Source organism: Paraburkholderia kirstenboschensis, from assembly GCF_032806925.1.
Classification (GTDB): domain Bacteria; phylum Pseudomonadota; class Gammaproteobacteria; order Burkholderiales; family Burkholderiaceae; genus Paraburkholderia; species Paraburkholderia kirstenboschensis.
In genome coordinates this window covers 1,902,672-2,018,014 of the sequence record NZ_CP136512.1, presented here as the reverse complement: position 1 = coordinate 2,018,014, position 115,343 = coordinate 1,902,672, and the positions used below count along the sequence as shown (strand labels likewise).

General features: G+C 62.6%; 104 protein-coding genes and 7 pseudogenes (2 of these 111 cut by a window edge). 38 read left to right on the top strand and 73 right to left on the bottom strand.

The window, feature by feature from the left end:
- The 8 genes from pcaF to RW095_RS17910 form a co-directional block, all read right to left on the bottom strand.
- A protein-coding gene (gene pcaF / locus RW095_RS17945; protein WP_317017318.1) for a 3-oxoadipyl-CoA thiolase crosses the window boundary here: on the bottom strand, positions 1–1,116 show its 5' portion. 87 nt of this gene lie to the left of the window's left edge; the window shows 1,116 of its 1,203 coding nt (coding positions 1–1,116); it begins with the start codon at positions 1,114–1,116; its stop codon lies beyond the left edge, outside the window.
- 358 nt (positions 1,117–1,474) lie between these two features.
- Positions 1,475–2,455, bottom strand: coding sequence for a D-erythronate dehydrogenase (denD, locus tag RW095_RS17940; RefSeq protein ID WP_317017317.1), 981 nt, complete (start codon positions 2,453–2,455; stop codon positions 1,475–1,477).
- A 27-nt stretch (positions 2,456–2,482) separates the two neighbouring features.
- Positions 2,483–3,268, bottom strand: coding sequence for a 2-oxo-tetronate isomerase (gene otnI / locus RW095_RS17935; protein ID WP_317017315.1), 786 nt, complete (start codon positions 3,266–3,268; stop codon positions 2,483–2,485).
- A gap of 77 nt (positions 3,269–3,345) precedes the next feature.
- Positions 3,346–4,680 (bottom strand): MFS transporter, encoded by a 1,335-nt coding sequence (locus tag RW095_RS17930; protein WP_128584326.1) that lies wholly within the window; start codon positions 4,678–4,680, stop codon positions 3,346–3,348.
- Positions 4,681–4,745: 65 nt separating this feature from the next.
- Positions 4,746–5,408: a 3-oxo-tetronate 4-phosphate decarboxylase gene (gene otnC / locus RW095_RS17925; RefSeq protein ID WP_128584325.1), complete on the bottom strand. Its 663-nt coding sequence runs from the start codon at positions 5,406–5,408 to the stop codon at positions 4,746–4,748.
- Positions 5,405–6,715 carry a 3-oxo-tetronate kinase gene (otnK, locus tag RW095_RS17920; protein ID WP_317017313.1) on the bottom strand — a complete coding sequence of 437 codons (1,311 nt, stop codon included), beginning with the start codon at positions 6,713–6,715 and terminating at the stop codon, positions 5,405–5,407. The genes otnC and otnK overlap by 4 nt, the downstream gene beginning before the upstream one ends.
- A gap of 13 nt (positions 6,716–6,728) precedes the next feature.
- Complete coding sequence (gene ltnD / locus RW095_RS17915) at positions 6,729–7,619, bottom strand: L-threonate dehydrogenase (protein ID WP_128584324.1); 891 nt, start codon at positions 7,617–7,619, stop codon at positions 6,729–6,731.
- A gap of 104 nt (positions 7,620–7,723) precedes the next feature.
- The gene (locus tag RW095_RS17910) at positions 7,724–8,428 is read right to left on the bottom strand and encodes a FadR/GntR family transcriptional regulator (protein WP_317017312.1); all 705 of its coding nucleotides are present in this window, start codon (positions 8,426–8,428) and stop codon (positions 7,724–7,726) included.
- 216 nt (positions 8,429–8,644) lie between these two features.
- Here RW095_RS17910 and RW095_RS17905 point away from each other — a divergent pair, with 216 nt between their 5' ends.
- Positions 8,645–9,469: an IclR family transcriptional regulator gene (locus RW095_RS17905; RefSeq protein ID WP_317017310.1), complete on the top strand. Its 825-nt coding sequence runs from the start codon at positions 8,645–8,647 to the stop codon at positions 9,467–9,469.
- A gap of 60 nt (positions 9,470–9,529) precedes the next feature.
- Here RW095_RS17905 and RW095_RS17900 read toward each other — a convergent pair whose 3' ends face one another.
- From RW095_RS17900 to RW095_RS17880, 5 genes and pseudogenes are all read right to left on the bottom strand, one after another.
- Positions 9,530–10,720, bottom strand: coding sequence for a M20 aminoacylase family protein (locus RW095_RS17900; protein ID WP_317017309.1), 1,191 nt, complete (start codon positions 10,718–10,720; stop codon positions 9,530–9,532).
- 96 nt (positions 10,721–10,816) lie between these two features.
- A complete protein-coding gene (gene phnN / locus RW095_RS17895) occupies positions 10,817–11,368 on the bottom strand; it encodes a phosphonate metabolism protein/1,5-bisphosphokinase (PRPP-forming) PhnN (RefSeq protein WP_317017307.1) in 552 nt (183 codons plus the stop codon).
- Positions 11,369–11,510: 142 nt separating this feature from the next.
- Positions 11,511–11,777 carry a hypothetical protein gene (locus RW095_RS17890; RefSeq protein WP_317017306.1) on the bottom strand — a complete coding sequence of 89 codons (267 nt, stop codon included), beginning with the start codon at positions 11,775–11,777 and terminating at the stop codon, positions 11,511–11,513.
- Positions 11,778–11,802: 25 nt separating this feature from the next.
- A pseudogene (locus RW095_RS17885) lies at positions 11,803–13,627 on the bottom strand (diguanylate cyclase domain-containing protein).
- Complete coding sequence (locus RW095_RS17880) at positions 13,627–14,775, bottom strand: extracellular solute-binding protein (RefSeq protein WP_317017304.1); 1,149 nt, start codon at positions 14,773–14,775, stop codon at positions 13,627–13,629. Before RW095_RS17880 ends, RW095_RS17885 begins: the two are co-directional and overlap by 1 nt.
- A 605-nt stretch (positions 14,776–15,380) precedes the next feature.
- On the opposite strand from RW095_RS17880, the gene RW095_RS17875 reads away from it, so the two are divergent.
- Together RW095_RS17875 and RW095_RS17870 are read left to right on the top strand one after the other, a co-directional pair.
- On the top strand, positions 15,381–16,163 hold the full coding sequence (locus RW095_RS17875; protein WP_317017303.1) for an ABC transporter substrate-binding protein: 783 nt from the start codon (positions 15,381–15,383) through the stop codon (positions 16,161–16,163).
- 252 nt (positions 16,164–16,415) lie between these two features.
- Positions 16,416–17,531 carry a succinylglutamate desuccinylase/aspartoacylase family protein gene (locus tag RW095_RS17870; protein ID WP_317017302.1) on the top strand — a complete coding sequence of 372 codons (1,116 nt, stop codon included), beginning with the start codon at positions 16,416–16,418 and terminating at the stop codon, positions 17,529–17,531.
- Positions 17,532–17,652: 121 nt separating this feature from the next.
- On the opposite strand, the pseudogene RW095_RS17865 reads toward RW095_RS17870, so the two are convergent.
- Positions 17,653–18,467 (bottom strand): annotated as a pseudogene (locus RW095_RS17865) (MetQ/NlpA family ABC transporter substrate-binding protein).
- Positions 18,468–18,814: 347 nt separating this feature from the next.
- Here RW095_RS17865 and RW095_RS17860 point away from each other — a divergent pair.
- From RW095_RS17860 to arsH, 6 genes are all read left to right on the top strand, one after another.
- The gene (locus RW095_RS17860) at positions 18,815–19,978 is read left to right on the top strand and encodes a porin (protein WP_317017301.1); all 1,164 of its coding nucleotides are present in this window, start codon (positions 18,815–18,817) and stop codon (positions 19,976–19,978) included.
- A 292-nt stretch (positions 19,979–20,270) separates the two neighbouring features.
- Entirely contained in the window at positions 20,271–20,603 is a 333-nt protein-coding gene (locus RW095_RS17855; RefSeq protein WP_317017300.1) for an ArsR/SmtB family transcription factor, read from the top strand.
- Positions 20,600–21,058 (top strand): VOC family protein, encoded by a 459-nt coding sequence (locus RW095_RS17850; protein ID WP_317017299.1) that lies wholly within the window; start codon positions 20,600–20,602, stop codon positions 21,056–21,058. The genes RW095_RS17855 and RW095_RS17850 overlap by 4 nt, the downstream gene beginning before the upstream one ends.
- A complete protein-coding gene (gene arsB, locus RW095_RS17845) occupies positions 21,055–22,125 on the top strand; it encodes an ACR3 family arsenite efflux transporter (protein WP_317017297.1) in 1,071 nt (356 codons plus the stop codon). The genes RW095_RS17850 and arsB overlap by 4 nt, the downstream gene beginning before the upstream one ends.
- A 9-nt stretch (positions 22,126–22,134) precedes the next feature.
- The gene (gene arsN2, locus RW095_RS17840; protein ID WP_317017296.1) at positions 22,135–22,962 is read left to right on the top strand and encodes an arsenic resistance N-acetyltransferase ArsN2; all 828 of its coding nucleotides are present in this window, start codon (positions 22,135–22,137) and stop codon (positions 22,960–22,962) included.
- A gap of 12 nt (positions 22,963–22,974) precedes the next feature.
- Positions 22,975–23,739: an arsenical resistance protein ArsH gene (gene arsH / locus RW095_RS17835; RefSeq protein WP_317017294.1), complete on the top strand. Its 765-nt coding sequence runs from the start codon at positions 22,975–22,977 to the stop codon at positions 23,737–23,739.
- A gap of 63 nt (positions 23,740–23,802) precedes the next feature.
- On the opposite strand, the gene RW095_RS17830 is transcribed toward arsH, so the two are convergent.
- On the bottom strand, positions 23,803–24,591 hold the full coding sequence (locus tag RW095_RS17830) for a COG4705 family protein (protein WP_317017292.1): 789 nt from the start codon (positions 24,589–24,591) through the stop codon (positions 23,803–23,805).
- Between the two features lie 199 nt (positions 24,592–24,790).
- On the opposite strand from RW095_RS17830, the gene RW095_RS17825 reads away from it, so the two are divergent.
- Positions 24,791–25,126, top strand: coding sequence for a DUF4148 domain-containing protein (locus tag RW095_RS17825; protein WP_317017291.1), 336 nt, complete (start codon positions 24,791–24,793; stop codon positions 25,124–25,126).
- Positions 25,127–25,164: 38 nt separating this feature from the next.
- Here the strand turns inward: RW095_RS17825 and RW095_RS17820 are convergent, their stop codons facing one another.
- Both RW095_RS17820 and RW095_RS17815 read right to left on the bottom strand, forming a co-directional pair.
- Entirely contained in the window at positions 25,165–25,548 is a 384-nt protein-coding gene (locus RW095_RS17820; protein ID WP_317017289.1) for a VOC family protein, read from the bottom strand.
- A gap of 52 nt (positions 25,549–25,600) precedes the next feature.
- Complete coding sequence (locus RW095_RS17815; protein ID WP_317017287.1) at positions 25,601–26,521, bottom strand: LysR substrate-binding domain-containing protein; 921 nt, start codon at positions 26,519–26,521, stop codon at positions 25,601–25,603.
- Positions 26,522–26,630: 109 nt separating this feature from the next.
- Between RW095_RS17815 and RW095_RS17810 the strand changes: the two genes are divergently transcribed.
- From RW095_RS17810 to RW095_RS17780, 7 genes are all read left to right on the top strand, one after another.
- Positions 26,631–27,752 (top strand): tartrate dehydrogenase, encoded by a 1,122-nt coding sequence (locus tag RW095_RS17810; RefSeq protein ID WP_317017286.1) that lies wholly within the window; start codon positions 26,631–26,633, stop codon positions 27,750–27,752.
- A gap of 156 nt (positions 27,753–27,908) precedes the next feature.
- The gene (locus RW095_RS17805) at positions 27,909–29,219 is read left to right on the top strand and encodes an MFS transporter (protein ID WP_317017285.1); all 1,311 of its coding nucleotides are present in this window, start codon (positions 27,909–27,911) and stop codon (positions 29,217–29,219) included.
- An 87-nt stretch (positions 29,220–29,306) separates the two neighbouring features.
- Positions 29,307–29,840 carry a DUF4142 domain-containing protein gene (locus tag RW095_RS17800; RefSeq protein ID WP_317017284.1) on the top strand — a complete coding sequence of 178 codons (534 nt, stop codon included), beginning with the start codon at positions 29,307–29,309 and terminating at the stop codon, positions 29,838–29,840.
- The gene (locus RW095_RS17795) at positions 29,833–30,183 is read left to right on the top strand and encodes a cupredoxin domain-containing protein (protein ID WP_394365092.1); all 351 of its coding nucleotides are present in this window, start codon (positions 29,833–29,835) and stop codon (positions 30,181–30,183) included. Before RW095_RS17800 ends, RW095_RS17795 begins: the two co-directional genes overlap by 8 nt.
- A gap of 13 nt (positions 30,184–30,196) precedes the next feature.
- A complete protein-coding gene (locus RW095_RS17790; RefSeq protein ID WP_317017282.1) occupies positions 30,197–30,907 on the top strand; it encodes an RNA polymerase sigma factor in 711 nt (236 codons plus the stop codon).
- Positions 30,908–31,166: 259 nt separating this feature from the next.
- Positions 31,167–32,177 (top strand): ABC transporter substrate-binding protein, encoded by a 1,011-nt coding sequence (locus RW095_RS17785; protein WP_394365155.1) that lies wholly within the window; start codon positions 31,167–31,169, stop codon positions 32,175–32,177.
- A 132-nt stretch (positions 32,178–32,309) separates the two neighbouring features.
- Positions 32,310–34,016 carry a GMC family oxidoreductase gene (locus tag RW095_RS17780; protein ID WP_317017279.1) on the top strand — a complete coding sequence of 569 codons (1,707 nt, stop codon included), beginning with the start codon at positions 32,310–32,312 and terminating at the stop codon, positions 34,014–34,016.
- Here RW095_RS17780 and RW095_RS17775 read toward each other — a convergent pair.
- The 6 genes from RW095_RS17775 to RW095_RS17750 all read right to left on the bottom strand — a co-directional run bounded on the left by RW095_RS17775 (position 34,013) and on the right by RW095_RS17750 (position 40,377).
- Positions 34,013–35,440, bottom strand: a complete 1,428-nt coding sequence (locus tag RW095_RS17775) for an aldehyde dehydrogenase family protein (protein ID WP_317017278.1) — start codon at positions 35,438–35,440, stop codon at positions 34,013–34,015. The genes RW095_RS17780 and RW095_RS17775 overlap by 4 nt on opposite strands.
- 29 nt (positions 35,441–35,469) lie before the next feature.
- Positions 35,470–36,264 (bottom strand): ABC transporter permease, encoded by a 795-nt coding sequence (locus tag RW095_RS17770; RefSeq protein WP_317017276.1) that lies wholly within the window; start codon positions 36,262–36,264, stop codon positions 35,470–35,472.
- Positions 36,261–37,172, bottom strand: coding sequence for an ABC transporter permease (locus tag RW095_RS17765; RefSeq protein WP_317017275.1), 912 nt, complete (start codon positions 37,170–37,172; stop codon positions 36,261–36,263). Before RW095_RS17765 ends, RW095_RS17770 begins: the two co-directional genes overlap by 4 nt.
- Complete coding sequence (locus tag RW095_RS17760) at positions 37,169–38,518, bottom strand: NAD(P)/FAD-dependent oxidoreductase (RefSeq protein WP_317017273.1); 1,350 nt, start codon at positions 38,516–38,518, stop codon at positions 37,169–37,171. Before RW095_RS17760 ends, RW095_RS17765 begins: the two co-directional genes overlap by 4 nt.
- A gap of 3 nt (positions 38,519–38,521) precedes the next feature.
- On the bottom strand, positions 38,522–39,232 hold the full coding sequence (locus RW095_RS17755; RefSeq protein ID WP_317017271.1) for an HAD-IA family hydrolase: 711 nt from the start codon (positions 39,230–39,232) through the stop codon (positions 38,522–38,524).
- 68 nt (positions 39,233–39,300) lie between these two features.
- Entirely contained in the window at positions 39,301–40,377 is a 1,077-nt protein-coding gene (locus tag RW095_RS17750; protein WP_317017270.1) for an ABC transporter ATP-binding protein, read from the bottom strand.
- A 100-nt stretch (positions 40,378–40,477) separates the two neighbouring features.
- On the opposite strand from RW095_RS17750, the gene RW095_RS17745 reads away from it, so the two are divergent.
- Positions 40,478–41,449: a LysR family transcriptional regulator gene (locus tag RW095_RS17745; RefSeq protein ID WP_317017268.1), complete on the top strand. Its 972-nt coding sequence runs from the start codon at positions 40,478–40,480 to the stop codon at positions 41,447–41,449.
- 117 nt (positions 41,450–41,566) lie between these two features.
- Here RW095_RS17745 and RW095_RS17740 read toward each other — a convergent pair whose 3' ends face one another.
- The 8 genes and pseudogenes from RW095_RS17740 to RW095_RS17705 form a co-directional block, all read right to left on the bottom strand.
- Positions 41,567–41,887 (bottom strand): hypothetical protein, encoded by a 321-nt coding sequence (locus RW095_RS17740; protein ID WP_317017267.1) that lies wholly within the window; start codon positions 41,885–41,887, stop codon positions 41,567–41,569.
- A gap of 93 nt (positions 41,888–41,980) precedes the next feature.
- Entirely contained in the window at positions 41,981–43,540 is a 1,560-nt protein-coding gene (locus RW095_RS17735; protein ID WP_317017265.1) for a DHA2 family efflux MFS transporter permease subunit, read from the bottom strand.
- A gap of 178 nt (positions 43,541–43,718) precedes the next feature.
- Positions 43,719–44,210 (bottom strand): annotated as a pseudogene (locus RW095_RS17730) (EmrA/EmrK family multidrug efflux transporter periplasmic adaptor subunit); the annotation flags it as partial.
- Between the two features lie 36 nt (positions 44,211–44,246).
- Positions 44,247–45,762: pseudogene (locus RW095_RS17725) on the bottom strand (efflux transporter outer membrane subunit).
- Positions 45,763–45,812: 50 nt separating this feature from the next.
- Positions 45,813–46,250, bottom strand: a complete 438-nt coding sequence (locus RW095_RS17720) for a MarR family winged helix-turn-helix transcriptional regulator (protein WP_317017263.1) — start codon at positions 46,248–46,250, stop codon at positions 45,813–45,815.
- 304 nt (positions 46,251–46,554) lie between these two features.
- On the bottom strand, positions 46,555–46,842 hold the full coding sequence (locus RW095_RS17715; protein WP_317017261.1) for a DUF1330 domain-containing protein: 288 nt from the start codon (positions 46,840–46,842) through the stop codon (positions 46,555–46,557).
- Positions 46,843–46,936: 94 nt separating this feature from the next.
- Positions 46,937–47,707 carry an HD domain-containing protein gene (locus RW095_RS17710; RefSeq protein ID WP_317017260.1) on the bottom strand — a complete coding sequence of 257 codons (771 nt, stop codon included), beginning with the start codon at positions 47,705–47,707 and terminating at the stop codon, positions 46,937–46,939.
- A 176-nt stretch (positions 47,708–47,883) separates the two neighbouring features.
- Positions 47,884–48,540: an HD domain-containing protein gene (locus RW095_RS17705; RefSeq protein ID WP_317017258.1), complete on the bottom strand. Its 657-nt coding sequence runs from the start codon at positions 48,538–48,540 to the stop codon at positions 47,884–47,886.
- A gap of 193 nt (positions 48,541–48,733) precedes the next feature.
- On the opposite strand from RW095_RS17705, the pseudogene pdxR reads away from it, so the two are divergent.
- Together pdxR and RW095_RS17695 are read left to right on the top strand one after the other, a co-directional pair.
- Positions 48,734–50,145: pseudogene (gene pdxR, locus RW095_RS17700) on the top strand (MocR-like pyridoxine biosynthesis transcription factor PdxR).
- A gap of 117 nt (positions 50,146–50,262) precedes the next feature.
- On the top strand, positions 50,263–50,679 hold the full coding sequence (locus tag RW095_RS17695) for a cupin domain-containing protein (protein WP_317017256.1): 417 nt from the start codon (positions 50,263–50,265) through the stop codon (positions 50,677–50,679).
- Between the two features lie 113 nt (positions 50,680–50,792).
- Here RW095_RS17695 and RW095_RS17690 read toward each other — a convergent pair whose 3' ends face one another.
- Entirely contained in the window at positions 50,793–51,500 is a 708-nt protein-coding gene (locus tag RW095_RS17690; RefSeq protein ID WP_317017255.1) for a pirin family protein, read from the bottom strand.
- A gap of 93 nt (positions 51,501–51,593) precedes the next feature.
- Positions 51,594–52,358: an SDR family NAD(P)-dependent oxidoreductase gene (locus RW095_RS17685; protein WP_317017253.1), complete on the bottom strand. Its 765-nt coding sequence runs from the start codon at positions 52,356–52,358 to the stop codon at positions 51,594–51,596.
- A 154-nt stretch (positions 52,359–52,512) separates the two neighbouring features.
- Between RW095_RS17685 and RW095_RS17680 the strand changes: the two genes are divergently transcribed.
- From RW095_RS17680 to RW095_RS17665, 4 genes are all read left to right on the top strand, one after another.
- Positions 52,513–53,430 (top strand): LysR family transcriptional regulator, encoded by a 918-nt coding sequence (locus RW095_RS17680; RefSeq protein ID WP_128588827.1) that lies wholly within the window; start codon positions 52,513–52,515, stop codon positions 53,428–53,430.
- 168 nt (positions 53,431–53,598) lie between these two features.
- The gene (locus tag RW095_RS17675) at positions 53,599–54,930 is read left to right on the top strand and encodes an MFS transporter (RefSeq protein ID WP_317017252.1); all 1,332 of its coding nucleotides are present in this window, start codon (positions 53,599–53,601) and stop codon (positions 54,928–54,930) included.
- Between the two features lie 26 nt (positions 54,931–54,956).
- Positions 54,957–56,246: a D-serine ammonia-lyase gene (gene dsdA / locus RW095_RS17670; protein ID WP_317017250.1), complete on the top strand. Its 1,290-nt coding sequence runs from the start codon at positions 54,957–54,959 to the stop codon at positions 56,244–56,246.
- A 178-nt stretch (positions 56,247–56,424) separates the two neighbouring features.
- Complete coding sequence (locus RW095_RS17665; RefSeq protein WP_020066606.1) at positions 56,425–57,051, top strand: LysE family translocator; 627 nt, start codon at positions 56,425–56,427, stop codon at positions 57,049–57,051.
- Between the two features lie 38 nt (positions 57,052–57,089).
- Here the strand turns inward: RW095_RS17665 and RW095_RS17660 are convergent, their stop codons facing one another.
- The gene (locus RW095_RS17660; RefSeq protein ID WP_317017248.1) at positions 57,090–58,505 is read right to left on the bottom strand and encodes an aminotransferase-like domain-containing protein; all 1,416 of its coding nucleotides are present in this window, start codon (positions 58,503–58,505) and stop codon (positions 57,090–57,092) included.
- A 293-nt stretch (positions 58,506–58,798) separates the two neighbouring features.
- Here RW095_RS17660 and RW095_RS17655 point away from each other — a divergent pair, with 293 nt between their 5' ends.
- Positions 58,799–60,127 (top strand): aspartate aminotransferase family protein, encoded by a 1,329-nt coding sequence (locus RW095_RS17655; RefSeq protein WP_128596362.1) that lies wholly within the window; start codon positions 58,799–58,801, stop codon positions 60,125–60,127.
- A 14-nt stretch (positions 60,128–60,141) separates the two neighbouring features.
- Here RW095_RS17655 and RW095_RS17650 read toward each other — a convergent pair whose 3' ends face one another.
- On the bottom strand, positions 60,142–60,666 hold the full coding sequence (locus tag RW095_RS17650) for a DUF6496 domain-containing protein (protein WP_317017247.1): 525 nt from the start codon (positions 60,664–60,666) through the stop codon (positions 60,142–60,144).
- Between the two features lie 150 nt (positions 60,667–60,816).
- Here RW095_RS17650 and RW095_RS17645 point away from each other — a divergent pair, with 150 nt between their 5' ends.
- Entirely contained in the window at positions 60,817–61,068 is a 252-nt protein-coding gene (locus RW095_RS17645; RefSeq protein ID WP_128591741.1) for a hypothetical protein, read from the top strand.
- Positions 61,069–61,201: 133 nt separating this feature from the next.
- Here the strand turns inward: RW095_RS17645 and RW095_RS17640 are convergent, their stop codons facing one another.
- The 11 genes from RW095_RS17640 to RW095_RS17590 form a co-directional block, all read right to left on the bottom strand.
- A complete protein-coding gene (locus RW095_RS17640; protein ID WP_201702512.1) occupies positions 61,202–62,410 on the bottom strand; it encodes an ABC transporter substrate-binding protein in 1,209 nt (402 codons plus the stop codon).
- 101 nt (positions 62,411–62,511) lie between these two features.
- Entirely contained in the window at positions 62,512–66,135 is a 3,624-nt protein-coding gene (locus RW095_RS17635; protein ID WP_317017245.1) for a molybdopterin cofactor-binding domain-containing protein, read from the bottom strand.
- Positions 66,132–66,638: a (2Fe-2S)-binding protein gene (locus RW095_RS17630; RefSeq protein WP_317017243.1), complete on the bottom strand. Its 507-nt coding sequence runs from the start codon at positions 66,636–66,638 to the stop codon at positions 66,132–66,134. The genes RW095_RS17635 and RW095_RS17630 overlap by 4 nt, the downstream gene beginning before the upstream one ends.
- Before the next feature lie 31 nt (positions 66,639–66,669).
- Positions 66,670–67,869: an amidohydrolase family protein gene (locus RW095_RS17625; protein WP_128591646.1), complete on the bottom strand. Its 1,200-nt coding sequence runs from the start codon at positions 67,867–67,869 to the stop codon at positions 66,670–66,672.
- Between the two features lie 42 nt (positions 67,870–67,911).
- Positions 67,912–68,625 (bottom strand): ABC transporter ATP-binding protein, encoded by a 714-nt coding sequence (locus RW095_RS17620; protein WP_317017242.1) that lies wholly within the window; start codon positions 68,623–68,625, stop codon positions 67,912–67,914.
- The gene (locus RW095_RS17615) at positions 68,622–69,431 is read right to left on the bottom strand and encodes an ABC transporter ATP-binding protein (protein WP_317017240.1); all 810 of its coding nucleotides are present in this window, start codon (positions 69,429–69,431) and stop codon (positions 68,622–68,624) included. The genes RW095_RS17620 and RW095_RS17615 overlap by 4 nt, the downstream gene beginning before the upstream one ends.
- Positions 69,428–71,368 (bottom strand): ABC transporter permease, encoded by a 1,941-nt coding sequence (locus tag RW095_RS17610; protein WP_317017239.1) that lies wholly within the window; start codon positions 71,366–71,368, stop codon positions 69,428–69,430. Before RW095_RS17610 ends, RW095_RS17615 begins: the two co-directional genes overlap by 4 nt.
- 175 nt (positions 71,369–71,543) lie before the next feature.
- Positions 71,544–72,128, bottom strand: a complete 585-nt coding sequence (locus tag RW095_RS17605) for an amino acid synthesis family protein (RefSeq protein WP_317017238.1) — start codon at positions 72,126–72,128, stop codon at positions 71,544–71,546.
- Positions 72,129–72,198: 70 nt separating this feature from the next.
- Positions 72,199–72,789 carry an amino acid synthesis family protein gene (locus RW095_RS17600; RefSeq protein WP_317017237.1) on the bottom strand — a complete coding sequence of 197 codons (591 nt, stop codon included), beginning with the start codon at positions 72,787–72,789 and terminating at the stop codon, positions 72,199–72,201.
- Positions 72,765–73,706, bottom strand: a complete 942-nt coding sequence (locus RW095_RS17595) for a UPF0280 family protein (protein ID WP_317017236.1) — start codon at positions 73,704–73,706, stop codon at positions 72,765–72,767. Before RW095_RS17595 ends, RW095_RS17600 begins: the two co-directional genes overlap by 25 nt.
- A 65-nt stretch (positions 73,707–73,771) precedes the next feature.
- Positions 73,772–75,355 carry a 6-hydroxynicotinate reductase gene (locus RW095_RS17590; protein ID WP_317017235.1) on the bottom strand — a complete coding sequence of 528 codons (1,584 nt, stop codon included), beginning with the start codon at positions 75,353–75,355 and terminating at the stop codon, positions 73,772–73,774.
- Between the two features lie 404 nt (positions 75,356–75,759).
- Here RW095_RS17590 and RW095_RS17585 point away from each other — a divergent pair, with 404 nt between their 5' ends.
- Positions 75,760–76,509, top strand: coding sequence for a TetR family transcriptional regulator (locus RW095_RS17585; RefSeq protein ID WP_317017234.1), 750 nt, complete (start codon positions 75,760–75,762; stop codon positions 76,507–76,509).
- A gap of 60 nt (positions 76,510–76,569) precedes the next feature.
- On the opposite strand, the gene pcaC is transcribed toward RW095_RS17585, so the two are convergent.
- The 5 genes from pcaC to RW095_RS17560 form a co-directional block, all read right to left on the bottom strand.
- The gene (gene pcaC, locus RW095_RS17580; RefSeq protein WP_128586935.1) at positions 76,570–76,962 is read right to left on the bottom strand and encodes a 4-carboxymuconolactone decarboxylase; all 393 of its coding nucleotides are present in this window, start codon (positions 76,960–76,962) and stop codon (positions 76,570–76,572) included.
- Complete coding sequence (gene pcaD / locus RW095_RS17575) at positions 76,959–77,750, bottom strand: 3-oxoadipate enol-lactonase (RefSeq protein WP_317017233.1); 792 nt, start codon at positions 77,748–77,750, stop codon at positions 76,959–76,961. The genes pcaC and pcaD overlap by 4 nt, the downstream gene beginning before the upstream one ends.
- A 5-nt stretch (positions 77,751–77,755) precedes the next feature.
- On the bottom strand, positions 77,756–79,135 hold the full coding sequence (locus RW095_RS17570) for a 3-carboxy-cis,cis-muconate cycloisomerase (RefSeq protein WP_317017231.1): 1,380 nt from the start codon (positions 79,133–79,135) through the stop codon (positions 77,756–77,758).
- Between the two features lie 146 nt (positions 79,136–79,281).
- Positions 79,282–79,941: a 3-oxoacid CoA-transferase subunit B gene (locus RW095_RS17565; protein WP_317017230.1), complete on the bottom strand. Its 660-nt coding sequence runs from the start codon at positions 79,939–79,941 to the stop codon at positions 79,282–79,284.
- 13 nt (positions 79,942–79,954) lie between these two features.
- Complete coding sequence (locus RW095_RS17560; protein WP_317017228.1) at positions 79,955–80,662, bottom strand: 3-oxoacid CoA-transferase subunit A; 708 nt, start codon at positions 80,660–80,662, stop codon at positions 79,955–79,957.
- 442 nt (positions 80,663–81,104) lie between these two features.
- On the opposite strand from RW095_RS17560, the gene RW095_RS17555 reads away from it, so the two are divergent.
- Positions 81,105–82,034, top strand: coding sequence for a LysR family transcriptional regulator (locus RW095_RS17555; RefSeq protein WP_317017226.1), 930 nt, complete (start codon positions 81,105–81,107; stop codon positions 82,032–82,034).
- 125 nt (positions 82,035–82,159) lie between these two features.
- A complete protein-coding gene (gene folE, locus RW095_RS17550) occupies positions 82,160–82,798 on the top strand; it encodes a GTP cyclohydrolase I FolE (protein WP_317017225.1) in 639 nt (212 codons plus the stop codon).
- Between the two features lie 41 nt (positions 82,799–82,839).
- Here folE and RW095_RS17545 read toward each other — a convergent pair whose 3' ends face one another.
- Complete coding sequence (locus tag RW095_RS17545; RefSeq protein ID WP_317017223.1) at positions 82,840–83,748, bottom strand: DMT family transporter; 909 nt, start codon at positions 83,746–83,748, stop codon at positions 82,840–82,842.
- A gap of 227 nt (positions 83,749–83,975) precedes the next feature.
- Between RW095_RS17545 and RW095_RS17540 the strand changes: the two genes are divergently transcribed.
- A complete protein-coding gene (locus tag RW095_RS17540) occupies positions 83,976–85,040 on the top strand; it encodes a VTT domain-containing protein (RefSeq protein WP_317017222.1) in 1,065 nt (354 codons plus the stop codon).
- A 117-nt stretch (positions 85,041–85,157) separates the two neighbouring features.
- On the opposite strand, the gene RW095_RS17535 is transcribed toward RW095_RS17540, so the two are convergent.
- Positions 85,158–86,039 (bottom strand): CHAD domain-containing protein, encoded by an 882-nt coding sequence (locus tag RW095_RS17535; protein WP_317017221.1) that lies wholly within the window; start codon positions 86,037–86,039, stop codon positions 85,158–85,160.
- A 219-nt stretch (positions 86,040–86,258) separates the two neighbouring features.
- Between RW095_RS17535 and RW095_RS17530 the strand changes: the two are divergent.
- Positions 86,259–87,846: pseudogene (locus RW095_RS17530) on the top strand (inorganic phosphate transporter).
- 117 nt (positions 87,847–87,963) lie between these two features.
- On the opposite strand, the gene ppk2 reads toward RW095_RS17530, so the two are convergent.
- Both ppk2 and RW095_RS17520 read right to left on the bottom strand, forming a co-directional pair.
- Positions 87,964–88,890, bottom strand: coding sequence for a polyphosphate kinase 2 (gene ppk2, locus RW095_RS17525; RefSeq protein WP_317017219.1), 927 nt, complete (start codon positions 88,888–88,890; stop codon positions 87,964–87,966).
- A 139-nt stretch (positions 88,891–89,029) separates the two neighbouring features.
- Positions 89,030–89,464, bottom strand: coding sequence for a VOC family protein (locus tag RW095_RS17520; protein WP_317017218.1), 435 nt, complete (start codon positions 89,462–89,464; stop codon positions 89,030–89,032).
- Between the two features lie 220 nt (positions 89,465–89,684).
- Between RW095_RS17520 and RW095_RS17515 the strand changes: the two genes are divergently transcribed.
- Entirely contained in the window at positions 89,685–90,725 is a 1,041-nt protein-coding gene (locus RW095_RS17515; RefSeq protein ID WP_317017216.1) for a S1C family serine protease, read from the top strand.
- A 99-nt stretch (positions 90,726–90,824) separates the two neighbouring features.
- Here RW095_RS17515 and ggt read toward each other — a convergent pair whose 3' ends face one another.
- From ggt to RW095_RS17485, 6 genes are all read right to left on the bottom strand, one after another.
- Complete coding sequence (gene ggt / locus RW095_RS17510; protein ID WP_317017215.1) at positions 90,825–92,558, bottom strand: gamma-glutamyltransferase; 1,734 nt, start codon at positions 92,556–92,558, stop codon at positions 90,825–90,827.
- Positions 92,559–92,703: 145 nt separating this feature from the next.
- On the bottom strand, positions 92,704–94,128 hold the full coding sequence (locus tag RW095_RS17505) for an MFS transporter (protein ID WP_317019878.1): 1,425 nt from the start codon (positions 94,126–94,128) through the stop codon (positions 92,704–92,706).
- Positions 94,129–94,261: 133 nt separating this feature from the next.
- Complete coding sequence (locus RW095_RS17500; protein ID WP_317017213.1) at positions 94,262–95,026, bottom strand: phosphocholine cytidylyltransferase family protein; 765 nt, start codon at positions 95,024–95,026, stop codon at positions 94,262–94,264.
- Between the two features lie 27 nt (positions 95,027–95,053).
- Positions 95,054–96,073: a flippase-like domain-containing protein gene (locus tag RW095_RS17495; RefSeq protein ID WP_317017211.1), complete on the bottom strand. Its 1,020-nt coding sequence runs from the start codon at positions 96,071–96,073 to the stop codon at positions 95,054–95,056.
- Complete coding sequence (locus tag RW095_RS17490) at positions 96,070–96,915, bottom strand: HalD/BesD family halogenase (RefSeq protein WP_394365091.1); 846 nt, start codon at positions 96,913–96,915, stop codon at positions 96,070–96,072. Before RW095_RS17490 ends, RW095_RS17495 begins: the two co-directional genes overlap by 4 nt.
- Complete coding sequence (locus RW095_RS17485) at positions 96,912–97,613, bottom strand: CDP-alcohol phosphatidyltransferase family protein (protein ID WP_317017210.1); 702 nt, start codon at positions 97,611–97,613, stop codon at positions 96,912–96,914. Before RW095_RS17485 ends, RW095_RS17490 begins: the two co-directional genes overlap by 4 nt.
- Positions 97,614–97,914: 301 nt before the next feature.
- Here RW095_RS17485 and RW095_RS17480 point away from each other — a divergent pair, with 301 nt between their 5' ends.
- On the top strand, positions 97,915–98,373 hold the full coding sequence (locus RW095_RS17480) for a hypothetical protein (RefSeq protein WP_317017209.1): 459 nt from the start codon (positions 97,915–97,917) through the stop codon (positions 98,371–98,373).
- Between the two features lie 36 nt (positions 98,374–98,409).
- On the opposite strand, the gene RW095_RS17475 is transcribed toward RW095_RS17480, so the two are convergent.
- Together RW095_RS17475 and RW095_RS17470 are read right to left on the bottom strand one after the other, a co-directional pair.
- The gene (locus RW095_RS17475) at positions 98,410–100,371 is read right to left on the bottom strand and encodes a PhoX family protein (RefSeq protein WP_317017207.1); all 1,962 of its coding nucleotides are present in this window, start codon (positions 100,369–100,371) and stop codon (positions 98,410–98,412) included.
- Positions 100,372–100,550: 179 nt separating this feature from the next.
- On the bottom strand, positions 100,551–101,111 hold the full coding sequence (locus tag RW095_RS17470) for a hypothetical protein (RefSeq protein WP_317017206.1): 561 nt from the start codon (positions 101,109–101,111) through the stop codon (positions 100,551–100,553).
- A 628-nt stretch (positions 101,112–101,739) separates the two neighbouring features.
- Here RW095_RS17470 and RW095_RS17465 point away from each other — a divergent pair.
- The 3 genes from RW095_RS17465 (at position 101,740) to RW095_RS17455 (ending at position 104,274) form a co-directional block, all read left to right on the top strand.
- Positions 101,740–102,891, top strand: coding sequence for a porin (locus RW095_RS17465; protein WP_317017204.1), 1,152 nt, complete (start codon positions 101,740–101,742; stop codon positions 102,889–102,891).
- A gap of 341 nt (positions 102,892–103,232) precedes the next feature.
- On the top strand, positions 103,233–103,589 hold the full coding sequence (locus tag RW095_RS17460; RefSeq protein WP_128596345.1) for a sugar ABC transporter ATPase: 357 nt from the start codon (positions 103,233–103,235) through the stop codon (positions 103,587–103,589).
- A gap of 166 nt (positions 103,590–103,755) precedes the next feature.
- Positions 103,756–104,274, top strand: coding sequence for a metal-dependent hydrolase (locus RW095_RS17455; RefSeq protein WP_317017201.1), 519 nt, complete (start codon positions 103,756–103,758; stop codon positions 104,272–104,274).
- 35 nt (positions 104,275–104,309) lie between these two features.
- Here RW095_RS17455 and RW095_RS17450 read toward each other — a convergent pair whose 3' ends face one another.
- The 3 genes from RW095_RS17450 to RW095_RS17440 form a co-directional block, all read right to left on the bottom strand.
- A complete protein-coding gene (locus tag RW095_RS17450; RefSeq protein WP_317017200.1) occupies positions 104,310–105,170 on the bottom strand; it encodes an AraC family transcriptional regulator in 861 nt (286 codons plus the stop codon).
- Positions 105,170–106,096 carry a serine O-acetyltransferase EpsC gene (epsC, locus tag RW095_RS17445; RefSeq protein ID WP_317017198.1) on the bottom strand — a complete coding sequence of 309 codons (927 nt, stop codon included), beginning with the start codon at positions 106,094–106,096 and terminating at the stop codon, positions 105,170–105,172. The genes RW095_RS17450 and epsC overlap by 1 nt, the downstream gene beginning before the upstream one ends.
- Positions 106,097–106,207: 111 nt before the next feature.
- Positions 106,208–106,441, bottom strand: coding sequence for a hypothetical protein (locus RW095_RS17440; RefSeq protein ID WP_317017197.1), 234 nt, complete (start codon positions 106,439–106,441; stop codon positions 106,208–106,210).
- Between the two features lie 267 nt (positions 106,442–106,708).
- On the opposite strand from RW095_RS17440, the gene RW095_RS17435 reads away from it, so the two are divergent.
- Complete coding sequence (locus RW095_RS17435) at positions 106,709–107,161, top strand: DUF3005 domain-containing protein (protein WP_317017195.1); 453 nt, start codon at positions 106,709–106,711, stop codon at positions 107,159–107,161.
- Between the two features lie 148 nt (positions 107,162–107,309).
- Here the strand turns inward: RW095_RS17435 and RW095_RS17430 are convergent, their stop codons facing one another.
- Entirely contained in the window at positions 107,310–108,626 is a 1,317-nt protein-coding gene (locus RW095_RS17430; protein WP_317017193.1) for an IS5 family transposase, read from the bottom strand.
- Between the two features lie 224 nt (positions 108,627–108,850).
- On the opposite strand from RW095_RS17430, the gene RW095_RS17425 reads away from it, so the two are divergent.
- Positions 108,851–109,456 (top strand): short chain dehydrogenase, encoded by a 606-nt coding sequence (locus tag RW095_RS17425; RefSeq protein ID WP_317017191.1) that lies wholly within the window; start codon positions 108,851–108,853, stop codon positions 109,454–109,456.
- 31 nt (positions 109,457–109,487) lie between these two features.
- Here RW095_RS17425 and RW095_RS17420 read toward each other — a convergent pair whose 3' ends face one another.
- The 6 genes and pseudogenes from RW095_RS17420 to RW095_RS17395 all read right to left on the bottom strand — a co-directional run.
- Positions 109,488–110,414 (bottom strand): ABC transporter permease, encoded by a 927-nt coding sequence (locus tag RW095_RS17420; protein ID WP_317017190.1) that lies wholly within the window; start codon positions 110,412–110,414, stop codon positions 109,488–109,490.
- Positions 110,414–111,301 carry an ABC transporter permease gene (locus RW095_RS17415; RefSeq protein ID WP_128586012.1) on the bottom strand — a complete coding sequence of 296 codons (888 nt, stop codon included), beginning with the start codon at positions 111,299–111,301 and terminating at the stop codon, positions 110,414–110,416. The genes RW095_RS17420 and RW095_RS17415 overlap by 1 nt, the downstream gene beginning before the upstream one ends.
- Positions 111,298–112,377, bottom strand: coding sequence for an ABC transporter ATP-binding protein (locus RW095_RS17410; RefSeq protein ID WP_317017187.1), 1,080 nt, complete (start codon positions 112,375–112,377; stop codon positions 111,298–111,300). Before RW095_RS17410 ends, RW095_RS17415 begins: the two co-directional genes overlap by 4 nt.
- A 75-nt stretch (positions 112,378–112,452) precedes the next feature.
- Complete coding sequence (locus tag RW095_RS17405) at positions 112,453–113,622, bottom strand: extracellular solute-binding protein (RefSeq protein ID WP_317017186.1); 1,170 nt, start codon at positions 113,620–113,622, stop codon at positions 112,453–112,455.
- Between the two features lie 268 nt (positions 113,623–113,890).
- The gene (locus tag RW095_RS17400; RefSeq protein ID WP_317017184.1) at positions 113,891–114,829 is read right to left on the bottom strand and encodes an SMP-30/gluconolactonase/LRE family protein; all 939 of its coding nucleotides are present in this window, start codon (positions 114,827–114,829) and stop codon (positions 113,891–113,893) included.
- A gap of 7 nt (positions 114,830–114,836) precedes the next feature.
- Positions 114,837–115,343, bottom strand: a pseudogene (locus RW095_RS17395) (dihydrodipicolinate synthase family protein) (it continues 448 nt past the right edge of the window).

Genomic DNA, 115,343 nt, shown 5'->3' with positions numbered 1-115,343 from the left:
TTGGTACATCGCGGTCGTCACGAGGCGCGCGCCGCTCATGCCGAGCGGATGACCCAGCGCGATTGCGCCGCCGTTCGGGTTCACGCGTGCGTCGTCGTCGGCCACGCCAAGCGTGCGCAGCACCGCAATACCTTGCGAAGCAAACGCCTCGTTCAGCTCGATCACGTCGAACTGATCGATGGTCATGTTCAGGCGCGCCATCAATTTTTGCGCGGCGGGCGCCGGGCCCATGCCCATTACGCGCGGCGCGACACCCGCTGTCGCGATGCCGAGCACGCGGGCTCGCGGCGTGAGGCCGAAGCGCTTTGCCGTCTCTTCGTTGGCCAGCAGCAGCGCCGCTGCGCCGTCGTTGACGCCCGATGCGTTGCCTGCGGTCACGGTGCCGTCCGGGCGCACGACGCCCTTCAGTTTCGCAAGCGCCTCCAGGCTCGTTTCACGCGGATGCTCGTCTTGCGACACGGTGACCGGATCGCCCTTCTTCTGCGCGATCGTCACGCCGACGATTTCCTGCGCGAGCGTGCCGTCCTTCTGAGCGCGCGCGGCTTTCTGCTGGCTGCGAAGTGCGAAGGCGTCCTGATCGGCGCGGCTGATGTTGTAGTCGGTCGCAACGTTTTCGCCGGTCTCGGGCATCGAGTCGACGCCGTACATCTGCTTCATCAACGGATTGACGAAACGCCAGCCGATGGTCGTGTCGTAGATATCGGCCTGGCGCGAAAACGCGCTCGTCGCCTTGCCCATGACGAACGGTGCCCGGCTCATGCTTTCGACGCCGCCGGCCACCATCAACGCTGCCTCGCCGGACTTGATTGCGCGCGCGGCGATGCCGATCGCGTCCATGCCCGAGCCGCAAAGACGGTTGACGGTCGAGCCCGGCACGTCTTTAGGCAGCCCCGCCAGCAGCAGCGACATGCGCGCCACGTTGCGGTTGTCTTCGCCAGCCTGGTTCGCGCAGCCGTAGATCACGTCGTCGATGACACTCCAGTCGACGTTCTTGTTGCGCTCCATCAGCGCCTTCAGCGGCACCGCGCCCAGATCGTCCGCGCGAACCGACGACAGCGAGCCCGCATAGCGGCCGATGGGGGTGCGAATCGCGTCGCACAGGAATGCTTCGGTCATGTGATGTCTCCAGTGATGTGCTGCGCGCGCCGCGCCGTCAGCATGGACGCGGCGCGGGCGGATGCGTCGAGCATCGGGCGGGCGGCTGCCGGGCAGCCGTCGCGTGAATTCAGCTTAGCGCAGGATGGTGAACGATGCGTTCGAGTCGCCGGCCGTTTTGTTCTTTATACGAACATACGGTCATATATCGAACAACAAGGCTCGATAATAGGCGCGTGGCGGAAACGCTGTCAAGCGCGCGCCGCCCGTCATCAGGGAATACGTGAGAAGCGGCCGCCGCGCCAGGCACGTGTCTGACAATTGATGCGCCCGCGCCGCCGCCTTGCTCCAGGCCGCGACGCGGGGCTTGGCGGACGTTTTAGCGGAGCTGCACGCCCTCGTCCGCGATATAGGCGCGGATCACGTCGGCGAACGTGTGCTCGCCGCGCAGGCCCAGTTGTTCGGCGCGCGACGTGTCCCAACGTCCCGGCCAGCTACCGACGATTTTTTCGATGCGCGAGTCCGGCTGCCAGACGATCCGCTTCGCGACCTCGTCGCCAGCCACTTCGCGCAGCGCCGCGACCATTTCGTCGACGCTCACGGAGATGCCCGGCAGATTCAGCACGCGTTGGTTGCCAAGCGCGGCGGCATCGAGTTCGAGCCCGGCGATCAGGCACTCGATCGCTTTACGCGGCGACAGCAGCCACAGCCGCGTTGAGCCGTTGACCGGGCACACAGCCTCTTCGCCGTTCAGCGGCTCGCGGATAATGCCGCTCGCAAACGACGACGCCGCCGCATTCGGCTTGCCGGGCCGCACGCTGATCGTGGGCAGCCGCAGCACGCGTCCGTCGACGAAACCGCGCCGCGAATAGTCGTTGAGCAGCAATTCGGCGATCGCCTTTTGCGCGCCATACGACGACTGCGGATTAAGCGCGGTATCGTTCTGCACGATGTCGGGCAAGTCGCCGCCGTACACCGCGACGGAACTCGTGAACACCACGCGCGGCCGGTGTCCGCGTTGACGGCAAACGTCGAGCAACAAGCGCGACGCATCGAGATTGATGCGCATGCCGAGATCGAAGTCTGCTTCCGCCTGACCGCTCACCACCGCTGCAAGGTGAAAGATCGCCGCGGTGTTGCCGTCGATCGCACGCTCGAGCACACTGCGCTCCGCGATATCGCCCACTTCGGTCCGCACGCGGCTGTCGCCGAAATCGTTCGCTTGCACGACGTCGAGCAAGACGAGTTCGGTGATGGCTTGCGGCGCGCCCTGCGCGTCTTTCAACGAACCGCGCGAGAGCAGTTCACGTGCGAGGCGTTGGCCGAGAAATCCCGCGCCGCCGGTTATCAGTACTTTCATGATTGGCTTCTGTCCTCGTTATATTGATCAGGCGGCGTTCAGATACGGTTTGAGCCAGCCGAGCCCCGCCGAAGTCGCGGCCCGCGGCCGGTATTCGCAGCCGATGTAGCCGTCGTAGCCGAGTGAGTCGATTACGTCGAACAGATACGGATAGTTGATCTCGCCCGTATCCGGCTCGTGTCGCTCGGGTACTCCTGCAACCTGAATGTGACCGATGCCGGCCTGATCGCGCTTGAGCTTTACTGCGAGATCGCCTTCCACGATCTGACAGTGGTAACAGTCGAACTGCACCTTCAGATTCGGCTCGCCGACTTCCGCGCAAATAGCTTGCGCCTCGTCCTGCCGGTTCAGGAAAAAGCCTGGCATGTCGCGTGTATTGATCGGCTCGATCACAATCATGATGCCCTCGGCTTGCGCGGCCTTCGCGGCATACGCGAGGTTTTGCAGATACACCTCGCGATGCCGCTCGCGCGGCTGATCTGCGCCGATCAGGCCTGCCATCACATGCAGCTTGCGATTGCCGATCACGCGCGCGTACTCGAGAGCCGTGTCGACGCTGCGGCGAAACTCGTCCTCACGTCCGGGCAGCGTTGCGATGCCCCGCTCGCCGCTCGCCCAGTCGCCCGGAGGCGCGTTGAAGAGCGCTTGTGTCAGACCGTTGGCGTCGAGCCGCGCCTTGATTTCCGCAGCGCGAAAATCGTAGGGAAACAGAAACTCGACCGCTTTAAAGCCGTCTTTTCCCGCGGCGGCGAAACGGTCCAGAAAAGCGTGCTCGTTGTACATCATCGACAGATTGGCGGCAAAGCGAGGCATGGCGGCAACTCCTTTGAAGCTGTGTTCAGCGCGCGGCAAACGAAGCTGGAGCAGCAACGTATGCGCCGTGCGGACTGTTAGCGATTGACCAGTTTGGCCGGCGTGAACCACGTAGCAATCGCGCCGATCACCAGCATGCCGGCCAGCACATACATGCCGGTCTGCGTGCTATGCGTGAGATCCTTCAGATAGCCGATCATGTAGGGACTCGCGAAGCCCGCGAGATTACCGATCGAGTTGATGATCGCGATGCCGGCCGCCGCGGTCGCGCCCGACATGAACGCCGTCGGCAGCGACCAGAAGAGCGGCGCGCAAGTCAGCACGCCGGCAGCGGCGAGCGACAGAAACGCGATGGACACCACCGTGTTGCTCGCGAACGAGGCCGCGACCGTGAAGCCCACGGCGCCGAACAAGGCCGGCACGATCAGATGCCAGCGGCGCTCACGGCGCTTGTCCGCGCTATGCCCCATCACATTCATCACGACGATCGCGCAGACAAACGGAATCGCGCTCAAGAGACCGATGTTGAATGCGCCGCTTACGCCCGTGGATTTGACGAGCGTCGGCATCCAGAACGTCAGGCCGTATTGCCCGGTGACGAACGCGAAGTAGATTAGCGACATCCACCACGTGCGCGGATCGCGGAACACCGCGCGCAGCGAATGAGCGTTTGCTTTTTCCTTCGGCTGCGATGCGGCGATTTCATCGTTGAGCAGGCGCTTTTCGCTTTCGCTCAGCCACTTTGCGCTCGCAATTCCGTTGTCGAGATACAGGATCGTGGCAATGCCGATCGCCACCGCTGGAATTGCTTCGATCAGGAACATCCACTGCCAGCCCTGAAGACCCGAGCTGTGATGAAACGCCTGCATGATCCAGCCGGACAGCGGATTTCCAAAGATGCCCGACACCGGAATGGCAGACATGAACACCGCAATGATCTTTGCACGCCGATGCGACGGAAACCAGTAAGTCAGATACAGAATCACGCCCGGATAAAAACCCGCTTCGGCAAGACCAAGCAGAAAGCGCAAGATATAGAACTGGGTCGGCGTCTTCACGAACACGAATAACGCTGACATCACGCCCCAGGTAATCATGATCCGCGCGATCCAGATGCGCGCGCCGAGCTTGTGCATCAGAATGTTGCTCGGCAGTTCAAACAGGAAGTAGCCGATAAAAAACACCCCTGCGCCGAGGCCGAATACCGTTTCGCTGAACGCGAGGTCTTGCGACATTTGCAGCTTTGCGAAGCCCACGTTCACGCGGTCCAGATACGCAACCACGTAGCAGAGCATCAGAAACGGCACGATGCGCCAGAACACTTTCTTGTATGTGCGCTCGACTTCCGCGGCACCGGGATGACCCACGGCCGCCGCGATCGGCTGGCTGGATACGGCCTGATACGAACTCATGCAATGTCTCCTGAGATGGGAATGTGACGCGTCGCCTTGGGCGATCTGATTCGTGTGAGCGGTTGCTACCAGCGCGCGCCGAACACGCTACGCAGTTCTTCGAGCGACGCTTCGTCGAGCGGCGCCGGACGCGGATTTGTCATGAGCCACAAACGCGCGGTCTCTTCGAGTTCTTCGAGTGCATACGACGCATGCGCGACGGAGCGCTCCCAGACCACCGGACCGAGGCGGTCGAGCAGCACCGCGCGAACGCTATCGGCGAGCGCGGCGATCTGCGCGGCTACTTGCGGATCGCCGGGCCGACGGTAACGAATCAGCGGTACGTGGCCCACTTTCATCACGTAGTACGGCGTGATCGGCGGCAGTACGTCGGTCTCGCTCCACACGCCGGCTAGTGTCAACGCGACTAGATGCGTCGAATGCGTATGGACGATGCCGCGCGCTTCGCCATTGCGCGCATAGATGCCCCGATGCAGCGCGAGTGTTTTCGACGGCTTGCCGCCCGACACCGCATTGCCGTCGAAGTCGACCTTGGCGATGTCGGCCGGATCGAGCCGGCCGAGGCAGGCATCGGTCGGCGTGATCAGCCAGCCGTCATCGAGCCGCGCGCTGATGTTGCCGGCGCTGCCCACCGTATAGCCCCGCTGATAAAGACTCGCGCCAGTCACGCAGATTTCCTCGCGTACATGCGCTTCGTTCGTGGTGTGGACTGCGGGCGCGTTGCTCATTGCGCGGCTCCGTTCAGATGACGCAGCGCTTTTTCGAAGAAATCGGTCGTGCCGAAGTTGCCGGATTTCAGCGCCAGCGCCAGCGGTTGCGCGCCCGTGGTTGCAGTCGCCGGCACGCCGGGATCGATCTGAGCGCCGATGCGCAGCGTGCGGACATTCAGCGCCTGCACGACCGCGCCCGAGGTCTCGCCGCCCGCCACGACGAACTTGCGCACGCCGCGCTCATGCAAGCCGCGGGCAATCGACGCCAACGTCGATTCGACCAGATGTCCTGCTCGATCCACGCCGAGTTCGCGTTGCACCGCTTTCACTTCGTCGGGCGTGGCGGTCGCGTAGATGAGCATGGGCTCGGCTTTGTCGAGATATGTCTGCGCGAATGCCAGCGCCTGTTCGACAACCGCTTCGCCTCGCGCAGCCGCAAGCGGATCAATGCGAAACGCAGGCCGTGTTTCGCGCCACGCGGCGACTTGCGCATTGGTCGCTTTCGACGCGCTGCCGGCGAGCACCGCCGACAATCCTTCGACGCGCGGCAGTTGCGCGGCATCAGCTTGTGAATCGAGCAGGCCCGCGCGACGGAAGTTGCCCGGCAAGCCCAACGCAATGCCCGAGCCGCCCGTGATCAGCGTGAGATCGGCGCAGGCTTCGCCGAGCACGTAGAGGTCGGCGTCGGAGACCGCGTCGGCGATCGCCATGCGCACGCCCTGGTTGCGCAATGCGTCGAACGATTCGCGCACTGCCGATACGCCTTGGGCCACCGCGTCGTAACGCACGAGCCCGACTTTCGATTGCGTCTGGCGTTGCAACACGCGCACGAGGTTGGCGTCGCGCATCGGCGTGAGAGGATGGTTCTCCATGCCCGACTCGTTGAGCAATGTGTCGCCGACAAAGAGATGCCCGCGAAAAATCGTGCGGCCGTTCTCAGGGAACGCGGGGCAGGCAATCGTGAAAGCACTGGCAGAATCTTGCGCGGATAGCGCGTTCAGCAACGCATCCGTCACCGGCCCGATGTTGCCTGCGTCGGTCGAATCGAAGGTCGAGCAGTATTTGAAAACGAACTGGCGGCACCCTTGGGCGCGCAACCAGTCGAGGGCGGCCAGCGATTGCGCGACCGCGTCGGCGGCGGGGATCGTGCGCGACTTCAGCGCGACCACGAGCGCGTCGGCTTCGATCGTTTCTTCGTTCTCCGGCACGCCGATGGTTTGAACCGTGCGCATGCCGCCGCGCACCAGCATGTTGGCGAGGTCGGTTGCGCCGGTGAAATCGTCGGCGATACAGCCGAGCAGCGCGCGTTGTGTCGTAGCCGTCATGACGCGCTCCTGTTTACTTTGCCGCCGGCACGTCGATGCCGGGGAAAATCTTGATGACCGCGGAGTCGTCCTCGCCGCCGTGACCGGCTGTGGACGCCATCATGAACATTTGATGCGCCGCCGCCGATAACGGCAGCGGAAATTTCGAACGGCGCGCAGTATCGAGCACGAGGCCGAGATCCTTGACGAAAATATCGACGGCCGACAGCGGCGTGTAATCGCCGTTGAGTATGTGCGGCACGCGGTTCTCGAACATCCAGGAATTGCCGGCGCTGTGCGTGATCACGTCGTATAGCGCGTCCGGATCGACGCCCTCGCGCAAGCCGAGCGCCATCGCCTCCGCCGCCACGGCGATATGCACGCCGGCCAGCAACTGGTTGATGATCTTGACTTTCGATCCCGCGCCATGTGCGGAGCCCAGGCGATAAACCTTGCCCGCCATCGCGGCGAGCACGTCTTCGCAGGCCGCGTAAGCGGCGGCGGGGCCGGACGTCATCATCGTCATCTCGCCCGATGCGGCGCGCGCCGCCCCGCCCGAGACTGGCGCATCGAGCATCTGCAAACCTGCTGCCTCGATGCGCTTGCCAAGTTCGATTGCGAAGTCGGGCGCGACCGTCGCGCTCGCAATCACGACGCCGCCCGGCTTCATCGCCGCGACTGCGCCTTGTTCGCCGAACAGCACCGCCTCGGTTTGCGCGGCATTCACGACCAGCGTGATCACCACGTCACATTGCGCACCGAGTTCGGCGGGCGACGCGCAACCCACGCCCCCTTCGTTCACGAACGCCTGCAGGACTTCGCTGCGCAGATCGCACGCGTGGACCCGCAGGCCCGCACGCAGCAGCGAACGCGCGACGCCCAAACCCATTGCGCCAAGACCGATGACACCGACATTTCTGGACATGCTGCACCTCTATGGAATCTGTTATGCGCTCGTGCGGATTGCGCCGGGTGCGCCGCGTGCGCCGTACTCGCGACACTCGCGACACTCGCTGGCGTGGCTCGGCATCAGCGAATGCCCGCTTCCGCGAGCCGCCTTGCCGCGTTGTACATGTGGGTTTGCGCCGCGTTGCGCGCGGCCATGGGATCGCCGGCACGAATCGCGGCTGCAATGGCCGCGTGTTCTTCGCGCACCTGACGCGAGAAGTCCTCGCGCAGTGCCTCGTTGCGACGGGTAACAACCGTGCCGGCTTCGAGATACTGGTTCAGAAACGTCAACGTCTTGAGGAAATACGGATTGCCGGTTGCTCCCGCAATCGCGCGATGAAACGCGACGTCTTCGGTCACGCCGTCCTCGCCTTCGGCGACGGCTTGGTCGATCTTTGCCAGAGCGGCGTCGATGGACACCATGTCGGTGTCAGTGCGACGCATCGCGGCCTCGGATGCGACTTCCGCTTCAATCGCTCGCCGCAACGCGAGAATCTGCACGACCGAGCCCGGCTCGACCGCTTCCGCGTAGTCGATACGCAGCGGCCGGATCGCGCCGTGCGCCGCGATGAACACGCCGCTGCCCTGGCGCGGCTCCACCACGCCTTCGTTCTTCAGCCGCGAAATCGCCTCGCGGATCACGGTGCGGCTCACGCCGAATTGCTGCGCGAGCACTGCCTCGGTCGGCAGCTTGCCGCCGCGTGCGAAGGTGCCCTTGTCGATCTGCTTGAGAAGCTGCTGCGCGACGGTGTCGCTCAATGCGCGGGCTGGAATCTTGTCGAACATCGAATCTCTCGATTGTCATGTCACCGGGTCATCATACAAATTTTCGATGCGGGCTGCATCCACGCAAACCCTGGGTTTTTTGTTGGCGCGCCCGTGATGTTGGCGAAACAGAAGGCTTAAGCTATCGTCACGCCTTTGCGCACCGTCGCGACGATCCAGTCGCCGCGAACGGTATCCGAGCCTTCCGAACGCACGTTCCGCACACATTCCAGGTCCATGAGCAAAGCCCCGCCGCCGTCCTCCGACGTTTCCGCCAGAGCCGAACCGGCCCCGGACAAACCGGGCGACTCATACGTGCAGTCGTTTGCGCGCGGCCTCGCGGTGATTCGCGCATTCGACGCGAAGCGTCCCGAACAGACGCTTACCGACGTCGCCGCTGCGACGGGCCTCACGCGTGCGGGCGCGCGGCGCATCCTGTTGACGTTGCAGACGCTCGGATACGTCGAAGCAGAGGGCCGCCTGTTTCGCCTGACGCCGAAAATTCTGGACCTCGGGTTCGCGTACCTGACCTCGATGCCGTTCTGGAATCTGGCCGAACCAGTCATGGAAGAACTGTCCGCACAGGTGCACGAAAGCTGCTCGGCGGCCGTGCTCGACCGCACGGAGATCGTCTATGTGTTGCGCGTGCCGACTCACAAGATCATGACGATCAACCTGTCGATCGGCAGCCGCTTGCCGGCGTATTGCACGTCGATGGGCCGCGTGCTGCTCTCCGCACTCGACGACGAGACGCTCGAAGCCACGCTGAATTCCTCGCCGCTTTATGCACACACGCCGCGCACGGTAACGGACAAAGAAGAACTGAAGAAACTGATCGCGCAGGTGCGCCGCCAAGGGTGGGCGATTGTCGATCAGGAACTGGAAGGCGGTTTGATTTCGCTGTCGGCACCAATCCGCAATCGGCAGGGGCGCGTGATCGCGGCAATGAATATCAGCGGCAACGCGCAACGCAATTCGGCGAGGCAAATGGTCAAGGCGTTTCTCGAGCCGCTGCAGCAGGCTGCGCAAACCGTATCCGAGATGGTGGCAAGGCGCGGTTGAAATTCAGCGGCAATTTTTCGCGGCTGTTCGAGTGCCCGCGGCCCGCGCCCCCAATCGCGCTCAGCGGCTGAGATACCGCTCCACCAGCCGCGCCCAGAATGCCGCGCCAACCGGCAGATTCCGGTCGTTGAAGTCGTAGTGCGGGTTGTGCACCATGCAGCCGTCCTCGCCTACTCCGTTGCCGATACGTAGAAACGTGCCCGGCCGCTTCTGGAGCATGAACGCGAAGTCTTCGCTGCCCATCAGTATGTCGGTCTGCGCAACGACTTTGTCGTCGCCTACCAGTTCGCGCGCCACTTCTACCGCGAAATCTGTTTCGTCATCCGAATTAACGACGACCGGATAGCCCTCGATATATTCGACGACAGCCTTCCCGCCATAACTCGCGGCCTGCGCCTGCGCGAGTTCGGTAATGCGCTTTTTCAGCAGCGCACGGACTTCAGGGCTGAACGAACGCACGCTCAGTTCGAGTCTCGCCGTACTCGCGATCACGTTGTTTGCTGTGCCCGCATGCATCGAGCCGACCGTCACGACCGCAGGCTGCGACGGATCGACATTACGCGCGACGATCGTCTGCAACGCCATGACGATGCTCGCCGCCACCACCACCGGATCGACTGTCAGATGCGGGCGCGCCGCGTGGCCGCCCACGCCTTCTATCGTGATGATCGCCTTGTCGCCCGCAGACATGAACGGCCCCTTGCGAAACAGCAGCACGCCCGGCTCCGCGCCTGGATGATTGTGCAGGCCGAACACGGCGTCGCACGGAAAACGCTCGAACAAGCCGTCTTCGATCATTTTCTTCGCGCCGCTGTCGATGCCGCTTTCTTCGGCCGGCTGAAAGTACAGGTGCACCGTGCCCGAGAAATTGCGCGTGGCCGCGAGGCGTTGCGCGGCGCCGAGCAGGATCGTCGTGTGGCCGTCGTGGCCGCATGCGTGCATCTTGCCGTGCGTGCCGCTCGCATAAGGCAAGCCGGTTTGCTCGATGATCGGCAGCGCGTCCATGTCGGCGCGAATGCCGATGCTGCGCTTGCCGTCGCCTACTTTGAGCGTGCCGACCACGCCGGTTTGACCGACACCGCGCGTCACCTGCCAGCCCCATTGCTCGAGCTTCTCCGCGACGAGCGCGCCGGTTTGCAACTCTTCGTAGGCCAGTTCGGGATGGTGATGAATGTGATGGCGAATTTCGCGCATGCTTTCGGCGGCGGGGATCAGATCGGCTACTTCGGTGTAACGCGCGCTTTCGCTCATTTGCAAGAGACTCCGTGATGTGAAGCTACATGAAAGCCGATGCCAAGGCTGCAGTAAGACGTTGCCAGGTCACCGCTGATGCAGCGAAGGCGAGAACTATAGCCCGGCTTTCGCCTCGAGGAATGCGATCAGCGCATGGCCCGCGTCTTCCAGTTCGCCTGAATTGTCGATTGACTTGCAGCGAACGCCATCGGGCAAAGAGAAAGGCGCGTGCCGTGCGAGCCGCGCAGCTACCTGCTCCGCCGATTCCCGCGCCCGCGCGCCGAGACGCGCTTCAAGAATATGCGGCGCAGCGTCCACATGCACGACTTCGGTACGAGGATAGCGCGCAAGCGCATGATGCAGATACTGGCGTGAGCCATTCACGACAACCGTGCAACCGCGCGCGAGCCATGCATCGAGTTCGATACCCACGCCATAGCGCAGCGAATGACTCGACCATTCGAGCGCGAAGAGACCCAGCAACGACCGCGCGGCGAATTCCTCGACGCTGAGCGCGATATGTTCTTCGCCGTTGCCGCTTGGCCGCGTGATGTAACGATGCGCGAAGAGAATCGGCTCGCCCGCAAGGCGCTTGCGAGCGAAACTCAGCAACGCGTCCTTACCCGCGCCGGACGGCCCCATCACATAGACCAGGCGACCTGTCATTGGCCCCTCACCTCGTGGCATTGAAACGGGACACTTTGCCATAACGCGAAGCTTTGCGGGACCCGCTTAGCGCGACGTTTTCACGTGGACAGCGGCACACGCTCCAGTTCGTCCGGTTCGAACCAGACGGGGTTACGCGCGGCTATGCGGCCCAGCGACTCCAGAGCGGTGTGCCGGGCACCATCTGGCCGACGAAAATCGCCTGTCGCAACGCGCGCTCGCCGATAACTTGAAGGCGCTCGCGGCATCGGCCGATGGCGATCCTCAGGCGCTGATGGATGCGCTGCTCTCCGTGCGCGAAATATTCACCGCAGAACTGGCTGCGCAGCCCGCGTTCAGAGCCGCGCTCCATCACGCGTTGCAGTTGCTGCAAAAGGATGGCGCACGCGGAGCGATAGCGGCGTCGCAATAACGCGCCGCATTTTGCATGTCGGTCAAGCCGTGGGCTCAGCCTCATGCCCCTCGGTTGCGCTTTCGCCGGCTTGCACGTGCACGATTTCGGCCTGCTCCGCCTGCTGGCGCCGACGCGCCTCGAGCACGTCGCGATAACGCAAATACGCGTCAACGTCCTCCCGATTTCGCTGCGTACATCGCGGCGTCAGCGTTCAGCAGCAGTTCCTCCGCCGTGCCGCTGTCGTCGGGGAACTGGCTGATGCCGATGCTCGCGCCCACCGTCATGCCCTGGCCGTCCATCACGATCTCTTCGTTGAGCGTGGTCATGATGCGTGAGGCGATGCCGGGCGCCGCTTCTGCCGAGCGCGGCCCCTCGATCAGCACGATGAATTCGTCGCCGCCAAGACGCGCGACGATGTCCGCGGAATGCAGCACTTGCTTGAGCCGCAGCGCCACCGCAACGAGCACCTTGTCGCCGACCGAATGGCCAAACTGGTCGTTGATCTGCTTGAAGCGGTCGAGGTCCACGAACAATACCGCGAGTCCTTCGCGGCGGCGCGTCGCATCGTCGATCGCACGCTCGAGCTTTTCCATGAACAGCATGCGGTTCGGCAGCCCGGTCAGCACGTCGTGCGTGGCGAGATGCACGAGTTCGCGCTGCTTCACATGCAGCGCGTCCATCTGTGATCTGATCTCGCGGCGCAGGCGATCGAAACAGCGCGCGAGTACGCCGATCTCGTCCGTGCGTTTGACGGGCAATGTCTCCATTGCGTGTTCGGCGAAGAGATGCGTGGCCGCATAGGCGAGGATATGCAACGGCTTGGTGAGCGCGCGTGCAAAAAGAATCGCGAGAAGCAGTGCCAGCGCGCTGGAGATCAACACCATGCGGATGATGCTGCCGCCCAGCAGTTGCGCGCCCGACAACACATCTTCGAGCGGCTTGCCAAGCCCGATCACGATGAAGCGATTGCCCTCGGACGCGCCGAACGGCCTGCGCACGAAGGCGAGCACTTGCCCCTCGGCCTGACGGGGACGCGCGAGGCCGTTCACGAGCACTTCGCTTTCCTTCTGTTCGAAAAGCGGCTTGGTGACGGCGAAGCTATCCTGCATCAGCACGCGGCGGCCCGTATCGAAGCCGAACGTTTTCGACGCATCGGGATGAACCAGGAAGTCGCCCCATTCGTTGGCGAGATAGACCTGATAATCGCTCGGCAAATCGCTTTGCAGGCGCTTGAGCAAATCGGCGATATTGATGTCGATCACGACGACACCGACCACCGAGCCTTGCAGGTTAGCGACGGGCGTGCCGACCCGCAGCGTCGCCTTGCCCTGCGCCGCATGCGCGCCGTATTCGTGATTGACGGAAATCGGCGACGTGTAGATGCGTCCGGGTGAAAATGCGAGCGGCTCAAACACATACGGAAACTGCGCTTTTTCCTGCAGGTCGCCGCCGTCCACGCGCATCAGTCCGTCGGCGTCGCGGTCGAAGCGAATAATTTCAAGGCCGTGATGCGCGCGGCTGATAAGCCGGATCTGCAGGTATTCGGCGTGATGGATCATGAAGCTCGAGTACACCTGCGCGAGCCGTTCGCGCGACGCACTCGCGGCGGTTCCGTCGTCGGTCGCCACGACCTGGGCCGACGAGGGCAAGCTCGCGAGCACGAGCGCGTCGGCACCGACGTCGTCGATCGACGCGGAAAAACGCTGACCCAGCAATTCCGTCGACGTCAGCAAGCTGTGGCCGGCTTCCTTTACCAGCATCGCGCGGTTCGCGTGATACGCGTAATAACCGGTCGCGCCCGATGCCAGCACGCCAATGCAGGCGAGCAGAATAGACAGCTTGAAGGTGAGGCCCGGACGGATCATTAGAAGCGCTCCGAGCGGTCACCGGAGACGATTCTGGCCCACAGGTCTTCGCGCCGTTGAATGTTCTCCACCGGACCGATCCACACGATGCGAGCGTTGTCGCTATGCGCGGCCGGATCGGTCAATGTGTTCGCGAGTCCTTGCCGCTGTGTCAGTAACCGGCTCACCTCCGGTTCGAGCATGTAGTTGATCCATGCGAGCGCGAGCGCCGGATCGGCGGCCGCACGCGTCATCGACCAGCAATCGAGCCAGGCCAGCACGCCTTCGTCGGGAATAACATAGCCCACGTCGGCGCCGGCGCGCCGCAGCAATTCCAGTTGCTGGGTGCCGTAGTTGCCGAACATCAACGCGACGTTATGCTGGATGAAAAACGCTGTCGCCTCTTCAGGCAGCGTGTAATAGGTCAGTAGATTGCGGCGCAGATCGACGAGCTTGTGAGCGATCGCGCGCATCTGCGTTGCGTTCAGATTGAACGGATCGCGATAACCCAATGCAAGCGCCGTGAACGAGAAATTGTGCTGCGCACTGTTGAAGTCGAGCACCTTGCCGCGGTATCGCGGGTTCCACAGTTCGCGCATCGAGCGCGGCGCGACCGCGACCTGCTTGCGGTCGTAGATGAGGCCCATCGACGAATAGGTAAACGGAATCGCATAGACCTTGCCGTCCGACATCATCCCTTCAATCGCCGAGCGCGCCTGAAAGCGCGGCAGTTGTCTTCCGGTATTGGGCAGGCTTTGCAGATCCAGCGGCGCCAGCAGATTGGCGCGCGTATAGCGCTGGATTTCCGCGGTGTTCGCGGCGAGCACGTCGAAACGCGGCGCGTTTTTGGCGTGCAGTTGGGCCCATAACGCTTCGTCGGAATCCACGAGCGTCACTTCCACCTTTACGTCGTAACGCGACTCGAAGTTCTTCACGACGTCGGTATCGGCATAACCGGGCCACGCAAGCACGTGCAAGACTTTTTTCGCGACTTCGGCCGATGCGCCCGATAGCAGCCCGAAGCTGAGAAACGCGCTCACCACGAGTCGCAAGAGAACGCCGCAACCGCTGCGCCCGGCTAATGACGCGTGCGTGGTCCCAACCGCAATTCGCCGCTGACCGTGCTGCGTAAAACAGCGCATTTCATCTGCCGTCGAAATCATGTGCATATGCAACACCGTTTTGCGGAGGGCAGTTCCGGCGAGCAGATGCCCGCGTGAATGACTCGCGAATCAATACTGGAGACGTTTCCTCTGATCAGAACTGCTCTTTGCGCTGCAGGAAAGCGCGAGGAGCAACGATCATAGCGCCAAGCGATATGTTTTTGGTTTCATTACCGCGCCAATGCGCAGAAATAACTGAGCCTCGGCGGGACACGACGGGCATTCATCTCCTGATAACGGCAGGCGCTTAACGTTCTTTAATTAATTCGACGAATTAAATGGACACGTGATTGCTAAATATCATTTAACGATTCGCATTACGATCGGGTTACTTCGTCATTACGACATCCGCCGACAGCCGGACATTCGATGTGGCTCGCATTGTCGCGCGACCATGCGCTCCCCCGAGCGCCTCTACTTTCAAGGCGTCGCTCATGCGCCATCCGGTATTTCACTAACTACCCAATATTTTTGAACTGATAAGCTTGGCGCGCGCTGCTGGCCGCCCCGGCCGGCAGCTTCAACCCAGGCCCGGTCGTGAGTCGCGCCGGGTTTCCCGCAGCGGCACAACCGCGTGCGGGAGTATTTGAACTACACCGAGGAGTAAAACAGTGAAAAAACTGCTAGCGGCTTTGACGGTTGCTCTGCTTGCCACCGTCTCGATTGGCGCACACGCTAAAGATTGGTCCACCATCCGTTTTGGCGTCGATGCCAGCTATCCCCCGTTCGAGTCCAAAGGCTCCGACGGCAAGCTCGTTGGCTTCGACATCGACCTCGGCAATGAAATCTGCGCGCGCCTGAAGGCCAAATGTGTGTGGGTCGAAAACGACTTCGACGGCATGATTCCGGCCCTGAAGGCGAAGAAGTTCGACGGCGTGCTGTCGTCGATGTCCATGACGCCGCAACGCGCCGAACAGGTCGCCTTCTCGTCGAAGCTGTTCAATACGCCGACGCGCCTCGTCGCGAAGAAGGGTTCGGGCATCCTGCCGACGGCTGAATCGCTGAAGGGCAAGACGGTCGGCGTCGAACAGGGCACGATCCAGGAAACCTACGCGAAGACGTACTGGGAAGCGAAGGGTGCGAAGGTCGTGCCGTATCAGAACCAGGACCAGGTGTATGCCGACTTGCTGTCGGGCCGTCTGGACGCAGCGCTGCAAGATGCAGTGCAAGCTGAGATCGGCTTCCTGAAGACGCCGCGCGGCGCCGGCTTCGACTTCGTCGGCAAGAACCTCGACGATCCGAAGATTCTCGGCAACGGCGCGGGCATCGGCATGCGCAAGGAAGATACGGATCTGAAGGCGAAGGTCGACAAGGCGATCGCCGACATCATCAAGGACGGCACGTACAAGAAGCTCGAGAAGAAGTACTTCGACTTCGACGTGTACGGCAGCTAATACGCCGGCTTATGTCAGCCACAGCCGCCACGCGCGTCTAGCGGCGCGCTGAACGGCTCGCCGGAACGGGCTCCGCCATGCGCGGGGCCCGTTTCGTTTTGTAGCCGGCACAACCACGCGCCGCGCCGTATCGGCTAAGATCGTGCGATCGATATGACGCCGGGCTGTTGTGAACGACTGGCGTCATCCAGGCTTTTCCCCTTAAATCAACGAGATAGCGGCGCGCCGCACTTTCCCGCGAATTCGACAACCATGCAAACCCAATCCCATCCGCTGATTGCCCCGACGCTCGGTACCGCCCGCAACCTGACGAGTTTCCATTACGGTCCCGGCGGCGGGCAGAAGATCTATATCCAGTCGTCGCTGCATGCCGACGAATTGCCGGGCATGCTCGTCTCGTGGGAACTTCGCCGCAAGCTTGCGGCGCTCGAAGCGGCCGGCAAGCTGCGCGGCGAAGTCGTCATCGTGCCGGTGGCCAATCCCATCGGCCTGAACCAGCACTTTCTCGGTCATCTGACCGGACGCTTCGAAACCAACACCGCGCAGAATTTCAACCGCAATTTCCACAATCTGTCGGCACTGGTCGCGCCGGTGATCGAAGAGCGCCTCACGGATAACATCGACGCCAATCGCACGGCGATCCGCACCGCGATGCGCGAGGCGCTCGAGGCGCAAACGCCGGCCACCGAGCTCGAATCGCAACGTCTCGCGCTGCAAAAGCTTTCATACGACGCCGACGTAGTGCTCGATCTGCATTGCGACTGGGAAGCCGCCATGCACCTGTACACTAACCCGGACCTGTGGCCTGAAGTCGAGCCGCTTGCGCGTTATCTCGACGCAAAGGCATCGCTGCTTGCGCTCAATTCGGTGGGCAATCCGTTCGACGAAATTCACAGCTTCTGCTGGTCGGATTTGCGTGGCCGTTTCGGCGAACGTTTTCCGATTCCCAACGGCTCGATTTCGGTCACGATCGAATTGCGCGGGCAGCGAGAAGTGTCTTACGAGTATGCGGAGCACGACGCGCAGGCGATCGTCGAATATCTGACCTCGCGTGGCGTGGTTGAAGGCACGGCCGCGCCGCTGCCGCCGCTCGAATTCGCAGCCACGCCGCTCGCCGGCGCGGAGCCGATTGTCGCGCCGATCAGCGGCGTGCTGGTGTATCGCTGCGAGGTGGGCACGTGGGTCGACGTGGGCCATGAAATCGCGGACATCGTCGATCCGTTGACGGACCGCGTCGTCACGCTGAAAAGCAACGTTGCCGGCGTGCTGTATGCGCGTCATCTGACGCGCTTCGCCACGGCCGGCCTCGAATTCGCGCGCATTGCCGGCGCGACCGCGTTTCGAAGCGGCTCGCTGTTGAGCAACTGATTTGTGCGGGCTTTGGACGGTAAGGTGAGGGCGCCCGCGAAGGCGCCCTCACTTGTTATCGCTCCTGCTCCTGCTCTCGCTCTAGCGATCGCCAGCCAGCCACGCGATACGGAAAAGCCCTTTAAAACGCCGGAATGATCGCGCCTTTGAACTGCGTGTCGATGTACTTGCGCACTTCATCTGACTCGTAAGCCGCGACCAGTTTCTTCACCCAAGGCTGGTTGCGGTCTTTCTCGCGCACGGCGATAAGGTTGGCGTAAGGTCCCTTCAGGTCTTCGATCGCAATCGCGTCTTTGGTGGGCTGCAAGCCCGCCTTCACTGCATAGTCGGTATTGATCGACGCCGCGTCGAGGTCGTCGAGCGCGCGCGGCAATTGCGCGGCGTCGAGTTCCACCAGCCTGATTTTCTTAGGATTCTCAGCGACGTCGAGCGGCGTCGCATTGACGCCGTTCGTGCCGACGCTAGCTTCAGCTTGATGACGCCGTACTTCTGAAGCAGGAGCAACGCCCGGTTGCCATTGGACGGATCGTTCTGAATGCCCACCTTTGCCCCTTCAGGCAAGTCCTTCAGCGACTTGAGCTCCTTCGAATAAAAGCCCATTGGCGACACATACGTCAGGCCGACATTAGCGATCCTGTAGCCGCGCTGTTTGATCTGGCTATCGAGAAACGGCTGGTGTTGAAAACCGTTAGCGTCGAGATCTCCGGCGTCTAGTGCAGCATTCGGCTGCACGTAGTCGTTGAACTCGATCACTTTAACGTTGAGCCCCTCGCGCGCCGCGACTTTCGTCACGACCGTCCAGATTTGTGCATCGGGGCCGCTCATCGTGCCGACCTTAAGCTGCTTGTCGTCCGCATGCGCAAACGTTGCCGTGAGCGAAAGAGCGGCGACACCGGCCAGCGCGAGCAGATTTTTGATGATATTGCGGCGTTGCATGCGTTTCCCCATAAGCGGTTTGATTGATAGGCGCGCATCGTCGCATGCAGCGGCGGCGGCCTGAAACCAATCGTTTTTCACACGCTTATATGAGCAGCCAAGAAAAAGCTTATGCACGCGATGCACTCGGTACGCGGTATTGCGACGCTAATGAATCGGTAATGCATCGGCTTGTGCCTCGTGCCTTCGCGCGAAATGGCTATTGACTGTCGCTTGCGCGCGACAGATTTCAAAATCAATGCGCCTGTCACATACCTTACTCAGCGTTCCCTTAAATTTCAGCCCGTCGCACGACCTTGCCAAAGAGCACCGCATTGCGATCGCTTAATTTTTAATCGGAGAACGTTTTGAACAAAAAATTATTGACCGCCGCTACCCTCACAGTCTTCGCCAGCGCCGCCCACGCACAAAGCAGCGTCACGCTGTATGGCGTGATCGATGCCGGTATCAGCTATGTGAACAACTCGAAGACCGCCACCGGTCACGACAATCTCTTCAAGTACGACGACGGCGTGGCGCAAGGCAGCCGTTGGGGCCTGCGCGGTACCGAAGATCTGGGTGGCGGCCTGAAGGCGCTGTTCGTGCTGGAAAACGGCTTCAACAGCGGTAACGGCACGCTCGGCCAGGGCGGCGCGATGTTCGGCCGTCAGGCGTACGTCGGTCTGTCGCAGAACAATGTCGGCTCGTTGACGTTCGGCCGCCAGTACTCGTTCTCGACCGACTATCTCGGCGGCAACTACTCGACCGGCGGTCAAACGGTCGCGGGCAACTACGCTTACCACATCAACGACGTCGACCAGTTGACGTCGAGCCGTATCAACAACTCCGTCAAGTTCAGCAGCGCGAACTTCTCGGGCCTGACCTTCGGCGCGATGTATGGCTTCTCGAACCAGGCAGGCGCATTCGCAGGCGCGCCCGCAACGGGCACGGCCGCAGCACCGGTCGCGGGTTCGTCGCGTGCTTACAGCTTCGGCCTGAACTACGCGAACGGTCCGTTCGGCGTGGGCGCGGCATACACGGATATCCGCTACCCGAGCCAGGCAACGCCGGCATTCTCGACGACCATTGCAAACGTGACGACGGGCAACATCCGCGATCTGCGCACGTTCGGCGTGGGCGGCCGTTACACGATCGCCGCAGGGACGCTGTGGGCGTTGTACACGAACACGCGCCTCGAGCCGGTCACGGGCGGTGCAACGACTTTCGCCGCGTATGAAGCGGGCGCGAAGTACGCATTCACGCCGGCACTGACGGCAGGCGCGGGCTACACGTACATGCACCTGAGCAACGCGAATCGCGGTCACTGGAACCAGGTCGATCTGAGCGTCGACTATGCGTTGAGCAAGCGTACCGACGTGTATGCGCTCGGCATCTATCAGATCGCAGCGGGCCGCAACGGCACGCAGGATCTGCAAGCGCAGATCGGTTCGAGCACGAGCTACTTCAGCACGTCGGGCACGGGCGCGGACAACCAGTTGGCATTCCGCGTGGGCGTGCGTCACAAGTTCTAAAGCGGATTCGTGCCGGCGCAGGCGTTAGTGCCTCGCCGGCTCCGAATGTTGAAACGCCGCTGCTTTTGAACCGTCTCCGCAAGTTGGAGCGGAGTCGACTGCTCGGTGCTGCAGCTGGACATTACGCTGCTATTCCCGTTTAGTAAGACGCCGGCGCCGCTGGCGTCTTACTGCTTTCGCCTGCCATCTTCGCAGCACAGAACGACCCGATATCGATTCGTTCACCGGCGTCCGTACGCCCATCATTTCAAGAACACTTGAAATATCGAATCGACGGCTTTATGATGCCGTCATGGACTCGAACCTCGTTGTACGCGCGCTCGGCGCGCTGGCTCATGAATCGCGACTCGCCATCTTCCGTGCGCTGGTTGTCGCCGGTCCCGAGGGCATGGCCGCGGGTGAGATCGCGCAACAGGTCGGACTGTCACCATCGAGCCTGTCATTCCATCTGAAGGACCTTTCGCACGCCGGGCTCGTTACAGGTCAGCAGGAAGGGCGCTTCATCTATTACTCGGCCAACTTTGACGCGATGAGCGGACTCGTCGGTTTTCTCACCGAGAACTGTTGTGCGGGGGCAGGCTGCGGAGTTGGAGCCGCGCCGCAATGTAGAGGAGCGACGACATGAAACGCATGCACATCCACATCGCTGTCGAGGACCTCGAAGCGAGCACCCGCTTCTACACCAACATGTTTGGGGGCGCGGAGCCGACAGTCTCGAAGTACGACTATCGCAAGTGGGAATTGAGCGATCCGACGGTGAACTTTGCTATCTCTCAGCGCGGCATACAGCCTGGAATCGATCACCTCGGTATTCAGGTGGCGACTGACGAGGAACTTGCAGAGATGCGCAAGCGTTTTGCGAGCGCCGGGTTGCCGGTGATGGACCAGACGGCAACGACCTGCTGCCATGCGAAGTCGAACAAGTCCTGGACCGTCGATCCACAGGGCGTAGCTCGGGAAACGTTCTGCACGCTGGAGGCGGCACCGACTTATGGGCAGTCGCGAAGCGATTCGCCACCAGATGCGGCCACATGTTGCGCCTCAGCAGCCTCCACCATCCCGTTCCGGAGTCACCCGTGAGCAGTCTGGAGCAAACAGCAGGGAATTCACCGGCGGCTCGTATCGGTTCCTTTGAACGGTATCTGACGGTGTGGGTCGCGCTTTGCATCATTACAGGCATCGGGCTCGGGCACTGGCTACCGTCGGTGTTCCAGGCGATTGCTCGCATGGAAATGGCAAAGGTCAACGTTCCCGTCGGCGTGCTGGTCTGGGTCATGATCGTGCCGATGCTCGTCAAGATCGACTTCGGTGCGATGGCGCAGGTGAAGGGGCACTGGCGCGGCATCGGTGTCACGCTGTTCGTCAACTGGCTTGTGAAGCCATTCTCAATGGCGCTGCTCGGCTGGATCTTCGTACGCCATGTCTTTGCCGCATGGTTGCCGTCGGGCCTGCTGGACAGCTACATCGCAGGACTGATCCTGCTTGCCGCCGCGCCGTGTACGGCGATGGTGTTTGTCTGGTCGCAGCTTTGCAAGGGTGACGCTTACTTCACGCTCTCGCAGGTCGCACTGAACGACGCCATCATGATCGTCGCTTTTGCACCGATCGTTGCACTGTTGCTCGGCCTGTCCGCGATCACGGTGCCTTGGGACACGCTTATCACTTCAGTGGGGCTTTACATCGTCATCCCAATCGTAATTGCACAGACCGTGCGTCGCCGGCTGCTTCGGCATGGCGAAGCGCGCTTCCAACACATGATCGCTCGACTAGGCCCATATTCGATCTGCGCGCTGCTCGCAACTCTCGTGTTGTTATTCGCGTTCCAAGGGCAGGCCATTGTCAGCGAGCCGCTGGTGATCGCGATGCTGGCCGTACCGATCCTGATCCAGGTGTTCCTGAACTCGGGTCTTGCCTATCTCCTCAACCGCAAGCTCGGTGTCGCGCACTGCGTGGCTGGTCCGTCGAGCCTGATCGGTGCAAGCAACTTCTTCGAACTGGCAGTGGCAACTGCCATCAGCCTGTTTGGGTTCCAGTCGGGCGCGGCACTCGCCACCGTAGTCGGTGTACTCATCGAAGTGCCGGTCATGCTGCTGGTCGTCGGCGTCGTGAACCGCTCGCAGCATTGGTATGAAACCCGAATACATTGAGGACAAACGATGCGCGTGACCATGTATCACAACCCCGACTGCGGCACGTCACGCAACGTGCTCGCGCTTCTGCGCGAAGCCGGCGAGCACCCGCTCGTGATCGAGTATCTGCAAAATCCTCCCGATCGCGCAACGCTCGAGCGCCTGATAGCCGACAGCGGAATGGCGGTCCGGGACGTGCTGCGCACGAAAGGCACTCCGTACAAGGAACTCGGACTCGACGATCCGGCGCTGAGCGACGCTCAACTGATCGGGGCAATGCTCGCCCATCCGATACTGATCAACCGGCCGATAGTCGTGACGCCGCGCGGCACACGCCTGTGTCGCCCTTCCGATGTAGTGACCGGCGTCCTTGCAAATATCCCCGAGCGCGAGGTCCTCAAGGAAGAAGGTGCGCCTTTTATCGTGGCTCGCCGCATCGCAGGTGACAACGCTGAACTCGTGCAGGCACTGCGCGATGCCAAACTTCCCACCAGCGACCTGAGCGAATCTGGCCGCTCGTTCTTCACTTTCTCCACGCTGGCAGGTCGCCATCTTGGCTATGGTGGTTTCGAGCAATCCGGACGCAATGTGCTGATCCGGTCACTTGTCGTTGCGCCCGAGCATCGGGGCAAAGGCATCGGCCGTAACCTGCTCGCCGTTCTACTGCGCGAAGCCTTCGATGTGGGCGCCCGCACCGGGTGGCTGCTCACAACGAATGAATCGTCGTTCTTCGAGAAGTCCGGCTTCAAGCCGGTCAGCCGCGACGCGGCCCCGGCAACGATCCTGGCCACACGTCAGGCTGGCGGGTTGTGTCCGTCGAGCGCCGCGCTCCTTTCGCGTGCCATCACCCTTTAATCGCCACAGCCAATGCAGACCGATCTACCGAACATCAGCGCGCTTCATCTCGACATACCCGATCTCACGAAGCTCGAACCACGCGCGGTATCGCAACACCCGCCGCGCATTCTTCTTCTGTACGGCTCACTCAGGCCAACGTCGTACAGCAGGTTGCTTACGCTGGAAGCAGAGCGGATCCTTCAGCAGTTCGGCGCCGAGACGAAGGTGTTCGATCCGCACGGCCTTCCGCTTGCCGATAGCGTCCCGCCGGACCACCCGAAGGTAGCGGAACTGCGCGCACTATCGGTGTGGTCCGAGGGGCAGGTGTGGTGCAGCCCGGAGCGTCATGGCGCGCTCACCGGGGTTTTCAAGAATCAGATCGACTGGTTGCCGCTCGATTCCGGCAGCATCCGCCCCACGCAAGGGCGCACGCTGGCAGTCATGCAAGTGTCCGGCGGCTCGCAGTCGTTCAATGCAGTCAACGCGCTGCGCGTACTGGGCCGCTGGATGCGCATGGTGACGATCCCGAACCAGAGTTCGGTCGCCAAGGCATTTCAGGAGTTCGACGAGAACGGACGGATGAAGCCGTCCTCGTACTACGATCGGGTCGTCGATGTGATGGAAGAGCTTTTCAAGTTCACGCTGCTCGTACGCGACCGTTCGGATTATCTGACCGACCGGTACAGCGAGCGCAAGGAGCGGACACCGGCAAACGCAACGAAGCTCGCGAGTGCTGCCATGAGTCATGAGCAGAATGCTCAAATTGCCGACACGGACGAAAGCGAGGTTGAGTAGCGCTTGCTGCCATCGGAGTAAATGGCCATAGCGCGTCCCAGTTCGCCTCGCATCGATGCATCGTTAAACAGCGGGTGCGCGTCTCGCGGGGCGCTGCGGCAGAAGCACGATACAGGCGACGATAAACACAAGCAGAATCCCGGACGCGTATAAGCGGCTAACGTGCAGCCCGCCCTCCGCAACGGGCTTGTCGAGCAGATCCCCAAGCGTCGCGCCGAGGGGACGCGTCAGAATGAACGCTGCCCAGAAAAGCGCCGTGTGCGACACGCGCGACCAGAAATACAGGGCGGCTACCACGAGCAAGCCTGCGCCGAAAATCATTGCTCCATATTCGTAGCCGACACCGAGACCGCCGCGATCTTCGCCTGCGACCCAGTCTCCGAGCGCGGTACCGAGCGTTTGCGAGAACAGAATGGTGACCCAGTAGAACCATTCGGCTTTAGCCGTGACGATACTTTCGACTGACACCGTGCCTTGCGAGCGATACCAGGCTGCCAGGCTCGCCGCTAGCAATGCGACGACTAACGCGACGCCTCCGGGATAACCGATACCGAGCGATCTATCCGCGAAGTCGGCCATTGTCGTGCCAAGCGTCGTGGTTGCGATGATGGTCGCCCAATACAGGAACGGATGGAAGTCGCGCGCCTTGATCTGCGAGGAAACGAGCGCGACGAAGAATACGAGGAAGATCGCCGAGCCAATCAGGTAACCGAGGTTCAGCGACATCGACACCCAGTCTCCGCCCGTTTCACCCAGCGTGGTGGCTGCGACCTTGATTACCCAGAAGCCCAACGTCACTTGCGGCACTTTGCTGACGGCCTCGTCAGCGAAGTTCATGGCGCGGTCTTTCATCAGTCACTCCTTTCCTGGTAGCTGTATAGACGTGCCAATTTAAACGCAAGAGGTTAACGCTTGCTTAAGCATGGTTGAGTTAGTGCGCATTCCCCGCCGGGAATAACTTACCCACTCCACCGGTTAACCGATGCAGAGCACGTCAACACGGACTCAAACCGGGTTCGGTCGATGCTCTCATTCAACCAGGAGCACTGTCATGAAACACACTTATGCAGACCGCGCAGCATCGCGCTCATTCATCATAATGGTGGCGAGCACCGCGCTGATGATCACATCGACATGGGCGCACGCACAAGCAGCGCCCTCGCCGGGTTCGCATCAACTCACGCGCGCTGAAGTCATGCATGAACTCGAAGAACTCGAAGCCGTCGGATATAACCCGTCTCTCGGCGACGATCCCAACTATCCGGCTGACATTCAGGAAGCAGAACGAAAAGTGGCCGCGATGCATGCGGCGCAGCAGAACGCGTCCGTCGACAGGCAACCGGCAATGCAGTCAATGCAGTCAATGCCGGCAATGCCGATGCAGTGAAAGAACAGTCGCCGATCTAACCCACGCTACGAGAGAACCTATCCGCCAACCTTGTAAGGCCGCGTCATCAACTCGAGAAAGTGACCATCGAGGTCGTCGAAATAAAGCCCGCGGCCACCGTTGTGCGAGTACGTTTCTCCAGCGCGTCGTTTGCCGGGGTCGGCCCAATATTCGATCCCACGCTCGCGAATATGCGCGAACGCCCGCTCGAATTCTTCTTCGCTGATCAGAAACGCGTAGTGCTGCATGGCGATCGGATCATCGCTTTCATAGAAATCAAGCGACACGTCATTGGCCATTTGCACGACCAGCATTTCCCCGAACGGAATCGGAGCCGGAAGGCCCAGAATGTTCCTCAGAAACTGGGTTGATGCCTGCTTGTCCCGGCACCAGACGATAGTATGGTTTAGCTGCACACTCATGCTGCACCTCCATCCGGTAGGTACTCATGGAATCAATATAGTCGAAGCCTCGTCAACCAACCGCTCCGTCCTGCAAGTCGTGGGCAATGAAGTCGACAAACGCGCGAATACGGTTCGACATCTGATGCCGTTGCGAGTACACGGCAAAGATATCCGCGTTCGGCGTCTCGTGATCGGGCAGCACCACAACGAGCGAGCCATCGGCCAGATACTGTTTGATGTCCCACTCCGCGCGCAGCAGAATGCCGTGCCCTTCGAGCGCCCACTTCACCGCGATCTCGCCATCGTTGGTGGTCAGCGTGCCCTTGATCCGCACCGCCTCCGTCTTGCGCGACGCACCCTTGCCCGAAGTCAGGCGCCACACGCCATACGCTTCATCGCCCTGACGAATGCCGATGCAGTTGTGCCGCGTCAGATCGTGCGGCGTCATCGGCATGCCGTGCAATGCGATATACGAAGGCGCCGCGCACAGCAAACGCCGGTTGCCTGCAAGGCGCCGTGCGACCACCCGCGTATCGGGCGGCTCGCCAAAACGGATACATACGTCGAACGTATCGTCCGTGAGCGGCGGCGGCGTGACCGACAACTGAAGCTGCACCGACACCTGCGGATACGCCGCGACAAAACGCGAAATAGCGGGCGCCACATGGCTGCGCCCGAACCCGAGCGTCGCATTCACGCGCAGCAGCCCTTTCGGACTCTTCTTCGCGGAACCTAGCAATTCCGCGAGTTCGTCGATCTCGTCGAGAATCCTGCGCGCATGCTGCAAATACAGCTCGCCTTCGGGTGTGAGCATCATCCGGCGAGTGGTGCGATTGACGAGCGCCACGCCGGCGCGGCTCTCCATCTGCGTGAGCCGCTTGCTCACGGCCGCCGCGGTCAGCCCGAGCTCACGCGCCGCCGCACTCAGGCTGCCGGACGCGGCAAGCGTAGAGAAAAAGCTCAAATCCGCTGGCTGGACGGTGTCGCGCATCAGCTTCACTTGTGAATGAAAGTTAAAGATGCTTTGAGTCTAGCACCGGTTTTTGCGTCCAGATATCGATAGAGTCACTCACATCCACAACATATGAAGGACCGGAGACATGCAAACCTATCGCATCGCAACGATTCCCGGCGACGGCATCGGCAAGGAAGTCGTGCCGGCGGGCGCGCAAGTGCTCGAAGCGCTAGCTAGAACCACGAAGTCGTTCGCGTTCGAATTCGAGAACTTCGACTGGGGCGGCGACTATCACCGCAAGCATGGCGTGATGATGCCGGCCGACGGACTCGACGCGATTCGCGGCAAGGACGCGATCCTGTTCGGCTCGGCGGGCGACCCGGACATTCCCGATCACATCACGCTGTGGGGACTTCGTCTGAAGATCTGCCAGGGCTTCGACCAGTACGCAAACGTGCGCCCGACGCGAATCCTGCCCGGCATCGACGCACCGTTGAAACGTTGCAGGCCCGAAGACCTGAACTGGGTAATCGTGCGCGAGAACTCGGAAGGCGAATATTCCGGCGTGGGCGGCCGCGTTCACCAGGGCCATCCGATCGAAGCCGCCACCGACGTGTCGATCATGACGCGCGCCGGCGTCGAGCGCATCATGCGTTTCGCGTTCCGCCTCGCGCAGTCGCGTCCGCGCAAACTGCTGACGGTGATTACGAAAAGCAACGCGCAACGTCACGCAATGGTGATGTGGGACGAGATCGCGCTACAGGTCTCGAAGGAATTCCCCGACGTCACATGGGACAAGGAACTGGTGGATGCGTCGACCGCCCGCATGATCAACCGTCCGGCGAGCCTCGACACGATCGTCGCCACTAATCTGCATGCGGACATTCTCAGCGATCTCGCCGCCGCGCTCGCCGGCAGCCTCGGCATTGCGCCGACCGGCAACATCGACCCGGAACGCCGCTTTCCGTCGATGTTCGAGCCAATCCACGGCTCCGCGTTCGACATCATGGGCAAGGGTCTCGCCAATCCGGTCGGCACCTTCTGGTCGGTCGTGATGCTGCTGGAACACCTCGGCGAATTCGATGCCGCAAACCGCGTGATGCGGGCAGTGGAAGCCGTGACCGCCGACAAGTCGCTGCATACCGGCGATCTCGGCGGCACGGCGACTACCGCGCAGGTAACCGCTGCCGTCTGCGCGTTCATCGAGCAGGCAGCAGCGCCCGCTGCCAACGTCCCGAAGGAAGTCCCCTTGGGGGACGCCGCGTAAGCCTGGATCACGCGACAACAGTTCGCGCCTCGTAGCGCGCGCCGCAACACGAGCCTCACAACAGCCGCCCAACAGCCGCATCCGACGGCTGCGGCGCGCGCCGCACTGCGCTGCGTTCGCAAGCGAGCACAGCTCACGCCTCCAAAGGAGGAGACAATGATGACCGACCTCGAAAGCCGGGTGTCCCGCAAGCTGATGCTGCGGATCATCCCGTTTGTAATGCTGCTGTACTTCGTGAGTTTTCTGGACCGCGTCAACGTGGGTTTCGCCGCGCTGACCATGAACAAGGCCATCGGTCTTTCACCGACCGCATTCGGACTCGGCGGCGGCCTCTTCTTCATCGGCTACTTCCTGTTCGAGGTTCCGTCGAACCTGATTCTTCACAAGGTCGGCGCGCGCCGCTGGATTGCGCGCGTCATGGTGTCCTGGGGCATCGTCTCGCTGGCGTCCGCATTCGTCGTCGGGCCCAACAGCTTCTATGCGCTGCGCTTTCTGCTGGGCGTGGCGGAAGCGGGGTTCTTTCCCGGCATCATCCTGTATCTGAGCTTGTGGTTTCCGACACGTCAGCGCGCCGTCGCAGCCGCATGGTTCATGGCCGCGGCACCGATTTCCACCGCCATCGGCTCGCCAATTTCCGGCGCGATCATGAAGCTTCCATCGATAGCCGGTTTCGCGGACTGGCAGATGCTCTACATCATCGAAGCGCTGCCCGCCGTCGTCCTCGGCTTCTTCGTGCTGAAGTACCTGACCGATACGCCGTCGAAGGCGCACTGGCTCGAGCCTGAAGAACGCGACTGGCTGATCGCGAAACTGAAGACGGAAGCCGACGCACGCCAGTCGCACGCGGGCCACACGGCCGGTGCGTTGAGCGCGCTGCGCGATCCACGCGTTCTCGCTCTGGCGCTGATCTACTTCGGCACCTCGGCGGGTTTGTACACGCTCGGCTTGTGGGCGCCGCTGATCATCAAGCAGTATGGCTTCGGCTCGTTCGAAACGGGCCTGCTCGCCGGCATCCCCAGCATTGGCGCCGTGGTCGCAATGATCCTGTGGGCGAAGCATTCGGACCGTACCGAAGAGCGCACCTGGCACGTCGTCATTCCGTGCGTGCTGGCCTGCCTTGGCTTTGTGTTTGCAGGGAACGCCGCGACAGCACTGATGATCGTGCTCGCCCTCGTCATCGTGAACGTCGGCATCAGCGCGGCGAAGGCGCCACTGTGGGCAATGCCGAGCATGTTCCTGTCGGGCGCCGGCGCGGCTGCGGGGATAGCAATGATCAACTCGATCGGCAATCTCGGCGGTTTCGTCGGTCCGTTCGCGATCGGCTGGCTCAAGAACGTGACGGGCGGCTACTCGGCGGGGCTGTATGTGGTCGGCGCGACGCTGGCTCTGTCCGCTGTCGTCACGCTGATGCTGAGCCGGCAATCGAAGCAGACGCCGGTCGCAGTCGGCGAGCGGCACGGCCACTGAAGGCATACGCTCATCTGGGAACAGGATTCTCCGTCGTGACATCCAACGTCGTATGCAACGAAATGTTGGTTGAACGGGAGAATCCCCATGAAACTGATCCATCCGCACTGGCTAGGCGCGCTGGCGCTCGTCAGTCTCGCTAGCTGGGCTCAAAGCGCCGGTCCGACCGATCCGCAGATCGCGGCGATCGTCGTCACGGCCAATCAGGTCGATATCGACGCCGGCAAGCTCGCCGAGTCGCGCTCGAAGTCGAGCGACGTCAAGGCATTCGCGCAACAGATGGTCACCGATCACAGCGCGGTGAACAAATCAGCCGGCGATCTCGTGCACAAACTGAATGTGACGCCCGAGGAGAACGGCACGAGCCAAAGCCTGAAGCAAGGCGGCGATGCAAACCTCGCGGCCCTGAAAAAGCTGAAAGGCTCAGCCTTCGACCGCGCGTACATCGATCATGAAGTGACCTACCATGAAAACGTGCTCGATGCGCTCGATAAAACGCTGATTCCGAGTGCGAAGAACGAAGAGCTGAAAGCGCTGCTCGTAAAGGTCCGGCCCGCCTTCGTCGCGCATCTGGAACATGCGAAGCATGTGCAGGCGTCGCTGGAGAAAAGCAGTGGTTAAGCGGCGGCGTGCGCCCGGCAACGCGGTGCTTAGAAGTACGGCGCTCGCTTGTGCGTTGCTGGCATCGCTTCCGGCAAACGCGATTGCGGCACCGAAGACATACGTGGTCGCGATCGAGAACATGCAATTCAATCCGCCAACTTTGAGCGTGAAGCGAGGAGACCGCGTTGTATGGATCAACAAGGACATCTTTCCTCATACCGCGACCGCAGAGACTCGTGCATTCGATTCGCGCAGCATTGCCGCGAACACCTCATGGTCGTACGAGCCGGGCAAGGCAGGCAGTTTTCCCTACGGATGCACGTTTCATCCGACGATGCATGGTGCACTGACCGTTCGATGAGAGCCCGCTCGCCATGACCGACACAGCAAATGTGCCGTCGATGTCCGGCGCCGACGACGATCTCGCGATCGTACGGCGCATCGTCGCAGGAGATCGGCCAGCATTCGAGTTGCTGATGCGCCGCCATAATCGACGGCTGTACCGGCTCGCGCGCGCCACGCTGCGCGACGACGCTGAAGCCGAAGACGCCCTGCAGGACGCGTACCTCCGCGCGTATCGTTCGCTGGGTCAATTTCGCGGTGACTCGGCGTTGTCGACCTGGCTTTCGCGCCTCGTGCTCAACGAATGCTACGGCCGGCTGCGCCGTCATGCGCGCCGCGAAAATGTCTTCCCGATAGTCAGTTCGAACACTGCCGACATCGATATCGAAGCCATGCATCCGTCCGACTCCGAATCCCCCGACAGCGCAACGGCGCGCGCGGAAATGCGTGCGCTGATCGAGCGCAAGCTCGACGAGCTGCCGGAATCCTTCCGCACGGTGTTCGTCCTGCGTTCAGTGGAAGAGCTGAGCGTCGAGGAAACCGCGCAATGCCTCGACATTGCCGAAGCCACCGTGCGTAGCCGGCATTTCCGCGCGAAAAGCCTGCTGCGCGAATCACTGGCGCGAGACATCGACCTCGCAGGGAGCGAACTCTTCGGGTTCGCCGGGGCTCGCTGCGACAGGATCGTCGCAAATGTGATGTCGCGAATAGACAAGCGCAGCGAAAGCAGCCAGGCCGACTGAAGCGACCCAAGCGACCCAACCCTGCGACGGCCACGCGTCGCGGCATACGCTGTCAGACATAACGCCATGTCATGCCCGCTCCAACAATTGCGGCGTTGCTCCGGTCAAATTGACTCACTATATTTCCATTCAAGCCCGCGCTATTTGCCCCTTCGGCCGCAAGCCGCAGGCGCATTCGCGCCGACCTGGATGATGTCTTTCGCTTCAACCGTATCGAGGAGAAGTCGTGATCAGCATGCCAAGGTTGCGCCCGTTTGCCATGACTCTTGTGTTGAGCGCCGTGAGCATGGCGCCTGCTCTCGCCGCAGGAAAAATCACCTTTGTGTCGCAAGGCGGCACTTATCAGGAGGCCCAGACAAAGGCGATCCTCGACCCCGCTGCGAAGGAACTGGGCATCACCATCAATCAGGACAGCATTCCCGACGCGTGGCCGCAGATCAAGGCCCAGGCCGCTACCGGCAAGCCGATCTGGGACGTGGTGGACACGCCCACCTCCAACTGTCTGCGCGGAGGCCGCGAGGGGCTGCTCGAAAAGCTCGACTTCTCGAAGATTCCCAATGCTGCCGCAATGCCGGACAAGTACCGCACGCCGTACTCGGTCGCGTATGAGTTCTATTCGACTGTGATCGGCTACAACAAGAAAACGCTGAAAAAAGCGCCGCAAAGCTGGGCCGACTTCTGGAACGTGAAAGCGTTCCCCGGCACGCGAGCCCTGCGCAACGATCCGCAAACGGTACTGGAAGCCGCATTGCTCGCCGACGGCGTGCCGCGCGACAAGCTGTATCCGCTCGACGTCGACCGCGCATTCAGGAAGCTGCAACAGATCAAGCCCGACATCACCGTGTGGTGGACGTCCGGTGGCCAGTCCGCGCAATTGCTGCATGACGGCGAGGTGGACATGACGATGATCTGGAACGGCCGCGCGAGCGCGGTGCGCAAGGACAACCCCGATGTCGATTTCACGTTCAACGACGGCATTCTGCAAAACACGCAGTTGTGCGTGCTGAAGAATGCGCCGAATCTGACCGACGCAATGCGCTTCCTCAACGCCGCAATGTCGCCCGAGTTGCAGGCCAACCTGCCGCTTTACATCGACTACGGACCAGGCAATCCCGCAGCGTTCAAGACCGGCAAGATCACGGCCAAGCGCGCAAGCGAACTGCCAAGCTCGCCTGAGAACGCCGCAAAACAGGCATTGATGTCTGAAGATTGGTGGGCGTCCGATGCAGGCATCCAGGCTAAAGCGCGCTGGCTGAAGTTCATGCAATAACGGCCGCACCGCTCGCCATGCGATTGAAGCGCCCGCGGGAACACGGTTCATCGCGGGCGTTTTGTTTCTTGCGGCGCTCATTGCGTTCATCGCATTCACAGCCACGAGCCACACGGTCCTTATCTATCCAACGTGATCGACTATCTGATTCTTGGCGGCGGATCGGCGGGCTGCGTGCTCGCCGCGCGTCTTTCCGAAGACACCGGCAAGACCGTGTGCCTCGTCGAAGCGGGTCGCGACATCTCGCAGGCGTCAATGCCAGCCGACATTCGCAGCCGCTATCCCGGTCGCGCATATCTCGACAGCACGAACATCTGGCAGCAGTTGAAAGCGCGCATGAGCGCGCCTGCAGCATTGCGCCGCTATGAACAGGCGCGTCTGCTCGGCGGCGGCTCCGCGATCAACGCGTTGATGGCCAACCGCGGCGCGCCCGCCGACTACGACGAATGGCAAGCACTCGGCGCGCAAGGCTGGAACTGGCAAGCGTGTCTACCGTACTTTCGCAAGCTCGAAACAGATTCCGATTTCGGCAATTCCAGCGACGTCAGTATCAGCGCCCTGCACGGCGCGAACGGCCCGCTGCGCATCCGGCGCACTGGCTGGGCGCGCATCTCGCCGTTCGTGAAAGGCGTGCTCGATACGTTGAAGCATGACTATCCGCTGCGCGCCGATCAGAACGGCCGGTGGGAAGACGGCACCTTCATCGGGTCGATTGCAGTAAGCGCGAGCGGCGAACGCATACCCACATCCGTTTGCTATCTGAACGAAGCCGTGCGCGCTCGGCCCAACCTCACGATCTGCACCGATGAAATAGCGGAGCGCATCGTGTTCGACGGGAGGCGCGCAGTCGGCGCACGCATGATCCGGCCCGACGGTACGCATCGCGACATGCCGGCCCGTTGCGTGATCGTCTGCTCGGGTGCTATTCACTCGCCGGCGCTGTTACTCAGAAGCGGCATCGGTCCCGCCGAAGAACTTGCCGCGCTCGGCATCGACGTACTCGCACATCGCGAAGGCGTGGGCCGCAATCTGATGGAGCATCCGTCTATCGCGGTGTCCGCCTATCTGCCTCGCGCGGCGCGCACGCCCTTTCGCGACGAGCATCACGAACAGGCAATCGTGCGCTTTTCGTCGGGCTTGCCCGGCACCGTGCCGGGCGACATGCACGGCGCAATACTGTCCCGCTCGGGCTGGCATTCTGTCGGCTACCGTCTCGGCACGATGTTTTTCTGGGTCAACAAATCGTATTCGCGTGGACGTCTGAAACTGAAATCGTCGAGCGCGTTCGATGAACCCCAGGTCGACTTCGCAATGCTGTCCGATTCGCGCGATCTCGAACGGCTGAAGCTCGCGCTGCGTTTAGGCGCACGGACTCTCGCCGCGCCCCCAATGGCCGCGCATCGCGGCACGGTGTTTCCGTCGAGCTATTCGCCGCGCGTGGCAGCCGTTGCAGTGCCCGGCGCATGGAACGCGTTGCAGCGCGGCGCGCTGAGCTTGCTGCTGGATATCGCCGGCCCGTTGCGGGCGTCGCTCGTGCGGCGCGTCGTGACGCAAGGGGTGACGCTGAACGAATTGCTCGCCGACGATACCGCGCTCACGCAGTTCATCACGCGCTCTGTGGGCGGCACGTGGCATCCTTCGGGGACCTGCCGCATGGGCGCCGCCGATGACCCGCTCGCAGTCACCGATGCGCACGGTGCGGTCTACGGCGTCGAAGGGCTGCACGTGTGCGATGCGTCGTTGATGCCGTCTATTCCCTGCGCCAATACGAACGTGCCGACCATCATGATCGCCGAACGCATTGCCGACCTGCTGCGCGGCCGTTCAAGTGCCTCCTAATCGCCGTAGCCGACGATACCCTTCACTTCGAGAAACGCCTCGAGGCCCCACTCGCCGTATTCGCGGCCGTTGCCTGACTGCTTGTAGCCGCCGAACGGCGAGCCTGCGTCCCACGACGGATAATTCATATAGACGCTGCCCGCGCGCAGACGGAACGCAACACGCCGGGCGCGCGCCAGGTCCGCGGACTGCACGTAGGCGGCGAGGCCGAACGGCGTATCGTTGGCAATCGCGACGGCATCTTCGTCGTCGCGATACGGAATGATCGCGAGCACGGGGCCGAAGATCTCCTCGCGCGCAATCGTCATCGACGGGTCGACGTTCGCGAACACCGTGGGCCGCACGTAGTAGCCGCGCGTCAAACCGTCGGGCCGTCCAGGGCCGCCCGCCGCCAGTTGCGCGCCTTCCTCGATGCCCTTTTCAATCAGCCATTGCACGCGAGCATATTGCAGGACGCTGACGACGGGGCCCATCGTCGTCGTTTCATCGCCCGCAGGACCCACGCGATGCGCAGCGGCCGCGCGCTGTGCAATGCGCACGGCCTCTTCGTGCCGCGCCGCCGGCACGAGCATGCGCGTCGGCGCGTTGCACGACTGGCCGCTGTTGCTGAAGCACGAGTTCACGCCCGACGTCACAGCCGCTTCCAGGTCGACGTCGTCGAGAAGAATGTTCGCCGACTTGCCGCCCAGTTCCTGATGCACCCGCTTGACGGTCGGCGCGGCGAGCTTTGCGATCTCGACGCCCGCGCGCGTCGATCCTGTAAACGACACCATGTCGACGTCCGGATGGCTGCACAGCGCGGCACCCACAGTCGGGCCGTCGCCATTGACGAGATTGAACACACCGGGCGGCACGCCGGCCGCGTCGAGAATCTCGGCAAACAGCACGGCGTTGAGCGGCGACACCTCGCTCGGCTTGAGCACCATCGTGCAGCCTGCCGCAATCGCGGGCGCGACCTTGCAGACGATCTGATTGATTGGCCAGTTCCACGGCGTGATCAACGCGACCACGCCGACCGGCTCATGATTGACGAGCGTCGTGCCTTTCTTGCGCTGCCACGCGAACGTCTCGCAGGTTCCGAGCAGTTCTTCGAGGTGACACTTGCCGAGCGCGGCCTGCCATGCATGCGAAAGCGCTTTTGGCGCGCCGATCTCGCGCGAGATGATGTCGGCCATTTCGTCGTAGCGCGCCACATAGGCGTCGAGTATCCGGCGGACCAGCGCGATCCGTTCTGCGGGCCCGGTCAGCGAGAAAGACTCGAACGCGCGTTTCGCGGCGGCCACGGCGCGCTCCACATCGTCCGCATTGCCTAGCGCGACTTCCGCGAAGGCTTCTTCGGTGCAGGGATCGACCACGGGCAGACGTGCGGTGCCCAACGGCGCGACCCAGGCGCCGTCGACATAAAACTTCAGTGCGTTCGACATCCGCTTCCCATAGAGAGCATTCAAAGAGATCAGGCTCGCGCCGCCGAAGAACGGCGGCTCACGACGACGATCATCACGAGGCACAAGGTCAACGCGGTCAGCATCGTACTGATCGCGGCGATGGTGGGATCGATCTCGTCGCGCAGCGTGACGAACATGCGGCGCGTGAGCGTCTGGTTCGTGCCGCCCGAGATGAACAGTGCGACCACCGTTTCGTCGAGCGCCTGAATGAAGACGAACACCGCACCCGAAATCACGCTCGCCTTGATCTGCGGCAGCGTCACCGCGAGAAAGCTGCGTAGGCGATTCATGCCGAGGCTGCGCGCGACCATCTCCTGCGTGCGGTCGAAAGTGCGTAAATCGGCGCCCACGGAAATCAGCACATAGGGCAGGCCGAGCATCGTATCGGCGACGATCAGGCCGCCCAGCGTGTTCACATAACCCGCTTGCGTGAATACGAAGAACACGCCCACCGCGACGATGATGATCGGCACCATTAGCGGCAACATTAGCAGCGTGCGCAGATAGCGCATCGACCAGTGCGTGCCGTGCTGGATCGCGTAGGCCGCGGCGATGCCGAGCGGCGTCGCGAGCACCGCTGCGCAAACGGACGCCACGAGCGTCGTGCGAGCCGCGTCGATCCACGCCGGGTTGTCGAAGAACGCGTGATACCAGCGCAACGAATAGGCGGGCGGCGGGAACGTCATGAAGCGCGTGTCCGAGAACGACAGCGGCACGACGATCAGCACCGGCAGCATCAGAAACACGAGAATCAGCACGACGAGCGCGCCGAGCACGACTCTGCCGAACGGGATCTTGTTCATTTCGCGCCCAGGGTCTTTTCAAGTGGAATCACGCGGCTCGCGGCATAGAAGATCGCGAACACGCAGAGCAGCAGCGCGACACTGACCGCGCTCGCGGCGCCCCAGCTGTTATAAATCTCGACGTTGCGGCTCACCACCATCGACACCATGATGGACTTGCCCCCGCCCATCAGTTCGGGCGTGATGTAGAAACCGAGGCACAGTACGAATACGAGCGTGACGCCTGCCACGACGCCGCTCATCGACAGCGGCAGGAACACGCGCCAGAACACGTGCAGCGGCGAGCCGCCGAGACTGGCGCCGGCCTGCGAGAGATTAGCTGGGATTTTCTGCATCGCCGAATAGAGCGGCAGCACCATGAAGGGCAACAGAATGTGCACCATCGCGAGAATGGTGCCGAACTGGTTATAAGCAAGTTGCACTGGACGATCGACAAGACCCGTCGCGAGCAGCGCCTTGTTGATGAGGCCGGTGCGCTGCAGCAGCACGAGCCACGCATAGGTACGCACGAGCACACTGGTCCAGAACGGCAGGATCACCATGCCGAGTATCAGCGCACTCCATCGCGGCGATACCGACGCCGCAAAATACGCAACCGGATAGCCCAGCAGCAACGTCACGCCCGTCACGATCACGCTGAGCTTGAACGTCATAAGGAACGTGTCGAGATAGGTGCCCGTGAAAATGCGCTGGTAGTTGACGAGCGTGAAGCCGCCGTCATGCCAGATGGACTGCCACGACAGCCACGCGAGCGGCACCACCAGCAGCACGACCACGACGAACAACGCGGGCGCGAGCAACAGCAGCATCGCGCGGTCTTCGCGTTGCTGGTGGCGCACCGACGGGTCCATCGCGGTTGTTTGCATCAAGGCGGGTTCCTGGAGAATCCGTTTGGCTGTCGTCATCATGCACCCACGGCGTCGAGAAACTGATACCACGCGGCAACGACGCGAACGCCCGGCGCGCGCAGCGAATGGAACGGCACGGGCCGCAAGCCTTGCTGGCCGAGCAACGCAAGCTCGGGTGTCTCGCCGAGTGCGAGCGCCGCGGCATGCTGGCCAAGCAGGCTCGCCATTGCGACGCCCGCTCCGTTATACCCCAGACAAAAGGTCGTGGCGTCGTCGCTGCGGCCAACATGCGGCAACGCGTTGAACGTCATGCCGACATAGCCGGACCACTGATATTCGATACGCAGACCCGCGAGATCCGGAAACAGCGCGACCATCGCGCGTTGCAACGCGTCGAAGCCGGTCGCCTGACCTTCCTTGCCGAATGCGTCGCGTCCGCCGAACAGCATACGGCCGTCGACCTTGCGAAACCACTTCATCATTCGGCGCGTTTCCGTATAGCTGCGGCGCTGCGTCATGAGCCGACTATCGAGTTCCGCGGGCAGGCGTTCGGTCGCGATCATCGCGCTGCGAAACGGCACGAGTTCGCGCTGATAGGCAGCGGTCGCGGACGTGAGATCGGAATACGCGTTAGTCGCGACGATCACTTGCCCCGCGCGCACCGTGCCGCCCGGCGTTCGCAGCACGACACCCGCGGGCCCGCTTTGCGAACGCGTCATTTCGACAACCGGCGTGGCTTCGTAAATCGGCACGCCGCGCGCGGTGAGACCTCTCGCGAGACCGTACACATATTCGAGCGGCAGGATCGTGCCTGCATCGGCGCTCAATACGCCGCCGACAAATTCCCTCGATCCCGTCTCGCTCGTCACTTCTTCGCTCGACTGCACTGTCATCGACGTGTCGCCCAATTGCGTGCGCACCCAGTCGGCCTCCGCGCAGATCGCGGCGAACGCGCGCTCGGTGTGCGCGCAACGCAGGCTGCCCGTATGCTCGAACCGCGCACGTTCGAGCTTGAACTCGTCGATGAACGATTCGACCACTCGCACGCCATCGTGCGCGAGCCGGTGCATGCGCTTCGCGGTATCGAGTCCGTGCAGCTTGTCGATCTGCGGAAACGACAAGCGGAACTTCGACGACACCACCCCGCCGTTGCGCCCACTCGCGCCCCAACCGACCGGGTTCGCATCGAACACTGCGCAATCGACGCCGCGCTTTTGCAGCGCGTATGCGGCCGACAAGCCCGAATAACCCGCGCCGATCACGGCCACGTCCACCGTCAGATCACGCGCGAGCGGCGCGCCCATGCTCACGGGCGCCTGCCGTTGCGATGAGCGGGCGGCCATCGCCCGCCATAGCGAATCGGGCTGCGGCCGCTGCGAGGCGTTGTGGAGGGCGGGCGCGAGCATGGCTTAAGCGGCGCGCGCTTCGGCTTCGACGGCGTCGGCGAGCGCGCCGAGCGTTGCAAACCTGAACGTGGGCACGGTGACAGCTTCGGGCACCGGCGTCGCGCCGAAACCCTTCATGCCCTGCCGGCGCTCGATCCAGCACGTCGAGTAACCAAGCTTCGTCGCGATACCGATGTCGTGATACTGGCTCTGCGCGGCGTGCAGGATCTCGTTGAACTTGAAGCCGAATGCGGCCTGACGCCCACGGTTATAGGCAAAGAACTGCGGGTCCGGTTTCGCGACGCCCGTTTCGTCACAGCAAACGGTGTCGTCGAAAGGGTCACCCAGGGTATGTGCGTAGGCCGACAACGCGACACGGTCGGCGTTGGTCATCGCCACGAGGCGATAGTGTTTGCGCAGGCGCTTCAGGGCCGCGACCGAGTCTTCGAATGCTGGCCACTCCAGCACGTCGCGCTGAAAGGCCGCGGCGGATTGCGCGTCATCGGGCAGGCCGAGCTCGCCGGCAAGATACAGATACACGTTCGCCATCTCGTGGCTCGAACGACCCGGATACTTCGCGCGTCCGCGCATATACGGCTCGAAGATCTGATCGTCGGTGAGATCTTTCGCCGCCGCGCCGCCAAGGCGCCGCACGGACGCGAGCACGCCCTGTTCGAAGTTGATCAGCGTGCCGACGACATCGAACGTCAGGACCTTGAAATCGGTGAGCTTCATTGCATCATCCTTTTGCGGGTTGCGTGAATTTCGTAAGACGTATGCCGCCAGGCGGGCGGCGGGAGAAGTCAGGCGGGCACGACAATCGTGTCCTGCGGATCGAGCACCACGGTCATGTGTTCGCCCGGTGAGGGAATGCGGCTGCGCGCGTTGTGATTGCCGGGCTGGCGCAGACTGATCGAGGTGCCGTCAGCCAGTGTCGCGAACACGCGCAGGCTTTCCCCCTGGTACAGCACTTCGGTTACGCGGCACGAGAGCCGGTTGGCGGCCGGCTCTGTCGCGCCGGCGTCGATCACGAGCTTTTCGGTCTGCACGGCAAGCAGCAAACGCTCGCCGCGCGGCAACGGATGCGCGGTTCGCAACACCGCGTCGCCCATGCGCACGGCGTCGTCGCCGGCGCGGCTCACGTCGAGCAGCGTCGCCTCGCCGATGAAGCTCGCGACAAACGCGTCGCAAGGCCGGTCATAGAGACGCTCGGGCGTATCGATCTGCACGAGCTTGCCGTTATTCAGTACAGCCACGCGATCGCTCATGGTCAGCGCCTCGCGCTGGTCGTGCGTCACGTAGACAATCGTAGCGCCGAGCTTGCGATGCAGACGCCGCAACTCGATTTGCATGGTTTCGCGAAGTTGCTTGTCGAGCGCGGAAAGCGGCTCGTCCATCAGGATCAGTTGCGGCTCGAAGACCATCGCCCTTGCAAGCGCAACGCGCTGACGTTGACCGCCGGAAAGCTGGCTGATGTCGCGCGATTCATAGCCGCTCAGTTCGACCATCGCGAGCGCGTCGGCCACTTTCGCCGCCCAGCCCGCTTTCGGATCGCGGCGCGCGCGCAGCGGAAATGCGACGTTCTCGCCCACCGTCATGTGCGGAAAGAGCGCGTAGTTCTGGAACACGATGCCGATGTTGCGTTTGTGCGGCGGCGCAAATGTAATGTCCCGCTCGCCGACCCAGACGGAGCCCGAACTCGGTTGAACAAAGCCGCCGAGGATGCCGAGCAGCGTTGTCTTGCCCGACCCGGACGGCCCGAGCAGCGACACGAACTCGCCTGGCTCGATGTCGAGCGAGACGTCGTCGAGCGCGATCACGGGACCATAGCGCTTCGCTGCTGACCGGATGGAGACTCCTGTTTTCGCTCGTGCGTCCATTGCGTTTGCTCTCGCTGAAGGGCCTGCATTAGGGAAAATATAGGTGTCAAACTTTTTGGCGGCAATTCCCAAATTGTTGGATCGGGCATAACATCAAGTCATGCCGAATCTACGCAAAAAACTGCCTAGCGCCAACGCGCTGTTCGTCTTCGAAGCTGCCGCGCGGTGCGGCAACTTCACGCGTGCCGCGCAGGAACTCTATGTGAGCCAGCCCGCCGTGAGCCGCATGCTCGCGCGCATGGAAGACCACATCGGAGTGCGCCTGTTCGAGCGCGTGCGCGGCGGCATCGAGCTGACCGAGAGCGGGCGGATTCTGTACACCAAGATCTCCGAAGGATTCAACGGCATTGAAAGCGCGATACGTGAAATCGAGGCGCGTGCCACGGGCGTGGAATCCGTCACGCTGTCGGTATCCACGGGCTTTACGACGCACTGGCTGATGCCGCGCATGAGCCGCCTGAACGAAGCGTTTCCGTCAATCGATTTGCGGTTTCAGCTCATTTCCGGGCGCATTGGCGGACCGCTCGTCGATGTCGACCTGGGCATGCGCTTCATGCACGCTGGTGACATCGACGAAAACAGCGTGCTTGTTATGCCCGAAACGCTGTTGCCCGTGTGCAATCCGCGCTATCAGGAAACGGCGCAAACGGACGCTGGCCGTGAGCACGGCGACACCGTCATCGTGATGGACGACGAAGAGCGCGGCTGGCACCACCGCTTTGGAGCGTTCGAGCAGCACGGCCGGCGCGTGGCGAGCATGCTCAGCTTCAACGACTACGCGATCGTCGTGCAGGCGGCGCTGCTCGGCCAGGGCATCGCGCTTGGCTGGCTGAACGTGGTGTCGCACTGGCTGTCGCAGCGCGCACTCGTCCCCGCCGAAGAAGAAATCCTCGTGACGAACCGGCGCTGCTGTCTGGTGTCGCCCGCGAACCGGCCTTTGCGACCCATCGTCGCGAATGTGCGCGACTGGATCGTCGAGGAAATGCGCGCCGATTTACGCACGTTGGAGCGTGCGTACCCGCAGTTGGGATTGCGCGGGGCGTTCAAGGAATGCGGAGTCGCCATTGTGTGACGGCAGGAGATGAACTGCTGCGGCCGCTTCACTCCATAAGAACAGGCGGCGCGCGGCAATTCCGGTCGCAGCGCCCGCATTCTGCGCTGGCCAGATCAGCGATCGGCCAACGGCTTATCAAAGCCCGTTCTTCATCGTGTGCATCAAGTCGCCGAACGACTGACGCGTATTGACCGCATTGACGATGTCAGCGAGAAACCAGGGAAGAATCAACTGTGTGTTGGGATCGGTGACACCGACGCTCAGCGCCGGCGGCTTCGTTGCCGGCGCGGTTGTCGTAGCGCCTTGATAAGCGGGCGAGGCGCGGGTTTCGTTGGCAGGCGAAGCGTGTTGGGCGACCGGCTCGGCGGGCGGCGGCCACGCCGACGAACAGCCGCCAAGCGGCATAGTGACGGCGGCGGCAACAGCGGCAGTAGCAGCAACGTAGAACGGCTTCATGATCAACTCCAGCCTACGTCATTTGGACAGAATTTCGTGGCGAGAAGTTCGTCGGCTTAGGCACGCCGAATGGCAGCGCCGGTGTCCCCGGTCTTAGTGCCCCGCTGCGCCAGCCGCTGCGGCATTCGTCTTGCCCGGCTTCGTCACCCAGATCAACGGAACGATCACTACGAAGATCACGGCCGACAGCCAGAAAATATCGTTGAGCCCGAGCATGGCGGCCTGGGTGTTCATCGAGTGTTCGAAGAAAGCCATGGCTTGAGACCGGCTTCCTCCCAACGCAGCTTGCGCCGAATCGAGTGCCGCGGTGAAAACAGGATTGGTGATGCCGGTCTGCTCAGCCAGTCTCGCGTGATGCAAGATGGTGCGATCGTTCCAGCCGGTCGCGGCGAGAGACGTTCCCACTGCGCCTGCAAACACCCGCACGAAATTGGATAAGCCGGCAGCGGCAGGGATTCTCTCGGGCGCGAGGCCGGAAAGAATGATTGCTGTCAGCGGCACGAAGAACAATGCGGTCGGTATGCCCTGCAACAAGGTGGGCAACACGAGCGTCCACGTATCCACGCCGGTCGTGTAGTGCGAGCGCATGAAGAACACGGCCGCAAAGCCGATAAAGGCCAACGTTGCGAGCACGCGTGCATCCGAACGTGGCATGATCTTCGCCATCACAGGGGCAAGGATCACGGCGAATATGCCGAGCGGCGCCGTGACGAGACCTGCATCGACTGACCGGTAGTTCAGGTAACCCTGCATCCACTGCGGCAGCAAGACGAGGTTGGAGAAAAACACCGCATACGCAACTGAAATCGCAATCGTGCCGCCTAGAAAATTGCGGCCGCCGAACAGCCTCAAATCGATGATCGGATTCTTCTCGGTCAGCTCCCAGATCACGAAGAAAGCAAAGCTGATTCCTGCAAACACAGTCAACGCGACGATTACCGGCGAATTGAACCAGTCGAGGTCCTTACCCTTGTCGAGCATGATCTGCAGCGAACCGACCCACGCGATCAGCGAGATCAGCCCTATCTTGTCGATCGGCAAACGCTTGGTTGGGGTCTCGCGCGTGCGGTAGATCGCCCATGTCACACCTGCAGCAAAAAGCCCCACTGGAATGTTGATGTAGAAGATCCACGACCACGAATAGCTGTCCGTGATCCAGCCTCCGAGCGCAGGCCCCGCAATGGGGCCGACAGTCGCCGTCATTGCCCACAGCGCCAACGCATGCGAACTCTTCTCCTTCGGATACGAGCCCAGCAGAATGGCTTGCGAAAGCGGAATCAACGGGCCCGCAACCGCGCCTTGCAAAATGCGCGCGGCGAGCAGAACCGGCAGGTTCGGTGCTATTCCACATAACCATGAGGACATGACGAACAACAGTATGGCCCATACGAACAGCCTGATCTGCCCGACACGCTGCGTGAGCCAACCCGTCAACGGGATCGAAATTGCATTGGCTGCGGCGAAGAGCGTAATGACCCATGTGCCTTCATCGACCGATACGCCAAGGTTGCCTGCGATCGTCGGGATAGCCACGTTCGCAATCGAAGAGTCGAGCACATTCATGAAAGTGGCCAGCGCCACAGCGAGCGTTGCGAGCACAAGCTTGCCGCCCGTCAAAGGCGCAAGCGTTGCAGGTCGCGTCGATTGATTCATTTCATCACCTGTTGAAGGTCACTAATATCTGACTGGTCAGCTAACCGCACGAAAAAAAAGGGAAAAGACTCGTCGTGTGTTCAGCCCGCTTTCCGCGTCGCGTTGTTTTGCACCCCAGCCGTTGCGGCCGTGCGCGCCATCGGCATGTTTTGCGCGATGATCCGGGCGATCTCCGCATCTGCCCCGACACAGCGCCGGTTTCCGCGACCGCCTGACGTCGTTTCAGATCATTGACGGCGCGCGCGAGATCGGACTCGCGCTGCGCGACTGTTGCTGCGTAGTAGTCGTTGTTCACGTAGAGACCGCTGACTTGCCGCACGGTCTGCCCAAGCGTTGCTTCAGCATTGGCAAGCGCGTCTTTGGCGTCCGCGTTGTCGAGCGTCACGAGCGGCACACCTTGCTTGACGATCTGCGTATCGTCCGCGTTCACTGCAACGACGGTGCCGCTGACCTGCGGCGTCAGTTGCACGAGATTGCCGCTGACGTATGCATCGTCGGTCGCCTCATGATATTGACCGGTCGTCACGTAATACACGCCATAAGCTGTGCCGGCTACCACTATCGCGGCGCCCAGCAGCGCGAGCAGCAGCTTGCGCCGGATGGGCGTTTGCGTTTGTTGAGGTTGGTCTGCGTCCGCCTTCGCTCGGTCGGCGTTAATCGTATCGCTCATTTTGTGGCTCCTGACAGGATCTGAAATACGTCGAGCTCAACGCGCGGCGACGACTGGATTGAGTTTGACTGCAGGTGCCGCACCGGCACTCTGCGCAGCGGCATCGGCATTGTCGGAATAGCCGCCGCCAAGCGCCGCTGCCAAGGCGATCTGCTGATCGCGCCGGTTCATCTTCAGATTCGCGACCTGCTGGTCGGCGCCCAGCGCCGTGGTGTCGGCGTTCAGCACCGTGAGCTGATTCGCGAGTCCCGCCTTGTATTGGACGAGCGCCAGTTGATCGGCGCTGCGGGCGGCTTCCCGCGCGGCGAGCGCGTCGCTGAGCTGTTCGTCGGTGGAACGGATTTGCGCGAGTTGAGTGGCAACTTCGGACAGTGCCGTGACGAGCGTCTGGTTATAAGCCGCGACGGCGTAGTCGAAATCGGCATAGCGGCCTTTAAGTTGCGCCCGCAACTGGCCGCCGTCGAAAATCGGCAGATGGATCGCCGGCCCCACCGATGCCGTGCGGCTCGCCGCGTTGAGGAAGCGGCCGAAGCCGAACGCGTCAAGGCCGATAGCAGCACTCAGGTTGATGTCGGGATAGAACTCGGCCTTGGCTTCCTTCACATCGTGCATGAGCGCGTCGGCTCGCCATTTCGCGGCGACCAGATCCGGACGCCGGCTCACGAGGTCGGCGGGAAGGTTGGCCGGCAGACGCACTTCGTCGCCGATACCCAGCGCGGGACGGGCAATCGCAAGACCTCGGTCAGGTCCTGCGCCGAGCAATGCGGCAAGTTGATATCGCGTGCTGAGAATGCTGCCGTCCAGCGACGCCAACGCGGCCCGGCTGCTAGCAAGGTTCGCCAGCGCGGTCTTGCGCTCCACCTGCGTATCGAGTCCGGTTGCAATCCGGCCGGCGGTAATGCGGTCTATCTGCTCGCGCTGCGTCACTTCCTGCTGCGCGATGTCGCGCAGCGCATATAGACGCGCCAGCTGGTTATACGCACGCGCCGTGGCAGATGTCAGCGAGAGTCTGACGACTTCCGCATCGGCCTTGCTTGCTTGCAACTGCGACACCGAGGCTTTCAGCGCTTCGCGATTTCTTGCCCCACAAATCGAGGTCATACGATGCGGACAGCAAGCCCTTGTTCTCTGATTGCCATGACCCGCCGTACGGAGGCGGCACGAGCGCCGTGCTCGAATACTGCTTCCGCGTGAACGAATAAGTCGCCCCGACTTGCGGCAGCGTGCTCGCCTTCGCCGTCTCGCTGTAAGCAGCGGCGGCGGCGACGCGCGCGCGCGCCTGTTCGATCGACGGGTTGCCTTTCAATGCCTCCTCGAGCAGCGCCTTCAGTTGCGAGTCGCCGAACTGATCGGCCCAGTCGACGGCGGGCCACTGCCCGTCGTCCGCCGGAATGCTTTGCTGCGTCGCGTAGGTCTGCGGCGCCGCAATCTGCTTGTCGCTCGAGATGCCTGCAAAGTTCGCGCAGGCCGATAGCACTGCCGCGAAAATCACCGTCATGCCGGATTTCGCAATTCGCGATCCGATCACTCGTCGATTTAACTGTCTATTGATCTTCTGACATGTCAGATATATGGACAAAAAAATTTGCGCGAACGATTCGCTCAATCTTCGAGAAACTTGAACAGCAGACGGCGCAGCTCATGGAATTCGGCCTTGGTGAATTTCTTCAGCCGCCTGTTGAGCACGACCGGCACCATGTCGGGCAGACGGCTCGCCACGGCTTCGCCTTTTTTCGTGAGCTTCAGATTTACGACACGGCGATCTTCGAGACTGCGGGAGCGCTGAAGCAAACCCTTCGTTTCGAGCTTGTCGAGCATGCGCGTCATCAGGCCGGTGTCTATACCGAGCAACGTGGACAGTTCGAACGGAGTGCTCGCGATCGCCTGGTGCATGGACAGAAGAATGCCCATTTGCTGGGCCGTGATGTCCAGATCCTTGAGTTCTGCGTCTATCTCTGTCACCAGAAGGTTGCGCGCCTTGTTGATGGCAAAGCCCACGCTCTCGGTTACGCTGAAATTCTCGCTCGTGTAATGGTTCATCTGTTGTTCCCTCGCTTGGAACGCAATATATCTGCATTGTCAGATATCTCCAAGCTCAATGCTGCACATCAATGTTTCAATAATTGCGCTAACCGGCGATTCTGTCCTGCGGCGAAGAGGAACTGCCGCTCGCGGCACGCCGATCTCATTGCTCCGATCAGCCCGCCTACCAATGAGCTTTCAGCCAACTTCCACAGGCGACGCGCAACGCGAGCTTGCCAATAGCACCGAGACGCTTACCGCCCGCGTCAGTCGCCGGCGGGGGGCCCGCTCAATTCCACGGGCCTTGCATCGCCGCCTTCTGTCACACGCCTTCAACGAGAACGGCGCGATAGCGCGCGCCTTTGAACCGGTGCTGCGCGACTTCCTGATATGCGGGCCCGTCGTACCAGGCACGCGCTTGCGCAGTCGACGGAAACTCCACGATCACGACACCCTCTGGCGCTTCGCCCTCAAGAACCTGTTGAGGCCCGTAGGCAGCGAGAATCTTGACGGGATGGCCTTTGAAGGTCTCGCCGACCTTGCTTTGGTAGATGTCGAGTTCCTGCTGATCCTGCGTGCTTTCTTTTGTGAAGACGATATATGTGGCCATGGCATGCGCTCCTGCGGTGGTGGGAAGGTGCATACGATGATGCCATGAAATCGCATCATGCTTCGGCGCACAGCGCCACTGCTATGTGGACCGGTCATTTTCCGGTAGCCCAGTGCGAGTTGCGCATCAGCTTGCTGAAGTCTCTGCGGACGAAACCAGGGTCCTTGTAGGCCATGACATCGGCCAAGCCCGTTCCCTGTGTCGTCTCCAGACGATGCTTGAGGCTGTCGTAGAGAGCCTGCATAAAGTCCTCCGCGAATTGTGGCGGATGCGGATGAGCCGCCTCGACGGCGTTCCGCTGCGCGGCTGTGAAGTCGTCATAGCCTGCGCCCACAAGATCCATGTTGGCGCCTTCGGCAACGAGTGCGGCCATGGGGAACAGATGCGCGGAAATTCCATTGGTCGTGTGCAACGCAATCGCAAGCCAGACCATCTGGCTATCAGCCTCTGAAATGCCGTGACTCCGCAAAAAATCGCGTGCCGCGTTCGCGCCATCCACTTCATAGCGCAAGTGGCTTTGCCCATAACCTGCCGTCAGGCCGAAATCATGGAACATAGCCGCAACGTAGAGAAGTTCCGGGTCGAAAGCGAGGCCCTTGCGCTTTCCTGCCAGGGCAGCCCAATAATAGACGCGCGTGGAGTGCTGAAACAGAAAATCGCCCTCCGAATCGCGGATGAATTGCGCTGCGTCGCGCGCCAATTTGCTGTCGGGGACTTTTACGCCAGGAACCTCATCGCCGGCGTTCGCCGTGGGTTGAATAAACGTGGGCTGCGTTTGCGCGTGCGCGTCGGGGGCCAGGATAATTCCCCCAACCGCGAGAGCGAGGGCGGCGCAAACTGCAGCAACGATACTGCCGGCCTGCATGATCTTCTCCTTCTTCCAAAGAACTTAACTGAACCGGAACCAGCACACGACTGCTGGCCGTGCCTATACGCGAGGCACTTCAGGAATTCCGGCTCGGACCCTGCGTATTTCATACGACATGCAGGGTGCGGATTGCGACTAGTGGGACGACAACCGGTCTTTCAGATATGCAGCGTTCAGCGGGCAGTTCGCTGTTCCCACTTCGAACCGAGGATGATGCTGCAAACGTTCGTTCGCACGAAGTCCGGATCCTTGTAGGCGAGGAAATCATCGTTGAAGGTACCGAACGTGCTGCCGGGGCGATGCTTCATACCGTGATAGAAAGCATCGATGATCTTGTTTGCAAAGCCGGGATCGCGGGGATACGCAGCAATCACCGCGTCGCGTTGTTCGTCGGTAAATTCCTCAAAGCCGCGCCCCGCCACGTCCATTCCTGCTCCTGCCTGCAACAAGGCAATTTCTCCGTGCATGTGTTCCGGGATGCCAGGAGTCGTGTGCAGGGCAACGGCATTCCAGACCTTGTCAATGTCCGCCTCGCCGATAGGGTGGCTTCGCAGAAAATCCCGCGCGGCGTTCGCGCCGTCCACTTCGAAGCGAAGCTGGCTCTCCTGATAGATCGACGTGAGGCCAATGTCGTGGAACATAGCGGCGACGTAAAGCAACTCCGGATCGAAAATCACGCCATTTCGTTCCCCGAGCAAAGCACCCCAGAAGTACACGCGGGAGGAGTGCGTGAACAGCAATTCATTTTCCGTGTCTCGAATAAGCTCGGTGACCTCACGCGCCAATTTACTGTCAGGTATCGTCACGCTAGATCTTCCGTTCGTCTGCATCACTCTTCTCCATTCATCTGGTCCTGCATCTACGGACAATCGGCGACGGCAGGTGCCTATTGCTCGCCCGCACGCCACTGTGTAGTCCAATGAGATCGCAACTGATCAGCCGCCTTATATGGAGGAAGTTACGCTCCTATCAGGCCACAATACAGACCCAAGATTGACGATTCTGGATGTACCATTGGCGGCTATGACGACGCTCCCAATTGGCCTCGATCGCTCCGCGAGCACATCGCTGTCCACACAAATCTACGGCGCGATTCGACACGCGATAGAGACAGGGCAGCTTGCCGCCGGCGCAAGGCTGCCATCGTGGGTTGATCTGGCCGCGCAGATCGGCGTCTCGCGCGGCACGGTGCGTGTGGCCTATGAACGTCTGATCGACGAGCAGTTCGCGGTCGCCTGTGGGGCGGCCGGCACTCGGGTAGCTGAGCGTCCACCCCCGCCTGCAACGCCCGGTCGGTCACCCGAAGCGCCGCCGTTTCCCGATCTGTTCCATGAATTCGGAGCGGCTCCTTTGGCGTTTCAGATGGGTGTGCCTTCCGAGGACGCCTTTCCTTTCAAGCTATGGTCGCGAGTACTCACGCGCGCGGCGCGGCGGGCTGCGGTTGCTCCTGTCGGCTACCCTGATCCGCGTGGCGATCCGGACTTCCGAAAGGAGATCGCAGCCTATCTTGGCGTAGCACGGGCTTGCGGTGCAGTCCATCTCAGGTTCTTGTCACTGCGGGTTTCTCGGCTGCACTCGGCCTCGCAATCCGGGGGCTGGGTGTCGAAGGCAAAGAAGCATGGATGGAAGATCCCGGTTTTCCGCTCACGCGTACGGCGCTCGATTTGGCTGGAATGACTGTGAGAGCCATTCCAGTCGATGCGGACGGGCTTGACGTGGACGCGGGCATTCGGAGTTCGGCTGACGCCGCCCTGGCAGTCGTGACACCGGGCCAGCAGGCACCCCTCGGGATGGCGATGTCGCTCCCCCGGCGGCTCGCGCTGCTCGCATGGGCTCGACGAAACGACGCATGGATCATCGAAGACGACTACCTGAGTGAGCTCCAATTGAAGGGCCGCGCAGCGCCGGCCCTTGCATCACTGGATCCAGACGGACGGGTGTTGCATATTGGCAGCTTCAGCAAGACTATCAGCCCCGCGCTCCGACTCGGCTTTCTGGTGGTCCCGCTTGAAATGGCCGGCCGCTTTGGCGAGATCGCAGCGTGCCTGATGCCCGCACCGGCGTCGTTCGTGCAGCACGCCGTGGCGGAATTTCTGCGCGATGGGCACTATCTTCGGCACCTTCGGCGTATGAAGCGTCTTTACGCCACGCGACGCGATAGCCTGCTTCGTTGTCTGAACGAGTTGGCATCGGACTTGATAAAAGTTCGTGCGGCTGCCGGTACGGCCATCGTGACGACGCTTCCCCACTCTGCATCTGACGTAGATATCGCCATGCGAGCGTTGCAATCCCGCTTGGCGCCTGCGCCTCTGTCGCCGTGGTATCTGCACTCGCCTCGCCCACAGGGCTTACTGCTGAGCGTGACCAACCTGGATGAACGCAGGGTGGTCGAAGACTGTCGCCGGCTGGTGGAAGTGGTTCGCAAGGGTAGCTAGGCCGCCGGCAATGCGGCTTGCTGACCGCTTGATGGTACATAACAAATGTTCATTCTTGGTTCTTTCTTATGGTCCAGCCCGGACCCACAATGTGAGGACACCAGGAGATACCACGTCATGAACATCCGATTTGTCGTTGGTGCTGTCGCCGCAGGCATTACTCTTTCCACTGCCATACCTGCTACCGCGCATGGCACGGCTGAAACCGTCACGCCGAACTTCCAGCACGCGATTCCCAACATCCCAGGGAAGTCGTTGACCGCGGTGGTCGTCGACTATGCGCCCGCAGCAGCGTCGCGCGCACACGAGCATGCGAAGTCGGCTTTCATCTATGCATACGTCGTGTCGGGCGCCATCGAGTCGCAAGTCGACGACGGCCCGAAGCGGGTCTACCATGCCGGCGAAAGCTTCTACGAGGAGCCGGGCGCAGTTCACCGTGTCAGCCGCAATGCAAGCAAGACCAGGCCCGCAAAGTTGCTGGCCGTATTCGTTGTGGACAGCAACGATAAGGCCCTGACCACCCCGATCGAGTAATCAGTACATCAAGGCCCTATAACTTCAACTGGCATGGCGGGAGCACCGGAACTACCGTTCCGCCCATAGGCAAATCACGCTTCACATCAACCGGACACATCGCGGAGGCGTCGTTAGCCAACCAGCTCGACTATCACGATGTCGGTATCGTCTCGCGCTGTCATCGTAAGCTGCGATTCATTGGTAACCACGAGTCCATCGCGTGGCGCGAGCCGGATCTGTCCCACGTCGAGCCGACCGTGATCGGCAACCACATACGCGTGGCCAGGCGGTCGCAACACGTGATGCAGCGTCGCGCCTTCGCGTATCGTCGCGATGCGCACGCGGGCGTCCGCATTGATAGGCAACGCACCAGTGCGCACGTCATCCGGATCGCCGCTCGCCAGCGTGACGAAGCGACCCTCGCGACATTCGCGCGAACAGACACGCGTCGCCCAACGCGGCGTGCCGCCCGGCGTGCGCGGGTGCAACCAGATCTGAAACAGCCGCGCCGGCGAACTTTCCTCGTTGCGTTCGGCGTGATGTACCGCGCAGCCCGCGCTCATTGCCTGCACGGAGTCGGCGACCAGGCGCGCTCGATTGCCGGCGTCGTCTTCGTGCGTGATCGCGCCTGAGCGCACCCACGTCACGATCTCGACTTCCCGGTGAGCATGCAGACCGAAGCCCGAGTGCGGCGCGAACTCATCGTCGTTCCACACGTAGAGCGCGCCGAGCGGCACATGGTCGGCGCGTCCGAACTCGCCAAAGCGGAAATGCAGCCGCGCATCCAGCCAGTCGCGACTGATTACATCGAGCGACAGAAAAGGACGATGTTCGATCATGATGTGCCCGAGTTGAAACGCGCGGACGCGCGCGGGCGCCGGTGCGGTCGTCGAAGACCGCACCAGACGCGCCCTCGCGTGCCCAGGTTGCGCTTAGACCTGCTGCTGGCCGCCGTCGACGAACAGCTCGGCGCCGTTCACGAAGCTCGCGTCGTCCGAGGCGAGGAACAGCGCCGCGCTCGCGATCTCGCCGGGCTCGCCGAGGCGTCCCATCGGAATCTGTGCAGCCAGGTAATCGGCCAAGCCTTGTTGCTGGGCTGCGTCCGGACCGGCGAGGTCGAGCAGGCCGGGGGTGCGGGTTGCGCCCGGGCTGATCGTGTTGACGCGGATGCGGCGGTCCTTGAGATCGAGGATCCAGCTGCGTGCAAAGGCGCGCACCGCGGCCTTCGAAGCTGAATACACGCTGAATGCGGCCGTGCCCGCGCTGCCAGCCGTCGAACCGGCGAGGATCACCGAGGCGCCTTCTGCGAGCAGCGGCAGCGCTTTTTGCACCGTGAACAGCACGCCCTTGACGTTGCGGTTGAAGGTGTCGTCGAAGTGTTCTTCGGTGATGCTGCCCAGCGGCAGCATCGAACCGCCGCCAGCATTGGCGAACAGCACGTCGAGGCGCCCCTGTTCTTCCTTGATCTGCGCGTACAGCGCGTCGAGCTCATCGAGCTTCGCAGAATCGACGCGTACGCCGGTCGCGTTGCCGCCGGCTTCGCGAATCCCGTTCACGGCGGCATCGAGTTCGGTCTGACGGCGACCGGTGATGTACACATGCGCGCCTTCTGCTGCAAAGCGGTGAGCAGTGGCGAGGCCGATGCCGCTGGTTGCGCCCGTGACCAGTGCGATCTTGTTGTCGAGTTTGCGTGACATGGTGTTTCTCCTTCAATTCGATAAGTGGATGACTGCGTGGGGTAACTGCGTTCGGTGCTGCGTGCTGCGATGTAAGGAGAATATCGACGCGTCCGCTTTTTCTAAATAGAATTGATCGCAATCCAACGTTGCATAAATGAAACGATGAGGCGAAATGGCGAAGCTGCCTGATTTCGAAGGACTGGCGATGTTCGCGAAGGTCGCCGAGGAAGGATCGTTCGCGGCTGCGGCGCGCGCAGTGGGCGTGTCGGTGGCGACGGTCTCACGCGGCGTTGCCCGCCTGGAAGACCGGCTGGGCGCGCGGCTTTTCAATCGCACATCGCGGCAGCTGGCGCTCACCGAGTTCGGCCGGACGATCTGCGAGAAAGCCGGCGAGATTTACCGGCAGGCCGAGGAAGCGGAAAGTGCCGCACGCGAGATGTCGGTGCAGCCGCGCGGGCTCGTGCGCCTCGCCGTGCCGATGTCGTTCGGGCTGCGCTGGGTCGCGCCGCTGCTGCCGGCTTTCTTTCGCGCTTTTCCGGAGGTGTCGATCGACCTGCATTTGTCCGATGCGCCGGTCGACCTGGTCGCTGATGGCTTCGACGCCGCGCTGCGTATTGCCGCACTGCCGGATTCGTCGCTGGTGGCGCGACGGCTGTGTGCGGTAACGCAATACGTCGTCGCGTCACCGGACTATCTGAAGCGTGAGGGACGGCCTACGCATCCGCGCGAACTCGTGGACCGCCCCTGCCTCTCATATGCGTATCGCGCGCGCAGCGATGTGTGGCGCTTCACGAACGACGCGGGCGAGGAGGAACCGGTCTTGCCGACAGGTCCACTGCGCGTGACGAACTCCGATGCGCTGTTGCCCACGCTGCTCGATGGTCTGGCGATTGCCGAGCTGCCCGAGTTTATCGCCGGTGAATATCTGGCCGATGGCCGCCTGGAAGCCATCCTCACCGACTGGTCTTTGACGAAGGGCGGCCTTTACTTCGTCACGCCGTCGGCGCGCGCCCGTCCTGCGAAAGTGAGCGCGCTGTCCGACTACTTCGCCGAACACCTTTCCGATCCGTCGTGGCGATGGCCGAAGTGATGCGCCGGCGCAGTTCACATCGGCTAGCCGGACGAATGTTCATCATTGCATTGGTGCAACGATAAGTTTGAAACGATCAAGGGATCCCGGCTCGACATAGCTTTCGCCGAATACAATGCCAGACGAAGAAGGGTCGCTTTGGCCGACCCGTATAACGCACAGTCATCGATGAAAGCCCCCAAAACGTCTTCTAATGCTGAGCCCGCGGCGGCCGATACATCGGCTGCGCCGACCGACCGCGGTAAGACCGCACGCCCGGTCGCGGACGCCATCGCGCCGCACGATCCGCACGATTCGCGCGCTCGCAGCATCGCTCTCGCGGCGAGCCTCGCCTTGATCGCCTTTTCGCTGCGCACGCCGATCACGAGCGTGGGTCCGATCCTGGTCGAAGCGGTGCGGGCCACCAACCTTTCGCGCACCGGCGCAAGCGTGCTGACGACATTGCCGTCGCTATGCTTCGGTCTCTTTGGGCCGCTCGCGCCACTACTCGCGCGTCGCCTCGGCGGTGAACGCGCATTGCTTGCGCTGCTGGTGCTGCTCACGCTGGGCACTGCGTTGCGCGTCGTTCCTATGTGGCAGGTGTTGTATCTCGGCCAGATAGTGGCCTGCTTTGCCATCGGCTTGATGAACGTGCTGTTGCCAGGCGTAGTGAAGCGCGACTTCCCGCACCACGTCCCGCTCATGACAGGAATCTACAGCGCCGCAATGTGCGCGGGCGCCGCCGCCGCGGCAGCCGCCACCGTGCCGGCTGCCCACGCGGTCGAACACCTGCTGGGCGGCGCGAGCGGCAACGCGTGGGCGTGGGCATTGGCGCTGTGGGCGTTGCCCGTCGCATTGGCGACGCTGGTCTGGGGCGCGCGTCTGCCTGCGAAGTCGACGCACTCAGGAAGACGCGTGCAAATTGTTCGCGGATTGTGGCGAGATCCGCTCGCGTGGAAAGTCACGCTATTCATGGGTTCGCAATCGTCGCTGGCCTACATCGTGTTCGGCTGGCTGCCGACGGTTCTTCGCACGCGTGGCATGAGCGCCGTCGATGCCGGGTTCATGCTGTCGCTCAGCGTGGTCACGCAGGCGGCGGCGTCGCTGCTGCTGCCATTTCTTCTGGCGCGGCTGCGGGATCAGCGCGCGGTGAATGTGAGCGCGTTGCTGTCGACCGGCGTGGGTCTGATGGGCTGTTTCTTCGGACCTCCGTCGACCATGTGGATCTGGGCGCTGCTTCTCGGCGCCGCACAAGGCGCGTCGTTCACGCTCGCGCTCACCGTCATCGGCTTGCGCTCGTACGACTCGCACGTGGCCGCTCAACTCTCCAGCATGGCTCAGGGTACCGGCTATCTGATCGCGTCATGTGGGCCGTTCATCGCCGGATCGCTGCTCCACGCAACCGGCTCGCTCTCCAGTCTCGCTGCATTATGCGCGGGCATCTGCGTCGTGTCTGCGTGGTTCGGCTATGCGGCGGGGCGACGGGAACATGTGAACGCGCATCTCGGGTCAGCGCGTTGAAGACGCAGTAGGTGCGCTGCTGCCGCGTGCAACGGCCCGTCGAATGGTTCAACCCGGCCGTCGCGCCGCTGGTCGATGCGATTGACGACATTCCGCTCGATGCGTCGGATGTCGCCGATGCGAGCGCACGCCTGCAACGGTTTGCGCCGCTGCTCGCGCAAGCGTTCGAAGATGTGCGCGAAGCGGGCGGCATCATCGAATCGCCGTTGACCGAAGTGCCCTTGTTCGCGGACGCATTGAGCAGGCGCTACGAGGTCGAGGCGCCGCGTCGCTTGCTACTCAAACAGGATAGCCATCTGCCTATTTCCGGTTCGATCAAGGCGCGCGGCGGCATTTACGAAGTGCTCTTTCATGTGGAGCAACTCGCGATACGTCACGGCTTGTTGAAAGAGGGCGACGATTACCGCGTGCTCGCCAACGATGCGTGCCGCACGCTCTTTCGCGAGCACAGCATCGCGGTAGGATCGACGGGCAATCTCGGCATGTCGATCGGCATCGCGAGCGCGACGCTCGGCTTCACGACGACCGTGCACATGTCCGCCGATGCGCGTCAATGGAAGAAGGACCGTCTGCGCGCGCACGGCGTGACGGTCATCGAATATGCGGGCGACTACGGCGAAGCGATCGAGAGCGGCCGGCGTCTCGCGTCGAGCGATCCGCTGTGCCACTTCGTCGACGATGAGAATTCGACGACGCTGTTTCTGGGTTACGCAGTCGCGGGCGAACGCCTCAAACGCCAGCTCGATGTTGCGAACGTGTCTGTCGATGCGGGGCATCCGCTTTTTGTCTATTTGCCGTGCGGCGTCGGCGGCGGTCCGGGCGGCGTCGCGCTTGGTTTGAAGCTCGCGTTCGGCGATGCGGTGCAATGCGTCTTCGCAGAGCCGACGCATTCGCCATGCATGTTGATGGGCGTGCTCACCGGTTTGCACGAGAAGCTCGCGGTACAGGACTTCGGCATCGACAACCTGACTGCCGCCGATGGCCTCGCGGTCGGTCGCCCGTCGGGCTTCGTCGGCCGCGCGATGCAGCGGATGATCGACGGCTACTACACGATCGACGACCGCGAGTTGTACGCCCTTCTCGCGCTGATGGCGGACACACAGGCCATTCGCCTGGAGCCGTCCGCGCTTGCGGGCGCGCAGGGTTTCGCGCGGGTATCGAAAGAAGCCCAAGGCTATCGCGCCCGCATGACTCTCGACGATGCAGCAATGCGCAACGCGACGCACGTCATTTGGGCGACTGGCGGCGGGATGGTGCCGGAGGCTGAGATGTCGGCTTATCTGCAAACCGGACGCGCCGCGTTGCACGGCGCGTAGAAATCTGGCGGTGCGGTTTCGGGCGCCGCCACCTCCATCTGATCATGGCGTTGTCACGCACTGCCCGTGCAGCACTCCTGAGTCTGTACCGGACACCATCCTAAAATCCGTACAGGTACTGTACCGGCAACGCTCGCTAGAATGCTCCAAAGTCCTCTGTCAGTCCTTGGAGTCCGCCATGTCTTATTTCACGCTCAGCGCGCTGCCGGCCGGCATCCTGTTCGCGCTCGTCACCACGATCACGCCAGGTCCGAACAACACAATGCTGCTGGCTTCGGGCGTCAACTTCGGTTTTCGCCGCACGTTGCCGCATCTGTCGGGCATTAGCGCGGGCGTCGTACTGTTGATGCTGTCGGTGGGCATCGGGCTCGGCGAAGCCTTCATTCAGTTCCCGGTGCTCTACACGGTGCTCGAAGTCGCGAGCGTCGCGTACCTGCTCTATCTCGCGTGGAAGATCGGCACGTCCGGCGAATTGAAAGTGAAGCAGGGCGAGCGCAGGCCGATGAAATTCTATGAAGCCATCGCTTTCCAGTGGGTCAATCCGAAGGCATGGATGATGGTACTGACCGCCGCCACGACAATCCATTTGAGCGAGAGCTATAGCATGAACGCGATAGCCATGGCGGCGCTGTTCTATGTAATCGGCTTTCCGTGCATTTGCCTGTGGGCCGGTTTCGGCACCGCAATGCGCCGTGTGCTGTCCGACCCGAAGCGCCTGCGCGTCTTCAATATCGCCATGGCGCTGCTGCTAGTGTGCTCGCTTTATCCGATTGCACTGAAGCTGATCGACACCATCCGCGCGTAAGCGCGTCAGCGCCTGTTTATCCGAGCACCAGCAGGCGGCTAGATCACGCCACGCCCAACCTGCTCGATGAAGCGCCACAATGCGTCGTCGGTTGAATACGGGGCGTTGAAGCGGAACCATGCGCTCGGCGCGTCGTCGGGACGGAAGTAGGAGCCGGGCGCAAGCCAGATGCCGTGCGCGAGCGCGGCGGTCGCCACGTCGCCGGCGCGCGCGGGGTCGATCGGCAAACGCGCCCACAGAAAAAGCCCCGCCCGCGGGCGATGAAACACTTCGAGCCCGAGCGAGTCGAGCCGCTCCTCGACGGTTGCATGCGCGACCTTGAGCCGCTCGTTCACGGCTTCCACGTGACGCGCGTAGCGCCCCTCGAGCAGCACTTTGTCCACGATCCGCTCGATCGCTTCCGACGACGTCAGCCCCACCGCCATCTTCGTGCGCGCCAGCTCACGCAGCACCGCGCGCTCCGCAACCACATAGCCGCAGCGCAGCCCCGGCGTTACCGTCTTCGAAAAACCGCTGACATACAGCACGCGCTGCAAGCCTTCCATTGCGGCGAAAAGCGGCGCACCGGACGGCGCGAGCTCGCGGCTCACGTCGTCCTCGATCACCCACATGCGCTGACGCTCGGCGATCTGCAGCAAACGAAACGCGGCCGACATGCCGAAGGTCGCGCCGGTCGGATTCTGCAGCGTCGTGTTGACGAAAATGGCCTTGGGCTTGTGCTGCACGACGAGCGCTTCCAGCACATCGGTATCCACGCCTGCGGGCGTGCGCGGCACGCCATGCACGACGAGTCCCGCCAGCTTGAGAATCTGCAGCAGGTTGCAATAACCCGGATCTTCGACGATCACGGAATCTCCCGCGCGCAGCAAAGTCCGCACGATCAGATCGAGCCCCTGCGTCGCGCCTTGCGTTAGCAACACGTTCGATACGTCGACCGGCAAGCCGCGCCGGTCGAGTTGCTCGGCGATGCGCTCGCGCAACGGCGCGAACCCGTAAGGATGGCCGTAATCGCCGAACCGCGCCGCAGGCACGCGGCTCATCGCACGCAGCGCGTGCTGCAAACCCGTTTCGTTGATCCATTCGTTCGGCAACCAGCCGCCGCCCGATTTGATCGGCACCGAATGATCGGCGAACACGTCGGACAGGAGCCAGGTCGCGGTGAGGCTCGGCGGCTGCCAGTCGGTCACCGCAGGCCGCGCTGACGACGAGCGCGCCGCCACGCGATACCCGGAGCCGCGCCGGGCGACCACGAGCCCCATCGACACGAGACGGTTGTACGCTTCCGTGACAGTGAATGTACTGAGTTCGTGACTCTGGGCCAGTTGCCGGACCGAGGGCAGCAACGCGCCCGCGCGCAGCGACTGAGCCTCGATCGCCCGGGCGAAGCCTTGCACAACCTGTTCGACGAGCGTCGGAGCGGCGCGCCGGTCACGCTCAAGGTTCAATTCGATCATGGTCAGGACGAAAAAGCCGGCCGCGGCGGACGGCCCAAAGTGAATGACGCGGAAACGACGCGCGGCAACCTGCTGTCCGACGCGTCATCCACGCGATGCGGTCGACACAGTTGCTGCGAATCCACCAACACAGTTAGCGCGACACTACGTCAACTGTTTATGCCGCCATTAAACCGCGAACGCTACAGTTTTGGCTATGCCCACGGGAAGCGCCCTCGGGGTGCCTCCACGGAAATGCGTCAGGGGCGCCCCAACGGAAGTCCCTATCGGGAAACCACTTCGAGGAGAAACCCATGACTTCGCGCCCCGTCATCGACGATCTGTCGTCTTTCTGGATGCCCTTCACCGCCAACCGCCAGTTCAAGGCCGCGCCGCGCCTGCTGGAGTCGGCGAAAGGCATGTATTACCGCAGCACGGACGGCCGCGAAGTGCTCGACGGCTGCGCGGGTTTGTGGTGCGTGAATGCGGGCCACAGCCGCGACGAGATCGTCGCCGCGATCACGCAGCAACTTTCCACGCTCGACTTCGCGCCGACTTTCCAGATGGGCCACCCGCTCGCGTTCGAAGCGGCCACGAAGGTCGCCGAGCTGATGCCGGAGGGCCTCGACCGCATCTTCTTCACGAACTCGGGTTCCGAATCGGTCGACACCGCGCTGAAGATCGCGCTCGCCTACCACCGCTCGCGCGGCGAGGCGCAGCGCACGCGCCTGATCGGCCGCGAGCGCGGGTATCACGGCGTGGGCTTCGGCGGCATTTCGGTCGGCGGCATCGCGCCCAATCGCAAGACTTTCTCCGGCGCATTGCTGCCGGCGGTCGATCACCTGCCGCACACCCACAACCTCGAACACAACGCTTTCTCGAAAGGCCAGCCGGCTTGGGGCGCGCACCTCGCAGAGGAACTGGAGCGCATCGTCACGCTGCACGACGCTTCAACGATTGCCGCCGTGATCGTGGAACCGGTCGCCGGCTCGACGGGCGTGCTGATTCCGCCGCAAGGCTATCTGCAGAAGCTGCGCGAAATCTGTACGAAGCACGGCATCCTGCTGATTTTCGACGAAGTGATCACGGGCTTCGGCCGCGTCGGCAAGGCCACGGCAAGTGAATATTTCGGCGTGACGCCAGACCTCATCACGATGGCCAAGGCGATCAACAACGCGTCCATTCCCATGGGCGCGGTCGCGGCAAGCCGCACGGTGCACGACACGATCGTCAACGCGGGCGCGCAAGGCGCGATCGAGCTATTTCACGGCTACACGTATTCGGCGCACCCGGCGGCCGTCGCCGCAGCTATCGCCACGCTCGACCTGTACGGCCGCGAGGGACTCTTCGAGCGCGCCGCGTCGCTTGCGCCGACTTTCGAAGCCGCGGCTCACTCGCTGCGCGGCGCAAAGCACGTGAAGGACATCCGCAACCTCGGAATGATCGCGGGCATCGAACTCGAACCGCGTGACGGCGCGCCCGGCGCACGCGCTTACGAAGCATTCGTCAAATGCTTCGAAGCGGGCGTGCTGGTGCGCTTTACCGGCGACATCCTTGCGTTCTCGCCGCCGCTGATCATCAACGAAGAGCAGATCGCGCACATCTTCAAGACTGTCGGCGACGTGCTGGCCACCGTGCAGTAAGATCCACCCCCGGCTCAATGATGCGCGCGAGAAGCGCGCGTCTGAGCCGCCTTCTTGGCCGCCGCCGAACGGCCGGCTGCACCTTTGGTCGCAGCAGCCTTCTTGGCGGCCGCCGAGCGGCTCGCCGCCGGACGCTTCGCTGCGGCAGTCTTCGCCTGCTTCGACATCGCCGAATGCGATGCGCCGGTCTTGCTCTCGCGCTTCAGCGCATCGGTGGTGGCGCGTGAACGCTTCGCCGTCGACTCCTTGCTGGCCGTCTTTTTTGCGGCGCTCCTCTTCTGTCCCGCAGCGCTGTCCTTCTCGGCTTTCTTGCGCGTGGCCTCGCTCGCGGCGCCCTTTTTCGGCGCCTTCAAATCGACGCCCGCGCGACGCGCTTCCGACAGGCCAATGGCGATCGCCTGCTTCGGCGACCTGACGCCGTGCTTGCCGGCGCGCACCTTGTCCACCTGCTCCTTGACGAACTCTCCAGCTTGCGTGCTCGCTGACTTGCCGGCGCGTTTGTCGGCTTCGGCACGCTTGACGGTTTTCTTTTCGGGCATGACGGTTCTCCGATTGACTGTGGCCCTACTCGCTGAGCAATGCGTGTGCCGGGGTGCTGACTCAAGCTGTCGGGGACTCGCGCCGTTCACGTCGACGGCGTATGGTGTCATCAAGAGTCGGCGCTTGACCGGCTCGAACGGGAGACATCCATGAAAATCCCCACCGTGCGCGCGGGTGCGCATATTGAAGGCGTGCATTGGATCGCCGAATACGCGGAAGACGTCCACGAGATTCGCATCTTCCGCGAGGGGCAGGAAATCGACGTGCACGACGCGCCTTCGTCGCTGTTCGGCGACGAGGAGAACGCCGGCTCGAAAAGCACGGCGGATCATCGCGCGGGCGAAGCAGCCGTACTGGCGTATCTGAGGCGCTTCGTAGCCGAGCACGACGCCGAGGAATAGCGCCTTCAGCTCATGCGCGCCGGCCGGTAGATCGGCCGGCAGCCCGGCACCTCGCATCGGCGCCGGCTTTGGTGGACGCCTGCGGCATGGGCCGCCGCAGGCGTGGCGGCATGCTGGCGCCGCGAGAACAAGCTTACTCGGCGGGCCGCAGCTTCTTCACCTCGGCGTCTGACGGCTGAACGCTCGCGCCGTCGACATAGCGATACGACGTCATCACGCCTTTGCCGTCTTTCAGGCCGGTCACGCCGACGTAAGCACCCATCGTCGACTGATTGTCCTGCGCGCGATAGGTGATCGGCCCGAACGGCGTTTCAACGCCAAGGCCCTTGAAAGCCGCCGCGAGCTTGTCGGTATCGACAGAACCCGCCTTTTTGATGCCGGCCGCAATCGACATCAGCGCCGAATAACCGACCACGGAGCCGAGCCGCGGATAGTCGTGATACTTCGCCTGATATGCGTCGACGAATTTCTTGTTGGCCGGCGTATCGATCGAATACCACGGGTAGCCCGTCACGATCCAGCCGGCCGGCGCTTCGGCGCCCAGCGGATCGAGGTAATCCGGTTCGCCCGTCAGCAGCGAAACGACGCTGCGGTCCTTGAACAGACCACGCGTATTGCCCTCCCGCACGAACTTGCCGAGATCGGCGCCGAACAGCACGTTGAAGATTGCGTCGGGCTTGGCGTCGGCGATTGCCTGCGTGACCGCGCCCGCATCCACGTTGCCGAGCGGCGTGGCCTGCTCGGCAACGAACTGCACGTCAGGCTGCGCGGCGCTCAACAGCTTCTTGAAAGTCGCGACCGCCGATTGTCCGTACTCGTAGTTCGGATAGACCAGCGCCCAGCGCTTCTTCTTCAGCTTGGCCGCTTCGGGCACGAGCATCGCAACCTGCATATACGTGGAAGGACGCAGGCGATACGTGTATTTGTTGCCGTCCGCCCAAACGATCTTGTCGGTCAACGGTTCGGCGGCAAGGAAGAAGATTTTCTTCTGCTTCGCGAAGTCGGTGAGCGCGAGCCCCGTGTTCGACAGGAAACCACCGAACAGCAGCTGCACCTGTTCCCGCGCGATCAGTTCCTGCGCGACGCGGATCGTGTCGCCGGGGTTGCCGTTGTCGTCGCGTGAAACGACTTCGAGCTTTTTGCCGAGCACGCCTCCGGCGGCGTTGATCTGTTCCAGGGCAAGATTCCAGCCATTCTTGTAAGGACCGAGAAAGGCCGGCTGCGCCTTGTAGCTGTTGATTTCGCCGATCTTGATGGTCTGCTGTGCGTTCGCGCCGAAGGCGGCGAACGACAGCACCGTCGATAGCGTGAGGCGAGAGATCCATCTTGCGCGCGTGGTCATGCGTTTCTCCGTATCAAAGGGATTGCGGGAATGCGTTGGTTTTCTATCTGGCGTTGCTGCGGCGCTCGGGCGAACTGTTGACCGGTCGCTGCGTTGCACGCTCACTCGGCGCGCGGGGTCGCGCGAATCCGGGCGACGCTTGCGGCGACGTCCTGCCAGGCCGGCTTGCCGCCCGCGAACTGCTGGCGCAGATACGACACCAGCTCGGCGACCTGGGCGTCGTTGAAACTGTCGCGGTAAGCCGGCATCGTACCGAGTTCGGGCAGCGCAGGCGAGCCGATGCCGTCGAGTATCACGCGGATCAGGTTATCGGGCGTCGCGCTGTGCAGATTCGTATTGAGCGCCAGCGACGGATGCGCGCCGAACAGCTGCGGCCCGCTGCCCGTGTGATGACAGGCGGCACATGCACCGTCGAAAAGCCGTGCGCCGACGCCGGCCGGCATGCCGGTGATCGCGCTTGCGTGTTCGTATTGACGCGCCATCGCGGCGGCATCGACATTCGCTTCAACAGGATTGAGCGACGCAAGATAGTTTGCCATTGCGCGAATATCGCTGTCGGGCAACGCAGCGAGATCCGCGACGACGGGCGCCATCGGCCCAGCCGCGACGCCATGCAGCGGCGCGTGGCCGAAGCGCAGATAGCTGAACAGTTCGTCTTCGCTCCACGGCACAGGAGCGTTGGAGAGCGAGGACAGCGCGGGCGCTTCCCAGCCTTCCGCGCTGCCCCCGCCCATGAACGCCGCGCCGGTTTTCTCGGCGCCGAAGGCGTTGCGCGGCGTGTGGCATGCGCTGCAATGCCCGAGACCGTTGACGAGATACGCGCCGCGATTCCACTGCGCGCTTTGCGTCGCGCTCGCAACGAACGTATTGCGTCCGAGGAAGAGGCCGTTCCACGCGGCCATCAGCGGACGCGCGCTGAACGGAAACGGCAGCTTCGTTTCCGGCGGCCGGAAGCGAACCGGCGTTTGCGACATCAGGTACGCGTAGAGCGCCTGGAGGTCGTCGTCGGAAGTGTTCTTGAACGACGTATACGGAAACGCGGGATACAGCCGATGGCCGTCGCGGCTAATGCCATCACGCATCGCGCGAACGAACGCTTCGAGCGACCATGAGCCGATGCCCGTCTGCGCATCGGGCGTGATGTTAGTGCTGTAGACGGTGCCGAACGGCGTTGCGAGCGGCTTGCCGCCGGCGTTCGGCACACCGTTGTACGCCGTATGGCACACCGCACAATTGCCGAGCGAGGCCAGCAGTTTGCCGCGCACGACGAGCTCCGGCGCGAACGCACCAGCAAGCGGCGGCGCGATCGGCGCAATGGGCGGCGGCGCCAACGCCAACGCACTGAGCCAGCCCGCAGCGCCCGCGGCAAACGCACCGAGAAAACCCAGGCGCCAACGCTTCTTGCGGCGCGACGCGGCGTCTGCGGCCTGCGCATCGGCCAGCGCCGCGCGGATCGTTTCAGGCGTGAACGGCGGCCTGCGAAAACGCACGCCGGTCGCGTCGTACAGCGCGTTCGCAATCGCCGCCGCGCCGGGCAGCGACGCGGACTCGCCCGCGCCCATCGGCGGCTCGCCGTGGCGCGGCATCATCACGACGTCGATCACGGGCACTTCACGGAACGTGAGGATCGGGTATGCACCCCACTCCTGACTCGTCACCGCGTTCTGGTCGAACGTCACGCGCTCTTTCAGTGCGCGGCTCGTCGCCTGAATCACGTTGCCATGAATCTGATGACGCACGCCGTCGGGGTTGATCACGGTGCCGGTGTCCTGGCCGACCACCACGCGCGTCACCGCAAGTTCGCCGCTTCGGCGGTTCACTTCGACGTCGGCAACCCACGCGCACCACGCAGCGCCGAAGCCGGGAAACTTGCCGTGCACGTAGCGTGCGTAAGCAATGCCGCGGCCGCGCGCGATGTCGCCCTCTTCTTGAGGCTGGTTGGTTCGCGGATCTCGCGGCTGCCAGCCGGCACGCTCGGCGACCGCCTTCACGAGTTCGACCGCACGGGGGTCGCTCAAATGCCTCAGACGGAATTCGACCGGATCGGCGCCTGCTTCGGCCGCGAGTTCGTCGATGAACGACTCGTGCGCGAACGTGTTCGGCAACGCGGACACGCCGCGCAGCCACGACGCCCGCACGATTGGCGGCGTGTCATCGCAGACCACGCGCATCGAACGGTAATCGTACGGCGGCACGGCCGTGCGGTCGCCCATTTCGAACACCTGCGGCTGAGCGGATAGCGCGCCGGTCAGCAGCAGCGCCAACGTAGGCGCGTCGTTCGACGGATAACGCGTCGCGAAGTCGTAGGCCGCCAACTCGCCTTCGGCGCTCAACGCGCCGCGCACGTCCATCAATTGGGCCGCGCCCTTCGGCTCCCACGCATGCTCGTCCTCGCGCGACAGTTGCACGCGCACCGGGGCGCCGGTCGCACGCGAGAGCAGAGCGGCGTCGGCGGCGACATCGTCCGCGCAATTGCGGCCGTAGCAGCCGGCCGCATCCATCCGCACGATTTCGATGAGCGCTTCGTCCATCGCCATCAGCAATGCGAGGTCGGCGCGCAGCGAATGCGGATTCTGCGTGCCCGACCATACTTTCAACGCGCCCTCGCGATAATCGGCGACCGCGCACGAAGGGCCGATCGACGCGTGCATCTGAAACGGCCATACGTAAGTGCGATTCAGCGTGCGGCTGGGCTCGTGCGAAAGCGCCGCGTCGACATCGCCGTCGATCACGAGGTCGCGCCGGTTCGCCGGGTTCGCACGCAATGCGGCTTCTACTTCCTCGCTCGTTTCGAGCGGCGGCAACGGTTGCGAGGCTTTCCATTGCACATCGAGCCGCTTCGCGGCCTGCTGCGCGACTTCCTCGCGCTCGGCCACGATGCCTACAAAGTCGCGTATGACCACCACTTTGACGACGCCAGGCAAGTCGCGGATCGATTCTTCGTCGACATGCAGCAGGCTATTGCCGACAAAATCGCCCTGCGCGATACCCGCATACGGCGGCCGCACAACGCGGCCATGCAGCATGCCGGGCACGCGCACGTCGTGCACGAAGCTCAATTCGCCCGTTGCCTTTGCGGGAATGTCGACGCGCGGCGCGCTCTTGCCGACGATCTTGTATGCGTGCGGCGATTTCAAAGGCGCGTCGGTAGTCAGTTGCAATTCGATTCGCTGCCCCGCGACCAATTCGCCGTAGCCGATGCGTTTTGCGTTCTCCACGGCGCTGTCGCCTTCGCGTTCGAACACCATGCCGTCTCGTACATCGAGCTTCTCCACGCCGACGCCGAAGCGCGCCGCCGCCTGCGCGAGGAGCCATCGACGCGCCTGCGCCGCCGCATGCCGCAACGGCACTGCCGTTATCTGCATCGTGGCGCTTGCGATGGTCGGCCCCTGATTGGGCGTTTCGTTCGTGTGGCCGAGCACGATCGACACACGCGTCAAAGGTAGATCCAGTTCTTCCGCGACGATCTGCGCGAGCGCGGTGCCGATGCCGGTGCCGAGATCGACGTGGCCGTTGAACGCGATTGCACTGCCGTCGTCGCGCACGGCGAGAAACATATCGGGCTCGCTCGGAACAAACGACGACCGCGAGCCGGGCTGACCGACAGCCGGCTTGACCGGCGCTTGCGGCGCACGCATGACGATCAGCACGCTCTGCGCGTTATACAACTGCTTGCGCGACGGCGGCGCGGCCCGGCGATCGACGCTGAAGTCCGGTCCCGTCATGCGCGCGCCCCTTCAGAAGCATTCTTCTGCGACGCGAGTAATTCAGCGGCGCGCTGAACCGCACGCACGATTTCCACATGCGTGCCGCAGCGGCACAGGTTGCGCGACAACTCGCGCCGGATTGTTTCCACACTAGGATGCGGATCGCGGTCGAGCAACGCCTTCGCCGTCATGATCATGCCGCTCAGGCAATAGCCGCATTGCGCGGCCTGCTCTTCGATAAACGCCTGTTGCACCGGATGCAACGCGGCACGTGTACCCAATCCTTCGAGCGTGGTGATTTCGCGGCCTGATGCCACTCTCGCGGTCGTCACGCACGCACGCGTCGGCACGCCGTCGAGCAGCACCGTGCATGCGCCGCATTCGCCGAGGCCGCAGCCGAACTTCGGACCGTTGAGCGCGAGGTCGTTGCGCAGCAGGTAGAGCAACGGCGTGTCGGCGGCGGCGCTGACGAGATGCGTCGCGCCGTTGACTTTCAGTGCGAGCGGCGCCGGCCCGTTCACGAGCGCACCGTGCGCGCTAAACGTTGCGTGCTCACAGCACGACCGGCACTTCGGTCGCGGGCGGCGTATTACGACTGCGCCGGCAACGGATCAAACCGTCGATCATCACCATGCCCACGCCCGGAATGTCGCCGAGCTGCACGCTTTCGAGCAGCGTGTCAGCCGCCGTATGTTGGGCGCGGTCCATGAAGACGAGGTCGGCGGGACGTCCCACTTCAATCAACCCCTGGCGCAAGTTGCGCTGGCGCGCGGTATTGCCGGTCGCGAAGCAGAACGCGATTTCAGCGGGCACATCCGCGAGGCTGGAAATGAGCGCGATCATCCGCAAGATGCCCAGCGGTTGGACGCCGGAGCCGGCGGGACTGTCGGTGCCGAGAATGATCCTGTGCGGGCATTTCAATTCGATTGCATGACGCGCCGTCAGCAGTGCGATGCGTTCGTTGCCGTTATGGACTATCTCGAGCGCACGGCTCGACTGCTCGCATAAATCGCAAACATGCCGGTAAGACAGCGACGTATGCCCGCCGTTGATGTGGCCGATCACGTCCGCATCGGCCTCGAGCACCACGTCGCGATCGATCAAGCCCGAGCCGGGAATCGACGGGCCGCCCGTATGAATCGTGCTCTGAATGCCGTACTTGCGCGCCCACGCGACCATCTGCGCGGCTTCCTCGCCGGCCTTCACACTGCCGAGACCGACTTCCCCGAGCAGCTTCACGCCCGCTTCGGACAGCTCCTTGAAATCCTCTTCGACCATGCCTTTCTCGATGACCGGCGCGCCCGCCATCACCTTGACGCCGCCGCCGACACCCGCGCCGCGCATGCCTTCGAACGAACGCTGCGCGGTGATCGCCAGCGCCTTCACGCCGAGCACGTCTTTCGGACGACCAGGTAAATGCACTTCGCCGGCGGAGATCATCGTTGTCACGCCGCCGTTCAGATTCGATTCGATCCAGCCCATCTGATTCTGCCGCGGCGTCCAGTCGCCGAATACGGGATGCACATGCGAATCGATCAGGCCGGGCGCGACGGTCGTACCTTTGCAATCGACAGTGGTGCGCGCGCCTTCCAGGTCGCAGTCTTTCTCCTTGCCAACAGCAACGATCACGCCGTCGTCGATCACCAGTGTGTCGGCGTCGAGAATCGGCAGGTCGATGTCGCCGGATAACAGCAGCCCGATGTTCGTTACCGCGACCTTGCCCGACAAGCCTGTCAACGTCTCTGCTGCCATCTGCCTCTCCTTTCGCAACGACTGTCCTAATTACGCGCCGAATCAAACGCTCAGATAAGCGCGCCTCACTGTTTCGTTACTTGCGAGTTCGCCGATCGTGCCGCTAAAACGGATCTGCCCTTTTTCGAGGACATACGCGCGGTCGCTGACCAGTTCCGCGAAGTGCAGGTTCTGTTCGGACAACAGAATGGATAGCCCTTCGCGCTTGAGTTCGAGAATCATATTAGCCATCTGCTCGACGATCACGGGCGCCACGCCCTCGGACGGTTCATCGAGCAACACGAGATACGGATTACCCATCAACGTGCGCGATACGGTGAGCATCTGCTGTTCGCCGCCGCTCATCTGGCCGCCGGAGCGTTTCGGCATTTCGCCGAGATTGGGGAATAGACGGAACAGCTTTTCCGGCGTCCATTGCGGCGCGCCTTCGCGTGGCGGCTGGCGGCCAGTGTCGAGGTTCTCCATCACCGTCAGATCGGCGAAAACGCGCCGGTCTTCTGGAACGAAGCCCATGCCCATGCGCGCAATCTTGTATGGCGCCAGCGCAGCAATGTTCTGGCCGCGAAAGGTCACTTCTCCCTGGCGGCGCGGCAGCAGACCCATTACCGCTTTCATGGTGGTCGATTTGCCCGCGCCGTTGCGGCCCATCAACGCGACAACTTCGCCGCGGCCGACTTCCAGGCCGACATCGAACAGAATGTGAGCGCGGCCATAAAACGCATTGAGGCCCGCTACTTTCAGCATCGGCTCGCTCATTGCAGCGCTCCTCCTGCTGCATGGCCACCCGCCATGCCGTGCAGCGCCGCGTGCGGCTGAAACGTCTTGCCGGTGCCGAAGTACACTTCCTGCACGCGCGGGTCGTTGCGGATCGTGTCACCGTCGCCCTCGGCAATCAACTTGCCGCGCGCGAGCACGATCATCCGGTCTGCGTAAGCGAACACCACGTCCATGCTGTGCTCGGTGAACAGCACGCCGATTTTCTGCTCGGTGACGAGCCGCTTGGTCAGCGCCATCAGTTCGTTGCGCTCCTTCGGCGCCATGCCTGCAGTGGGCTCGTCCATCAACAGAAGCTTCGGCCGGTTCGCGAGCGCAATGGCAAGCTCGACACGCTTCACGTCGCCATATGCGAGCACGCCGCATGCGCGGTTCGCGTCGGCGGCCATGCCGACCTGTTCGAGCAGCGCGAACGCTTCATCCGCATAGCGCAAGGCCGCGGGCTTCCACACGCCGAAGGTTTTGCGTTCGCGCGAGACAAGGGCCATCTGCACGTTTTCGAGCACGGTCATTGAATTGAAGGTCGCCGCGATCTGGAATGTCCGGCCCACACCGAGCCGCCAGATATCGCGCGGACGCATGCCGACGAGTTCGCGTCCGTCGAAACGGATAGAGCCGGACGAAGGCGGCAGTTGTCCGTTGACCATGTTGAAGCAAGTGGATTTGCCCGCGCCGTTCGGCCCGAGCAATGCGAGAAGCTGGCCGGCTTCCAGTGTGAATGAAACGTTGTCGACCGCTTTCAGACCGCCGAACGATTTACAGAGGCCGGATACGTGCAGCAAGCTCATAGCCCCTCCTTGATCGCAGTACGTTGCGACGGTTGTAGGCCGTTGTTCTCGGCGTTGTCGGCAGTGTCATCGCCGAAGCGATCGCGGATAAAGCCCACGATGCCCTGCGGAAACGCGATCACCAGCAACAGAATCGTGAAGCCCAGCAGCGCTTGCCAGTAATCGGTCTGCCGCGCGACGGTGTCCTGCAGCCACGTGAAAACAGCCGCACCGACTATCGGCCCGGTGAGCGTCTGCAAGCCGCCGAGCAGCACCATGACGAGGCCGTCGACGGAACGGCTCACGCTGATCACCTCGGGCGAGATCGTGCCCTTGGAGAACGCATACAACGATCCTGCGAGACCGCAGAACAGCGACGCGATCACGAAAGCCGCCCATTGCACGCGCTTCACGTCGATGCCGATAGCCTCCGCGCGCAGCACCGAATCGCGCGACGCGCGCATTGCATAACCGAGCGGCGAGAACAACATACGGCGCAAGAGCCATACGCCTATCACCGCACACGCAAGCGTCAGGTAATAAAACGCCACCGGCGACGACAGCCAGTTAGACGGCCACAAGCCGAGAATGCCGTTGCTGCCGCCCGTCACATCGTCCCATTGGAAAACGACGGACCACACGATCTGTGCGAACGCGAGTGTCAGCATCGCGAGGTACACGCCGGAAAGGCGCACACAAAACCAGCCGAACACGAGCGCGCCGGCGACGGCCAGAAGCGGTCCGAGCAGCAATGCGGCTTCCATCGGCAGATTCAACACTTTGAGGAACAGCGCAGCGCCATATGCGCCGAGCCCGAAATAAGCAGCATGACCGAACGAATGCATGCCGCCCGGCCCCATGATGAAATGGAGACTCGTCGCGAACAGCACGGCGATCAGAATTTCCACGAGCAGCACCGGCATATACGGAAACGCATTCGCCGTGAGCGGCGCGAGCAACAGGATGAGCAGTGCAATCGCGGCGAGCCATTTGAGCCGCTTTCCCGCAGGACGCAGAGGCGCTTCGGGCGCGGCCATGCCCCGCACCGCAGCACTTGCGCGACCGAGCAAACCCCACGGCCGCACCACGAGCACGACGGCCATCACGACGAACTCCGCGACCAGCGTAAAGCGGCTCAACGAGAGACCGACGCCGAATATCGTCACATGTCCTATGCCGATGCACAGCGCCTTGATCTCAGCGATGATCAGCGCCGCGACGAACGCGCCCGGAATCGACCCCATGCCGCCGACCACGACGACCACGAACGCATTGCCGATCGTCTCGAGATCGAGTGAGAGATTCGCCGACATACGCGGCCCTTGCAGCGCACCGCCCAACCCTGCGAGAAATGCGCCGACGAAAAATACGCCTGTAAACAGCCACGCCTGATTGATGCCGAGCGCGCCAAGCATCTCGCGGTCCTGCGTCGCCGCGCGCACGAGCGTGCCCCAACGCGTGCGCGTCAACGCATACCACAGCAGTAGCAAAACCACAGGGCCGATTACGATCAGCGCGATGTCATACGTCGGCAACGGATGGCCGAGAAAATCTACCGCGCCCGCAAGATGCGGCGCGCGCGGGCCGAACAGATCTTCCGGTCCCCATAGCCACAACGCGGCGTCGCGAAAGATCAATACGAGTGCAAACGTGGCAAGAAGATGGAACAACTCCGGCGCCTGATAAATGCGCCTCAGCACGATCATCTCGACGAGCGCGCCGAGCACCGCCACCACCAGCGCGGCAGCCAGCACGGAGAGCCAGAAGCCGCCCGCCGTGTGTCCCAAGCGGCTCGCGATGCTGTAGGCGACGTAGATGCCGAACATGTAGAACGAGCCGTGCGCAAAGTTGACGATGCGCGTTACGCCAAAGATCAATGACAAGCCGGCGGCGACGAGAAAAAGCGTCGACGCATCGGCGAGTCCGTTGACCAGTTGTACCAGCAAATTCGAAAGCATCGAGACCCTCGGCAGCTTGCTGACGATCCACGTGCCAAACGGGCATGAGGCTCGAACAGCAGACGTTGCAGCGCGTGCGGCACCGTGCTCGCACGCATCAACGGCAGCACACTACCTGAAAGAAAGCTCTTGTGGGGAGCCGCGAAATAATCGCATCCAATTCCCGGTGCAAGACTCAGCGCAAACCATCCTCGCCCTTGATCTCACTTGCCTGCAAACCGCCGATACGCGGCAACGGCCGGCCCGACGCGGTCACGGCCACCGCGACCACGATCTCATTGGCGCGCGGTGCGTCGGACACGCGCGCCTCTATCGCGTCGAAATGACTGCGCACGAAAGCGGCGTCCTTATGGCCGAGAGGGACGTCTATCGCGGTGCCGAGCGTGCCCATTTTTTTCGCCGACGGCACGAGCGCCGCGCCCTTTTCGACCGCCGCGCGCAGCGGCGCGCCGAGCTTCGGATGCAGAATCGCGGCGGCGTGTTCGAGTTCGCCCGCCTCGCCGACAATCGCGGCCTTGCCATAGCTTTGCGCGTCGCCCGGTTCAATGCCGAGCGCTTCGACGCACCTGTTGCCGAGCAGCGCGCCCAGTTCCTCGCCGGCTTCGATCAGCGCGTCGAGCTTCGCTTCGTAGCGGCCCGCATACGGGTTGTCGATCACCGCGATCGCCACCGCGCGACGTGCCGGCGGATCGACGTTCTGGCCCATTTCAATACGTGTTTCGTCCACTTGCACGACCAGCTTGCGAAGCTTGATTGCCATTTCGCTCTCCGTGTTCTATGCCTGCGTTGCTCTGTGTTGCCCGTGCGCCCGTTGCAACCTTCAGCGTGGTTTAGCGCAGGCCGTCTTTGCCCACAATCGCTTCTTTCGCGAGCCCGCCGACGCGCGCATGCACGCGCTGACCGGTGCTCATCGCGAGGATGTACACCACTTCGTCGGCGGAGGGTGCGCCGGGCACACGTACTTCGATGGCGTCGAAATGGCTGCGCACGTAGCTCGCATTCACATGCGTGAGCGGAACGTCGAGCGCGGTGGACGGCGCGCCGACCTTTTTTGTCGACGGCACAATTGCGTTGGTGGGCACGCCGTTTTTCTCCAGCAACTCGCGCATCGCATAGCCGCCGGGCACATGCCACAACGCGCCGTGTTCGAGTTCGCCACGCGAGCCGACAATCGCGCCCTTGCCATAACTTTCTATCGACGAATGCGGGACCGCCATCGCCGCGAGCAGTCGTTGCGCCATGTCGAAGCCGATGGGCTTGAGCGCTTCCATCGCGTGTTCGATGTTCGCTTCGTAGCGGCCGGCGAACGGGTTCGTCATCACAGCGGCAATCGCGCCGCGCCGCAACGGCTGTGCGGGCGCGGGGCCGAACTCGTGGAAGATGTCTTCGACGTGCGTCAGCACGCGGCGTATTTCAAACACGGGGCCTCCGTTGTTGTTTGAGCGCGATGCGAAAGCAACGCGCCTGTGCCGTGCATACCGGCGATTCGCACTCGTCCTTGCAAGAACAATGCGGCGCCTTCAATCATCTCTCGATCGAGCAAACGCCGCGCGGCTTCCACGCCGCGTGCAAGCGCGAAATCGATGAGCGGCAGCGGCAGCGAAGGGACATCGACGGTAACAAGCTGGTCGCCCAGATCGGTGTCGTCCTTCAGCGACGAGGCCGGCATACGTACGATGCCTGCATGATCGAGGTTGACGGCGTTGGCGATCATCGTCGCGGCGGCGTCCGCGCTTGCCGCATTGCGTGCGAGCACCGTCACACTGTCCGCAATGCCGAGACTGAAACTGCGGCCGCGCCAACCGCTCGTGGCAATGCCGCGAATGGGCGTGCTCGCGTCGAGCGTGAGATTGGCGTCGAGCGCCTCGCCGCCTGGGCGCTGCACTTTCGCGAGCGATTGCGAAAGGTCCGCAAAGACACCGACGCGATATTGCCGGCCTTCGGTCAGATAAAACGCTATGTCACCGCCATTGTTGATGAACGCGCGAGAGATGCCTTCGCATGCGAATGCGCCTATCAACTCGTCGGCGACGCTGCCCGCAACGGCTGCCATTGGCGTGATAAAACGTGCGCGATGGGGATGGCACGCGGACCACATGCGGCGCGCAACATGGCCTTGCAGCGGGCAATCATCAGGCGACGCGTCGGCGCTAACGGGCCGCCGAAGCATTTTCAATTCACCGACCAGCTCAGGCAATACGCCGACGAAACGCGCCCAGCATGCATCAAAAGCGGCTTGCAGCGCGGCCGGTTCTCCGTCGGCGCCGAGGATCAGATCGATCGGCCCATGCTGCCAATGCCAGCGGGTTGCGTCGATGCGGATGCGGGTCGGGTTCATTGCGCCGTTGCGTGCATCGTTGCGTGCGTGTTTGCCTGCGTCATAGCGTTGTCGTGACAGTCCGGTTAGCCGAGCATTGGCGGCATGGCGGGCGGCCACGGATTGTCCGGATCGGCAGCCAACATGCGGCGCGCGAGCGGCGCGCCTTCGCTATGCTCGGGACCGTTGGCCAACACGCTCTCCAATGAACGCACTGCATCCAGATGACCGCCGAGATCGCGATATGCGTCGTACGTCATGGTGAATTCGATCGGCGCGACGATGGCGGGCGTCGGCACAGTACCGAACGACCGGTCAGGCATGCGCGATACGTCGACCATCACGGTGATGCCGCCGCCCGGCCACACATAAGCCGGCGCGCCGCCGCATGTCACGTTGACTAGCTTCTGCTTGATCGCGCGCGTGAGCAGCACCGGGTTCTCGGTCGCGCCCGCGCGCAGACTGCCGCCCGCGCCGCCGAGAAACAGCACCGTGGCAAGCGACGGCTCGCAGTTTTCGCCGATGCGCTCCACCGTTCTGCGCACCGCGTCCGGCATTTCGGCCATGCGCGGCACGAGATCGTGATCGAGTTCGTACCACTGCGCGTGTTCGCCGGTGGTCGACACCATCAGCAGACGCATGCCGGGTTTCGCGACCGTGGGATCGAAGCCTTCGATAATCGCAAGCGGGTCCTGAATGTCGGTGCCGCCCCAGCCAATGCCGGGATTCGCCACCTGAAAATAGCGGCCCGGCGTCGACTTGCGTCCGCGAATCCTGATGCCCGAGCGTGTCATGCCGAGGCAGCGCCCAGCCTGATGTTCGGTCAGCACGCCGGTGATGTGATCGTCCACTACGACGACTTCGTCCGCATGACCGAACCATTGTTTAGCGAAGATGCCGATAGTCGCCGAACCGCAGCCCACGCGCATGCGCCGCTCTTCGACACCGTCGACAACCGGCGCGGCACCAGCGCGAATCGCGAGATTCGCGCCGCCGTCTATGCTCAACTGCACCGCCTGCTTGTTGCCGAGCGCGAGCATCATGTCGCAAGTCACGCGGCCTTCTTTCTTGCTGCCGCCGGTCAGATGATGGACACCGCCGAGACTCAACATTTGCGAACCGTATTCGGCCGTGGTCACATGGCCGACGATCTCACCCTGGCAACGCACGTTCGCCTGCTCTGGACCGAGAAAGCGGTCAGTGTCGATTTTTACCTTGAAGCTGCAATAGCTGAAAATGCCTTCGGTGACGACCGTAATCATGTCGACGTCGTCGAGCTTCGAGGCAACGATAAAAGGCGCGGGTTTGTAGTCGGGATAAGTGGACGATGCGCCCACGCCGGTCACGAAAAGCGCCTGTTCGGCAGCATGGTCCTGGGCTTCTGACGATGCACCGAATTCGACTATGGAGTCCGCGCTGGCTGCGCGGGACAAAAACACCACCGGGTCGACGCGAATCAGCCGTCCGCTCGCATTCGCATAGCGATCGCACGCACCGGTGCGGCCTTCCGATATCTGACACAGCACGGGGCAGGCATTGCATTCGATCTTGTTCGACGCCATTCGCTCGCTGCGCGGCGCCGCCTTCGCGAGCACGGTGGGACCGGGCGTAGAGGCGATGTCGCCGTCCACGCGCTCCGCACCGAAATCGACCTTCGTATGTTCTGTCATGGTGGGGTTCCCATACGACGACATTACAATCGGTCCTGCCCGGTTGACGAATACCCCTTGTTTAAAGGGACTTTCGTGTGACTCGCGAATTTCATGTTGCGGTCACTTACCGTTCGTGTAGTATCCGCTACACCAAACTTGTTGCAAATCTACTCGATCAAAATAGACTGCGCAATGTGTTTCCCGTTCGCATGAAGATGGTGCAACGCGGCATTCAAACGGGCGCACGTTGGATCGGTGTTTCAATTTACGCCGAAGCTGTCGCACTCACAGCACTCGCAGCACTCGCACTATGCAAGGCCCGCTGTATGATGAAGACGCGTATCTGCCCTGGCGAACGGCGGACGCAAAGACGAAAAGTGCAAGCCGTTTAACGACGCCAACAAAAGAGATATCAGACCGCCATGAGTTCCACTGCCGCTCGCAAGCCGGGAGCCACCGGCATCCGTGCGAAACAGGCGCAAGATACGCGCGCCAAGATACTGAAAGCGGCAGTCAAGGTCTTCGCCAAGCAAGGCTATGCAAGCGGGCGCGTCGAAAGTATTTCGAAGGCGGCGCGCTCGCACGACCGAATGATCTACTACTACTTCGGCAGCAAGGAACAGTTGTTTATCGAAGTACTGGAAACGATCTACACGCAGTTCAACGAAGCCGAGAGCAAGCTCGATCTCGATCTGGACGATCCGGTGCACGGCCTCGAACAGATGGTCGAGTTCGTCTGGCAGTACTACCTCGATCACCCGGAGTTCGTTACGCTGCTGTCGAGCGAGAATCTGCATCAAGGCAAGCACGCGAAGAAGTCTTCGAAGCTGAAGGAGATTTCCGGCTATGCGATTTCAGTGGTGCAAAAGCTGCTGGATGCGGGCACGGCGCAGCGCGTTTTCCGCGCCGACGTGAAGGCGCGCGACGTGTATCTGCTGATCGCATCGCTCGGCTATTTCTATAACGCGAACCAGTACACGTTAGGCGCGTTCCTCGGCGAGCCGCTGATGGACAAGGCTGCGCTCGCGCATTGGCGCGAAGTCATCAAGGACACCGTATTGCGCACTGTCCGGCTGGAGCTGCCGGTTGAGGCGCGCGCCAATGCCGGTACCGCGACCGACGTCGATGCCAACGCGCGTCGCGAAAGCTTGCCCGTACGGCGCGCCATGTAAAAACGCGCGCCGTATTCCGGCGCGCGTCTTATGGTTAAAGCACGACTGCAGCCAACGAACTCACGGCTTTGCAGCGGCGTCATCCTCGCGGAACAGTTTGTCGGCGAGATGAAACGCGGAGTTGGCCGCCGGCACACCGCAATAAATTGCGGTTTGCAGCAATACTTCTTTGATCTGTTCGCGCGTCACGCCATTGTTTTTCGCCGCGCGCAAATGCAGCGCAAGTTCTTCACTGCGATTCAACGCGACCATCATTGCAATGGTGAGCAAGCTGCGCGTGTGCCGCGGCAAGCCCTCGCGTGTCCAGATTTCGCCCCACGCATAACGCGTGATGAAATTCTGGAACTCTTCAGTCAACTCGGTGCGGTTCGCAAGCGAGCGATCCACGTGCGCATCGCCCAACACTGCACGGCGCACGCCGAGTCCGGCTTCGTAGCGGTCTTCGTCGTTCATTTGGGCTCCGTCAAAAAGTCGATGACTGTCTTCGTGAAAGCATCGGCCTTCTCGATGTTCGAAATATGCGAGGCGTCCAGTTCGACATAACGTGCGCCTGGAATCGCCTGCGCGAGTTCGCGTCCTTGCGCGGGCGTCGCCGCGACGTCGTGCGTGCCGCTGATCACCAGCACCGGCAGCTTGATGCCGTGCGTTTCGGGGCGAAGATCGGTGGCGTCGATGGCATCGCAATTCGATGCATAACCTTCCTTGTCCGTATGCACGAATACGTCGCGAATCATTGCGAGCACCACCGGCTCCCGCTCGATGTAGTCGGCGGTGAACCAGCGCGGCAACACCGCTTCTGACAGCGCCAGCATGCCCTCCGTGCGAGCCCGCGCGGCGCGCGGCACCCACACTTCGGGCGAGCCGATTCGCGCCGCCGTATTCGCGAGCACGACGCGCTCAAAACGATTCGCATGACGCGCGGCCAGCGCGACGCCTGTCAGTCCGCCCATCGACACGCCACAAAAATTCGCGCGCGCGATCTTCAGCGTGTCCATCAAGCCGAGTACGTCGCCGCTCAGTTGCTCGATCGTGTACGGACCTTTCGGCGCTTCGGAATGGCCGTGACCGCGCGTGTCATAGCGCAACACGCGAAAGTGCCTGGACAGCGCCGCGACTTGCGGCGTCCACATGGACAGGTCGCTGCCGAGCGAATTCGACAGCACGATCCACGGTGCGTGGCCGTGACGGTCGCCGTCGATCCGATAGTGAAGCTCCGTGCCGTTGACTGCGGCGTAAGGCATGCCGGTTACTCCTTCGAAGGGGCGCGCTGTGAACGCGCGGTATGAAGCGCCAGCGCAGCGTCCACATATGCGTGCGCCTGGCCGACGTATTGAGCAGGATCGAGCAGTTGTTTCAGGCGCTCGATCGAAAGATGCTGGGTCACGGCAGCGTCCGCGGACAGCACATCGAAAAGCGTCTGGCCGTCGCGGATCGCGGCTTTCGACGCGCGCTCCACGAGATGATGCGCGTCCATCCGGCCGATGCTATCGCCGAGCGCAAGCATCACCGCTTCGCCGAGAATCAGGCCGTGCGTGACGTCGAGATTCGCGGCAAGGCGCGGCACGTTCACGTTCAGTCCAGCCGCGATCTGTTCGATGCTGGCGAGCGCGCCGCCAGCGAGCCGTGCAAGATCGGGCAGCGCGTCCCATTCGGCTTGCCAGCCGCCAAGCGCGCGCTCGTGTTCCTGCACCATGCCCGCGAATACCGTGGCGACGAGTCCCGGCGCACGCGTGGCCGCCGTGAGCACCGCCGCGCAGCCAACCGGATTACGCTTGTGCGGCATCGTCGACGATCCGCCTTTGCCCGCAGCGGCAGGCTCGGCGAGTTCGTCGATCTCGGTTTGCATTTGCAGCGAGATGTCGCGCGCGATCTTGCCAAGCGTGCCGATCAGCATGCCGAAGAACGATGCAGTCTCCGCGATCCGATCGCGCTGGGTATGCCACGGCAAGGTAGGCACAGTCAGGCCGAGTTCTTGCGCGAGCGCTTGCGTGACTTGCGGCGCCGCATCGCGCAGGCTCGCCAGCGTACCGGCTGCGCCACCGAATTGCAGCACGAGCACGCGCGCACGCAGCGCGTCGAGCCGCTCGTGGTGACGCAACAACGCATCGAGCCATTGCGCGAATTTGAGGCCGAGCGTGATCGGCAACGCCTGCTGCAACCATGTGCGGCCGATCATCGGCGTCGCGCGATGCGTGGCCGCGAGTTTCGCGATTGCGTCGCAAGTGGATTGCAGGCCGCTGTCGAGCAGATTGAAGGTGTCGCGCAGTTGCAGCACCGTTGCGGTGTCGATGATGTCCTGGCTAGTCGCGCCCCAATGCACGTATTTCGACGCTTCGGCGTCGGCCGCTTTCACGCGCGCTGTGAGTTGCTTGACGAGGGGAATGGCGAGATTGCCGCCGAGCGCCGCGTCGCGCGCAAGCGCGTCGGCGTCGAGTTGATCGGCGTGACAGGCTGCTTCGATTGCCGGCACCGCCGTTCCAGGAATCACATGGTGCGCTGCCGAAGCGCGTGCGAGCGCCGCTTCCACGTCGAGCATCCGTTGCAGCGTGGCACGCGGCGCCCAGATGTCGTTCATCGGCTGCGTGCCGCAAAGAAGGCCGGTGAGGCGACCGCTGGATTCGAGCATGATGACGTCGATGATCGGATGATTTTATTGAATGTAGCACTGCTCGGCGAAACGCGGGGCGCGCGACAGCATGCGTGCCGCCACGCGTCGATCAACCAAGCCGCATCCGTCCGCATGAACGTGTATCGACGCACGCAGCGCAGCGCTCACGCAGCGCGCGCGTCCTGCGTTCCGTCGATCAGCGGCACACCCGTGAGTTCGAGCAGCGCGTCGAAGTCGATGTCCGAGAAAATCTCGCGCACCACGAGGCCCTGGTCGGTGACGTCGATCATGGCCAGGTCGGTGTAAATGCGACCGACGCAACCGACGCCCGTCACCGGATACGTGCATTCGGCGGCGATCTTGCTTTCGCCCTGCTTGGTCAGATGCTCCATCATCACGTAGACCTGTTTCGCGCCGAGCGCGAGATCCATCGCGCCGCCGACAGCCGGAATCGCGTCCGGCGCGCCGGTGTGCCAGTTCGCGAGGTCGCCCTTCGCCGACACCTGGAACGCGCCGAGCACGCAGAAGTCGAGGTGGCCGCCGCGCATCATCGCGAACGAATCGGCGTGGTGGAAAAACGCGCCGCCTTTCAGCAGCGTGACGTGCTGCTTGCCGGCATTGATGAGTTCGTCGTCTTCCTCGCCCTTAGCAGGCGCGGGGCCCATGCCGAGCAGGCCGTTTTCGCTGTGCAGGAAGATTTCCTTGTCGGCTGCGAGGTGGTTCGCCACCAGCGTCGGCACGCCAATACCGAGGTTCACATACGCGCCTTCCGGAATATCCAGTGCAACGCGCTTGGCCATTTCATCGCGGGTCAGTTTCTTCATGTCGGTCTCCGGTTCAGGCGGCGGCGTCGCGGGGATTGGGCAGCGGAGCATGTGCCGCTTGCGGCACTTCGATCACGCGCTGCACGAAAATGCCCGGCGTCACGATGTTTTCCGGATCCAGTGCGCCGAGCGGCACGACTTCCGATACCTGCACGATTGCGGTTTTCGCCGCGCTAGCCATGATCGGCCCGAAATTGCGAGCCGTCTTGCGATAAACGAGGTTGCCCCAGCGGTCGCCCTTATACGCCTTGATGAGCGCGAAATCCGCATGCAGCGGCGACTCGAGCACGTAGTGCCTGCCGTCGATCAGACGCGTTTCCTTGCCTTCAGCGAGCTTCGTGCCGTAGCCGGTCGGCGTGAAGAATCCGCCGATGCCCGCGCCCGCCGCGCGAACGCGCTCGGCCAGATTACCCTGCGGCACGAGTTCGAGTTCGATTTCGCCGGCGCGATACAGCGCGTCGAACACATACGAATCCGTCTGGCGCGGAAACGAGCAGATGATCTTGCGCACGCGCTTCGCCTTGAGCAGCGCCGCGAGGCCAATGTCGCCGTTACCGGCATTGTTATTGACGATGGTGAGTTCGCGCGCGCCCTGCTCGATCAGCGCGTCGATCAGCTCCGACGGCATGCCGGCCGTGCCGAAGCCGCCGATCATGACAGTCGCGCCGTCGTGAACGTCGGCGACGGCCGACTCAAGTGACTCGAAAATCTTGTTGATCATGTCGAATTTCCTTGTGAGGCGCTACGCACGCCGGGCATCGCCGTGACGGCAGCCTTCGCAGGCGGTCTCCGGGCGATGCGGGCTGCGGCAAACGGGTTTGCCGGCAGCTTCCGCCAGTTGTCCGCCGCTCGGTTCAGCCGAGTCCGCGCGCCGATCCGTTTTGCGGCGAGTTGTCCGCAAGCTCGCTCGCATTGTTCGCACAGTGAACACTGATTCGGTTAGCGAACGATTCGGCGATTATGGTTGCGCTTCAGCTGCATTGTCAAGGCACGGACTTTCCCTTAATCATAGGTTGCCGCCGTATGAGGTGCGCGCTTGTTGGCCTGGTGCGCACTCTTCTGACCTGGAGGTCAACGAAAATCCCACTATCCCGCGCGGCGATTATTCGGCTACCCTCTATCGACATATCGAATAGCCTCATACGGCCCGCCGGTCGAAAAGCATGTCGGACACCAACCTCGATCTGAATCTGATCCCATACCTCGTCGCGATGGAGGACACCCGCAACGTCAGCCGTGCGGCGGAGCAACTCGGCGTGAGCCAGCCGCGCGTGAGCACGGCGCTCGGGCGGCTGCGCGAGTATTTCGACGACCCGCTATTCGTGCGCACGTCTAAAGGCATGGAGCCTACGCCTCGCGCGCTCGCCATTCTGCCGGCCGCGCGCGACGCGCTTCTGCGGATCGAGAAAGGCATGCTCGACGCGCAGAAGTTCGATCCGGACACGAGCACGCATACGTTCTCGATTGCGCTTTCCGACGTCGGTGAGATCGTCTTTTTGCCACGGCTTCTGCAACTCTTCGCCGAGCGCGCGCCGCATGCGAATCTGCGCTCCGTATCGCTGTCGCCGGCGCATGTCGAACGCGGGCTCGAATCGGGCGACGTCGATCTCGCCGTTGGCTACTTTCCGGACCTGTCGGGTAATAACTTTTTCCAGCAGCGGCTCTTCACGCACCGCTTCATTTGCCTGATGCGCGCCGGTCATCCGCTTTCGAAGGCGCCGCTCACGCTCGCGCAGTACGTCGCGTCGGGGCACGCCGTGGTGCGCGCCGAAGGACGCAGCCAGGAAGTCCTCGAACAGTATCTGGTGAAAAAACGCATCAAGCGGCGCGCAGTGCTGGAGACGCCGCACTTCATGAGCCTGCCGTTCATCCTCGCGCGGACGGATCTGATCGCGACGGTGCCGCATGCGATCGGCTTCGCGTATGTATCGGAACATGCGTCGATCACGCTCGTCGAGCCGCCGCTGCCGTTGCCGCGTTTCGATTTGCGGCAGCATTGGCATCGCAAGTTTCATAACGATCCGCGCGGTAGCTGGCTCCGTAGCGTGGTCGCGCAACTCTTCAACGACGCCATGGACGAATGGCCGAAATGAAGCCGTCAGCCCCGCGACGTCGGAAGGGGCATCGGCACGATCGGGCGTAAACATGGAACAATGACCCCACTCATGAACCCGCGCGCTCCATCCTGGCCCGACGCGCGATCCCGGAGGAGCAACGGATGACCAGCAGCAAGACAGAACAAACAACACCGGCGGCCACGAACGGCCGTCCGAGCCGTGAAGAAGCAGAAGCAGCCGTGCGCGTGCTGCTGCGTTGGGCCGGCGACGATCCGCAGCGCGAGGGCCTTATCGACACACCGGCGCGCGTGGTGCGCTCTTATGAAGAGTTCTATGCGGGCTATCAGGTCGATCCGCGCGAACTCCTCGCTCGCACGTTTTCCGAGGTGGATGGCTACGACGAGATGATCGTGCTGAAGGACATCCGCTTCGAAAGCTATTGCGAACATCACATGGTGCCGATCATCGGGCGCGCGCATGTCGCGTATCTGCCAGGGCACCGCGTTGTCGGCATCTCGAAGCTCGCTCGTCTCGTCGACGCATTCGCAAAGCGCCTGCAGATCCAGGAAAAGATGACCGTGCAGATCGCCGATACGTTGAACGATGTACTGCAACCCGCAGGCGTCGGCGTAATTCTCGAAGCCGCGCATCAGTGCATGTCGACGCGCGGCGTGCACAAAGCCGGCGTGACAATGGTCACGTCGCGCATGCTCGGCACGTTCCGCACGGACCCGTCCACGCGCCGCGAGTTTCTGGCAATAGTCGGCAATCCCGGCGCCGTGGCGGTGCCCAACACGTAAGAGCGGATTTTTAGCCGGGCACGCACGACACAACGCGTGCCTCACGCCGCCTTGCGCGTGCTGCGCGTTTGCCCGAACGTCGCGAGCGTCACGGCGCCGAGCACACAGGCAACGCCCGCAAGTTGCGCCGCGCTAACCGGCTCGTGCAACAGCAGCGCGGCCAACGCCAACGCACTGACCGGCACGAGCGCGGTCGTCAAGCCGGCCTCCGCGCCGCTCACGCGCGCGGCGCCCTCATACCAGAGAACGAAGCCGGCCACGGTCGGCACGAGCGCGTAATACAGCACGCCGCTCAGAGCGCCGGCGTCGAGCGACATGCTCCAGGCTCTTTCAAAACACGCGGGCACGATCGAGACCGCGAAGCCGACGCCGCACATCAACGCCGACAACGGCAGCGGCGCGACCGGCGTGCGCAGCTTGCGATTAAGCAGAATGAAAAGCGCCTCGCAGACAATCGCCGCGAACACCAGCGCATTGCCCAGGATAGAAGAACTGCCTGCGTGCGGCACAGCGCTTTCGCCGGGACGCACGGTGCAAGCAAGCACGCCCGCCGTGGCGAGACCGATCGCACCGAGCAGCGCGGGCGACGGCCGCTCGCCCAGCGCCAGCATCGCGACCACCGCCGACACTGCGGGCAACGTGCCCGCGATCACACCCGCATCGCCGGCCGAGGCTAGTTTCATCCCGCTGATGAGCAACACCGTATAGCCGACGCTGCCCGCCGCGGCCTGCGCGACGACCAGCGCGGCGTCGCGCCGGTCGAGGCGCGGCCAGCGCACGCCGCGCCAGCGCATGATCAGCACAAACAACGGAAACGCGATCGCGAAGCGCAGCGCGGTCGCGCTGAACGGCGGCAATCCCGCCGCAATCGACTTGCTCACCACCACCGTGCTGCCGACGCCGACCATCGCCAGCGCGCAGCACATATAGCCGATGTACCGTGAATTCATCGTGCAACTCCGAGGCAAAGGGACGAGCACGCAGCTTAAACATGCGTCGGCAGGCGGTCTTGAACGAAATTGCAGCGCGTTGCACCGTGGCCCTCGCGGGCGATCCATCGAGTATCCTGATCGAAGGGAGAAGCCCGAGCGCGACGGGAACGGTCTTTGCATCAGTGGACGAGCCGGGCAACAATAGGCCCCTTCAACTTCCCAACAAGAACTCAGGAGCCGCTCAATTGGTAGAGTTTCCGTCGTCGGCGGTATCCGCTTGGGGCGGCGCGGTCGTCTTCGGCAACGTGCTGTTGACGCGACTCGGCGTGCCGATTCCTGCCGTGCCCGTGCTGTTGTTTGCCGGCTCCGCGATTGCGGCGGGCACGCTGTCGTTCTGGCCGGTGCTATGCGCCGCGGTGTTGGGCGCGTTGATCGGCGACGGCGCGTGGTTCGCCGCCGGCCGCCTATATGGCCGCAAGTTGATTGGCGTGCTCGGTCAGATGCTGCCCGCTCTCGATGCCCGCGTCGAACGGGCCCGCTCGATGTTCGAGCGCTTCGGCGTGCCGCTGGTGTCGATCTCGAAGTTCGTCCCTGGCCTTGCGTTGATCACGCCGCCGCTGATGGGCACCACGGCCGTCGACGCCCGCATCTACGCAGTCTGGGACCTTACCGGCGCAATGGCGTGGGCCGCTTTCTGGCTGCTCGGCGGCGCGGCAGCGGAACGGCAACTGCATATGCTGTTCGAGTTTGTCAGAGCGCAAGGCGGCACGGTGATCGACCTGCTGCTGGGCGCCGCGTTGCTGTATCTCGCCTATCGCCTTTTTCTGCAGCGGCGGGCACGCCGGCAAGCCGCGCTCGCCGATGACGGCGCGCAGCCGCAAGTATCGGGCCGCACGGCGGCCCGCAAGCCGACACCCAAGGTGCTCGACGCACGCCCACCGGGCGCAGCGCTCGACGCCGCGCCGCCGATTCCGGGCGCATACGCACTCGACCCGCATTCGCCGGAACAGATCGACTTCGCGCTGCGCGCCTATGACATGGTGATTTACTGCGTGTGCCCGGACAGCGCGACAGCTGCCGAGATCAGCGTGCGGATGCGCAACTATGGCTATACGCGGATTCGCGCGCTGCGCGGAGGGCTGGATGCATGGCAGCGGCGCGGCTTTCCGGTGGGCCTGCTGCTTGCCGACGAGCCGCGCTCGAGCCGGCTAGCACAGTCAGTAGGCGGATTACGCGGCGGATTCCATGGAGACGCAGGAAACGCCGTGACACTTCGCGGCTTCGCGCCGCGAAGCCGCGCAAGCGCATGAACAACGGCTGGCCCGTCTAAGCTAAGCCCGGTCAGCGGGTCGGTGCCGGCGAGACGCGTCAGCGCGGCCTGCGCGCAACTTGCCGCGCAGCGCAAACGCCAGCAGCCAGTCAGCGCGTTATAGCTTGCGCAACAGTCCGGCCGCCGAACGCATGCGGCGTTTGCGCTCCTTGTGCAACCAGTGCAGCACCGCGTCGGTGTCGCCCGATCCGGCGAATAAGCTCGCATTGTCGCGCAGCAACATTTCACTCGCGACAATATCGTTTAGCTTACCGAAACGTTTTTGCACCTGCTTGAGCCGCTTGAGCGTGCGCTTGTGGCTCCCGCTCAAAACCGGCTGGAAAAATTCGAGCAGATAGCGAAGCTTCTTGCCGGCTTTCCTCACGCCGTGAAAAGCGGCGTAGTTCGAAGTTTTTGCGCGGCGCGCGCGTTTGGCGCGCTTTAACAACGAACGCTCCGAGGCTGCCACACGCTTGCCCGCGAACTTGCTCAGCGGCACGCGTTCGTGCGTCGTGTTGATCTCCGTCGATGCGCTCGTCAACGCGTCGCGCAACAGATGCTTGACGTCCGCGTTCGACAGCGTCTCGCGACTCGTTGCGAGCGCATCGCCGCGCGCTTGCTCGAGCTTCGGCGCGAGGTTGCGCGCACCGCTATCTTCCTGCCCGAGGAGTTCGATCAGGATGTCCCAGTCGCGGGTTTTGCCGGCTGCAGTGGCCAGATACTTGTACAGCGCGCGTTGCCGCGTGTTTTCGCCCTTCTCGAGGAGCGGCGCGAAGGCCCACCACAAAGACCGCAAACGGCGTAGCGAAACCCTCAGCTTGTGCAGCGCTTCAGGCGATGGATCTTCGCGTACTGCATTCGCGAATCCTATCGCGTCGCTCACGAGCGGAGCCGCATACGACGCAAACGCCGCGTGCGCCGTGGGCTCCTGCACGGCCGAATCGGCGGCCGACGCCCCTCCGTCCGCCTTGCGGCTTTCCTTGCGACTGTCGCGCTTCATCGAATTTCCCTCGATATGTATGCCCGGTCATCCCCAGCGTAGCAAAATCGATTCCTGCATGCTACTCGGCACTGCCTTCGGGCCGTGAGCCAAGGCGCTGCCCGCCAGATGTAGGCGGATGCCCGCTCTTGTGCATCCGCCCGATGCAAGTGTCATCGTACAGACACATATGCCCCGCAGGATCGGCAGTTCCCGACATTCCTCCAGGGGGCACACGTCATGCCGGAAGTTTCCTACCCGCAACCCAGCGCGGTAAGTGGCAAGGGGCGCAATCTCGGTCTCGCGATTTTCCTGGCCGTGATCGTAGCCGGCGTGGGCTATTGCAGTGTGCAGCTCGCGGGCGATCTGCAACCCGTGCGCGAGAGTTCCATCCTGCCGTATCTGCTGCTCGGCGTCGCGCTGCTGATCGCACTTGGATTCGAATTCGTCAACGGCTTTCACGACACCGCGAACGCCGTGGCCACCGTCATCTATACACATTCGCTTGCGCCGAATCTCGCGGTCGTGTGGTCCGGCGCGTGGAATTTTCTGGGCGTGCTGACCTCGAGCGGCGCGGTCGCGTTCGGCATCCTGCAACTGCTGCCGGTTGAGCTGATCCTGCAAGTGGGCAGCAGCGCGGGTTTCTCGATGGTGTTCGCGCTGCTGATCGCGGCAATCATCTGGAACCTCGGGACCTGGTATTTCGGCTTGCCGTCGTCGAGCTCGCATACGCTGATCGGCTCGATCATAGGCGTCGGTTTGATGAATCAGTTGATGCACGGCGTGAACGGCACGAGTGGCGTGGACTGGAACCAGGCGCTTGGCGTGGGCAAGTCGTTGCTGTTCTCGCCGCTCATATGTTTTCTCGCAGCCGGATTGCTGCTGATGATTCTCAAAGCCGTCGTGCGCATTCCCGCGCTCTATGCCGAGCCGAAGGGCAAGGAGCCGCCGCCGTTCTGGATTCGCAGTCTGCTGATCCTGACCTGCACCGGCGTTTCGTTTGCGCACGGTTCGAACGACGGCCAGAAAGGCATGGGCCTCATCATGCTGATCCTGATCGGCACCGTGCCGACGGCGTATGCGCTGAACAAGGCCGTCACGCCCGCTCAAACGCAGAGCTTCATCGCGGTCGCGGAGCAAACGTCGGGCGCGCTTGCGCGCTACACGAATGGCGCGCCGCCTTCCGCCAATCCGCGCGCCGATGTCGAAGCGTATGTGCGCACGCATCAACTGACGCCCGCGACGTTGCCCGCCTTGAAGCAACTCACGGATATCATCGCCAACCAGGTGCGCACATCCGGTTCAATGGCGGCCGTTCCGCAAGGCATCGTCGACAACGTGCGCAACAACATGTACGTGGCGTCGGAGGCGATCCGTCTGATGGACAAGGCGAAGCAACCCGCCTTTGCTCCGGAAGACGCCAAGGCCATCGACAACTTCAAGGCGCAGACGGATCACGCCACCAAGTTCATCCCGACGTGGGTAAAGGTCGCGGTGGCTATCGCGCTGGGCTTCGGCACGATGGTCGGATGGAAGCGGATCGTGGTGACCGTCGGCGAAGAAATCGGCAAGCAAACACCTGACGTACGGACAGGGCGCGTCGGCCGAACTCGTTGCGATGATGACGATCGGCGCGGCCGACATGTACGGTCTGCCGGTGTCCACGACACATGTCCTGTCTTCGGGCGTAGCCGGTACGATGGCGGCCAACGGCTCGGGCTTGCAATGGGCGACCGTGCGCAGCCTCGTGCTCGCGTGGGTGCTGACGCTGCCGGCCTCCATCGCGCTCGCGGCGGGCTTGTACTGGCTGTTCCGCGCCGTGTTCTAATCAGTCCGTTCGCGGCCGCCCATGCACATGCAGCATGGAACCGGCATAACGAAAAAGCGCGGCATGTGCCGCGCTTTTTCGTTTCTTCCACTTCGAATACAAGCCCGGTCGAACCGCTCAATACACCTCGGGCACGATCATTGAAGCCGGCACCGGCTGACGGCTGTACTCGTCGTGATAAACGCGCGCCGGCAATTCGACCCGCGGATGCTCGATCTCGTGATACGGCACCTGGCTCAGCAGATGGTGAATGCAGTTCAGGCGCGCCCGTTTCTTGTCCACTGCCTGCACGACCCACCACGGCGCCTCGGGAATATGCGAGCGCTGCAGCATCACCTCTTTTGCGAGCGTATAAGCCTCCCAACGGCGCCGGCTTTCCAGGTCCATCGGACTGAGCTTCCACTGCTTCAGCGGGTCGTGAATGCGGTTCTGGAAGCGGATCTCCTGCTCTTCGTCGGTGATAGAGAACCAGTATTTGACGATCTGCACGCCGCTGCGCACGAGCATCTTTTCGAACTCGGGCACCGAGCGAAAGAACTCTTCGTATTCTTCGTCGGTGCAGAAATTCATCACGCGCTCGACGCCCGCCCGGTTGTACCAGCTGCGGTCGAACAGCACCATCTCGCCGCCGGCGGGCAGCTGCGAGACGTAGCGCTGGAAATACCATTGCGTGCGCTCGCGGTTGTTCGGTGCGGGCAATGCCGCAACGCGGCACACGCGCGGATTGAGCCGCTGCGTGATGCGTTTGATCGCGCCGCCCTTGCCCGCGGCATCGCGCCCCTCGAAAATCACCACGAGACGATGCCCCGTCTGCACGATCCAGTCCTGCAATTTGACGAGCTCGCCCTGCAACCGGAACAGCTCGCGAAAATACACCTTGCGTGCTTCGCGGTTCTCGGGCGTGAAGCCTTCGGCGCCGTCGAGAATGCGGTCGTCGACCTCCATCTCGAGTTCCTCGTCGTACGCGTCGATGAGGTCTTCCTCGAAACGGCGTTGCCGCTCCACGAGCAACTCGGCTTCAGGTCTCGGATCCTGCTCTTTCATTGCGGCTCTCCTGGCGACGAAAATGATCAGGCTCGCGGCGGCAAAAGCGACGCGGGCGCGCCAGATTATCGGTGCGTCCGGTGTCAGCCGTGTTACCGCAGCCGGTTAATGATAGCGAGTTTCACGCCGACGCCGCTCGCTAACGCAACGGTTTTGCGAAGCTGAGCTCGTGGCCGTCCGGATCGGCGATATGAAAATAACGCTCGCCCCACGGCGCATCGGAGGGCTCGAGCGACGGCTCGAATCCGGCCGCCAGCGCCTTGCGATAAATCGCATCGACATCCGACACGTAGATGATCACGCGGCCCCACCAGCTGACCGGCGCACGCGAATCGGCGATCAGATTCAGATACGTGCCGCCGAACGCAAACGACGTAAATGCGGCTTGCCCACCGCCGAATTTGAGCGGAAAACCGAGGGCTTCGTAGAAACGCACCGCTTCCAGCATATTGCCGGTGGCGAGCGTGATAGCGCTGAGCGCCTCGATCCGCGGTTCGGCCGGCGCGGCCTCGGGGGATGAAGCAGACGAAGCCGAAGCATCGGTCTCGTCGGACGGATGGGCGGGCTGGTTCATGACGGCGGTCTCCTTGGCGTGCGGTCGCGGACGGCTCGTGGTTGCATCACAGTGTCTCACACGCCGGAAACTCGCTTTACGTCGGCGACGGCCGACTGCGGTGCATACGGTCAATCCCTGCCGGAGCGGGCCAAGCGAGCCAAGCGGGCCTGACCGGACCCGCACTTGAAAAGCCCGACCGCGCCCCGCATCTGCAATTCCGTTTATCCGGAGCATCGCCATGGGAAGCCGTCCACGCTTCATTGATGACCTGTCGCGCGCCGCATCCGACGCCCCCGGGCCGAACCACCTCAATCCCCTATCCGACGACGCCCTGCTCGACGCCTACTCGCGCACCGTCATTGGCGCGCTGGAACGCGTGCAGCAGGCCGTCGCCTTCATTTCCGTCGAACGCCGGCTGGCGGGCGCCGCCGCGCGCGACCGCGGCGCTCGCGGCGGCACGGGCTCAGGCTTCATCTTCACGCCAGACGGCTACTTGCTGACCAACAGCCACGTCGTGCATGGCGCGACCCACATTCAGGTCACGCTCGCCGACGGCTCCAGGTTCGACGCCGATCTGGTCGGCGACGACCCCGGCAGCGATCTGGCCGTGCTGCGAATCGGCTCGCCCGAGCCGCTGCCACATGTGGAACTCGGCGACTCGTCGAAGCTGCGTGTCGGGCAGATCGCCATCGCGGTCGGCAATCCGCTCGGTCTCGCGCAAACGGTGACGACGGGTGTCGTATCGGCGCTCGGCCGCTCGCTGCGCTCTAACTCTGGCCGCATGATTTACGACGTGATTCAGACGGACGCCGCGCTCAATCCCGGCAATTCGGGTGGTCCGTTGATCAATTCGGCGGGCCAGGTGATCGGCGTGAATACCGCGATCATTCCGGGCGCGCAGGCCATCTGCTTCGCCACCGCTATCGACACGGCGAAGTGGGTCATCATGCAGATTTTCGCGCATGGCCGCGTGCGGCGAGCGTATATCGGCGTGGCGGGCACGACGACGCCGCTGTCGCGCCGCGTACAGCGCTACTTCGGTTTGAGCGCGCAAAGCGCCGTGCATGTGATGGAAATCGTCAAAGGCAGTCCGGCCGCGGCGGGCGGTCTGCGCACCGACGACACCATCGTCGCAATCGACTCGCTGCCGGTGCAGGATGTGGATGGGCTGCAACGCACACTCGACGCGTCGCGGATCGACAAACCCGTCAACGTGACGGTGCTGCGCGGCGCGCAACGGCTCGAATTGACGCTGACGCCGGTGGAACAGGCAAGCTGATCGCGCGTAAAAAAACCTCGAACTCTTTCGAGCGCGAGGTCTTCTGTTTGTGAACGGCGCGCCGCGATCGACACGCCGTCCACGCCATTCGAAAAACGCTTACTGAATGATCCGCGTGACGCCGCGGCCGCGAGGGTCGGCTGCGGGCTCCGGCGTTTCGTCATTGATCTTGATTGCCTGAATATCGCCGTCGAAATTCTGGGCCTTCAGCGTATAGCCCTTCGCTTCCACCTGCTTGGCGAGTTCGCCGTCGATCGGCTGGTACGGCTCCCAGAAAATCGTGTTCGGCGGCAGCAACTGGTGATGGAAACGCATCGCGCCGACCGCCGCCGGCAACGGCATATTGAAGTCGTAGATGTTGTTGATCACCTGGAAGATCGACGTGAAGATGCGCGAGCCGCCCGGCGTGCCGATTACGAGCGAGACCTTGCCGTCTTTCGTGAGAATCGTCGGGCTCATGGAAGACAGCGGGCGCTTCTTGGGTTCAATGGAATTCGCGTCGCTGCCCACCACGCCGAACATGTTGGCCACGCCCGGCTTCGCGGAGAAGTCGTCCATCTCGTCGTTCAGCACAATGCCCGTGCGATCCGCGACCACGCCCGAACCGAAGTAACCGTTCACCGTGTAGGTGTTCGACACCGCGTTACCCCACTTGTCGACTACAGAGAAATGCGTGGTTTCCGCTTTCTCCGGCATCGACGTGCCAAGTCCGGGCTGCACGCTCTTCGTGTCCGACGGGGCTTCCGGATTGACCTCAGAGGCACGCTTCGCGAGGTACGCGTCGTCGGTCAATTGCGCGACCGGCACCTTGTAGAAGTCGGGGTCGCCGAGATATTGCGCACGGTCGGCGAACACGCGCTTTTCGATTTCCGCGATCAGATGGATGTATTGCGCCGAATTGAGCGGGACGTCCTTGAAGTCCGCTTCGCGGTCCGCCTTCATCTTCAGCAATTGCACGAGACCTATGCCGCCCGAGCTCGGAGGCGGCGCGGTGTACACGCGGTAGCCTTTCCAGTCGGCCTGGATCGGCTGGCGCCACACGGCCTTGTACTGCTGCAGATCCGCCTTCGTAATGAGGCCGTGACCGCGCATGGATTCAGCGATCAGGTCCGCTGTCTTGCCCGAGTAGAAGTCTTTCGCGCCCTGGTCCGAAATGCGCTGCAACACGGCGGCCAGATCGGGTTGCTTGAAGTTGACGCCTTGCTTCAGGTTGCCGAAGTAGGTGTCGAAGTTCGTCTTGCCGGCAAATTCTTTCGCTGCCGCGTCGCGACGCTCCTGCAGTTGCTCGCTGACCGTGAAGCCGTCGCGCGCGTAGTGGATGGCCGGTGCGAGTACCTGCTTCCATTTGAGCTTGCCGAAGCGGCGCTGCGCCTGCCACATGCCGTCGACGGTACCGGGCACGCCCACGGCACGGTAGCCGTACAGGCTCATGCCCTTGACGACCTCGCCCTTGTCGTCGAGATACATGTTCTTCGTGGCCGCCAGCGGCGCGCGCTCGCGATAGTCGAGAAAGTATGGCTTACCGCCCACATACAGCGTCATGAAACCGCCGCCGCCGATGTTGCCCGCTTCCGGATAAGTCACGGCAAGCGTGAAGGCGATGGCGACCGCGGCGTCGACCGCGTTGCCGCCTTCCTTGAAGATCTGTTCGGCGGCGTCGGCGCTGTACTCGTCGGCAACCGCGATCGCGGACGCGGTCAGGACAGCCGGCTGGGCTTTCGCGGGCGGCTTCGCGACTGCCGGCGTGGCCTCGAGAAAACCGACGGAAACAGACAGCAGTGCGGCCAGCGCGAATCCGCTGGCGGACGATTTGGCGTTGCGGAACAACTTCATTGATATCCCCCAAGACGACTGTTTCACCAGACGATAACTTCAGTTCCCCTGGGGCTTATAACATGTGAACAGGCTCTTTGCGAAGCCGCGGTAGCCCGTAGGAAGACTGCCGCGGCACACCAAACCAGCGAATCCTCATCAGGCGTCACGCCGTGCCGCGGCGGCCGCGGGCGATTTCATCGCCGGCGTCGTGCGGCAAACGTGCCGTGACCGGAATCGACAGGAATGAGAACAGGCCGACCACGACAAACGCCGGCCAGAAGTCCGAGAAGACGATGCGCGAATGACCCTGCACGTTGTGCGAAATCTGCAGCACGATGCCCCCGATGGTCACGCCCAGCCCGAGCGAAAGCTGCTGGATCACGCTTGCGACGCTCGTCGCGCGGCCCACGTCGCGGCTGGGGATATCGGCGTACGCCAACGTGTTCAACGACGTGAACTGCAACGACGGAAAGAAGCCGCCGACCAGCACGACGCACCAGATCAACCAGTGCGGCGTGCCGGGAAAGAACAGGCCGTATATCGCAATGGCAATGCCCGCGCAGGCCGCGTTGACCATCAGCACGGTGCGAAAGCCAAAGCGTCCGAGTATGCGCGAGGTCGCGGCCTTCATGAAGATCGAGCCGAATGCGGACGCGCATGTGATCGAACCCGACAGAAACGGAGTCATGCCGAGCCCTTCCTGCAACGCGAGCGGCAACAGAAACGGCACGGCGCCGAGACCGATGCGAAAGAGCGACCCGCCCGCCACGCTTGCATGAAAACTTGGAATACGCAAAAGGCGCAGATCGAGGACCGGCAACTCCACGCGATTCGCGTACAGCACGTAACCCACCAGCAACACGACGCCCACAGCGCACATGCCGATCGACACGATGTCCGGCACCAGTTCGCCGCCCACCAGCGAAAGTCCGAGCATGAACAGCGAAGCGCCGCTCGCGGACAACAGGAAGCCGGTCCAGTCGAGCCTGCCTGGATGCGCTTCGCGCACGTTGGCGATGTGTTTATTGGCGAGCCAGATGCCGATCAAACCAATCGGAATATTGACGAAGAAGATCAGGCGCCAATGCAGATACGTGGTGATGAAGCCACCGAGCGGCGGCCCGACGACAGGCCCGAGCAGCGCCGGCACCGTCAGATAATTGACCGCGCGTATGAAGTCCGATTTCGGCACTGAACGGAAAATGATGATGCGCCCCACCGGCACCATCATCGCGCCGCCAATGCCTTGCACGAAGCGCGCGACCACGAACATGCCAAGCGAGGTCGATGCCGCGCACATCAGCGAGCCGGCCATGAAGATGCCGATGGCCGTGCGAAACACCGTGCGCGAACCGAAGCGGTCCGCGACCCAGCCGCAGATCGGAATGAAGACACCGAGGCCGATCACATACGCGGTGACGGCCAGCTTGAGGGTGATGGGGTCCTGACCCAGATCGCGCGCCAGAACCGGCAGCGACGTCACGATGACCGTGCCGTCCACGTTTTCCATGAACATCGCACACGCGACGATCAGCGGAACAATGAAAGCGCCTAAAGCGAAAGGCATTGGCAGGGCGACGGTTGGCAGGGCCGTCGGTATAAAGCGTCGATTATGGCATTGCAGCGGCAACGGAAGTTGCGATGCGCCCGGATAATGCTTGAATGACAAAGAGCCGGCACGGAGCCGGCTCTTTGCGCAGTGTCTCGCCGTCAGCGGGATGTCAACGCGACGCGCTGACGAGCGGCTGCAACTGCGGCAAGATCTCAGCGGTCGCGCGAGCGACGTCGTTCGGGAAGTCGATTTCGATCCACGGCGCGCCGGTGACGTCGGCGGTATCGAACACCTGGCTGCGCTCGAGCAGCAGGTCGCGCACCGCTTCTTCGTGCGGCAGATTGGCCCGGCCGCTGTCGATATAACCTGCCACGATTTGTGCAAAGCGCTCGGCCGTTTCTTGACGGAAGCGGAAAAAGCCGACCGATTCGCCAATGGTGTCGTACTCCAGATTGACAGCGAGCTGCTTGCGCAATTCGACCGGCACGCCGCCTTTCAGGCAAAGCTTCACGGGCTCGTCGCCGGCTTCGAAATCGCGGTCGATCAACAGACGGTTGACCGTCTCGCCCGCGACCAGCGCGGCCAGGATGCGCTCGTCGTAGAGCACGTCGGCGTCCATCAGCAGCACGTCGCCGCCGCGCGTGAGCGCCCCGGCCACCGTGTGCACCGTCAGCACGCTGCCCAGGTCGTAACGCGTGTTCAGCACGGTTTCAACCTTGTGCGGCCAGTTGATGCGCGCCAGTTCCGCCTGCACCGACTCGGGCTGAAAACCGAGCGCCAGCACGACTTCTGTCACGCCGGCGGTTTCGAGCATCTGCAGATGCCGTTCGAGCAGGCTCATACCGTCGAACTGCAACAGGCACTTCGGGAACTGGGCTTCCGGCGGTTGCTGGAGACGCAGGCCGAGGCCCGCAGCGAGGATGATGGCACGCATGCGCGGTCCTTTGAAAAGATACGGAGTTTAATCGACAGCGGGAACGCGCCCAAGGGCACGCCGCCTTTGCCAGCTTCGTTCGCTGAAGTGCAAGACCAGCAGACCCGGCAAGCCTAGAAGGATTTCGCGCGCGCGCTTGGTCAGCGACAACGCGAGCGCCGCGTCGGGCGGCAGACCCACCAGCGGCGCAAGCAGCAAGTAGCCGCCTTCCTGCACGCCGAGCGAGCCGGGAATCATGAAGGCCGCGCCACGAATTGCCTGGCCGACGCTTTCGAGCAGCAGCGCGTCGACCCAGTCGACCGGATGGCCGAGAAAACGCAGCGCGAGCCACACTTCGACGGTGCCGACGATCCAGCCGGCAAGACTCAGCGCAAAGCTCGCAGCGACCCGGGCGCGCTCGCGGTACATGGCCTGCACGGCGGCGTCGACGGCTTCGGCGCGTGTCATCAGCCCGGACCAGTCGCGTTTGCCGAACAGTTTCGACGCCACGCCGAGCAGCCGGCCGAACAGCCCGCGCCGTTGCGCGTAATAGAAACCGACGATCATGCCGCCAAGCACCGCCGTTGCAATCAGCGTGGCGGTTTGCAGGTCGTGCAGCGCGCCGTGCGCCGCGTAGGCGCCGAACATCAGCAGCCCGAAGAGCGCGAAAATGATTTGCGCGAGCGCCTGGGCGGTCGTGCTCACGGTGATGGCCGCAGCCGCGTCTCGCATCGGCATGCCGCGCTGCGACAGCTGCCGCACCATCACCACCGGTCCGCCGATCTGGCCGGCCGGCAGCAGACTGTTCACGGATTCACCGATCCAGCGCGCGAACAGCGCGTCACGCACCGACAGATCGTGACGCCCACCGTCGCGGCGGCGCGGCAACAGCACCGAGATCGCGCCGGCGTCCAGCGCTAGCGGCACCACGTGAAACGCGGCGACGAGCGCGAGCCCCCAACCGGCGGCAAGCAGCGTCGACACTACCGAACCGAAACCCTGCCACGCGAGCAGGCCGACAAACAGCGCCGTCCCGATCGACAGCAAAATCAGAGCTGCGCGACTCATGCGCGGTCCTTGTCGCGGGTTTTCGCCTGAGTCATTTGACGAAACACCTGGCGGAAGCCGAAATACGCGATGGCGTCTTTCATGTTGGAGATCAGACGACGCCACGGACGCATGTTCGGGTCAGTGACGTATTCAAAAGTGAGCGACACGCGCATCTCGTTCGGGCCGGCCGGCGTGATGCGATGACGCAGCTTGTCGCCGTCGAAAAACACCAGGCCGCCAGGCGGAATCTGCACCGATCCGGGCTGATCCGGCACATCCGGATTGCGCGTGTGCAATTCGTAGTCGAGACGGCACGACGATTCGTCGATCACGCCAAGCAGCAGTGTGTAACGGCGGCCGTCATAGTACGAAGTGTCGTAGTGCCAGCCAATGTGATCGCCTGGCCGCGTGTAGTAATACAGCGCGTACGCGTGCGGATCGTCCGCCGGCGACACTTGCAGCTTGTCGCCGCTCAGTTGTTCGAGCCAGCCGATCAGTTCCTTCGAGCGATACAGTTCGGCGATGAACGGCGCGAGACGGTCGATCGTGTGACGGCTCACGCTGCCGCCCTGCTTGTGGCCCGGCAGGTAGTTGCGGTTCACTTCGTCGAGCAGCGCACGCGCGCTGTGCACGAGTTGCGCGGTGACTTCCGGCGCGAGGAAATCTTCCAGATAGAGAAATGCGCCCTGCCCGGCGAAGTCCTTGCGCAAGCGCGGATTGTCGAACGTGCGCGTGCGGCTCGCGACCGCGAGGTCGGCGTCCGGCGCGGCGGGCACCGGGTGCATTGCAGGCACGGCATGTTCGATGCGCGTAGATGCGGCCACGTCGTCTTCGGCGTGTGTACTCGCTTGCGTGCTCATTTACCGGCCACTACTTGATGGGTTTCAGAAGCACCCGCGCCAGTTCCAGCTAGCTGCGCGGTACGGCGCGAGACGCGCCAGTAGTCGATCATCACCCACACGGCGAAGAGCGGCGCACCGATCGAAGCGGCCACGACGAACGGCATCACGACGCTCGTCAGCGTGACGATGGGCAGCAGATACAACACGTCTTCTGTTTCGAAGCCGCCCACGGCGGCCTGCTTCGTGCCCGCCTTGCCGGCCATTTCCTCGATGCGCATACGCAGGAAGAAAATCAGCGCGACGGCAATGCCGGCGACCGCGCCGAGCCAGCCCGGCGCGACTGACAGCCCGCCGATATTCGACGCTCCAGCGCCCACACCCATGCCGATAAACAGCATGACGGTGACAAGCGCGTCGCAGGCGAGGTCGTAAAAATGACCGATCCGGCTCGACTTCCCGCTGATGCGGGCAAGCTCGCCGTCGGTATGGTCGACGAAGTTGGACAGGACGATAAGAACCGCGCCCGCATTGGCCCACGCGAAACCGCCGCGCGCGAGGCACAGCGCGCCTGCAACGCCGATCAGCAGACGCAGCGTAGTCAGATGATTGGGCGTGACGCGCGTGTTAATAAGCGGTGTCACGAGCCGGCGGGCTAGCCGCGCGTCCCAGGTTCGGGGCGGCGGAACATTAAATGGAGTCTGGGGTCGCGAATTCATAACCCGGAAATATATACGGGATCGAGAAAGATTGCTTTCTTCCCTTCAGTTTGTTTGCGGTTAATCGGACTCGCGAACGGATTGCCGACTGCCCGTCCATGAAGCAGGATTTGCCGAATCGCGATAAAGTGCGAATCCTGTTGCGCCTGTCCCGCAACATCACTTGGATGCAGGCAGTGTTCGCGGATTGCGCGGGTTCGGTGTTTAACCACGCTAGCCGTTGTGAACACACTACAGCGCACCACATCGCAGTACATCCGCAGTACATCCGCAGTACATCGATTACGTCGCCTTTCACGCTATGAAACGCTTTCTTTCGCCTGCCGCTTCGCGTGTCTTCTGCACAGCCGCACTTATTGCCGTGGCGCTCGCGCTGCCGCTCGCCGCTCATGCGACTGCTCTGGACGCGCCGCTTGCCTGCAATGAAAGCGGTCATCAATTCATCGCCGATCTTGCCGGAAATCAATTGATCGACCCGAAGCCCACCCGCGTCGAAAGCAACTCGATCAACGCATTTTCTCCCGCGCAAGGGGCGGACCTGACCGCGTTCGGGTTTCACATATTTGCGGTGGTCGGCTATGAGAAGGACGATCCCATGTTCCGCGTTGGAGAAGGCGAGCCGGTGGCACGCTCGGCGTACGGCGTGGTGGTGTTCGGAAGCGAATCGAAGGTGCGGGCCGCGGTGACGGCGACCGGCGGCACGGCAATCGTGCACCGCGTGGCGCCGCTCATCACGGCGATCTTCTGCAAGCGGAGTTGAGGCGGCGCTTCACTATCGGCGCCGCCTGCCGCCACGTTACAACTTGATCGACGTCGGATCGGCCGTCAGATAGCCGACCGTCGCGCCGAAGCGGTCCTTATAGTTGGCCCGCACGAGCGGATCGAGCGTGGCCTTGACCTTGTCGTGCAACGGACTTTCCCTATCGCCCACGTGCTGGAAGTTGCTCATCACGTAGGTCCAGCCGTTGATCTCGTCGACGGCGTGCAGCCCCGTCGACTCCGCGCCCGCCGGACACGACAGCACGCGCGACAGCGTCTTCGTGTCGACGTTGTACGCCCACAGGAAGTTGTTCACGTGCATGCTGCTGTCTTCGCCGATGAAAAGCGTTCGCAGCTTTTCCGAAAACTTGAGGTTGTCCGGGTTCGCTATACGGTCGGCGTTCGCCGTGTTGCCGAGCGCGTCGGCGGTTGACAGATCTTCGCCGACGAGCGCCGCGGGCGCCGCCATATCGACCGGCACCCAGTTGCTATTGATCGCGCCGCCGCTGCGGTCGAGCTGGCCGCCTTTCATATTGAGCGCGTAGACCGCGCCGGCGCTGATGGCCTTGTCGACCGCCACGTCCGTCGACGCGGCGTTGCCCCGCACCATCGATTTCTCGATACGCGACATTGCCGAATACAGCACCTTGTCCTTGATATTGACGGTGGTGCCTTCGAGCTTCGTGAAGCCCATGCTGCCGCCGACGAGCGCCGCGTAGCGATGCGTCTCGAGGAAAGTCGCGGCTTGGGTCATGCCCGGCTTCACGCGGATCCAGTTGAACGTGCCGTTGAAGTTGATCTTGGTGTACGACGTGTCGAGCGGATCGGCGGTCTTGACGTCCATGATGTCGGCCGCGGTCAGCGTGTTCGCGAGCGACTCGATTTCGTCGCTGGTCGCGTGGCCCAGGTTGATCCACGAAAGCGTCGCCGCGCCCGCGCCGCTCGACGACACCTGCGTCCACTTCGCGACATACAGCGTGCCCGCCGACAGGTCGGCCTCGCGGTCGGCGACGAACATGAAGAGGCCGCCGTTGGTGGCGTCGTCGCCCATCAGCACGGTGCGCTTGTCCGGCATCACCTGAACCAGTTCGTGCGAAATGCGGCCAAGGCAATAGTGCTTTTTGATCGTGCCGGAGCCGTCCGGATTGACGGTGACCTCAGGCAAATGGCCGTAGTGATACGGATTCGCCGTCGTCTCGCTACCGAACAGGTTGCGGCTGAAGCCCTTGAACTGGCTATTGGAGGAGATGGTCGCAGCGTCCGGCTCGTACTCTTCGCTCGACAGATGCGTGTTCCAAGGCGACAGGCTCGCGCCGCAGGTAATCCACAAGCCATGCACTTTCGACGTATCGACGTTGTGGTAGCCAACGAGCGTGAGCTTGCCGGTGGCCGGGTCCTGGTCGAGCGTCAGCACGGCGATCGGCGACGGCAACTGACCGTACATCGACACCAGGCTCTGGTCGCGTGTCGCGTACTCGAACTGCACGACTGCGAACACGGCGTTGCCTTTGATTCCCTTCACGGCCGGACTGTCGAGACGGATCAGCGAACTGCCGTCCGGGCAATCGGAGTAAAACTGACGCTCCTTGCCGGCAACCGATTTGTCGATGATCGGCTGATTGTTGATGTCCACGTAGCCGCCGGCAAGAATCGTCCCGCCCTTGATGTTCGGCACCATGTCGCCGGTAATGAAGAACGGCTGGTATGAGAGCTTGAATGTGCGGCTGCTGCCGTCGCTCAACTGCACGGTCAGCGTGGAGCCCACCGTGGTTTTCGCCATTGCGGCGGGGTCCGCCAGCGTCGGCGCCGCCATTGCGCTGAAAGCCGCGGACACGAAATTGGCGACCGGCTTGGCCGGCGTCGCGAGGTCGTCGCTGCCGCCGCACCCGCTCAGCATGGAAGCCGTGGCGAGACCGCCCAATGGGAACATCGGCAACATCGGCACGCCGGAGAACAGTTTCAGGGCCTTGCGGCGGGAAGGGTCGAACGGCTCAGCCATGTTGTCGTAATCCTGGTTGTGGTGGCGTGGATAACTCACAGCCGGCACGACTCGGATTCAAACCGCATGGTTCGCGCTCGCGCCGCTATGACGCGAGGATTCTATGAAGCGAATGTGAAAGTATATTGACAGCCGTTGGTAATATTCGCTCCGACCACAACCAGCGTTAAGAGCTGGACTCAGCCGGGACGCCGGAAGTCATTCTCGACCCACGCAGAAGCGCTCGCCTTGCTGAGCTTGAAATTAGGCGCGACTTGCACTTGCGCGAGTTGCTCGCCGAATGTGTCGAGCGCGGTCAACAGCGCGTACGGTTCGTCTTCATCCGGCACGATGTCTAGCGTGATGTCGAGCTCGTTGTTGCCGTCCGCGCTCGACACGCGTACTTCCTTGTGAAGTTGCGCGCGCAGTTGCTGCTCGTGACGGCGCAGCACTTCAGACGCGGTTTTCACGAGCGTATTGAACGCGCCTGTGTCGAGCGGCTTCGGGTCTTTCTTGTTGCGACCCATTGTCCATGGGCCGACAAGCGCGGGCTCCGCTTCGCCGTCTTTGATCATTTCGACAGCCCAGCCTTCGTCGTCTTCGTTCTTGATGACGCGCGCGGTCCAGCCGTCGTCGCGCCAAAGACGCGCTTCGTGCAGCGTTTCGGGCTCACTTTCGATCCGCGTGGTATCGGGTGCGGACGCGCCTTCCGTCGCGGGTTCAGCAGCTTGGTCGGACGAGGGAAGGGTTGGGTCGGTCATTACAGGTTCACTCACTATCGCTGGGCTTGAAACACATATCGAGCATGCAATTCTACCCGCCTCCGGCGCGCCGAACGCCGCGCTCTGACGAACGGACAAGTCCTAGCGGTCATTTCGCGCGTGGAAATAGTGCATTTCGCCGTTTAAACGGAACTTATAAAGCCATTATAAAAATAGTGAAAAAATTAGCCTGAAAGCAGCGTATAAATTTTATAAGACGCGCCCTTTGATGGAAGGCAAACATAACTGGCGACGAACCGAATAGCGTCCCAGACGACAAATGCTTTATTGCGTGAATCGCAGGCAATTCGACCTTACGCCGGCAGCATCAGCAAAGGTTCTGCAATAAGGCACTTTGAAAGCCGTAGCGCGCCGGCAACAACGGGATAACCTGGAATGCGGCGCCCTATTCGCGTGCGTTGCCAATTCTCCTTTATTTGTGCGCACTTACGCCATTCGAATATCTTCATTACGGATTCTGGAAATGACTGTTGCGACATCCGCTCAATTGAGTAAGCGAATAGCGGGAATACACTTCGCAGCGGATCGTCACGTGGCCGACGCTATCTGCGCAGTCCACGGCGTCAACCGCATGCGATTCTCGATGCATTGTCCCTGGAGTCATGAAATGAAAAGAACCCTCATCGCAGCAGGTCTCATGGGCGCATTCGCGCTCAACGCACACGCACAAAGCAGTGTCACGTTGTACGGCACGCTCGACGCCGGCCTCGTGTATTCGAACAATCAGGGCGGCCACAGCAACTGGCAGCAAGGTAGCGGTTCGGTGTCGAACACGTACTTCGGCTTGCGCGGCAGCGAAGACCTGGGCGGCGGTCTGCACGCCATCTTCACGTTGGAGAGCGGCTTCAATCTGAACAACGGCCAGTTCTCCGAAGGCAACACGATTTTCAACCGCCAGGCTTTCGTCGGCTTGAAGAGCGACCAGTACGGTACGCTGACGCTCGGCCGTCAATACGATTCCGTGGTCGACTATCTCGCGCCGCTGTCGGAGGCGGGCGCGGGCTACGGCAACAATCTCGCGGCCCACCCGTTCGACAACGACAACCTGGACAACTCGTTCTCGATCAAGAACGCGGTCAAGTACACGAGCGCGAATTATGCGGGCCTGAAGTTCGGCGGCCTGTACGGCTTCAGCAATTCGGCTGGCCAGTTCTCGAACAATCGCGCATGGAGCGCGGGCGCTTCGTATGACAATGGCCCGCTGAGCGTCGCGGCCGCTTATCTGCAACTGAACCAGTCGGGCAGCTCCAATCTGAGCGGCGCCGTCTCGCAAGGCGACGGCACTGCGCAGGTCGCGGCCAACCTGCAGCGCACCTATGGTGCGGGCATCAACTACACATACGGTCCGGCAACGGCGGGCTTCGTGTACACGCATACGCAACTGGACGGCATCACCGGCATCGACGTCGGCGGCGCGACGCTGCCAGGCATTGCCGGCACCAACCTGCACCTGGACAACTACGAAGTGAACGGCCGCTACGCGCTGACGCCGGCAATGAGCCTCGCGGCTTCGTACACGTTCACGGACGGCAAGATGTCGGGCTCGAACGGCTCGGGCGATCCGAAGTGGCATACGGTCTCGCTGCAAGGCGACTACTCGCTGAGCAAGCGTACCGACGTCTACGTCGAGGGCGTGTATCAGCATGCATCGGGCGAACTCGGCAACTTTGGCTCGAACGTGGCGGCGATCAATACGCTCGCGCCGTCGTCCACAGGTAATCAGGTTGCCGCGGCTGTCGGATTGCGTCACCGCTTCTAAATCTCCACGCAGTGCTTGCAGCGCGAGCCTACTGATTCGCGCTGCCTCCGGACCCGCCCGTGACACGATCACGTCGCGGGTTTTTTCATGGACGCAACGTTTCAGCTTGTAACGAAAGTGACGGCGCGAGCGCGTGCTCGGTATACTCGGGCGTCCGCATTTTTCTTCGCGATGGAGCGTGTTCGCTGCGCGTGGTTTCGGCGAGAGCGCAACGCGAGTGAAGGCGGCTTTGTCGCGAAGCATCGCATTGCGTCGATCGCTGTATGGCTCGGTGCATTGACCGCGCTATGCTTCGCCCGCACAAGATTCTCGAAATGACCGGGGGCGCCGACGACCTCACCATGAAACGAACTTTCCTGCTTGCTCCCGCCGCCGTGGCGATTGCCACTCTCGCGGCTTGCGGTTCCTCCAACGGCCCTGCCGCACGCGACGCGTCGCAGCCCATGATCTACGTGTCGTCGCAACGTGCCCCCGCGTACATTGCCAGTTGCCTGGAAAGCCGCTTGTCGAGAGTTCGCCTGTCCCGCGTGGGCAGCGCGACCGAGATCGCGGTCGGCTCAGACTCGAACAATTCATATTTCGTCACGCTGACGCCGTCGAACGCGGGCTCGGTGATCAAGGTGATGCATCCGGCCAACGCGCCCGACGATCCGCCGGAACCGGAAATGCGCTTCAATATTGCACGTTGTGCGACCTGATCGTTGCAACTGGCACGCGCGTGGTTCGCGTTGAACGCACCTTTGATTAATGCCTGACATACGATGCCGGGACACGTTTCTATCGACGTCCCGGCTATTTTTTGCGCGTCTATCTGCGAACATAGCCGCCCTCTTCTTCATGCGGCGCGCTGCGTCGTGAATTCCGATGGCATCCAGCAAAGCACATCACGCAACCGGTTTCGCGGCGGGCGTCATTGCGGCGGCGGTTGTCGCGCGCATCGGCGGCAGTCACGACGGCGCGTTTTATATCGGCGTACTAATGAGTTTTATCGCGGGCGTAGCGGGAAGCACGGCGCCTGACTGGCTTGAAGTCGCGTGGTGGTCGCGCGCACGCCGGTTGTGGATCGCGCATCGCACGTTGACGCATTGGGGCATTGGCTGGATCGCGCTGCTCGCGGTTTCGTACTGGGAACTCGGGCATTCGATCTACGCAGCGCCCGCGTTCGGCTTCGCATGCGGCGGCCTGATGCATCTGCTCGCCGACTGGCCCAACCCGCTCGGTGTGCCGTGGATCGCCGGGCGGCATTCGTTGATTCTATGGAATAGCGGACATTGCGACCTGATCGTGGTCGCGGCTTCGTGGGCGGCGGCCTGGTTTGTCGGGCGGCATGCCGGATTGCCCGGCATGCACGGACTAGATCTGTGGCAGCACCTGCGCTTGTGAATCGCGCGTTGATATCGGCGCAGCGTGAGCTTGCGTCAACGTATCGCCGCAGCGTAGTTGGCGGGCGTGACGCCGAGCAGGCGCACAAAAGCCCTGGTCATGTGACTCTGATCGGCAAAGCCTGCAGCGGCGGCCGCGTCGGCGAGCGACGCGCCGCGCCCTATCCATTGCCGCGCCAGGGCCACGCGCCGCTGCATCCGGTATGCGTACGGCGGCAAGCCAATTTCATGCGCGAACGCTCGCAGCAACTGGAAGCGGCTCATGCGGGCTTCGCTGGCGAGATCGGCGAGTGTGAGCGGCGCTGACGGATCGTCGTCGATGCGCGCTTTCGCGCGCGCAATCGGTCCCGCGGGACGCGACGATAAAGCATGCGTTTGATTGCTCGCCTGCCGGGTTGCCTGCCGGGTTGCATGAGCGTCAAGCAGATGCGCAAGCAGTTCGAGCAACGCCTGCTCGCGCGCCAAGGCGTCGGGCGCGCACGGCGCCTCTACCGCCACGGCGAATAATCGTTCGAAAAGATGTTTGAGTAACGGCTCATGCACCACGGGCTGCGTGAGTTCTATCTCGCGCGCCGCCGCTCCGCTCAATTCAGCCGCCGCGCTCACCAGCATCGACGGCTCGAAATAGAGCATTCGCCACGCGCGGCCGCGCTCATCGAGCGGACTGCCGTCGTGCACTTCGCCGGGATTCACCATGATCGCGTCGTTGGCGCGCGCTTCGACCGGCCCGCGACCGCTCGCCGATTTATGTCCGCCACTGAGAATCACGCCGACGCCAAAGCGGTCGTGCGAATGGCGAGGAAACGCATGCGCGGTTTGGGCCACTGTTGCCTCGACGCCTGCAATCGCGCAACGAGGCATGTGGACGCGGCCACGCGACGCGTCGCGCTCGCGCATCAACGCCGCCCTTCTTCGCCCCGATCGCCTTCGCGGACCTTGCCTTGCGACACGCTGCTGCCCGGCGGCACGCTATGCGTGAGCCACACATTGCCGCCGATCACCGAGCCGCGCCCAATCGTCACTCGTCCGAGGATCGTCGCGCCGGCGTAGATCACGACGTCGTCCTCGACGATTGGGTGCCGCGCATTGCCCTTGATCAGCGCGCCGTCGATATCCGCGGCGAAGCTCTTCGCGCCGAGCGTCACCGCCTGATACACGCGCACGTGTTCACCGATGATCGCCGTTTCGCCGATCACGACGCCAGTGCCGTGGTCGATGAAAAAGCTCGGGCCGATCGTCGCGCCGGGGTGAATGTCGATGCCGGTTGCCGAGTGCGCGATCTCGTTGATGAAGCGCGCGAGCAACGGCACGCCGAGACGATGCAGCGCATGCGCAAGACGGTGATGCGTCATCGCCCATACGCCGGGATAGCAGAGCAGAATTTCGGTAATGTGCTGCGCGGCCGGGTCGCCCGTAAACGCCGCCTGAATGTCGCTGACGAGCAGCGCGCGAATGCCCGGCAACTGCGTGCCGAACTGGCGCGCAACTTCGAAGGCACGCTCGCGCAATTCCGTTTCCGGCGTTTGCGCGTGTTCCGGCAGAAACCGCAGCGCGCGGCGGATCTGTTCCGCGAGCAAACGCAACGTGCTTTCGAGCGTGTGTCCGACGTAGTAGTCGACGGTTTCGTCGGTCAGATCCGGCGCGCCATAGTGCGTGGGAAACAGCGCGGCGCGCAGCCCCGCGACGATGTTGACCACCGCTTCGCGCGACGGCAGCTCACGAATGCCGAGCGGATGCCGCGTACGATGCAACTCTTCACGCGACGCACGCAGGTCCGCGACGATCTGTTCAAGGCCCCAGTTGTGGGAAGGCACATTAGGCATATAAGGACAGCGCCGTGCGAGGAGCACGGTATCGAGTGATTGTCCCGAGAGATTACCGCGTTTTGCGGTGGCTCGCGCAGCGTTGCGCGCAAGGCAAACGGGAAGGTGCGCTCAGATGGTCAGACTGCTCGCGTCGATCCAGCGCACCGCCCAGTCGCGCGCATGCGCGATTGCGGCGGCTTCGTCGTGAAAGCACAGATCCGTCGGGAAAAAGCGGTTGGCGACGAGTTCACCGTCGCTCGACCGCGAAATGACTACGTAAGGTTGCCAACTGCCGTCGCCGGCACGCGCCGGTGCGCAATTTAACAAATAGCCGCGATGTGTGAATGCAGCATCGAAGTGCATGTGTCACCCGCCCTGACGGCCCCGTAGAATGTTTTGAGTAAGCCCGCGCTCGTTGCACCGGTTGATAAACAGCGATGTGAAATTCGCGAGAACCCGCGAGAACCAATTAAGCGCTCTTGAAGAGCACGCTCCGCTCGCCGGAGTATGATCATACTCTGTAGAAAATGCGCGTTCATTAAAAAAAACGAAAGGCGCGCGCACGCAATCGCCTAGGTGAGGGAACGGAGCTTGCAGTTCTGAACCCGACTTCTTGAAAGGAGAATGCATATGAACACCCATATCGACAAGGCAGCAGACGCCAGCAAGCCAACTGGCCCGAGCGTGCCGCGTACCGCCGAATCGCACAATGACCGCTCACACGACAGCACGGTCGACACCGACGGTAAGAACCATGAAGCCGCGCGCATTGCGGGCCAGAGTCCGATCGCAGTCGACGAGATCACGAACAGCAACGCGTCGCTCGACAACAGCGTGCCGGAAGCGCTCGACGGCATGGCCGGATTCGACAGCCGCGTGGGCGGCAATCACCTGCTGCTCGCGCTCGAACCGGGCTATACGGTAATCGACAAAGGCATGTTCGAACCGCAGGCGCTCCATTCGACCGATGAACTGTTCGACTATTCGCGCCCAGGCGAAAACCGCCATCAACGCGGCCGCATTCATTACGCCCTTAATCATTTGCGACCCACACGCGTGATCGAAATAGAGCGCGTGAAATAATCTGTCGATTTGCACTCTCGTTTGAATCTGGACGAAGAGGCCGATTTGTCGGTGGATATCAAAGCGCGCATTGTTTAAATACATGCGCGTTTTTTATCGCCTGTCGTTGATTAGTCGGCCCTGAACAATTCGTCTTGAGTTCCGGCGGTCACACCATCGCGTCGGTGGCTATTCTGAACAAAACAGCAAGAACGAAGGCATAAAGAAGCCGTAGCTTCCTGAGGATCATCCGCAGGTTGTGGCCAGCGCCGCACAGCACGGCGTGCAGTGCATCGCCCAGCGCACCCTTCAACCAGTTGCGCCCGAGCTTGCCATCGCTCTTCATGTGACCGATGGCAGGCTCGATCGCACTTCGCCGTTTGATCATCGCGCGTAGTCCGCATGTGATGCCGCGCCGCAGGCCGGGGTGATAGATCTTCACGCCATCAAGCGCAACGCCCTTGTAACCACGGTCCACGATGGCGACCTCTGGCGTAACGTCGCTGAGGATCGCGGCCTGCTCCAGCGCCTCAGCCAGCGTGTGGCCGTCGTATGGGTTGCCCGGCATTGAACGCATCCCCACCACGAGCCCTTCCTTGTGAGTCGTCGTGATCGACACTTTCACGCCGAATTCGTACGGTATGCGCGCCTTGCCCTTGGCCAGACACTCGACTTCCGGCGCGTGCAGCGCATACAGCTTGTTCTTGTCCTTCAGCTTCTGCGACAGAATCCGCTTCGTGCGGCCAATCAGTTCCTGCAATGCCGCGCGGCTGCAATCGGCCACCGCGTCGACTTGCCGCTCGACGTCGCGCATCACCCGACCCACACGCGAGCGCAACGTGCGCAGTGTCTTTCTCATCCGCTTGTATTGCTTCGCATGCGCGTAACGACTGATCTGGCTTGCCAGCCGTGGCGCCTCGCGATTGTAGTTCTGCCGCAGCTTCAGGCCGTGTCTCGCAGCGGCCTTCACCAGGTGTTCGCGACATCGTTCGAGCAGGCGTGAATCGGTCGGATACGCAATCGCCTTCTCCATGACCGTCGTGTCGACGATTACGCGTTTTACGCTCGAGGCCTTGATCACGCCGGCGCGCTTCGCTGCTTCAATCGTCTCTGCCAGCAACTCTTCAACGCCGGCTTCACCCAGCCGCTTGCGCCAGCGCGTCAGGCTCGATGGGTCGATTGGTGGCTGCGTCTGCAGGTAAGTCTCGCCCGTGAACACCTGCCAATACGGGTTCTCAACCCATTGCCACACAACCTCTTCGTCAGACAGGTCGAAGGCATGTTGCAGGTAGAGCAGACCCGCAATCAGGCGCGGTGATGTTGCCGGGCGGCCCTTGCCGGACACGAAGCTCTCGCTCATCGACGCGCCCAGCCGTTCCCAGTTGATCAGGTCCGTCAGGCGTACCAGCGGATGCTTCAGGTTGATCTGTTCACGCAGCGGTTGCCGGAAGAAATCTCCTTCCGTCACAGGTGTCTTGGGACCCATCCGCACCTCGTCAGAAATTGCAGGATTCCCGTACCAATATGCCAGGTCCCTGCAATTCCCACAACACCATTTCGGCCGTAAAGCCTCATCACACAAGGACTTCCGGATTGTTCAGGTTCGACTGATTAGAAACCGACGGTTGCAAGACCTGCTCCCCGCTACGGCTTTTTGTGGTGTCCGACGCGGCGCACAATCGTTGCACATCAAACTCAATGGAGCGGCAAATGAAAAAGATCGTCGTGATCGGCGCCACGGGCACGCTGGGCCAGGCAGTCAGTGAGGCGCTGAAGGCTCGCCACGAAGTCATCGAAGTAGGCGCGACGCGCGGCCAGTATCAAGTGGACAGCACCGATCCAGCGAGCGTCGAGCGGCTCTTTCGCGAACTCGGCAAGGTGGATGGCGTCGTCACCGCGACAGGCAAACTGCATTTCGGCCCGTTGGAGCAAATGAGCAGCGAACAGTTCTGGGTCGGCCTGCGCGACAAACTCATGGGACAGATCAACGTCGTGCTAGCGGCGCAGAACTACGTGAACGACGGCGGCTCGTTCACGCTGACGAGCGGCATCGTCGGCGACGAGCCCATTCGCGAGGGCGCGAATGCGACGACCGTCAATCTGGCTCTCGAAGGTTTCGTGCGCGGCGCGGCGATCGAATTGCCGCGCGGTATCCGCATCAATGTAGTGAGTCCGACTGTGCTGACCGAATCAATGGGCGCCTACGGGCCGTACTTCCGCGGCTTCGAGCCGGTCAGCGCGCAACGCGCCGCACAAGGGTATTTACGCAGCGTTGAAGGCGCGCAGACGGGCCGAGTCTATCGCGTCGGCTACTGAGCGCCCCAGTTCGCGAGACGCATTGCGCCGCTCAACGCTTCGGTTCCTTCACGCGCGAGACGATCTGTGTGGGGCTCACGAACTGCAGCGCGATCAATACCCAGACCAGCGTGATTGCCATGTAGATCATCGCCATGGCGTCGATGGATTGCGGGGCGCGCACGCCGGTTGAAAACACCGCGTAGTACAACGCGACCACGAGCGTCTGCGTTGCGGGCCCTGCCGTGAAGAACGTGAGTTCGAACATGCCGATGGTGCGCACCAGCACCAGAAGCGCCGCGGCCAGCATGCCGGGCACGAGCAGGGGCAGCAGCACGTAGCGGAAATAGCGGAACGTGTTCGCGCCGAAAATGCGCGCGGCCGCTTCGAGATTCGGATCGATCTGTTCGATGAACGGCGTCATCACGAGAATCACGAACGGCAGTGCGGGCACGAGATTCGCAAGTATCACGCCGCTCAGCGTGCCGGCGAGACCGATCTTGTACATCACGGTCGCCATCGGAATGCCGTACGTGACGGGCGGCACCATCAACGGCAAGAGGAAGATCAGCATTGCAATGCGCTTGCCGCGAAACTGCACGCGCGCGAGCGCATATGCCGCCGGCACGCCGAGCAGCACCGACAGCAGCACGACGGCGCCGACTACTTCGACCGTCACCCACAACACACTCGCCAGCTGGAAATCGCTCCACGCCTGCGCATACCAATGCAGTGTGAAGCCCTGCGGAAGCAACGTGCCGAACCAGCGTGTCGCGATCGAATTGACCGCTACCGTGGCGATCAGCAGCACGACGTTGGCAAGAAAAAACACCATCGCGCCCCACACGATCACGCGCCATACGCGGCCCGGCACGCTCGCACGCTGCTTTACGCGCCTCGGCTCGCGTGCGTCGTCGCCCTGCTGTTTCGATTCGGACGCGGACCATGAAGCCGGCGCTCCGCCACGCTCGGTCGTCATCAGCCTTTGCCTCCAGTTGCAGGGCCGCTGTAGAAGAAGCGGCGCGCGCCAAGCATGGCGGCGACCACCACCAATTGCACGAAGCCCATCACCATCGCAATCGCGGATGCGAGCGAATAGTCATAACTTTCGAAAGCGGCTTCCGCTGCGGCAATCGACATCACGCGAGTCGGCCCGGCGGGCGCGCCAAGCAGTACTGCCGACGGAAACACCGAAAACGCCTGCACGAACGAGAGGCAGGCGGCCATCGTCAAACCGGGCACCAGCAGCGGCAAATAGATCCGGCGAAACTGCTCCCACGGACTTGCCCCAAGCGTCGCGGCGGCGCTCGCGAGCGTCGGGTCGATGCCGGTCACGTACGACAGCGTCAACAGAAACGCGAACGGAAATCCGGACACGATCAGCGAGATCAGCACGCCCCAGAAGTTATGCGTGAGCCGGACTTCGCTGGTATAGAGATGCATGCCTTGCAGTGCCTGCGGAAACCAGCCGTTGGGTCCGAAGTAAGTGAGCATGCCGTCGGCGATCAGCACCGTGCCGAGCGTGACAGGAATCACCAGTAACGTGGTCACGAACTTCTGATACCGCGAATGCCGGCGCAACGCGAATGCGACGGGCACCGACACGCCTACGTTGATCAGCGTGGCCGGCACTGCGAGCTTCAGCGTGACGATGATGGTGGGCCACATCGACGTGTCAGTGAAGAACGTCAGATAGTTGGCCCATGCACTGCCGCCGTTCATCGGCCGGAACGACAGCGCGAGACCGTACGCGAACGGATAGATGAACAACGCGACGATGAAGAGCAACGCCGGCGTGACGAGCCACGCCTTGCTGTCGCGCTGCGCTGCGGGCGCGACAGGCGCTGACGGCATGGGCGTGCTCATGCCGCCTCTGCGTCATAGACAAGCGTGCGCGAAGGCGGCACACGCAAGCTGATATGTTGTCCCTCGACGAACTCGCCGGCGACGCGTGCCCACAAATCGCCGAACGCGGTCTTCACGCGCAGCAGCGAACTATTGCCGCCGTATTCGACGACGGTCACTAACGCGTCGAACGCATTCTCGGCTCCGGGCGCCGTGCGTTCCATGTCCTCCGGGCGCAGCGCCACGCTCACGCGCTTGCCGTTGAAGCCCGCCATCGGCGTGCCGATCAGACGCACACCGTTCGCGCTCACCGCGACGCCTTCTCCTTGCATGCCTTCGAGCGCGAATTCAGCGACGTTGCGATAGCCCATGAAACGCGCGACATGCAGATTCTGCGGGCGCGTATAGACCTCTTTCGGCGTGGCGACCTGCTGCACGACGCCCTCTCTCATCACGACGATGCGGTCGGCCATCGAAAGCGCTTCGTCCTGGTCGTGCGTGACGTACAGCGTCGCGCGTTCGAGCTGGCTATGAATGCGGCGGATTTCGGCGCGCATCTCGATGCGCAACTTGGTGTCGAGATTCGACAGCGGCTCGTCCATCAGAATCAGCGGCGGCTCGATCACAATCGCGCGCGCAATCGCCACGCGCTGTTGCTGACCGCCCGACAGTTGCCCCGGCAGCTTGCGCTCATGGCCGACCAGTTGCACGAGTTGCAATGCCTCCCGCGCCCGCCGCATGATTTCGCTTTTGCCGACGCCGCGCATCTTCAGGCCGAAGCCGACGTTGTCGAGCACGCTCATATGCGGAAACAGCGCGTAGTTCTGAAACACCATGCCGAAGCCGCGCTTTTCCGGCGGCAATACATCGATACGCTTGTCGTCGAGCCAGATGCCCCCGCCGCTCAACGGCTGCAAACCGGCGATGCAGTTCAGCGCCGTCGACTTGCCGCAGCCCGACGGCCCGAGCAACGCGATGAATTCGCCGCGCCGGATGTTCAGATCGAGCCCCTGCAGCGCGGCGATCGACTGGCCTTCCGCATTCGTGAAACTGCGGCTCACCGAGTCGAGCCGCAACTGTTCGAAGTTATGCTTCATGGCGGTTCCCTGATGCGCGTGACGCGTCACGCGCGAGTCGCACTCGCACGAGTGGGCGCGGCTATCCGGCCTCGGTTATTTCGTTTTTTGAGCGCCGACTTCCGTGTCCCATTTCCTGAAGGCGGCGACCATCGCGGCCGCATTGAGCGGCAACACGTGCGGGCGCTCCGCCAGCAGCTTCGCGTACTCGGGCCGCCCGTACTTCTTCAGGACTTCCTGGCTATGCGCGGGGGCCTGCTCGACGGTGACGCCTTTGATCGCCGGACCCGGATAAAAGTAACCGTCGTCGTAAGTCAGAGCCTGCTGCGCGGGCTCGAGCATGAAGTTCATCAGCTTGTAGAGCACGTCGAGCTTTTCCTTCGGTACGCCCTTGGGAACCACCATGTAGTGCGCGTCGTTCACCCACGTCATGTTGTCGAACGCCTGCACGCGGAAATCGGCAGGCACGATGCCGAGCGCGCGCGGATTGATGTCCCAGCCCGTTACCGTCAAGGTCATGTCGCGCGTGCCTTCGCCCAACTCCTTCATCACCGCGGACGTGCCGCCCGGATAGTAAGGAATGCATTCGTTCAGCTGCTTGAGGAAGGCCCAGGTTTTGTCCCAGCCGTTGATGGGGTCTTGCGGATTCTTGTCGCCGAGCACATAGGGCAAGCCCATGAGGAACGTGCGGCCCGGTCCCGAGTTCGCGGGCCGCGCGTAGATCAGCTTGTCCGGATGCGCCTTGCACCATTGCAGCAGTTGTTCGGGCGTTTTCGGCGGATCGCTGACCTTGGCGGGGTTGTATTCGAGCAGCGGCCCGGCAGGCATATACGCGACCTCCAGACCGTAGCCTTGCGCCAGCTCCTGCATCTTGCGCGGGCCAGGCGCGTATTTGTCGAGCACGCCGGGGAATTGCGCCGCGTTGTCGGGCAGCAGTTTGGTCCACAGGTTCTGCTCGATGCCGGCTGCGAGTGCGTCGGTGCCGGTCAGTACCAGGTCGATGTCGGAGCGGCCCGCGCCCTGCATGGCCTTGATCTTGCCGGGCAATTGCGGCGCGGGCGCATTCGTGTAGGTGATATTCGCGACGAGGTTCGGGTACTTCGCTTTGAACGCCTCGAAGCCGGCGCGCGTAAGTTGGAGATCGCCGGCTACGTCGACGATATTGAGTGTGACCGGATCGGCCGCGTGCGCAGCCGACCCGAATGCGGCGCTCGCCGCGAGACATACCGACACCAGCCTGAGCGCCAACCTGTGCGAAACAGTCATTGCGTCTCCTCGCTTCTTGGTATGAAGTCCGCCGGTCGACTGCGCCGGGCGTCTCGTTCAACCACTGCAACATAGCGAAGCGGAACAGCCGATGTCAAGCAAATACTCTTGCTCGCGTTTTCCCCGACATTCGGGGCATTTTCGCCCGAAGGCCTTTGGCCTCAATGATTTGGCGCGCTTGTATAGAAGGGCAAACCCCGAGCCGCCCAACGTGCAATAAGCGCTTGTCAGGCAACTATCGCGGACCGTTCGCGGCCAAAGCCCGCGATCAACCGCCGCGTACGCCCTGCGTGTTCACATATAGCGAATAAAGGCCGTGGCTCGCCGCCATGAAAAGCCGGTTCCGATGACGTCCGCCGAAGCACACGTTCGCGCAGCGCTCCGGCAGCGCAATATGGCCGATCGGCTCGCCTTGCGGTGTAAAGACGCGCACGCCGTCGAGTTCGTCGGTGCCCATACCCCAACCGCACCACAAATTCCCGTGGACGTCGACGCGAAAGCCATCCGGCGTGCCGGGGCCCGCGTCAATCAGCACGCGGTTGTTCGACAGCGCCGCGCCGTTGCCGTCGACGTCGAAAGCGCGAATCTTGCGCGGCTCGCCTCGCGATTCGACGATATAGAGGACGGACTCGTCCGGCGAGAACGCGAGGCCGTTCGGTCCGAGAATGTCGTCGGCGACTACGCTCACCTCGCCTGACTGGGGGTCGATGCGGTACACGCACGCCGGCAGTTCCGACTCCTGCCGCTCGCCTTCGTAGAAGCCGTCTATGCCGAACGTCGGATCGCTGAACCAGATCGAACCGTCCGATTTCACGACGACGTCGTTCGGCGAATTGAAACGCTTGCCGCGGTAGCGATCGGCGAGCACGGTAATCGAGCCGTCGTATTCGGTGCGGGTAACCCGGCGCGTCAAATGTTCGCAACTCACGAGGCGGCCTTGCCGGTCGCGTGTATGGCCGTTGGCATTGTTCGACGACTGACGGAACGTGCTGACCATGCCGCTCGCCTCGTCCCAACGCAAGATGCGGTCGTTGGGGATATCGCTCCACAGCAGATAGCGGCCGTCGCCGAACCAGACCGGCCCTTCCGACCAGCGCGCGCCTTGATACAGACACTCGACGGACGCTGATGCAAGAGTCAGCGACTTGAAGCGCGGATCGAGTACGCGCACGGAAGGATCGGGATAGCGTCGGCTGTGGTCGGTCATGCTGCCTCTATCTGGTTGGATTAATTGGTGCGGACACGCGCACGTGTTCTCTTTCAAGCGCGAGCAACGCATGCGCCGCGTCGGCGATCTTCGCATGATGTTCGGGCGGCGTCGAACTGAGCAGCGGCAACATCGGCCCCATATCGGCGATCTTCGAGAACGTGACCGCGTCGTGCAGCACCCGGATCAGCGAGATGTCGTCGCGCAAGGTTTCGAGCGGCAGGAAGGCGTCGTAAAGACGTTGTGCGGTGTCGCTGTCGCCGGTTTTCGCAGCGTGCAGCAATGCCGTGACCATGTGAGGCGCAATACAGCCAGAGCCGGTTGTCCATGCCGCGAGGCCGAACTCGCGCAGATGCACGAGCGCCGGGCGCTCGCCCATGCCTGACACGATCTTGCCCGCCGGCACGTGTTGCAGAAGGCGCCGCAGGTAGGGATCGTCGGCGGGATTCATGGCGGACGATCGCATACTTCACCGCGAGCAGCGTGCCGCGCTCGACGAGGCGCGCCAGCGTCT

Coding starts and splice junctions, on each gene's coding strand:
- denD (WP_317017317.1), bottom strand. CDS start 2,455: ATGAAAGTACTGATAACCGGCGGCGCGGGATTTCTCGGCCAACGCCTC.
- otnI (WP_317017315.1), bottom strand. CDS start 3,268: ATGCCTCGCTTTGCCGCCAATCTGTCGATGATGTACAACGAGCACGCT.
- RW095_RS17930 (WP_128584326.1), bottom strand. CDS start 4,680: ATGAGTTCGTATCAGGCCGTATCCAGCCAGCCGATCGCGGCGGCCGTG.
- otnC (WP_128584325.1), bottom strand. CDS start 5,408: ATGAGCAACGCGCCCGCAGTCCACACCACGAACGAAGCGCATGTACGC.
- otnK (WP_317017313.1), bottom strand. CDS start 6,715: ATGACGGCTACGACACAACGCGCGCTGCTCGGCTGTATCGCCGACGAT.
- ltnD (WP_128584324.1), bottom strand. CDS start 7,619: ATGTCCAGAAATGTCGGTGTCATCGGTCTTGGCGCAATGGGTTTGGGC.
- RW095_RS17910 (WP_317017312.1), bottom strand. CDS start 8,428: ATGTTCGACAAGATTCCAGCCCGCGCATTGAGCGACACCGTCGCGCAG.
- RW095_RS17905 (WP_317017310.1), top strand. CDS start 8,645: ATGAGCAAAGCCCCGCCGCCGTCCTCCGACGTTTCCGCCAGAGCCGAA.
- RW095_RS17900 (WP_317017309.1), bottom strand. CDS start 10,720: ATGAGCGAAAGCGCGCGTTACACCGAAGTAGCCGATCTGATCCCCGCC.
- phnN (WP_317017307.1), bottom strand. CDS start 11,368: ATGACAGGTCGCCTGGTCTATGTGATGGGGCCGTCCGGCGCGGGTAAG.
- RW095_RS17880 (WP_317017304.1), bottom strand. CDS start 14,775: ATGCACATGATTTCGACGGCAGATGAAATGCGCTGTTTTACGCAGCAC.
- RW095_RS17870 (WP_317017302.1), top strand. CDS start 16,416: ATGCAAACCCAATCCCATCCGCTGATTGCCCCGACGCTCGGTACCGCC.
- RW095_RS17855 (WP_317017300.1), top strand. CDS start 20,271: ATGGACTCGAACCTCGTTGTACGCGCGCTCGGCGCGCTGGCTCATGAA.
- RW095_RS17850 (WP_317017299.1), top strand. CDS start 20,600: ATGAAACGCATGCACATCCACATCGCTGTCGAGGACCTCGAAGCGAGC.
- arsN2 (WP_317017296.1), top strand. CDS start 22,135: ATGCGCGTGACCATGTATCACAACCCCGACTGCGGCACGTCACGCAAC.
- arsH (WP_317017294.1), top strand. CDS start 22,975: ATGCAGACCGATCTACCGAACATCAGCGCGCTTCATCTCGACATACCC.
- RW095_RS17830 (WP_317017292.1), bottom strand. CDS start 24,591: ATGAAAGACCGCGCCATGAACTTCGCTGACGAGGCCGTCAGCAAAGTG.
- RW095_RS17825 (WP_317017291.1), top strand. CDS start 24,791: ATGAAACACACTTATGCAGACCGCGCAGCATCGCGCTCATTCATCATA.
- RW095_RS17820 (WP_317017289.1), bottom strand. CDS start 25,548: ATGAGTGTGCAGCTAAACCATACTATCGTCTGGTGCCGGGACAAGCAG.
- RW095_RS17815 (WP_317017287.1), bottom strand. CDS start 26,521: ATGCGCGACACCGTCCAGCCAGCGGATTTGAGCTTTTTCTCTACGCTT.
- RW095_RS17810 (WP_317017286.1), top strand. CDS start 26,631: ATGCAAACCTATCGCATCGCAACGATTCCCGGCGACGGCATCGGCAAG.
- RW095_RS17805 (WP_317017285.1), top strand. CDS start 27,909: ATGATGACCGACCTCGAAAGCCGGGTGTCCCGCAAGCTGATGCTGCGG.
- RW095_RS17800 (WP_317017284.1), top strand. CDS start 29,307: ATGAAACTGATCCATCCGCACTGGCTAGGCGCGCTGGCGCTCGTCAGT.
- RW095_RS17790 (WP_317017282.1), top strand. CDS start 30,197: ATGACCGACACAGCAAATGTGCCGTCGATGTCCGGCGCCGACGACGAT.
- RW095_RS17785 (WP_394365155.1), top strand. CDS start 31,167: ATGACTCTTGTGTTGAGCGCCGTGAGCATGGCGCCTGCTCTCGCCGCA.
- RW095_RS17775 (WP_317017278.1), bottom strand. CDS start 35,440: ATGTCGAACGCACTGAAGTTTTATGTCGACGGCGCCTGGGTCGCGCCG.
- RW095_RS17770 (WP_317017276.1), bottom strand. CDS start 36,264: ATGAACAAGATCCCGTTCGGCAGAGTCGTGCTCGGCGCGCTCGTCGTG.
- RW095_RS17765 (WP_317017275.1), bottom strand. CDS start 37,172: ATGATGACGACAGCCAAACGGATTCTCCAGGAACCCGCCTTGATGCAA.
- RW095_RS17760 (WP_317017273.1), bottom strand. CDS start 38,518: ATGCTCGCGCCCGCCCTCCACAACGCCTCGCAGCGGCCGCAGCCCGAT.
- RW095_RS17755 (WP_317017271.1), bottom strand. CDS start 39,232: ATGAAGCTCACCGATTTCAAGGTCCTGACGTTCGATGTCGTCGGCACG.
- RW095_RS17750 (WP_317017270.1), bottom strand. CDS start 40,377: ATGGACGCACGAGCGAAAACAGGAGTCTCCATCCGGTCAGCAGCGAAG.
- RW095_RS17745 (WP_317017268.1), top strand. CDS start 40,478: ATGCCGAATCTACGCAAAAAACTGCCTAGCGCCAACGCGCTGTTCGTC.
- RW095_RS17740 (WP_317017267.1), bottom strand. CDS start 41,887: ATGAAGCCGTTCTACGTTGCTGCTACTGCCGCTGTTGCCGCCGCCGTC.
- RW095_RS17735 (WP_317017265.1), bottom strand. CDS start 43,540: ATGAATCAATCGACGCGACCTGCAACGCTTGCGCCTTTGACGGGCGGC.
- RW095_RS17720 (WP_317017263.1), bottom strand. CDS start 46,250: ATGAACCATTACACGAGCGAGAATTTCAGCGTAACCGAGAGCGTGGGC.
- RW095_RS17715 (WP_317017261.1), bottom strand. CDS start 46,842: ATGGCCACATATATCGTCTTCACAAAAGAAAGCACGCAGGATCAGCAG.
- RW095_RS17710 (WP_317017260.1), bottom strand. CDS start 47,707: ATGCAGGCCGGCAGTATCGTTGCTGCAGTTTGCGCCGCCCTCGCTCTC.
- RW095_RS17705 (WP_317017258.1), bottom strand. CDS start 48,540: ATGCAGACGAACGGAAGATCTAGCGTGACGATACCTGACAGTAAATTG.
- RW095_RS17695 (WP_317017256.1), top strand. CDS start 50,263: ATGAACATCCGATTTGTCGTTGGTGCTGTCGCCGCAGGCATTACTCTT.
- RW095_RS17690 (WP_317017255.1), bottom strand. CDS start 51,500: ATGATCGAACATCGTCCTTTTCTGTCGCTCGATGTAATCAGTCGCGAC.
- RW095_RS17685 (WP_317017253.1), bottom strand. CDS start 52,358: ATGTCACGCAAACTCGACAACAAGATCGCACTGGTCACGGGCGCAACC.
- RW095_RS17680 (WP_128588827.1), top strand. CDS start 52,513: ATGGCGAAGCTGCCTGATTTCGAAGGACTGGCGATGTTCGCGAAGGTC.
- RW095_RS17675 (WP_317017252.1), top strand. CDS start 53,599: ATGAAAGCCCCCAAAACGTCTTCTAATGCTGAGCCCGCGGCGGCCGAT.
- RW095_RS17665 (WP_020066606.1), top strand. CDS start 56,425: ATGTCTTATTTCACGCTCAGCGCGCTGCCGGCCGGCATCCTGTTCGCG.
- RW095_RS17660 (WP_317017248.1), bottom strand. CDS start 58,505: ATGATCGAATTGAACCTTGAGCGTGACCGGCGCGCCGCTCCGACGCTC.
- RW095_RS17655 (WP_128596362.1), top strand. CDS start 58,799: ATGACTTCGCGCCCCGTCATCGACGATCTGTCGTCTTTCTGGATGCCC.
- RW095_RS17650 (WP_317017247.1), bottom strand. CDS start 60,666: ATGCCCGAAAAGAAAACCGTCAAGCGTGCCGAAGCCGACAAACGCGCC.
- RW095_RS17645 (WP_128591741.1), top strand. CDS start 60,817: ATGAAAATCCCCACCGTGCGCGCGGGTGCGCATATTGAAGGCGTGCAT.
- RW095_RS17640 (WP_201702512.1), bottom strand. CDS start 62,410: ATGACCACGCGCGCAAGATGGATCTCTCGCCTCACGCTATCGACGGTG.
- RW095_RS17635 (WP_317017245.1), bottom strand. CDS start 66,135: ATGACGGGACCGGACTTCAGCGTCGATCGCCGGGCCGCGCCGCCGTCG.
- RW095_RS17625 (WP_128591646.1), bottom strand. CDS start 67,869: ATGGCAGCAGAGACGTTGACAGGCTTGTCGGGCAAGGTCGCGGTAACG.
- RW095_RS17620 (WP_317017242.1), bottom strand. CDS start 68,625: ATGAGCGAGCCGATGCTGAAAGTAGCGGGCCTCAATGCGTTTTATGGC.
- RW095_RS17615 (WP_317017240.1), bottom strand. CDS start 69,431: ATGAGCTTGCTGCACGTATCCGGCCTCTGTAAATCGTTCGGCGGTCTG.
- RW095_RS17610 (WP_317017239.1), bottom strand. CDS start 71,368: ATGCTTTCGAATTTGCTGGTACAACTGGTCAACGGACTCGCCGATGCG.
- RW095_RS17605 (WP_317017238.1), bottom strand. CDS start 72,128: ATGGCAATCAAGCTTCGCAAGCTGGTCGTGCAAGTGGACGAAACACGT.
- RW095_RS17595 (WP_317017236.1), bottom strand. CDS start 73,706: ATGAACCCGACCCGCATCCGCATCGACGCAACCCGCTGGCATTGGCAG.
- RW095_RS17590 (WP_317017235.1), bottom strand. CDS start 75,355: ATGACAGAACATACGAAGGTCGATTTCGGTGCGGAGCGCGTGGACGGC.
- RW095_RS17585 (WP_317017234.1), top strand. CDS start 75,760: ATGAGTTCCACTGCCGCTCGCAAGCCGGGAGCCACCGGCATCCGTGCG.
- pcaC (WP_128586935.1), bottom strand. CDS start 76,962: ATGAACGACGAAGACCGCTACGAAGCCGGACTCGGCGTGCGCCGTGCA.
- pcaD (WP_317017233.1), bottom strand. CDS start 77,750: ATGCCTTACGCCGCAGTCAACGGCACGGAGCTTCACTATCGGATCGAC.
- RW095_RS17570 (WP_317017231.1), bottom strand. CDS start 79,135: ATGCTCGAATCCAGCGGTCGCCTCACCGGCCTTCTTTGCGGCACGCAG.
- RW095_RS17565 (WP_317017230.1), bottom strand. CDS start 79,941: ATGAAGAAACTGACCCGCGATGAAATGGCCAAGCGCGTTGCACTGGAT.
- RW095_RS17560 (WP_317017228.1), bottom strand. CDS start 80,662: ATGATCAACAAGATTTTCGAGTCACTTGAGTCGGCCGTCGCCGACGTT.
- RW095_RS17555 (WP_317017226.1), top strand. CDS start 81,105: ATGTCGGACACCAACCTCGATCTGAATCTGATCCCATACCTCGTCGCG.
- folE (WP_317017225.1), top strand. CDS start 82,160: ATGACCAGCAGCAAGACAGAACAAACAACACCGGCGGCCACGAACGGC.
- RW095_RS17545 (WP_317017223.1), bottom strand. CDS start 83,748: ATGAATTCACGGTACATCGGCTATATGTGCTGCGCGCTGGCGATGGTC.
- RW095_RS17535 (WP_317017221.1), bottom strand. CDS start 86,039: ATGAAGCGCGACAGTCGCAAGGAAAGCCGCAAGGCGGACGGAGGGGCG.
- ppk2 (WP_317017219.1), bottom strand. CDS start 88,890: ATGAAAGAGCAGGATCCGAGACCTGAAGCCGAGTTGCTCGTGGAGCGG.
- RW095_RS17520 (WP_317017218.1), bottom strand. CDS start 89,464: ATGAACCAGCCCGCCCATCCGTCCGACGAGACCGATGCTTCGGCTTCG.
- RW095_RS17515 (WP_317017216.1), top strand. CDS start 89,685: ATGGGAAGCCGTCCACGCTTCATTGATGACCTGTCGCGCGCCGCATCC.
- ggt (WP_317017215.1), bottom strand. CDS start 92,558: ATGAAGTTGTTCCGCAACGCCAAATCGTCCGCCAGCGGATTCGCGCTG.
- RW095_RS17500 (WP_317017213.1), bottom strand. CDS start 95,026: ATGCGTGCCATCATCCTCGCTGCGGGCCTCGGCCTGCGTCTCCAGCAA.
- RW095_RS17495 (WP_317017211.1), bottom strand. CDS start 96,073: ATGAGTCGCGCAGCTCTGATTTTGCTGTCGATCGGGACGGCGCTGTTT.
- RW095_RS17490 (WP_394365091.1), bottom strand. CDS start 96,915: ATGAGCACGCAAGCGAGTACACACGCCGAAGACGACGTGGCCGCATCT.
- RW095_RS17485 (WP_317017210.1), bottom strand. CDS start 97,613: ATGAATTCGCGACCCCAGACTCCATTTAATGTTCCGCCGCCCCGAACC.
- RW095_RS17480 (WP_317017209.1), top strand. CDS start 97,915: ATGAAACGCTTTCTTTCGCCTGCCGCTTCGCGTGTCTTCTGCACAGCC.
- RW095_RS17475 (WP_317017207.1), bottom strand. CDS start 100,371: ATGGCTGAGCCGTTCGACCCTTCCCGCCGCAAGGCCCTGAAACTGTTC.
- RW095_RS17470 (WP_317017206.1), bottom strand. CDS start 101,111: ATGACCGACCCAACCCTTCCCTCGTCCGACCAAGCTGCTGAACCCGCG.
- RW095_RS17465 (WP_317017204.1), top strand. CDS start 101,740: ATGAAAAGAACCCTCATCGCAGCAGGTCTCATGGGCGCATTCGCGCTC.
- RW095_RS17460 (WP_128596345.1), top strand. CDS start 103,233: ATGAAACGAACTTTCCTGCTTGCTCCCGCCGCCGTGGCGATTGCCACT.
- RW095_RS17455 (WP_317017201.1), top strand. CDS start 103,756: ATGGCATCCAGCAAAGCACATCACGCAACCGGTTTCGCGGCGGGCGTC.
- RW095_RS17450 (WP_317017200.1), bottom strand. CDS start 105,170: ATGCGCGAGCGCGACGCGTCGCGTGGCCGCGTCCACATGCCTCGTTGC.
- epsC (WP_317017198.1), bottom strand. CDS start 106,096: ATGCCTAATGTGCCTTCCCACAACTGGGGCCTTGAACAGATCGTCGCG.
- RW095_RS17440 (WP_317017197.1), bottom strand. CDS start 106,441: ATGCACTTCGATGCTGCATTCACACATCGCGGCTATTTGTTAAATTGC.
- RW095_RS17435 (WP_317017195.1), top strand. CDS start 106,709: ATGAACACCCATATCGACAAGGCAGCAGACGCCAGCAAGCCAACTGGC.
- RW095_RS17430 (WP_317017193.1), bottom strand. CDS start 108,626: ATGGGTCCCAAGACACCTGTGACGGAAGGAGATTTCTTCCGGCAACCG.
- RW095_RS17425 (WP_317017191.1), top strand. CDS start 108,851: ATGAAAAAGATCGTCGTGATCGGCGCCACGGGCACGCTGGGCCAGGCA.
- RW095_RS17420 (WP_317017190.1), bottom strand. CDS start 110,414: ATGACGACCGAGCGTGGCGGAGCGCCGGCTTCATGGTCCGCGTCCGAA.
- RW095_RS17415 (WP_128586012.1), bottom strand. CDS start 111,301: ATGAGCACGCCCATGCCGTCAGCGCCTGTCGCGCCCGCAGCGCAGCGC.
- RW095_RS17410 (WP_317017187.1), bottom strand. CDS start 112,377: ATGAAGCATAACTTCGAACAGTTGCGGCTCGACTCGGTGAGCCGCAGT.
- RW095_RS17405 (WP_317017186.1), bottom strand. CDS start 113,622: ATGACTGTTTCGCACAGGTTGGCGCTCAGGCTGGTGTCGGTATGTCTC.
- RW095_RS17400 (WP_317017184.1), bottom strand. CDS start 114,829: ATGACCGACCACAGCCGACGCTATCCCGATCCTTCCGTGCGCGTACTC.